This is a genomic window from Bacillus sp. BPN334, from assembly GCF_008368885.1.
GTDB classification, from domain to species: Bacteria; Bacillota; Bacilli; order Bacillales; family Bacillaceae_G; genus Bacillus_A; species Bacillus_A wiedmannii.
Genome location: NZ_QOZW01000020.1, coordinates 230686 through 317317 on the forward strand (window position 1 = coordinate 230686; position 86632 = coordinate 317317).

86 protein-coding genes, 10 pseudogenes and 1 riboswitch (1 of these 97 cut by a window edge) are annotated in these 86632 nt (G+C 35.1%); of the genes and pseudogenes, 26 read left to right on the plus strand and 70 right to left on the minus strand.

Features of this window, described 5'->3' with window-relative positions:
* Positions 1–968: the 5' portion of an ABC transporter ATP-binding protein gene (locus DN393_RS27735; protein ID WP_149174136.1), read on the minus strand. 25 nt of this gene lie to the left of the window's left edge; 968 of the gene's 993 nt are visible here — the first part of the coding sequence; its start codon is at positions 966–968; its stop codon lies beyond the left edge, outside the window.
* Between the two features lie 162 nt (positions 969–1130).
* Here DN393_RS27735 and DN393_RS27740 point away from each other — a divergent pair, with 162 nt between their 5' ends.
* On the plus strand, positions 1131–2024 hold the full coding sequence (locus DN393_RS27740; RefSeq protein ID WP_064476519.1) for a LysR family transcriptional regulator: 894 nt from the start codon (positions 1131–1133) through the stop codon (positions 2022–2024).
* 40 nt (positions 2025–2064) lie between these two features.
* On the opposite strand, the gene DN393_RS27745 is transcribed toward DN393_RS27740, so the two are convergent.
* Both DN393_RS27745 and DN393_RS27750 read right to left on the minus strand, forming a co-directional pair.
* Positions 2065–2589 (minus strand): COG3014 family protein, encoded by a 525-nt coding sequence (locus DN393_RS27745; RefSeq protein ID WP_000736432.1) that lies wholly within the window; start codon positions 2587–2589, stop codon positions 2065–2067.
* A 126-nt stretch (positions 2590–2715) separates the two neighbouring features.
* Entirely contained in the window at positions 2716–3984 is a 1269-nt protein-coding gene (locus DN393_RS27750) for an MFS transporter (RefSeq protein ID WP_149174137.1), read from the minus strand.
* Between the two features lie 118 nt (positions 3985–4102).
* Between DN393_RS27750 and DN393_RS27755 the strand changes: the two genes are divergently transcribed.
* From DN393_RS27755 to DN393_RS27775, 5 genes are all read left to right on the plus strand, one after another.
* Positions 4103–5317 carry a helix-turn-helix domain-containing protein gene (locus DN393_RS27755; protein WP_098103338.1) on the plus strand — a complete coding sequence of 405 codons (1215 nt, stop codon included), beginning with the start codon at positions 4103–4105 and terminating at the stop codon, positions 5315–5317.
* 66 nt (positions 5318–5383) lie between these two features.
* Complete coding sequence (locus DN393_RS27760; RefSeq protein WP_016088502.1) at positions 5384–5563, plus strand: H-type small acid-soluble spore protein; 180 nt, start codon at positions 5384–5386, stop codon at positions 5561–5563.
* Between the two features lie 184 nt (positions 5564–5747).
* A complete protein-coding gene (locus tag DN393_RS27765) occupies positions 5748–6083 on the plus strand; it encodes an antibiotic biosynthesis monooxygenase family protein (RefSeq protein WP_064476522.1) in 336 nt (111 codons plus the stop codon).
* A gap of 2 nt (positions 6084–6085) precedes the next feature.
* On the plus strand, positions 6086–6679 hold the full coding sequence (locus tag DN393_RS27770) for a dienelactone hydrolase family protein (protein ID WP_098103339.1): 594 nt from the start codon (positions 6086–6088) through the stop codon (positions 6677–6679).
* An 11-nt stretch (positions 6680–6690) separates the two neighbouring features.
* Entirely contained in the window at positions 6691–7050 is a 360-nt protein-coding gene (locus DN393_RS27775; RefSeq protein WP_098103340.1) for a hypothetical protein, read from the plus strand.
* Positions 7051–7075: 25 nt separating this feature from the next.
* Here DN393_RS27775 and DN393_RS27780 read toward each other — a convergent pair whose 3' ends face one another.
* From DN393_RS27780 to DN393_RS27860, 17 genes are all read right to left on the minus strand, one after another.
* Positions 7076–7246, minus strand: coding sequence for a DUF3951 domain-containing protein (locus DN393_RS27780; RefSeq protein WP_064476524.1), 171 nt, complete (start codon positions 7244–7246; stop codon positions 7076–7078).
* A gap of 62 nt (positions 7247–7308) precedes the next feature.
* On the minus strand, positions 7309–7620 hold the full coding sequence (locus tag DN393_RS27785; RefSeq protein WP_087986303.1) for an AzlD domain-containing protein: 312 nt from the start codon (positions 7618–7620) through the stop codon (positions 7309–7311).
* Positions 7611–8336, minus strand: a complete 726-nt coding sequence (locus DN393_RS27790; RefSeq protein WP_149174138.1) for an AzlC family ABC transporter permease — start codon at positions 8334–8336, stop codon at positions 7611–7613. The genes DN393_RS27785 and DN393_RS27790 overlap by 10 nt, the downstream gene beginning before the upstream one ends.
* On the minus strand, positions 8329–9165 hold the full coding sequence (locus tag DN393_RS27795) for a TrmB family transcriptional regulator (protein WP_098103342.1): 837 nt from the start codon (positions 9163–9165) through the stop codon (positions 8329–8331). Before DN393_RS27795 ends, DN393_RS27790 begins: the two co-directional genes overlap by 8 nt.
* Before the next feature lie 177 nt (positions 9166–9342).
* A complete protein-coding gene (locus DN393_RS27800; protein ID WP_098103343.1) occupies positions 9343–10641 on the minus strand; it encodes an NtaA/DmoA family FMN-dependent monooxygenase in 1299 nt (432 codons plus the stop codon).
* Positions 10642–10808: 167 nt separating this feature from the next.
* Positions 10809–11582 carry a flagellar basal-body rod protein FlgG gene (locus DN393_RS27805; protein WP_098103344.1) on the minus strand — a complete coding sequence of 258 codons (774 nt, stop codon included), beginning with the start codon at positions 11580–11582 and terminating at the stop codon, positions 10809–10811.
* A 42-nt stretch (positions 11583–11624) separates the two neighbouring features.
* Complete coding sequence (gene flhF, locus DN393_RS27810; RefSeq protein ID WP_098103345.1) at positions 11625–12944, minus strand: flagellar biosynthesis GTPase FlhF; 1320 nt, start codon at positions 12942–12944, stop codon at positions 11625–11627.
* A gap of 14 nt (positions 12945–12958) precedes the next feature.
* Complete coding sequence (gene flhA, locus DN393_RS27815; RefSeq protein WP_097817754.1) at positions 12959–15025, minus strand: flagellar biosynthesis protein FlhA; 2067 nt, start codon at positions 15023–15025, stop codon at positions 12959–12961.
* A 24-nt stretch (positions 15026–15049) separates the two neighbouring features.
* Positions 15050–16096, minus strand: coding sequence for a flagellar type III secretion system protein FlhB (gene flhB, locus DN393_RS27820; protein WP_098130836.1), 1047 nt, complete (start codon positions 16094–16096; stop codon positions 15050–15052).
* Positions 16097–16106: 10 nt separating this feature from the next.
* The gene (locus DN393_RS27825) at positions 16107–16868 is read right to left on the minus strand and encodes a flagellar biosynthetic protein FliR (protein ID WP_001055715.1); all 762 of its coding nucleotides are present in this window, start codon (positions 16866–16868) and stop codon (positions 16107–16109) included.
* Between the two features lie 15 nt (positions 16869–16883).
* Complete coding sequence (locus DN393_RS27830) at positions 16884–17159, minus strand: flagellar biosynthetic protein FliQ (protein ID WP_001098085.1); 276 nt, start codon at positions 17157–17159, stop codon at positions 16884–16886.
* 33 nt (positions 17160–17192) lie between these two features.
* Positions 17193–17951 carry a flagellar type III secretion system pore protein FliP gene (locus DN393_RS27835; RefSeq protein ID WP_001220582.1) on the minus strand — a complete coding sequence of 253 codons (759 nt, stop codon included), beginning with the start codon at positions 17949–17951 and terminating at the stop codon, positions 17193–17195.
* The gene (locus DN393_RS27840) at positions 17948–18262 is read right to left on the minus strand and encodes a flagellar motor switch protein FliN (RefSeq protein ID WP_098103347.1); all 315 of its coding nucleotides are present in this window, start codon (positions 18260–18262) and stop codon (positions 17948–17950) included. Before DN393_RS27840 ends, DN393_RS27835 begins: the two co-directional genes overlap by 4 nt.
* Positions 18263–18274: 12 nt before the next feature.
* Entirely contained in the window at positions 18275–18634 is a 360-nt protein-coding gene (fliN, locus tag DN393_RS27845) for a flagellar motor switch protein FliN (protein WP_000680010.1), read from the minus strand.
* Positions 18635–18644: 10 nt separating this feature from the next.
* Positions 18645–19631, minus strand: a complete 987-nt coding sequence (gene fliM / locus DN393_RS27850) for a flagellar motor switch protein FliM (RefSeq protein ID WP_064459929.1) — start codon at positions 19629–19631, stop codon at positions 18645–18647.
* Between the two features lie 14 nt (positions 19632–19645).
* Positions 19646–19870, minus strand: a complete 225-nt coding sequence (locus DN393_RS27855) for a flagellar motor switch protein FliN (RefSeq protein ID WP_000775712.1) — start codon at positions 19868–19870, stop codon at positions 19646–19648.
* A gap of 62 nt (positions 19871–19932) precedes the next feature.
* The gene (locus DN393_RS27860) at positions 19933–20718 is read right to left on the minus strand and encodes a lytic transglycosylase domain-containing protein (RefSeq protein ID WP_098093103.1); all 786 of its coding nucleotides are present in this window, start codon (positions 20716–20718) and stop codon (positions 19933–19935) included.
* A gap of 257 nt (positions 20719–20975) precedes the next feature.
* Here DN393_RS27860 and DN393_RS27865 point away from each other — a divergent pair, with 257 nt between their 5' ends.
* Both DN393_RS27865 and DN393_RS27870 read left to right on the plus strand, forming a co-directional pair.
* On the plus strand, positions 20976–22067 hold the full coding sequence (locus tag DN393_RS27865; protein ID WP_098102212.1) for a flagellin N-terminal helical domain-containing protein: 1092 nt from the start codon (positions 20976–20978) through the stop codon (positions 22065–22067).
* A gap of 264 nt (positions 22068–22331) precedes the next feature.
* Positions 22332–23132: a flagellin N-terminal helical domain-containing protein gene (locus DN393_RS27870; protein WP_098093099.1), complete on the plus strand. Its 801-nt coding sequence runs from the start codon at positions 22332–22334 to the stop codon at positions 23130–23132.
* A 94-nt stretch (positions 23133–23226) separates the two neighbouring features.
* Here the strand turns inward: DN393_RS27870 and DN393_RS27875 are convergent, their stop codons facing one another.
* The 22 genes from DN393_RS27875 to DN393_RS27980 form a co-directional block, all read right to left on the minus strand.
* The gene (locus DN393_RS27875) at positions 23227–24174 is read right to left on the minus strand and encodes a DNA-binding domain-containing protein (RefSeq protein WP_098093097.1); all 948 of its coding nucleotides are present in this window, start codon (positions 24172–24174) and stop codon (positions 23227–23229) included.
* 806 nt (positions 24175–24980) lie between these two features.
* Positions 24981–25889, minus strand: coding sequence for a chemotaxis protein (locus DN393_RS27880; RefSeq protein WP_064459934.1), 909 nt, complete (start codon positions 25887–25889; stop codon positions 24981–24983).
* Between the two features lie 120 nt (positions 25890–26009).
* Positions 26010–26495: a hypothetical protein gene (locus DN393_RS27885; protein ID WP_000068322.1), complete on the minus strand. Its 486-nt coding sequence runs from the start codon at positions 26493–26495 to the stop codon at positions 26010–26012.
* 318 nt (positions 26496–26813) lie between these two features.
* Positions 26814–27152 (minus strand): DUF3964 family protein, encoded by a 339-nt coding sequence (locus tag DN393_RS27890; protein ID WP_000213334.1) that lies wholly within the window; start codon positions 27150–27152, stop codon positions 26814–26816.
* Between the two features lie 49 nt (positions 27153–27201).
* Entirely contained in the window at positions 27202–28515 is a 1314-nt protein-coding gene (gene flgE / locus DN393_RS27895) for a flagellar hook protein FlgE (RefSeq protein ID WP_098093095.1), read from the minus strand.
* Between the two features lie 21 nt (positions 28516–28536).
* Positions 28537–29109: a flagellar hook assembly protein FlgD gene (locus DN393_RS27900; RefSeq protein ID WP_001143483.1), complete on the minus strand. Its 573-nt coding sequence runs from the start codon at positions 29107–29109 to the stop codon at positions 28537–28539.
* 3 nt (positions 29110–29112) lie between these two features.
* Complete coding sequence (locus tag DN393_RS27905; RefSeq protein WP_142315017.1) at positions 29113–30228, minus strand: flagellar hook-length control protein FliK; 1116 nt, start codon at positions 30226–30228, stop codon at positions 29113–29115.
* 10 nt (positions 30229–30238) lie between these two features.
* Positions 30239–30649, minus strand: a complete 411-nt coding sequence (locus DN393_RS27910; RefSeq protein WP_000360879.1) for a hypothetical protein — start codon at positions 30647–30649, stop codon at positions 30239–30241.
* Positions 30650–30765: 116 nt separating this feature from the next.
* Entirely contained in the window at positions 30766–32070 is a 1305-nt protein-coding gene (locus tag DN393_RS27915) for a flagellar protein export ATPase FliI (RefSeq protein WP_149174139.1), read from the minus strand.
* A complete protein-coding gene (locus DN393_RS27920; protein ID WP_098093089.1) occupies positions 32067–32753 on the minus strand; it encodes a FliH/SctL family protein in 687 nt (228 codons plus the stop codon). Before DN393_RS27920 ends, DN393_RS27915 begins: the two co-directional genes overlap by 4 nt.
* Complete coding sequence (locus DN393_RS27925) at positions 32740–33744, minus strand: flagellar motor switch protein FliG (RefSeq protein WP_000883360.1); 1005 nt, start codon at positions 33742–33744, stop codon at positions 32740–32742. Before DN393_RS27925 ends, DN393_RS27920 begins: the two co-directional genes overlap by 14 nt.
* Before the next feature lie 13 nt (positions 33745–33757).
* Entirely contained in the window at positions 33758–35332 is a 1575-nt protein-coding gene (locus tag DN393_RS27930) for a flagellar M-ring protein FliF C-terminal domain-containing protein (protein ID WP_060630283.1), read from the minus strand.
* Positions 35333–35354: 22 nt separating this feature from the next.
* Positions 35355–35654, minus strand: coding sequence for a flagellar hook-basal body complex protein FliE (fliE, locus tag DN393_RS27935; RefSeq protein ID WP_000701682.1), 300 nt, complete (start codon positions 35652–35654; stop codon positions 35355–35357).
* A gap of 16 nt (positions 35655–35670) precedes the next feature.
* The gene (flgC, locus tag DN393_RS27940; protein WP_098093087.1) at positions 35671–36084 is read right to left on the minus strand and encodes a flagellar basal body rod protein FlgC; all 414 of its coding nucleotides are present in this window, start codon (positions 36082–36084) and stop codon (positions 35671–35673) included.
* 20 nt (positions 36085–36104) lie between these two features.
* Entirely contained in the window at positions 36105–36512 is a 408-nt protein-coding gene (gene flgB, locus DN393_RS27945; protein ID WP_001113102.1) for a flagellar basal body rod protein FlgB, read from the minus strand.
* Between the two features lie 368 nt (positions 36513–36880).
* The gene (locus DN393_RS27950; protein WP_001058080.1) at positions 36881–37153 is read right to left on the minus strand and encodes a hypothetical protein; all 273 of its coding nucleotides are present in this window, start codon (positions 37151–37153) and stop codon (positions 36881–36883) included.
* Positions 37143–37511 carry a flagellar export chaperone FliS gene (locus DN393_RS27955; protein ID WP_001149518.1) on the minus strand — a complete coding sequence of 123 codons (369 nt, stop codon included), beginning with the start codon at positions 37509–37511 and terminating at the stop codon, positions 37143–37145. Before DN393_RS27955 ends, DN393_RS27950 begins: the two co-directional genes overlap by 11 nt.
* A gap of 22 nt (positions 37512–37533) precedes the next feature.
* Positions 37534–38937: a flagellar hook-associated protein 2 gene (locus DN393_RS27960; RefSeq protein ID WP_098093085.1), complete on the minus strand. Its 1404-nt coding sequence runs from the start codon at positions 38935–38937 to the stop codon at positions 37534–37536.
* 19 nt (positions 38938–38956) lie between these two features.
* Positions 38957–39820, minus strand: a complete 864-nt coding sequence (locus DN393_RS27965) for a flagellar hook-associated protein 3 (protein WP_098093083.1) — start codon at positions 39818–39820, stop codon at positions 38957–38959.
* 41 nt (positions 39821–39861) lie between these two features.
* A complete protein-coding gene (flgK, locus tag DN393_RS27970) occupies positions 39862–41160 on the minus strand; it encodes a flagellar hook-associated protein FlgK (RefSeq protein WP_149174140.1) in 1299 nt (432 codons plus the stop codon).
* Between the two features lie 17 nt (positions 41161–41177).
* Complete coding sequence (locus DN393_RS27975; protein ID WP_098130847.1) at positions 41178–41630, minus strand: hypothetical protein; 453 nt, start codon at positions 41628–41630, stop codon at positions 41178–41180.
* Between the two features lie 16 nt (positions 41631–41646).
* Entirely contained in the window at positions 41647–42111 is a 465-nt protein-coding gene (locus tag DN393_RS27980) for a YaaR family protein (protein WP_000946323.1), read from the minus strand.
* 143 nt (positions 42112–42254) lie between these two features.
* Here DN393_RS27980 and DN393_RS27985 point away from each other — a divergent pair, with 143 nt between their 5' ends.
* Positions 42255–42752: a flagellar motor switch protein FliG gene (locus tag DN393_RS27985; RefSeq protein WP_098102206.1), complete on the plus strand. Its 498-nt coding sequence runs from the start codon at positions 42255–42257 to the stop codon at positions 42750–42752.
* Between the two features lie 39 nt (positions 42753–42791).
* Positions 42792–43574, plus strand: coding sequence for a protein-glutamate O-methyltransferase CheR (cheR, locus tag DN393_RS27990; protein ID WP_060489719.1), 783 nt, complete (start codon positions 42792–42794; stop codon positions 43572–43574).
* 33 nt (positions 43575–43607) lie between these two features.
* Here cheR and DN393_RS27995 read toward each other — a convergent pair whose 3' ends face one another.
* From DN393_RS27995 to DN393_RS28025, 7 genes are all read right to left on the minus strand, one after another.
* Positions 43608–44324 carry a hypothetical protein gene (locus tag DN393_RS27995; RefSeq protein ID WP_149174141.1) on the minus strand — a complete coding sequence of 239 codons (717 nt, stop codon included), beginning with the start codon at positions 44322–44324 and terminating at the stop codon, positions 43608–43610.
* 27 nt (positions 44325–44351) lie between these two features.
* Positions 44352–45692: a transglycosylase gene (locus tag DN393_RS28000; RefSeq protein ID WP_149174142.1), complete on the minus strand. Its 1341-nt coding sequence runs from the start codon at positions 45690–45692 to the stop codon at positions 44352–44354.
* A 29-nt stretch (positions 45693–45721) separates the two neighbouring features.
* Complete coding sequence (locus tag DN393_RS28005) at positions 45722–47365, minus strand: flagellar motor switch protein (protein WP_048561278.1); 1644 nt, start codon at positions 47363–47365, stop codon at positions 45722–45724.
* A gap of 173 nt (positions 47366–47538) precedes the next feature.
* Positions 47539–49542 (minus strand): chemotaxis protein CheA, encoded by a 2004-nt coding sequence (locus DN393_RS28010; protein ID WP_098102201.1) that lies wholly within the window; start codon positions 49540–49542, stop codon positions 47539–47541.
* Between the two features lie 129 nt (positions 49543–49671).
* Positions 49672–50040: a response regulator gene (locus DN393_RS28015; protein WP_000940570.1), complete on the minus strand. Its 369-nt coding sequence runs from the start codon at positions 50038–50040 to the stop codon at positions 49672–49674.
* A 150-nt stretch (positions 50041–50190) separates the two neighbouring features.
* Positions 50191–50868 (minus strand): OmpA family protein, encoded by a 678-nt coding sequence (locus DN393_RS28020; RefSeq protein ID WP_098102200.1) that lies wholly within the window; start codon positions 50866–50868, stop codon positions 50191–50193.
* Positions 50869–50890: 22 nt separating this feature from the next.
* Positions 50891–51724 (minus strand): flagellar motor protein MotP, encoded by an 834-nt coding sequence (locus DN393_RS28025; protein ID WP_098111834.1) that lies wholly within the window; start codon positions 51722–51724, stop codon positions 50891–50893.
* A gap of 172 nt (positions 51725–51896) precedes the next feature.
* Here DN393_RS28025 and DN393_RS28030 point away from each other — a divergent pair, with 172 nt between their 5' ends.
* Positions 51897–52499, plus strand: a complete 603-nt coding sequence (locus tag DN393_RS28030) for an HD domain-containing protein (RefSeq protein WP_064476552.1) — start codon at positions 51897–51899, stop codon at positions 52497–52499.
* Between the two features lie 25 nt (positions 52500–52524).
* Here DN393_RS28030 and hfq read toward each other — a convergent pair whose 3' ends face one another.
* Complete coding sequence (hfq, locus tag DN393_RS28035; RefSeq protein WP_098093065.1) at positions 52525–52713, minus strand: RNA chaperone Hfq; 189 nt, start codon at positions 52711–52713, stop codon at positions 52525–52527.
* A gap of 54 nt (positions 52714–52767) precedes the next feature.
* Positions 52768–52986 carry an aspartyl-phosphate phosphatase Spo0E family protein gene (locus DN393_RS28040; RefSeq protein ID WP_002096752.1) on the minus strand — a complete coding sequence of 73 codons (219 nt, stop codon included), beginning with the start codon at positions 52984–52986 and terminating at the stop codon, positions 52768–52770.
* Positions 52987–53225: 239 nt separating this feature from the next.
* Here DN393_RS28040 and DN393_RS28045 point away from each other — a divergent pair, with 239 nt between their 5' ends.
* From DN393_RS28045 to DN393_RS28070, 6 genes are all read left to right on the plus strand, one after another.
* Positions 53226–53345: a YjcZ family sporulation protein gene (locus DN393_RS28045; RefSeq protein ID WP_000120179.1), complete on the plus strand. Its 120-nt coding sequence runs from the start codon at positions 53226–53228 to the stop codon at positions 53343–53345.
* 165 nt (positions 53346–53510) lie between these two features.
* Positions 53511–53978: a VOC family protein gene (locus DN393_RS28050; RefSeq protein ID WP_088048432.1), complete on the plus strand. Its 468-nt coding sequence runs from the start codon at positions 53511–53513 to the stop codon at positions 53976–53978.
* Positions 53979–53983: 5 nt separating this feature from the next.
* Complete coding sequence (locus DN393_RS28055; protein ID WP_088048431.1) at positions 53984–55198, plus strand: MFS transporter; 1215 nt, start codon at positions 53984–53986, stop codon at positions 55196–55198.
* A gap of 128 nt (positions 55199–55326) precedes the next feature.
* Positions 55327–55776 carry an ArsR/SmtB family transcription factor gene (locus DN393_RS28060; protein ID WP_064476555.1) on the plus strand — a complete coding sequence of 150 codons (450 nt, stop codon included), beginning with the start codon at positions 55327–55329 and terminating at the stop codon, positions 55774–55776.
* A 19-nt stretch (positions 55777–55795) separates the two neighbouring features.
* Complete coding sequence (locus DN393_RS28065) at positions 55796–57016, plus strand: MFS transporter (protein ID WP_064476556.1); 1221 nt, start codon at positions 55796–55798, stop codon at positions 57014–57016.
* A 126-nt stretch (positions 57017–57142) separates the two neighbouring features.
* Entirely contained in the window at positions 57143–57868 is a 726-nt protein-coding gene (locus tag DN393_RS28070; RefSeq protein ID WP_088048430.1) for a sulfite exporter TauE/SafE family protein, read from the plus strand.
* A 94-nt stretch (positions 57869–57962) separates the two neighbouring features.
* Here DN393_RS28070 and DN393_RS28075 read toward each other — a convergent pair.
* The 4 genes and pseudogenes from DN393_RS28075 to DN393_RS28090 all read right to left on the minus strand — a co-directional run.
* Positions 57963–58043, minus strand: a pseudogene (locus DN393_RS28075) (glutamine amidotransferase); the annotation flags it as partial.
* Positions 58044–58072: 29 nt separating this feature from the next.
* A complete protein-coding gene (gene nfsA / locus DN393_RS28080; protein WP_088048429.1) occupies positions 58073–58807 on the minus strand; it encodes an oxygen-insensitive NADPH nitroreductase in 735 nt (244 codons plus the stop codon).
* A gap of 231 nt (positions 58808–59038) precedes the next feature.
* Complete coding sequence (locus tag DN393_RS28085) at positions 59039–59356, minus strand: magnetosome magnetite crystal formation protein family (protein WP_000678044.1); 318 nt, start codon at positions 59354–59356, stop codon at positions 59039–59041.
* A 141-nt stretch (positions 59357–59497) separates the two neighbouring features.
* Entirely contained in the window at positions 59498–59917 is a 420-nt protein-coding gene (locus DN393_RS28090) for a YdcF family protein (protein WP_370458110.1), read from the minus strand.
* A gap of 85 nt (positions 59918–60002) precedes the next feature.
* On the opposite strand from DN393_RS28090, the gene DN393_RS28095 reads away from it, so the two are divergent.
* Positions 60003–60668 (plus strand): DUF421 domain-containing protein, encoded by a 666-nt coding sequence (locus DN393_RS28095; protein ID WP_088048427.1) that lies wholly within the window; start codon positions 60003–60005, stop codon positions 60666–60668.
* A gap of 36 nt (positions 60669–60704) precedes the next feature.
* Here DN393_RS28095 and DN393_RS28100 read toward each other — a convergent pair.
* Together DN393_RS28100 and DN393_RS28105 are read right to left on the minus strand one after the other, a co-directional pair.
* A pseudogene (locus DN393_RS28100) lies at positions 60705–61972 on the minus strand (MATE family efflux transporter).
* Between the two features lie 129 nt (positions 61973–62101).
* The gene (locus DN393_RS28105) at positions 62102–62947 is read right to left on the minus strand and encodes a MerR family transcriptional regulator (protein ID WP_088048426.1); all 846 of its coding nucleotides are present in this window, start codon (positions 62945–62947) and stop codon (positions 62102–62104) included.
* A 188-nt stretch (positions 62948–63135) separates the two neighbouring features.
* Here DN393_RS28105 and DN393_RS28110 point away from each other — a divergent pair.
* Positions 63136–64053: pseudogene (locus DN393_RS28110) on the plus strand (cation:proton antiporter).
* 28 nt (positions 64054–64081) lie between these two features.
* Here DN393_RS28110 and DN393_RS28115 read toward each other — a convergent pair.
* From DN393_RS28115 to DN393_RS28150, 8 genes and pseudogenes are all read right to left on the minus strand, one after another.
* Positions 64082–64361: pseudogene (locus DN393_RS28115) on the minus strand (DUF3986 family protein).
* An 80-nt stretch (positions 64362–64441) separates the two neighbouring features.
* A pseudogene (locus DN393_RS28120) lies at positions 64442–65663 on the minus strand (aminotransferase).
* 179 nt (positions 65664–65842) lie between these two features.
* Positions 65843–67296 (minus strand): annotated as a pseudogene (locus DN393_RS28125) (solute symporter family protein).
* Positions 67202–67519, minus strand: coding sequence for a DUF485 domain-containing protein (locus tag DN393_RS28130; protein ID WP_370458111.1), 318 nt, complete (start codon positions 67517–67519; stop codon positions 67202–67204). Before DN393_RS28130 ends, DN393_RS28125 begins: the two are co-directional and overlap by 95 nt.
* Before the next feature lie 246 nt (positions 67520–67765).
* A complete protein-coding gene (locus tag DN393_RS28135; protein ID WP_149174143.1) occupies positions 67766–68263 on the minus strand; it encodes a sterol desaturase family protein in 498 nt (165 codons plus the stop codon).
* Positions 68264–68334: 71 nt separating this feature from the next.
* A pseudogene (locus DN393_RS28140) lies at positions 68335–68517 on the minus strand (cytoplasmic protein); the annotation flags it as partial.
* Positions 68518–68536: 19 nt separating this feature from the next.
* Positions 68537–69169, minus strand: coding sequence for a LysE family transporter (locus tag DN393_RS28145; protein WP_000466561.1), 633 nt, complete (start codon positions 69167–69169; stop codon positions 68537–68539).
* Positions 69170–69307: 138 nt separating this feature from the next.
* Positions 69308–70036: a YqcI/YcgG family protein gene (locus tag DN393_RS28150; RefSeq protein WP_064476568.1), complete on the minus strand. Its 729-nt coding sequence runs from the start codon at positions 70034–70036 to the stop codon at positions 69308–69310.
* Between the two features lie 244 nt (positions 70037–70280).
* Between DN393_RS28150 and cspB the strand changes: the two are divergent.
* Positions 70281–70364 (plus strand): annotated as a pseudogene (gene cspB, locus DN393_RS28155) (cold shock-like protein CspB); the annotation flags it as partial.
* A 119-nt stretch (positions 70365–70483) separates the two neighbouring features.
* A complete protein-coding gene (locus DN393_RS28160) occupies positions 70484–70732 on the plus strand; it encodes a DUF2564 family protein (RefSeq protein ID WP_000534395.1) in 249 nt (82 codons plus the stop codon).
* 33 nt (positions 70733–70765) lie between these two features.
* Here DN393_RS28160 and DN393_RS28165 read toward each other — a convergent pair whose 3' ends face one another.
* The 3 genes from DN393_RS28165 to DN393_RS28175 all read right to left on the minus strand — a co-directional run bounded on the left by DN393_RS28165 (position 70766) and on the right by DN393_RS28175 (position 72251).
* Positions 70766–70942 carry a zinc-finger domain-containing protein gene (locus DN393_RS28165; protein WP_000358801.1) on the minus strand — a complete coding sequence of 59 codons (177 nt, stop codon included), beginning with the start codon at positions 70940–70942 and terminating at the stop codon, positions 70766–70768.
* 12 nt (positions 70943–70954) lie between these two features.
* A complete protein-coding gene (locus DN393_RS28170) occupies positions 70955–71614 on the minus strand; it encodes a ribonuclease H family protein (RefSeq protein ID WP_088048423.1) in 660 nt (219 codons plus the stop codon).
* A gap of 148 nt (positions 71615–71762) precedes the next feature.
* Entirely contained in the window at positions 71763–72251 is a 489-nt protein-coding gene (locus DN393_RS28175; protein ID WP_088048422.1) for a QueT transporter family protein, read from the minus strand.
* A gap of 6 nt (positions 72252–72257) precedes the next feature.
* Positions 72258–72302, minus strand: a riboswitch (PreQ1 riboswitch).
* Between the two features lie 132 nt (positions 72303–72434).
* On the opposite strand from DN393_RS28175, the gene DN393_RS28180 reads away from it, so the two are divergent.
* The 3 genes and pseudogenes from DN393_RS28180 (at position 72435) to DN393_RS28190 (ending at position 74592) form a co-directional block, all read left to right on the plus strand.
* On the plus strand, positions 72435–73307 hold the full coding sequence (locus tag DN393_RS28180) for an aldose 1-epimerase family protein (RefSeq protein ID WP_088048421.1): 873 nt from the start codon (positions 72435–72437) through the stop codon (positions 73305–73307).
* Between the two features lie 70 nt (positions 73308–73377).
* On the plus strand, positions 73378–73764 hold the full coding sequence (locus DN393_RS28185; protein WP_064476572.1) for a reverse transcriptase-like protein: 387 nt from the start codon (positions 73378–73380) through the stop codon (positions 73762–73764).
* Between the two features lie 13 nt (positions 73765–73777).
* Positions 73778–74592 (plus strand): annotated as a pseudogene (locus DN393_RS28190) (DMT family transporter).
* A 2-nt stretch (positions 74593–74594) separates the two neighbouring features.
* Here DN393_RS28190 and DN393_RS28195 read toward each other — a convergent pair.
* Entirely contained in the window at positions 74595–74855 is a 261-nt protein-coding gene (locus DN393_RS28195) for a DUF6123 family protein (RefSeq protein WP_001195212.1), read from the minus strand.
* Positions 74856–75037: 182 nt separating this feature from the next.
* Here DN393_RS28195 and DN393_RS28200 point away from each other — a divergent pair, with 182 nt between their 5' ends.
* Positions 75038–75628: a cysteine hydrolase family protein gene (locus tag DN393_RS28200; RefSeq protein WP_149174144.1), complete on the plus strand. Its 591-nt coding sequence runs from the start codon at positions 75038–75040 to the stop codon at positions 75626–75628.
* On the opposite strand, the gene DN393_RS28205 is transcribed toward DN393_RS28200, so the two are convergent.
* On the minus strand, positions 75543–76397 hold the full coding sequence (locus DN393_RS28205) for a GNAT family N-acetyltransferase (protein ID WP_370458112.1): 855 nt from the start codon (positions 76395–76397) through the stop codon (positions 75543–75545). The genes DN393_RS28200 and DN393_RS28205 overlap by 86 nt on opposite strands.
* Before the next feature lie 48 nt (positions 76398–76445).
* Between DN393_RS28205 and DN393_RS28210 the strand changes: the two are divergent.
* Positions 76446–86632: pseudogene (locus DN393_RS28210) on the plus strand (DUF7507 domain-containing protein); the annotation flags it as partial.

Below are 86632 nucleotides of genomic sequence, written 5' to 3' on the forward strand. Positions count from 1 at the left end.
GATTCTCCCCCTATATGATGAATACATTTTTTTGGCACATATAACGATACTGGTTTACCGATGCTTAATTTACTATTGTGATAAACTGTCCATATTCCAAGTGCACCCATGTTTACTTTCATTTCATATCGTTCTCCTACATATGTAACGTGCTGAATTTCACCTGTATACATTTCACACACTTCATTTTTCGTCCAGCTCACATGCTCTGGACAAATCATTTGTTTACCCTCTACAAGCCAATTTGCTTTACCAACAAATTTTGCAACAAATTCATGAGACGGCTTCACATAAATATCTTCTGGCGTTCCTTTTTGTAATACTTCTCCTTGTTTCATGACAATAATTTGATCTGACATTGACATAGCTTCCGTCTGATCGTGAGTGACATACAATGCCGTTAAACCAATAGAATGAACGATATCCATAAGCTCTAAGCGCATTTCTTCACGCAAAATTGCATCGAGTGCACTAAGCGGTTCATCAAACAAAATAAAATGAGGTTTTGTTACAATCGCTCTAGCAAATGCAACACGTTGCTGCTGTCCACCAGAAAGTTCGTGTGGATATCTTTTCTCCATACCTTGCAGACGAACTCGCTTTATCGCATCTTCTACCTTTTCTCGTAAATGATTCGTTTGCTTTGTAGCCCTTAAACCAAATGCAACATTTTCAAATACAGTCATATGCGGCCATAAAGCAAAATCTTGAAATACCATACCAATATTACGTTCATGAGGAGATGTTTTTATTTTTTTCGCACCAGAATACATGCACTTATCTCCAAAATATATTTCACCTTTATCTGGCTCTTCAAGTCCTGCAATCATTCTAAGTAAAGTCGTTTTCCCGCATCCCGAAGGTCCTAAAAGTGTGGTGAATTCACCTTGTTTCATGACAATTTGTAACGATTTTAACGCCTGCGTTTTTCCAAACTTCTTTTCTAATCCATGAATTTTAATATCCATCGTTTCACCTCTTTCCCCTCACTCTTAACCTGCTTTCATTCTATCTGGAAGATTTATACTGAATGTTAATGTACTGTAAAGATTAAATTAAAAAACTTCTAATAAACTATTTATTTCTATAGATTTTTTCTATAGTTAAAATAAAAAAGGCGGCAACTCATAATGAATCTCTTAAAATTAGAAATTGTAGTGCTTATTAAGAAATATAAAAAACTTACACTTGTTGCAGAAAAACTTGGTGTTAAACAACCTACTATTACATTCCATATAAAAAGCTTAGAAGAGGAACTGGGTGTACCTTTATTTGAATTACGATCCGGGAGATATTTCTTAACGGAGGCTGGTGAGGCATTGCATCATTATGCTTGTAAAATAGATGCACTTATGAAAGAAGCTAGGCGGGTCACGCAAGAGTTTAAAGATTTTCATAAAGGCGCTATAACAATTGGCGCTAGTTATGTACCAGCGACTTATCTTTTACCAGAAATTATTCACCAATTTCAATGCGAATTTCCAAATATAAAAATAACACTCATGGTAAAAACAGCTCCTGAAATTCGAACGATGCTACAAAATCATGAAATTGACCTCGGGGTAATTTCTGCAGCACCGTTTGATGAATCCCTTTTAAAACAGACAAATGTAATGCCTGATACACTTGTTCTTGCTTTCTCCAAAGAACATCATTTTTCAAAAAAAGAAAATGTATCACTACAAGATATCGAAAAGGAACGTATATTATTGCATCGTAATCCATCTACAACGAGAGATTTACTTACAAAATGGACGTTAGCTCATAACATTACGTTCCAATCTGAAATTGAATTAGATTCATTAGAAACGATGAAACAAATTTTAAAATATGGTAATGGCATTGCTTTTATTTCTAAACTCGCTATCGAACAAGAAATACAACGAAATGAACTACGCTACATACCCATCCCTGGATTTGAATTTCAACGTAACATTTATACGATTCATCATGAGGACAGATGGAATTCTAAAATTATTTCTTTTTTACTACATAGCATCACTTCTTATGCCGCAAAAAATTAAAAGGCTGTCGTTATACACGACAGCCTTTCAAACTATAACTCTATTTATTTTTCTTCGCTTCAATTTTTGCTTGCGCCTCTTCAGCCTTATCTAATGCTTCTGAAACTTTCTTCTCTTTTTCTTTCACGTCATCTATACTATCGACCGCTTTAATCAGTTTATCAATTCCCTCTTCTTCTACCTTTCTCCGCTTTGCCACTCTTTCATTTACTTTCTTTTCCACATCTTTTGCTTTTTGAAGCATATTCTCTGCATTTGATGTTACAGCTGTTTCAAGTGCATCGTCTTTTTTCATTTGCAACACTTCATTTGCAATGTCTTTTGCTTCTAAATACTTACCATCTTTTAATGCTGTTGCTCCGTGATCCATTTTCTCGGCCATTTCTTTATATGATTTTGCTTCATTTCCTGACTTTTCTTTTTCCGCTTTTTCAAACCACATCGTTGCATCACTATATTTTTCATCTTTCAACGATTGCATACCTGTTTCTATATATGTGTCATAATTACTACATCCAGCCATTACGACTAACAGAAAAAGCATAACAAAACTTAATTTTTTCATGATGTTTTCTCCTTTTCTTTGCCTGCTCACTATACTGTAACATACATGAAAAAGAGTTTCAAAAACTAAAATACTAATTTGGTCATTTTTATAATGTTAAGTCGAATTTTTATTATTTTCTTATTTTTAAGCCGACACACCTACTTGTTTTTTCCTTATATGTTGCTTTACTCCAACTAATACAACTAACAATAAACCTCCGCCTATCGTCATCATAACAATGCTAGTTGGCAACATATCTAATAATAATCCATATACAATCATACCGAGTGGTGCGATTGCAGTAGCAATTGTTTCAAGTAGGCCAAACACACGCCCTAAGTAGCTCGGATCTGTCGTTTTTTGCATATGTACTTGCATCGGAATATTTACAATCATAATTGCTATACCCGTTAACATCATAAAAGCAATATAGTAAATAAAACTTGCCCCTTTTGAAATGGTAACTACCAATGGGAAGACTGTACATAAACTTAAACCCGCAAACAAAAACAGCCCAGTATAAATAGAACGAAACGGATTATTCACTTCTTTACGCACCGATAAAGCAATCGCACCCATTAGCATCCCGACTGCTAACATTCCCTCTACGATACCGAGTTGCTTTGAAGATAAATGCAATGTATGGACGATAATGTATGGAAGTGCAACGGTTAGCCCACACGCAAAAAAGTTTACCCACAATGCTATTTTCATTAAACCATATATTTCATGCTGTCGTTTTACATATGAAAACCCTTCTTTTATACTCGTCAAGAAATCCTCTTTACTCTCAGCCACTTCTTTTTTATATAAATCAAATACAATAAATAATTGCAAAATAACTGCTAAAAAGAACGTAACACTATTTAACAAAAAAAACGACTTAATTGAAAAGAAACCAAATACAACTCCACCAATAATTGGCCCTAAAATATTTGATAAAGAAGCTGCCGTTTGATTTAAAGCACTCGCTTTTTGAATACGCCCCGCATCTACTAAATTAGGAATAGACGAAGTTAATGCAACAGAATAAAAACTTGCACAAATTGATAATAATGCTGCTGAAATATAGATAAAAAGAAGTGAAGGTCCAAATATAGTAGCAAAAATAAACATAATAAGCATCGTTACACTACTTAATAAATCCGTGCCAATGACAAGCCATTTTCGATTCACACGATCAGCTACAGCACCTGCAATCGGACCACAGATCATCCTTGGTAGTGATCCGCAAACGAGCGTAATAGCAAACCCCATCCCTGAACCAGTTGTCTTTAATACGTATAACCCCATTGCGAATGTATAAATACCTGCTCCTAATAAAGACGTCATCTTTCCAATCATCATCAAAATAATATTTCTCGTTGCAACTTTCATTCTTGTATCATGTTGTCCTATACTTATATCTCCCATAATGACTTTCTCCCCTTAAAAGTTAAATTGTGTTAAACTTATTATATAATCAACTTTCCAATTTTTACAACAAAAAGTTAAATACAATTTAACTTTTTAATGATAAAGGAGCAATAATATGGCAACTCTCGGCGAAAAAATTAAGGCATTACGAAAAGAAAAAAAACTTACACAAACAGAGCTGGCAGGTTCGGAACTGACAAAAAGTATGCTTAGTCAAATTGAAAACGGAAAAGCTACACCTTCCATGAAAACATTACAATATATTGCTGAAAAACTTGAATGTGAAACGAGCTTTTTATTAGAGGAAGACGATGATGAAATTGTAGAACTCATTACAAAAATGGAGCAACTCATAAAGGAAAATAAATGTGATGAAGTATATGAAACTCTACTACCGATTGTTCAAAAAGAGCTATCTTCTACTATAAATACGGCTCGTTTATATAAACAGTTCCTAACAGGAGCAGCTATTATGAACGATTATAATATTGAATCTTACGTTGAAACCGCTGTTTCTATATTTGAAAAATATACTTTATATCGAGAAAGCACTGAAACGAAACTACTGTTTTACTATATGCTCTACAAACGGAAAAAATATAAAGAATGTTTACAGTTGATTACCAAAATTCGCGATGAATATAAAACGAAGAATTTAGAAATGGATCTTATTACACATATACAATTATATTTAAAAGAAGCAATTATTTTACTCGCATATGGCAATTATGAAAAATGTGAAAAAGTCATTTTAGATGCACTTGCATTTTCAAAAAAACACCAAGTGTATTATAAAACAGATGAATTTTACCGTATTTTATCTTATCAAAAAATCATTACAACTGATAAAGAACGATATTTATATTACATAAAAAAATCTGAGCAATTTGCCATTTTTACAGAAGATACTTTATCCGCTGCAAATATACATATATTAAAAGCTTATTACTACAATACCGTTACGAATGAATATACAATTGCATTAGAACATTTAGAACAATTCCGAGAAAAACTAAAAGATGTACCAATTTTTCAAGACGATGGACTGTATTATATTGAAAAAGGAAAATCTTTGTATGGCTTAAAACGTTATAAGGACGCTTTGGAAACATTAAAACATGCTACTATACCAGATTATATGAGTCATCCACTTGATCAATCATGGTTATTAACGGCTGGATCTTATCGTGCTCTTTGCTATATAGAACTTCAAGATAAAACAGCTGCACTCAAAGAAGCAAAAGAAGCAGTTCAAGCGATAGATAGCTATCCTGATTCCATCTTCTCTTCATTTATTAAAGGAACATTACAAATAATACAAAAACTTTAAGAATGTCTCGAAATGGTATATTATTCCTCTTTTTTAGCAAAGATAATAATGATGGGAGGAATATAAATGAATATTCAACGTGCAAAAGAGCTTTCTGTGTCATCAGAACAAGCAAATGTCAGTTTTCAAGGCATGCCTGTTACAATTCAACACGTCGATGAAAACAACGAAACCGCCCGCATATATGAAGTAAAAAATCCAGGACGCGAATTAACTGTTCCAGTTAATAGCTTAGAGGAAATATAAAAAATGCCACTTCGATTTTGAAGTGGCATTTTTCTTCCTTTAGATTACTTATTATAAATTTCTTCTATCATCTATTTTACAGGAGCTGAAAAAATAAGAATTTTCTACTTCTTTTCTTTTTATGACCTGCTAGAATACAAACTATGGATTAATTATTTGTACTATACATTAAGGGGGAAAGACAATGAAATCTGATTTAGAAAAAAACAAACCTTATTATGCAGTTATATTCACTTCTAGTTTATCAAATGATACAACAGATTATAGTACCGTTGCCGAAACAATGGAGGAACTTGCGAAACAGCAACCTGGATTTTTAGGTGTAGAAAGTGCACGAGATAATTCGGGCCTCGGCATTACAATTTCTTATTGGGAATCACTTGAAGCAATTGAAAATTGGAAAAAGAACGCCTTACATAAAGAAGCGAAAAAAAGAGGCCGTGAGCAATGGTATGAAAACTTCCACCTGCGTATTTGCCTTGTTGAGAAAGAATTTAAGTTTCATAGAGGTACATTGTAACGATGGAGAAAAAATTAGCTCTCGTTGCTGTTCATGAAATTTATGGTGTGAACGACCATATGCATCACGTTACCCACCACTTCACTTCATCTCATATAGATGTATTCTGTCCTAATCTTCTACAATCGCAACATGCATTTCATTATAGTGATGAAGAAAAAGCATATCAACATTTTGTAAATAATATTGGATTTGATGATGGAAAAGAACAAATTAAAGAATTCATCAATACTCTTTCAAGTAATTATTCACATATTGGACTTATCGGCTTTAGTGTTGGCGCTACCATCTCATGGCTATGCAGTAACAATCCGAAAATAGATTTTATTATCGGATGTTACGGTTCCCGTATACGTGACTATATTCATATAAAACCTACATGCGCTACCTTACTTATTTTCCCTGAAAAAGAAGTTAGTTTTTCAGTATCCTCTTTCATTCAAACATTGCAGCAACAAAAAAATCCTTTATTAGAAATAAAACAACTACACGGTGAACATAGTTTTTTAAATCCGTACACTGAAAAATATAGAGCGAACTCTACAAAGCAGGCATACAATGTAATAGATGCATTTCTTGCAAAAACAATCTTATAAAGGAAATCCAAATAACGCTTACATTACTCTTACTTCCTTTCATATTCATTGCCTTTTTCGCAGCGCTAACTATCATTTTTATAACTGTAAAAAAAGGGGAGTTTTTCAAACGCCCCCACTTACAATCTATTATCGTTTGCATTTTATTTTTTACAAATTGGATCTTATATTCAACAACTTTTTATACGTTACCTCCCGAGAAAGTTAGCGAATTCATATTCTTGCCCATTTGGTTTCTCCTTTGTATTTTAGGATGTATCGTTTTCTGGCGCGAATGGAGAAATAATCGTGTGTTCTCCATATGTATCTGTTTTCTTTCCGTTATTAGTTTTCTATTTGGGTTATTGTTGTTAGTTCTTTCGGGGATGTAATAGAAAAAGGAAGAAAAGCCAACTTTCAACTTTTCTTCCTTCTATGTTTACCTTTAGCTTTCACTGTCACTGATTCACAAGGTGTATAATATATTTGAGGTGTCGCCTTATCAACAAACATCATAAACGTAATGAAGCCGATAATAAAGAAAATAAACAACGTTAACAAAATTGCTCCTATCGTTAAAAGTATCATAACACCACCCCTATATCTTTCATGTTATTACACCTTTCGCTATTATATGAGCGTAATCCTTTTTAGAAAAAGAAACGTAACAAAATAATCACAATCACTCCCGTTAATACTGTACCTAATAAACTACGAGTATATATTGCAACAAGAAATGTTGGGATTGCTGCGATAAGGTAATCCCACTGCATCGTCTCATGCATAAATAATACTTGTGCTAAAAGTGCTGCTAATATCGCAATGGGTATGTAATTTAACCATTTTAAACCCCATTCTGGAATTTGTAGTTTACTAAACACGAGTAGAGGTAAAATACGTGGCACGAGTGTGACAGCTCCTGCTGCTAGTAAAAGTAATAGTACGTCCAATCTCATTTCCATTTTTCAATCACAACTCCAATCGTCGCAGCTAATAATGTTGCGATAATAACCGCTATACTATCTGGCATAAATAAGTGTGAAACGTATGCGATCATAATCGCTACAATTGCAACAGTAAGATGAATTGCTAGTTTCGGTTTACTACTTATGAGCTGAAGAACAAATAATCCGATAAACATTGCTGGTAATGCATAATCCATGCCATATGTATGCGGATCTGGTATCCACTCACCAAACAGCCCGCCAATAATAGTAGCAAGAATCCAATTTAAATATGCTGTGACATTTAACCCCATCATCCACCTGTCACCTACATATCCTTTTTGCGCTGCGTGCTGCACTGCAACGCCGAACGTTTCATCTGTAATTTGAGAACCGATAATTACATTTTTTAATAGAGGAAGTTTCGTAAAGTATGGTGCAAGGGCAGCACTCATTAGAAGGTGGCGTAAATTAACAAAAAAGACGGTAAAAATAATTGCTGAAGCAGGAGCGCCAGCTGCATACATACCAGCTAATATAAATTGGGCAGAACCTGCATAAATTAAAGTGGACATAAACGCAATTTCAATGATTGAGAAACCTGCTGTTTTTGCAATTACACCAGCTGCTATACCGATACTTAAATAACCAAATACAGTTGGTAAACAATCTTTTACTCCTTGCTGAAATGTATCATCGCTCTGAAAAGCTACATGGGCCTGAGCTTTACTCATTCGTATCATCCTCCATTCCTTCCATCGTTCGTTTTCCTGTTACGACATGAACTAAATCTATATTTTCACGCCATAACGTATCTAACTTATCAGCCCCAAACTCCTTCGTAATTTCTTCAACCATAATATCGTGCCGCACATACTCTGTAGCAACGAGAACTAAAGCTGGGTCATACGTTGTAACGGCCCATGAAGTGCTATCATTTGAGAAGTTCGCAATTAATACTTCCTCTCCATCACGAGCAATAACGGTTAAATGACCACCCATTCTCTTTTCAACAACGTGGGGCGTCATATAATTATGGTGAAACGTCGCACCTATTTTTGTATTGGGAGCGCCAAATAAGATTGAAAATATATGTACACCTTCCTCTTCCTTTTGACGAATATATGGCTCAATTTCATGCACTTGATCTTCCCAAACAGAAATCCATAGCTCTTCCTTCGCCCTATTAATTATATTGCATATTTCTTTTACAACACGATCATTGGAGCGAATATGCGAAATTACATCTATTTGTCGCTCTTGTTCTAAACAATTTAATTTTCGGTCTAAAAATTCAAAGGAATTTTCAAAATCTTTTCGCATTCGATCCATTAACTCCGTAGCTGGTACTGGTACATATTTCACTGGTTCAGTAGGAACGATATGCACCGCTCCTTTATCCATCAATTTACCGAGTACTTCATAAATCATCGAACGCGGTACCCCTGTTTGCTTACTCACTTCATACCCGGTTACTGGGGAATGTTTTAATAGTCCAATATACGCTTTACATTCGTACTGGGAAAAACCTAACTTTTGTAATTCCTTTATAATTTCATCCATCAGCAATCCCTCACATTCTATATAACTCTCATCTCAAAACGATACATGTTTATTAGTAGTTATTAGTATACCTACTAATATAAAAAAACAGACCCACAAAGTCAATTGATAATTCTGAAATTTAACCCAAAAATAAAAAGCCTTCTTATGAAAGGCTTTTTGTACATAACACTCCTGTTATTTTAACTGCAAAGTTTTTGGCGACTTTCCCCTTAAATGCTCCCGTAAAGTAGAGCCTGTATACTCTTCCCTAAATACACCGGCCTTCACGAATAAAGGAATAACTTCACTAAAGAATAGATTTAGTGACTTTGGCGGTCCTCCTGGAATAGCAATAAATCCATCTAACGCCCCTGCTTCAAATCTATCTATAATTTGTTTCGCAACGTCTTGTGGTGTACCAACCGCGACCCAATGGGCGGAGCCAACAACTTCTGGTCGTTCTAGTATTTGTTCAACAGTTGGTTCATTTTTAATAATGTAGTTCCGTAATAATTCGGCATGAGTTTTACTGCGAACAGCTTGATCCCGACTTGGCAGCATCTCTTCCGTAATCTTACTTTCTAGCGGAATCCCTCTAACGTCTAATCCGAGAACCATTTCGAGTAACGAGAATCTCTTCTCTTTTGTGAGATGTTGATGTGCTTGCCTATGCATTTCTAACGCTTCTTCATATGTATCACCAATAAAGAAATATAATCCAGGTAATACGCGTATATCATCTTGCTTTCGGCCATGCTGTTCTGCTCTTCTTCTTAAATCTTGACGCAGTTCCATTCCTGACTCTACATCTGGCGTTGCAGCAAAAATTGCATCCGCAACAGAAGCAGCAAAATTCCGTCCTGACTCTGAAGCACCAGCTTGAAATAATGGCATTTCCCCTGAAATATGCTGCGGAATATTAAGTGGACCTTTCACCTTAAAGTATTCACCATTATGCTCAATAGGCTTTACCATTTCTCTAATAACATCAGGATTATCTACTTTCAATACTTCATTCGGGTGACTCCCCCAAAGTTTTCTTACTAACGCTGTACATTCTGCCGCTTTGGCGTATCGTTCCTCAGATGATGACATTCCTTCCTCACCAAAGTTTTCAGCGCCGTCAATGGATGTAACAATATTCCACCCTACTCGGCCTTTACTAATCCAGTTCAAAGATTGTAATTGCCTCGCTAATATATATGGTGGGTAAAACGAAGTTGACGCAGTCGTAACGACTCCAATTTTTTCTGTTGCATAAGCAATAGCAGTAAACAGTAATGTCGGATCTAAAATGACATTCCCTTTATTACGAGCAATTAAATCCGGGTGCGCCACTAAATAATCTGCTTTAAAAACAAAATCTAACTTAGCCTGTTCTGCCTGTTTCGCTAACTCTACTTGTTCATCAATTCCTGAATCAAATATACAGTCTTCTTCTTTCTTTCTCGAAATTAAACATAACCCAATGCAAAGTTGTTTTTTTGTAGACATATACACACCATCCCCTTATTTTTAATTCATCTAGTTAAATAAATGTTGCTATCATTATAAAATTCTATTCTTATACAAACAGATAAAGTGATAATGATTATCAATATCATTTTATGGGGTAACTGTAATAAAAGCAATAAAAAAAGACTCCCGCTAACGGAAGTCTCCTATCTCAATATTTCATTCGCTTCTTTTTCATAAATTTTATCAAATGAAGTCATAACGCGTTGTGACGCTGAAATCATTTTTTGATCCGTCATAAGATCAGCCATCTCTTTCGTCATATCTACATTTGAATTTTCTAGCATATGATTTTTTACTGTCCCTACCCCGTTCGGTAAATCAGCAATGTTTCCTTCTGCTAGAGTAAAGCTTTTGTTCTCTCTTTGTACGAGACGATTATTCGCTTCTGCACCTACTGTTTTTGTTTGCAGGCGAGCAATATTATTTTGCGTCACCGCATCATATAACGTACCGTCTGCTTGTACAGCTACCTTTGCTCCTTCTGGAATACGAATACGTTCATTATTCTCACCCATTACGAAAGCACCTGAAGTTGTTTGCAGATAACGATCACTATTTACTGTAAAACTACCGTCTCTTGTTAAAAACGTTTCATTATTTTTAGATGTAACGAAAAACGAAGCTGTGCCGGCCGTACCGTCATCTAAAAAGAAATCTGTAGCACTATTTGTCATTTGTATATTTCCTTGTACTAAGTTCACATGCGTTGCGGCTGGCACTACAGCGTAATCAGTCGAACCGATATTTGTCACAGCCCCATCTCCGCGGCGATATGTGTCTTGTACATCAAACACTTTAGAAGTCATATTTTCTGCTTTAAATCCTGTCGTTTGAGCATTTGCAACGTTATTCGAATGAACATTAATGCGCTGCATGTAATTCATCATACCCATAGAACCTATATAAAGACCGTTCATACTCGTTTGAATAAGGCAGTTGCCTTATCCTTCACCTCTTTTCTATGATGTTTGCAACATTTGTTTCGCTAAATGTTCAGCTGTAGCGATATGTATATGTTGCTTCACGTCTTGTCCGTCTGTCATTAATACAATTGGAGCCGATGATACGGCTGGAATTTTCAACAATTCACCACTACTTGCTGTTTCATCAAATTTCGTAAATACGATACCATCAATATGAATATCTTTAAAGTTCGTAATGATTTCAATCATATCTTTACTTTTCATCGAAGCTGATAACGTTAAACAAATATAATCTGGCTCTACTTGTCCCATCGTTTCAATCATTTCTTCTACTGTTTCTGACGCACGATAATTTTTCCCAGCTGTATCAATTAAAATATAATCGACGCGCGCTTCTTCTTTAAAATACGTAAGCGCTCTTGTCATTGCAGCTTCATCACGAACAGCGATTACTTCAAATCCCATTGTTTTCACATAATCTTGCAGCTGCTGAACTGTCCCAATACGTGAATGGTCTGTCGTAATAAAACCGACCGTTTTTTTCTTACCGTGAAATTGCCATGCCATTTTCGCAAGTGTCGTCGTTTTTCCAACTCCAGTTGGACCAATTAATGCTATTGTTTGTACTTCTTTTTCAAAAACGTTTTCCGTGTTGAAATGGGATCTCATATCTTCCAATATGTATCCGATCACTTCTTCTTCTGTAATCATCGTCGCATTCTCAAACTTCACTTTTAACTTTTCAGCATATGCATGAATGAAGTATTGTTCTACATCGTTTTGTTCTAGCATGCGAATTACTTTTTGAATAATAAACGGTACAGATTCTTGGTTTTCTTTTTTTACAACCACTTCTTCTTTCTTGACCGGAACAACTTTTTTCACAGTTTTTTGCTTTTTTGTTACTTTCGCTACTTTCGTTTCTTCCGTCTGCTTCACAACGACGATACCTTTTTCAAACAGCTTTAATAGTTTCTCTTTCTTTCTTGTCCATTCTTCACTATTTCCTGTTTGCATCGCCGCATATGACATAGAAGTCGTCACGTTTTCTAAATTGTGCAGTACCGATTGAATTCCGTTCGCCTTCACAATTTGTTCTGAAGGATCATTTACAACATCCATTAATTGTTCATGAAATTGAGCTGTGCCTTCATTCACTTCTTCCTGTTTATCCTCTGGAAAAGCAACTAACATTTCATAATTCTTTTTCCAAAAAAACGGGATATTTCGTTTTACACTTTCATCGACAACGTAATAATAATCTGTACCATATTGGTCAAATAACTTTCGATACAATTCATTTTTCGAAGCTGCTTTTATTCGCATTAACGCTTCTTTCTTTTCTGTACTTTCCATTACTTCACCCCCTACTATTCAATATAGGCAATTTGATCTACAACAATTTCCGGTGCTAATTCGCTAATACAAAGTACTTGCGCTTCTACTTGATAACGCTCAAGAAGTCTTACAATCGCAAATCTGAAATCTTTTCTACGCGTTAATAATACTGGTTCTCTTCCCATTAAACGAGCTTGTTTAAAGACACGCTGTACTTGTTCAACAACACGTGTTTCTAAATCTAAATCCCAGTTTAATAAGTAACCTTGGTATGAATTATTTACAACATCCGCATCTAACTCGATTGAATCCGAGAAGAGCGCCGCATAAATTTTACCGTCAGGATTTTTCGCATTTTCACAAATCACTTTTGAAATACATTCACGGACGAATGATGTTACACCGTCGACATGATTTTGATAAATTTCTTTTCCATCAATAATACCTTCAATAATAGTTGGTAAATCACGAATAGAAATTCCTTCTTTTAGAAGTTGTTTAATAACATTTTGAACGAGTGATAAGTCGATTTCTTTCTTCTTAATCTCTTCTAATAAAACGCCGTTATCATTTTCAAGCGAGTTAATTAAGTCTTTTACATGTTGACGCTGAATTAACTCATGAAGATTACGTCTAACGACAACATCTAAATGTGTAATTAATATGCTAAGTGGCTCTAATACTTGATAGCCTTTCATTTGTGCATCTTGTACCATATGCTCTAAAATCCAATATCCATCTTCTCCGAAAATTGGATCTTTCGCTGGTTCTGCATCTAAATCTGCCATTACATTCGGTGTTTTCAGTGCTAATAAATAACCTGATTTTAAAACACCTTCAGCTGCCTTCGCACCTTTAATACGAATAATGTAACGTCCTCGTGGTCTAAAACTCGTATTATCTTTAAAGTTAATGCCAGGAACGTTAATACCAAGGTCGGTAATAATCGACTTCCTCATGAGAACAACTTTATCACGAGCTGTTTCCCCGTTAATCTTCTGCTTTACAAGGGCTGCTAAATCTAAACCGAGTTCTACTATAATTGGATATTTATCTGTAAATACTCCGAATGAATCTTCCACTTGTTGCAGTTGCTCATCTTCGCCTTGAATCATTTCTAATTCTTTTTGAAGCTCGTCTTCTTTTTCTTTCTTTATTCGGTTTTTATTACGAATTCCTAAGAAAATAATTGTTCCACCAACGAGTGCGAATGGTAGAAATGGTAGCGGCGTGAAAATACCCATCGCAATAAATAAACCACCAAGCGCATATACAACGACTTCATGTGCTAATAACTCTTTAAAGATACCTTCTGTTACTGTATCCGCTGAGCCATCAAATACACGCGTTACGATAATACCTGTTGAAATCGCAAGCATTAACGAACCGATTTGGTTTACGATTCCGTCACCGACAGTTAGCTGTGTATAGTGAATCGCTGCTTCAGCAAAACTCATTCCTTGCTGCATTATGCCGACAATTAAACCGAAAATAATGTTTACGAATAAAATGACGATCCCGAAAATAACGTCCCCTTTAATGAACTTCCCGGCACCATCCATCGCCCCGTAAAACTCTGTTTCCATATTTAATTTTTTTCGTTTTGCCTGTGCATCTTTTTCAGTAATAATACGCTGGTTTAAATCCGCATCGATTGACATTTGTTTCCCGGGTAAAGAATCAAGTGTAAAACGAGCTGCAACTTCAGCAGTACGAGACGCACCGTTTGCAACGATAAACTGGAATATGATTAATACTATGAAAATAACGATACCAATTAATAAGTTCCCGCCAATTACAAACTGACCGAACTCTTCAATAACATGCCCCGCATTTCCGTCTGTCAAAATCGCTCGCGTCGTCGATACGTTAATCGATACGCGGAAAATCCCGATTAATAACAGCATCGTCGGAAATGACTTTAATTCATCCCACTCGTTAATACTTGTTGCTCGCATATAAATAAGCACTGACATACTTAGTAAAAAAACGATAACGATATCAAGTATAAATGGTGGAAGTGGAATTAAGAGCGCCACTACGAATGACGCTGCTAAAAAGATAGAAAAATAGGTTCTTGCAGAATCTATCTTAAACACAAGAGATCTCCTCCAACCGCGCTATTATACTTCAAGTTCATTCGTTTGAATTAAATAGCGCATAACTTCAATTACAGCTACGTATAAATCTTCTGGAATCGTCTCATCTTCCTCGACTTGATAATATAAAGAACGAGCAAGCGGACGGTTTTCCACCATTGGTATTTCTTGTTCTCGGGCAAGCGTTCGTATATATAATGCGAGCTCATCTTCCCCTTTTGCAACGACAATTGGCGCCGCATCGACCTGCTTATTGTACCGAAGTACGACCGAAATATGAGTCGGGTTGTTTACAATAAACGTTGCACCATCCATCTTCTTCGCAATTGTCCCTTGCAAGATCGCATGCATAAAGTTTTTTCGTTTCCCCTTTACTTGTGGGTCCCCTTCATTATCTTTATGCTCTCTTTTTACTTCTTCTTTTTTCATCTTAATATCTTGTTCGTACTCCCATTTTTGATAAATAAAATCAATAATAGAAAGAACGATTAATATAATTAAAATAGCTAAAAAGATAAATTTAATTTGCCTAATAATTTCAGTAAGTGACGCAGTCCAGTTAAATCCAATCATACTAACGATTTTCTCTAAATTCTTTTTAAAGAGAATGTAAGCGACGTAACCGATTAATCCCATATAAAACAGTGATTTCAAAATATCTACTAAACTTTTACGACTAAACAATCTCGTAAAATAGTTTTTTGGGTTAATACGCGACGCTTTCGGCTTAATGACTTTAGAAGAAAATAAGAAACCGACTTGAATCATATAATTGAATAAATGAAAAGCGTATACGAGTATTAATATCGGAGCTGATACTTTTAGTAATAAAATACCCATTAAATAAAAATACTCGGTCGAATCTGTATTTTTTCCAATTTGCTCAAACAGTACCGCGACAGAATTTGCAATCTCATAACCGAGCCAATCCCCGAAAAAGTAAACGACAACTGCTAATACAAGTATGGAAAATAAATTATTTAAATCTTTACTCCGGGCAATATTCCCTTCTTCACGCGATTTCTTACGCTTCTGCGGGGTGGCCTTTTCTGTTTTATTATCCTTTGCCATGCGCGTCCCCCTACTTCGTTAAGAAAAAGTTAAATAGTTTTGTATATTCTTCAAGCAATACATCCGTCATATTTTTAAACACATAACCGAGCATCGGTACACTCATCGCAATAAACAAAATACCACACGTAATTTTAATGACGAATGCATTCATAAAAATATTTAATTGTGGTGCATTTTTTGCGATTAAAATAAGAACAAAGTTAATGATGAATAAACTTCCCATAAGCGGAAGAGCAATTTCAACCGCTGATGTAATCGCAAATAATAACGTTGCGAGTAGACTATCTAAAAAACTAGTCGTCAGCAATTTTGAAATCGCCTCTGTATATTGAAACGACTTTAAAATCGTGGCAACGAAATAATTAATGCCGCCAAGTGAAATAAAAATAATGAGGAAAAATATATCAAAAATGGTTGATAGTAAAGTAGACTGTGAGCCTGCATTTACATCAAACAAACTTGCCTGTGATAAACCGATATCGAAGTCTAAAATATGCCCTGCCATTTTTGGAATGTTCCACAGCATTTCTACAATTTTTGAAAGCGATAATCCGATTACAATTTGCGTTCCTGCATAAGCTGCAACGTCCCAAGTTGTCTTTATGTGAGAGACATCAACTTGATCGGCCACTGTAATTGAAAGAGCAAGTCCTACTGTAACCTTTGCCATCGCTGGAATGGATCGACCTGAGAAAAACGGTAAAAAATATAAAAATGAAGTAATGCGGCAAAACGCAAAAAACGTCGCCGCCCATAATTCCATATTCATTTCAGTTCACCTATCTTAGTACGAACGCAATAGCGATGGGATTTTATCAAATAAATCTAAAATAAGCGTCGTTAACTCTTGAAACATCCACGGACCCAAAATGATAATAACGAGTACAATACTCGCCATTTTCGGTAAAAACGTCAGCGTTTGCTCTTGAATTTGCATCATCGCCATAATGACAGCGATGATAATAACGACAATCATACTTACGCCGGCAACCGGCATTAAAATCATAACCCCTTTATAAAAAAAGGTTTGAAAAATATCTATAATTGGTGACGTATTCATTTATATGACTCCTATCACATAGCATCAAACGCTTCAGGCGACCGTTTTAAACATAATGTCGACGATTTTTGTATATCCACCTAAATATACGAAAACAAGTATTTTAAACGGTAAACTTAAAATCATCGGCGGTACCATCATCATCCCGAGGTACATTAAAAGTGTACTAATAATCAAATCTATAAATACAAACGCTAAATAAATGAACATCCCCGTTAATAATCCCTTTTGAATTTGCGTTAACGTAAAGGATGGTACGAGCGTAAATAAGGAAAGATCTTTCAAATCTTTCGGCAACTCTTCTCCGCGCACTTTCAGCATCATTTTTAAATCATGCTTATACGTATGCTTTGACATATACTCTTTCATAATCGGAGCTGTCGTCTCCGCAGCTTGACTTACTGTTATTTTCTCTTTCGTCATCGGATCCCACACATCGCTCTTTAGCTGCCCAAGTACAGGCTGCATCGTAAAGAGTGATAAAAATAATGCAAGTCCAACAAGTACTTGGTTCGGTGGTAAATTCATTACCCCAAGTCCTTGACGTGTAATCCCAAGAACGATCATAAAATAAGTAAAATGTGTAAATAATAGAACGATAGAAGAAGATAATGATAAAAGGGTAACGAGCGCAAATAATTGTACACTTGAATTACTCGTAAACTCTTTTCCATTTTCGAAATTAATAAAACCGTTCGGGGCCGCATACGCTGGATTTACAAAAATAATTGAAAAAACGATAGAAAATACGAAAATAACGGCTAATAATGATAACTGTTTCTTTATTCTCATGATGGATCCTCTACTTTTTTCGTTTCACTCTTCACCGCGTCTTCTAGCGCTTGTTGAAACTGATTTCCTGTTAATTGCACAGATTGTACACCGTTATTACTAATAACAGTGAACACTTGCTTGCCATCCACTTCAAATAAAAAGGCACTCGTTTGATGATTTAAATACACGCCGTCTTTTACTTGAATATGGCCATTTTCACCTTGTTTAAAAAACTGCTGCTTGCGCGTCTTTTTCGTCATATAATATGCACCGTAGCCGAGCGCACCAAACAGTAAAACGACTTGAAATAAGGTCGTCATATACGACATATGACTCCTCCTCTACTCTTTATCTTGCATTTGACTTTGCGCTTTCATAAGCGCAGCTTGCTTCTTGTCAGCTTCAATTTCAGAAATGATAATACCGAACTTCTCGTCCATTACGATCGCTTCCCCAATGCCGACTTTCATATTACTTAAATACACATCTACTTTATGTCCTAAGTTTTTCTCTACTTCCAGAACATCGCCCACTTTTAACTGTTTCACATCACCAAGTGTAATAGATGACTTCCCAAGCTTTACACCAAGTTCAATCGAAATATCTGAAACAGTATCAATATGTGCTTTACCCGCTTCATTTCGCTTTCCTGCAAAATCTTCTAATCCCATTAATGATACAGGAGATACTTCATGCTTCATATAGATCCTCCTACTCTACAAAACTTTTAAATAAGAGCGCCTTACGCGTTCCATCTTTTCCAATAAAACAATTAAATTTATGCTTTCCATCTACATAACCAAGTAATTCATCCGAAACTTTCGTATGAAGCGGAATAATATCGCCTTCTTCAATTTGTTCAATCTCACCCATTGTCATCTTTTGCTCGCCAATTGCAACGTGAACAGGTTTATACACTTGATTTACTTTCACTTCCACTTCAGACGTATACTTTTTACGCTTATCCGAAGAATGTTCGACAATATTTTCAGACGTTAACTTATCCATAATTTCTTCAACAGATAAGAACGGAATACCGATACGCACCGTCGTATTCCAAAAATCTGTTTTCATATTTACGTTCAGTAATGAAATGATATCACTCGCTGTCGTAATCTTTAATGCATTCGGATCTGTCTCCGTCGTTACAAATTTTGGTTCAATCGCAACAACGCTTTCAAATGATTGCTCTAAATTTTTACAAAGGAGCATAAAAATATTATCCAGTGTTAAAAACTCAAATGCGGTAAGTGGTCTGCGCATCGTAAAGTTACGCTTACTATCCCCGCCAAGCCAACATTCATGAATATAAATAACGAACGCTAAATCAATCTCAATAACAATTTCTCCAAGCTCTGGAAGGCCAAGATCAATAACGCAATATAAATAGTAATCTTTCGGCATTTTCTCCACATACTCACTCGTAAATGGAACTTGCTCAACCGTTGAAGGCTCTAGCTCAATCGGAATACGCATACGCGCTGCCAACGTCTGTGACGTCTGTTTACCAAATGTAGAAGCAATCGCTTGCAAGCTACGTAAATGCTCAACACCGAACTTCTCCGGTCTATTAAAATCATACTCTTGAAATTTCTCTTGCTTCCCTGCTTCTTGTGCGAAAGCTGGCATTTCCTCGCCTTCATTTACCGCCTTCAGCAGGGCATCAATTTGCTCTTGGCTTAATTTTTCGCCACTCATGACAATCCCCTTCCCTACCTTTTCAATTCAACGATTTCAACGTACATCTTCCCGTTTTTCGTCAAAATCTTTCCGGTTCCAATCTCTTCATTCTCAAGCATAAGACGCACCGTATTTTTCGTTGAATTTTCAAGACGATACAATGTACCTTTCGTAATATGAAGCAAATCTTCAATTTTCTTTTTCGTATTTCCGATTTCAAAATAAATTGTTAACGGAATATCATCTTGTAATTTCAAATCTAGCCAACTCCCATATCATGTTCACGAAAATTTCATGTTCTCTCTATATATGAAACTTCTTATTTTGAAACGTCGATATTTAATATTTTTTTAATATATCCTTGCGTTTCTTTAAATGGTGGTACGCCTCCGTACTTTCTCACATTACCAGGGCCAGCATTATAAGAAGCAAGTGCCAATACTAAGTCGCCGTTATTTTTCTTTAAATAACCGCTTAACTCTTTTACACCGCCTTCAATACTTTCAGCTGGTGAAAATGGATTTTTTATACCCATCTCTTTCACATTCGCTGGCATAAGCTGCATAAGACCCATCGCACCTGCATGTGACACCGTTTTCGGATTAAAATTAGACTCTACTTCAATCATTTTTTGAATTAACGTTTTCGGAATTCCGTATGTACGGCTAGCGCGATCAATAATATCCTCATACTTCCCCTCATTGGAAGAACGTATTTTTTGAATATTATACTTCTTCGTTAATTCCCACGTATCAGCAGCCTCATTTTTCGTTTCTGGGAAACGTCGTTCAAACTCTTTTTGTGCGACTTGCACTTCATCTGCTTTCTTCGTTTCAGCCTTTTCTTCAGGCTTACTCGCTTCCTCTACTTTATTAATAGATTGTTCCGGTTTATTTACGACCGTTTCTATTTTTGTAGATTGTACCGGCTGACTCATATCCTCTACACTTGCCGGTTGCGCAGTCCCCTTCGTCTCCTTCGCAGGTTCACTCTGCAACTTCTCTTGAAAACGACTACTAACGAATGCTTGTGGACTACTTAGCTTTTGCTGAATTTGTCCTTTCTTATATGCAAGCACTTCTTTTACTATATTTCCAACTAACATAATATCACCTTTTCGGTAAACAAAGATAATCTAATATTAGAGTTTTTTTTTAAAGTTTGCAATAATCCTTTTAATAATATTGTAATAAAAAAATGAATATATTGTTAAACTGTTATTTTTTTATATTTATTAATTCGAATTTTTAGTTGACACCCGCTATGACAGGGATTACAATAAATCTCGAAATTGATTTTTTCGCATATTACCGTTTTTCAATTTGCAGAAAAGTCAATATAAAAAAATGGGGGTTCTTAATTATGAGAATTAATACAAACATTAACAGTTTACGCACGCAAGAATATATGCGTCAAAACCAATCAAAAATGAGCAATTCTATGGACCGTTTATCAAGCGGTAAACGTATTAACAACGCTTCTGACGATGCAGCAGGTCTTGCAATCGCAACTCGTATGCGTGCACGTGAAAGTGGTCTAAACGTAGCAGCTAACAACACACAAGACGGTATGTCATTAATCCGTACAGCTGACTCAGCAATGAACTCAGTATCTAACATCTTACTTCGTATGCGTGACATCGCTAACCAATCAGCCAACGGTACGAACACTGATTCAAACAAATCTGCACTACAAAAAGAATTTGTTGAATTACAAAAACAAATTACGTATATTGCAGACAATACTCAATTTAACGATAAGAACTTATTAAAAGAAGATAGCGCAGTTAAGATTCAAACACTTGATTCAAGTAGTGCTGCTCAACAAATTGGTATTGATTTAAAAGGTGTTACTCTAGACAAATTAGGAATTGATAAAATTTCTATTGGTGGTGCTGCTACTACTGCAATTGAACAAACAGACATTGACGCTGTTACTACAGGAATTGGTGCCTTAACAAAAGATTCTACAGTAGCTACTGATATTAAGGCTATTAAGGATAGTTTTGATAAAATTAAAGCGGGCATGGATGCTAAAGATGTTACAGCAATTGAAACTGCTCTTAATGGATTCAAAGAAGGTCAAACAACAGCAACAGCTGCAGGTGTTGACGCTATTACAGCTGCTTTAGCAGGTGCTACACTTCCTACAGCAACAGCTGCAGCTGACAAAGTAGATGCTTTAGCAGCTGTCGAAGCAATTGATAAAGCTCTAACAACAGTTGCTGACAACCGCGCAACTCTAGGTGCTACATTAAACCGCTTAGACTTTAACGTAAACAACCTTAAGAGCCAATCTTCTTCTATGGCTTCAGCTGCTTCTCAAATCGAAGACGCTGACATGGCGAAAGAAATGTCTGAAATGACTAAGTTCAAAATCTTGAACGAAGCTGGAATCAGCATGCTTTCTCAAGCAAACCAAACTCCTCAAATGGTTTCTAAATTATTACAATAAGCCATTTGAGTTAGTTTCCTGAATAAACCTCTCTGCTTGCGGAGAGGTTTATTTTTTCTATATAGATGAATTATTTGTAAGATCTTTCTTTTTTAGGTAGGAGAGAGCATCCGCGTTGCCTAGCAATGATTATTAACCTATCTCTATCCCCTCTCTCGTTAAAACACAACTAGAAGATAAGCATAAGTCCTTTTTTCTTTTCATAGCTGTTTATCGTCTTTAAAACTATATATATATGAATTTATAAAATAAGGAGTGTATATTATGCGTATTGGTACGAATGTCTTGAGTACGAATGCTAGGCAGTCGTTGTATGAGAATGAGAAGCGTATGAATGTTGCAATGGAGCATTTGGCGACTGGTAAGAAGTTAAACCATGCTTCTGATAATCCAGCTAATATTGCAATTGTGACTCGTATGCATGCACGAGCGAGTGGTATGCGCGTGGCAATTCGTAATAATGAAGATGCGATATCGATGCTTCGCACGGCAGAAGCTGTCCTTCAAACTGTGACGAATATTTTACAGCGTATGCGTGATTTAGCTGTTCAATCTGCGAACGGTACAAATTCCAATAAAAACCGTGATTCACTAAATAAAGAGTTTCAATCTTTAACAGAACAAATTGGCTATATTGACGAGACGACTGAGTTTAATGATTTATCCGCGTTCGACGGCCAAAGCCGTCCTGTTACGTTAGATGATATTGGTCATACAGTAAATATAACGAAACATATTCCTCCTTCTCCTACACAACATGACATCAAGATTTCAACAGAACAAGAAGCAAGAGCTTCGATTCGTAAAATTGAAGAGGCTTTACAAAATGTATCACTTCATCGTGCTGATCTTGGGGCTATGATGAATCGTCTACAGTTTAATATTGAAAATTTAAATAGCCAAAGTTTGGCCCTAACAGATGCTACATCTCGAATTGAAGATGCGGATATGGCGCAGGAAATGAGCGATTTTTTAAAGTTTAAATTGTTAACTGAAGTTGCCCTTAGTATGGTTTCACAAGCAAATCAAATACCGCAAATGGTTTCCAAGTTACTACAATCTTAAAAAATCATCTTCCTTCTATGAAACGATTCCATACAAACAAAAGGGAAATACATATAAACTATGTATCTCCCTTTTATTTTGTACCCAAATTTTATTACTGCGTTACAGTCATAACCTGTCCACTACGATCAACCATAATTTTCATTTTACCGTCTTGTGCGTTATATAACCCTAATTTATGCAAATCTTGTTTACATTCTTTTACGAAGAAAGGCAATGTGCGAATTTTATCAATATCAGAGCTCGTAATGAAATGAATTAAATGATGCGTCATTTCTTTTATATCATGAACAAGCTCTTCCTTTTCTCGCTTGAGCCTTTCATTTTCAGCTCGTAATACATGTAACTCGCCTTCAAGACCACGAGCATTCTTTTCACCTTTTGAACGCTCTGCAGCCATGCTAGAAAGCTTATAGATTCCTTCCATGAACTGATGTAGTTCATGCTCTTTTCTTTCACTACACTGGCTAATCGTTTCAAAATTATCAACAATACCAGATATAACTGTTACAAGGCTTTTTTCGTTCTCTGTATTTGGAACTTCATTTCTTAATTCTTGTTTGTTTTCTTTTTTCATTTCAACAATTGATTCTTTTACAGGCGTATATTTTCGCTTTCGTCCTGGTTTTTGTTTTTCAATATTTTCAAACGGTATTTCACATTTTTTTAATTTGTAATACGTATTCTGTAATTGACTTGCTGTTTTCGGAAAAAGATTTAGTTCTTTTTTACTAACGTATTTTGAAATATTAATAATGTTTAAACCGTGACGTTGGGAAAATTGATACACTTCATACAGTAACTCTAACTCAGACTTCAGCCATGTAATTGTAGATTTTTCATACGCTCGCATCCCGCCATTTTTTTCGATATCTATTTGAAATAATACCATTCTATTATATAAATCAACTAATTCTTCATACTCTACTCGGAATTGTTTCTCTATTTTTTTTAATTCCTCTTCTAGCTGCACATCGTTCATTTTATTATTTGACATGTTTTGTAAAAGATTTAATACATTGATTGCTGTGTGGTGATACATAATCTGTGCCACTCCCCCTCATCCTTTCACAATTCTCATCTGACTCCCATGTCTTTTTAGAAAATAGCAATTTTTTCATATCCATATTATAACATTTCGAAATTATCTGTCAAATATTAAACATACAAAAATGTATAGAAAGTATAGAAATAGAAAAATTATTTTTAACTAATATGTATAATTACATATTAATTATATTATATGGTATTTAGGATATTTTTTCACCGAAAAAGTTTGCGTTACTACGCAACCTTACTAGCATATTCCAAAAATACGCTCTCTTATATTTTCAAATAAATAAGCCAGCTATTTATTCATTAAACGAATTGAAAATCTCGAAGTAGAGACTATTCATACAGCCACAAACACTCCAGAAATGTTTAATCTTCCTACCTGTACAGCAGAGTATAGAATGCAAAAAAAGGAACTAGCCAGTACTACTTACACGTGGCTAGTTCCCTCCTCCCTACTAAAAAAATAGAGTTGTATATCAGTTCTTCAAACCCTCAATCAAAGGCTCTTTTCTTCTACTGACCTAAAACCACTCCATATATCTGGTCTCACATCGCACGGGGCTCTATTAGGCACTGACCGCCACCACGCATGGCTAGCTACTCTATTCTTGATAAATAGAATGCAACTGTACACCGGTTCTTCTCAAACTCTCTCGGTATACCACTTCCCACTTTTACCCAAAACAGCTTCATATATCTGGTCTCACATCGCATAGGGCTCTATTAGGCACTGACCGCTCTACGCATGGTTAGAGCTTCTATTCCAGCTAAAAAAAGCTTTTCAAACGTTTTTTACAGCACTAACTTATCAACTAAACCAATTAACTCTTGAATATCCGGCTTACTTACTTGAGCATTTGCTCCTACAGCTTCGCCTTTATGGAATAATTCATTTGTAATTAATGAAGAGAAAATAATGACTGGTAAACGATTCATTACTTCACTATCTTTAACTACTTTCGTTAAATGATGTCCGTCCATTTTCGGCATTTCAATATCCGTAATTAGCAGGTGAATATGTTCAAACATTTTTTCACCTTGCTCTTTCGCTAGTTTTTCAATTTGTGCTAATGCCTCTGCACCATTGCTGAAGAAGTTCATTTTCGTATATCCAGCTGATGATAATGTTTCTTCTAATATTTGGCGAAGCATCGCTGAATCTTCTGCAATATAAATCACTTTTTCAGCTCGATCCGTTTTTTGCTCTAAACCTGCAAGTGATTTATTGTCATAGCCAGTACCACTAATTTCACATACAATTTTCTCGTAATCTAATAGTAAGATGATTTTTCCATCTAGCTTTACAATACCAGATGTCGTTTCTTCTAGTCCCATAGATAATGAAGCTGGCTCATCAATTTGTTCCCACGAAATACGTTGAATACGATGCACTTCATCCACACGGAAAATAACTTTCATTTGATTTAATTCAGAGATAATAAATTTCGTTTGATCAAGTGGTTTTGTTGATTTTAAATTAAGAGCCGTCGCTAAGTTAATAACAGGTAAAATTTCACCACGTACTTGAACAACACCTTCAACTGCATGATGAGATTCTGGCACAGTTGTAACAGGGAATGGATTAATGATTTCACGTACTTTCATTACATTAATACTAAATAGGTTTTCACCAACAGTATATGTAACAATCTCTAATTCATTTGTTCCGCTTTCTAATAAAATACTTTGTGCTTGTGACATAAAGGTGTCGCTCCCCTTCCATTAATTCCGTATATCTAATTATTAAGCTTTATTAAACCGAAAAAGTCAACTACCTATATGAAAAATATAGATAGTCGAACGATTTATTTTAAAAGACGCTTAATCTTGTATAAACGAAGCAAGTGCCTCTAATAACACTTCTTGTGCTCCTACAATTTCTGTCGGCATTGCTTCCCACTTTTTCGAAAGCTCCGTTTCTACTCTTATTCTTAGCTCCGAATCCATTTCTTCTAACACATATTCTTTCGTCGCTATATCAACATCAAGTAGCGCAAGCGCATATAATTCTGGATCATTTATTTTTTTAAATAATTGTTTCAATATAGATGGTGCTATATGTTTTAATTTTTCAATATGAATTTCTTTATCAGAAAATAGTAACTCATATTGAATAAATGTAACATTTTCTTTAATCACTTTAAAATAGCAATTATTTTTTTTATCATTTACAAAATAACCGTTCGGATCTGCAATAATACTCTCTACTTTACGAATTAAATCTGGCAAACTACTCGCCGCCATAACAGTCCGCTGCTCAACCTCACTTGGCGAAATGAATGTAACGCGATACTTATTCTGCGCCATCCTCCTCACCTCTCCTTTTATAGAAATCTATCGTCACATACTATCCAGAAGGCACTAGCCTACTATGAAATGATTATCTCATCCCCAACCATCTCAGTACGCCTCCATAGCTCTATTCTTACAACTAGGAGCCCGTCTGGATCATAACTGTTTATCCACACTAAACTTCGCTTACCTCTTCTTATACTACCCTAGTAACTCTCCATACCTCTGTCCTTATACACCAGTCGAGGCCCTATTAGGCACTAACCGCTCCAAAACAACGCTGGGTCCTCTCTTCAACCCTGAAAAGAGCTTTTAAGGTCTTTTTAGATCTTTTTAAGAACTTTTCAATAACTCGATGTTATTGAACCAAAATGCAATCTGCTGATCCGTTATTCCTGATAGTGTAATAAAAAACTCACGGCACTTCATCTCGTCCTTAAACAGTTGATACTTCCATTCTCCTTCGCTACCAACACTTACGAAATAAAACTCATGAATACGGCCAATAATTGATTGCTTTTCACCAAATGAATATGCAGGTACTTGCTTAATTTCAAATTGATCAGGTAAATATATATGCTCTTCTCGTTCCATTTTTAACACTTGCTCTGCAAGTTCACGTTTATTTTCGAAAAAAGGCAATTGTAAAATTCGCTCTTGTCTTGTCGTCATACGAATAAAAAACCCTTTCTACTACATTACAATTTTACTTTATGATATATTATCGAATTAAGTTTACAACTTCATTTAATACTTCATCTGAAACTTTAATTACTTTCGCATTTCCTTGGAACCCACGTTGATAAAGCATTAAATCAACAAATTCTACAGATAAATCTACGTTTGAACTTTCTTTTGCTGACCCTCGTACATTCCCTGCACCATTCTCACCAGCAACACCTATTCCTGGAATACCCGCTGATGGTGTCGCAACGTAATTTCCATTCCCTGTTTTCATTAATCCACCTGAATTCGGGAATGTAGCTACAGCTAGTTGTCCTACAACTTTCATACTACCATCCGAATATTTCATCATAACGAAACCACCGTCAGAAATAGAATAGTCATTTGCAATTGCAGCTGGACGCCCCGTTACTTCTGTGGTAGAAATAGTTTTCCCTGTCGGATAATTTGTTAATCCGCTTAAATCAAGTGTTAGACCACCACCAAAAGGAATTTGAACAGATCCACCTTTAGTAATTTCACCAGTTACTGGATCTTTTTGTACAGCCTCATCTGTTTGCTTTAAATTTCCTAATGTATCAAATATAAGCGGTTTGTTGTCCGGCATACCTTCAATAGGCTTAAATTCTTTTTCGTTTTTAGAATCATTTCTTACAGAAACTGCATATGTATATTCACCTGGCACTGGCTTTTCAACTTCTTTACCATCTACAGTCTCTTTTGTAGTCTTTTGTTTAATATTTACACGTAACGTTAACGAGTTCCCTTCCGCATCAAAAACTGTGAATTCGTGAGATAATGCATTTTGGTTTCTAGGAAGGTTTCCGCCTATTGTCGCTTTATCTGTTTGAATCCCACCAACAGCTGATCCCATTGGAATATGAATTGGGCTTGGTCGTGAAGAAAAATCTACTTCTTGTGTTCCTGTTTTTACACCATAACCTAGTACATACTGTCCACCTGTATTTGTAACATAGCTATCTTTCGATACACTAAAAGACCCTTTTCTCGTATACTCTACATTTCCAGCATTACGATCACCAACTAAAAACAAACCGTTTCCTTCTATCGCTGTCTCCATCTTATCACTAGTTAAAGTAATAGAGCCATCACTAAAATCTGTAGATGTCCCACTGAACTTTACACCGTTACCAATACTCTTTGGATTCGTGCCAGCATAAGCACCATCACCACGTGAACCAACCGTATTATTATATAGCAAATCATCAAATATAGCCTTTTGCTTTTTATATCCAACTGTTTGTGCATTTGCAATATTATTTGAAGTAACACTTAATGCATTTTGTGCTGCATTCATCCCTGTAATACTTGTATATAACGCTTTAATCATAACCTTTGTACACTCCTTTTATTAATCTTGTTTAACCTCTTCATTTTTTTCTATATCATCTTTCTTCTCATCTTCCGGATTAGTTTCTGTTATCGGTTTATCAGAAACCCTTTCTATGAAACGAAGTGAGACAACTTGATTATCAACAATAAGTTGCACATCGTTATTTTCAGCAAGTCGAACTGTTTCCACTTGACCAGTCACTTGCTTTCCATTATTGCTTACACCTCTAACATACTTTCCTAAAAACTTCATCCCTCCATCAAGAGCCGTCGAATACATCGTTGATTGCAGTTTATCTACTGCTTTCGTCATATTCTGTACTTGCTCCATAAGCGATAGCTGTGCTGTTTGGTTCATCATTTGGTTCATATCCATCGCATTAAACGGGTCTTGATGTTGAAAGCTTGCTAAGAAAAGTTTCAGGAAATCATCTTTATCCATAATACCGGGTGTTTTTTGAGTACTTGCTGATACTCCGTTTGCTTGTTGAGCTGTCGACTGTGCACCAGTAACAGATGCGTTTTTTGTTTGTGCTCCTGCTTGTAACGGAATATGATTTGTACTCGTTGTATTTAATCCAACTGTTGGCACACTTTATTCCTCCAATAATCCCGCAAATTCTTTTGCATGTTGTTTTTCATGTTTTGTACTTGCTAATTTTTGTTTTTGTCTTTGCTCTTGTTCTCGCTGTTCTTTTCGATTTTCATCTTTATCTGAATAGCTAATTTGAATATTGATTTCTTTTTCTTTTAACTTCAATCTCAATTCATCAAAAATGATTTCAACACGTTTTTTCGCATCATGTTTTTCCATTTCTACGTGAACATCAATTTGATCTCCATGTTTTTTCATAAACACCGTTAATGTACCAAGTTTTTCTGGGTTTAACTGAAATAAAACACGCTCTTGTTTCACTACAAATTTTTGCAACGCTTCTACTTGTGCTTCCATTTTCTTTCCTAAGTCAGGTAACGTAACTTTCTCAGCGCCACTATTTGATTTTCCTATTTGATCCGTACCCGTTGCTTTATTTAATAACTCCGCACCCGTTGAACTCGAATCGTTTAACACATCACCTTCAGGCAACTCTATCTTTACATCATCGCCCTCAGCTTTTGGAAGATCTACATCTAAATCTTTGGAATCCTCTTGTTTCTTTGCAATATTACAAGTTTCTGTTTCTACAATTTTTAATGCTTGCATCGTTTGCTCCGGCATCTTCATTTTGTCTAATACCATTTGCATTGTATCTTCTAAACATATAGCATTTTTGATATTCATATTTGAAAGAAGCTCTTGCAACTGTTGTAATTCATTGGCGGGTAATTCGTTAAGTTTTATATTTCCATATTCTTTATATAGCTCTTGTATTTTTTGTATGTATTGATATAACAATTCCGGCTGCACACGTAATTGTTCAATTGCAACCATTTGCTCAGATACAGCTAATAGTAACTGTTCTGTCTCTTTTTTTTCTTCTTTCTTTACAATTGGCTCTTCTTTCGTTACTGATTGTTTAGAAAGAATATATTCTTTTTTTTCTTCTTTTGGTGCTTCTTCTCGTTTCATTTTCTCCGTTTTCGGCTGCTTTTTATTTTCCATTCTCATCGTACGATCGAATGAAGAATCTTCACTTTTTGATTGTACTTCTAGCCCTTTTTCTTTTTGCGGAGGTAAACTTTGTTGCACCGGTAATACAGACTGTATCACTATATTCACCTCACCCATTCATACACATTTTCAAATCAAGAAGCATTTTTTCTTCCTGCTTTTCTCGTACTTTTGCAAGCTTTCTACAATCTTCTTGATACATTTCATCAATGACACGTTCTTTTTCTTTTACCTGTTCTAAAAGGCTTTCATTTTTTTGAATAAAATCTTCCGTTTTTTTAATTTTCCGATTCCATTCTTCTATTCTTTCAGGTGAAAACGTATGTGACGAAAGCATGCCAGCCATTATACGCTGCCCAGTTTGTACGACTTTACTACGCGATTTTACTACATATAAATCATATTCTTTTTTTTGTTCTATTTTTCTTTTTTCACCTGTTAATTCATACACTTCTTTCAAAATCTGTTCTTTTTCTTGATTTATTTGCAATTTTATCGTGTCGTACTGCTGCTTATCCACCTGTTTTAATAGCCCCTTCCTATTATAACGTTCTCTTTTTCTATTATATAGTTTTTTTCCAAAAAAATCTGTGAAATATTAAAAAACAAAAAAATAAGACCTCTTGGGCAGAGGTCTTATACTATATGGTGCATCGCTTCAACAATATCATCAAATTGGAAACTATCAGATCGACCTTGTTTTAAAAACGTATTTATACCTTCTACTTTGTTTTTACATTCAAAAATATAAGCATTTTCTGTATTTTCTTGAATCGTTCCTAATTTAAAATACAATTCATTTTCTTTATAAACAGATAAGATTTTTCTCATTTCATTTGCAAGTTGCCAATGAGTTGGCGAAACGATTTCTTCCATAATCCTACTCACTGAGTCTAGCACTGAAATAGCAGGGTAATGACTCAGTGTTGCAAGCTCACGTTTTAATACAATATGTCCATCTAAAATACCACGCGCTAAATCTGGTACAGGGCCGTTTAAATCGTCTCCATCAACGAGTACGGTATAAATACCTGTTATAGATCCCTTTCGTGTTTTCCCAGAGCGCTCTAACAGCTTCTTCATATAACTTTCCATTAAGAGTGTTTTACCACCGATCGGCAACTCTTTAACGGCAATATCAACACTCCTACGCGCGTCAGCAAAACGAGTAACAGAGTCCATCATAAGTAGTACGTTATTACCTTGATCACGGAAATGTTCAGCAATAGACGTTGCAAGCTTCGCTGCACGAAGTTGCATTAGGTGACTTTCATCTGACGTCGCTACAACAACGACGCTTTTTCGCATTCCTTCTTCACCTAATTCTTTTCGAATAAAGTCTTTTACTTCCCGGCCACGTTCTCCTACTAAGCTAATAACATTAATGTCAGCTTTTGCATTTTTTGCAATCATTCCGAGTAAAGTAGATTTACCAACACCAGAACCTGCAAAAATACCAATCTTTTGACCGATGCCAATTGTTAGCATAGAATCAATCGATTTGATTCCAGTTTCAAATACATCGGTAATTTCTTCACGTTCAAATGCATGAATAGGCGGGGCATCTAGTTTTATTTTTTGTAATGGAATATTCTCTGCATCCTCATTTAGTACTTCGCCATTTGCGCTTAACACTTTTCCGAGTAAATGATTCCCACGAGGTATGACAACATCTTCTGCAACTAATGTAACTGAATCTCCATAACATACTTTTTCTGTTTGCTCAAATGGAAGTAACATATTGTTTTCTTTTTCAATCGCAATCACTTCACATAAAACATTATGTTCCCCAACGAAACAAACATCTCCAATTTTCGCCTTTGGCCCTTTCGCTACGAAAAACTGTTCTTGTACACTATGAACTTTACCGATTTTCGTATAAAACGGGGTTTCAATAAACGTATTCCATTTACTATGTTCGTTCATGAGCTTGTTATTCATACATTTTGCTCCTCAAATACCTTCTCTTCTTCCCATTTCTGGCGAAGTTTCGCAAATATAGGTGCAAATTTAAATTCAAAGAACTCTTTCTCTTCTTCTAGAACAAATTCACCGAACTGTAAGGAGAAATCATATTTCCATTCTACTAATTGTAGTAACCAATACTCTTTCGTATTTTCCTTCTCTTCTTGAATACGTTCAAATGTTTCTGGGTGTACGGTAATGATTAATTTTTCAAACGAAGTAGGCAACGTTTGAACGATACCAGTTAAAATGGGTAACACATCAAGCAATCGTGAATCTACCGCTTGATTCACGATTTTTTCTGCTAGTTGAAAAGATTGATTCCATAATAACTCTGTCCATTCATATGCTGTTTCTTGTTGTTCTTTTTGAAACTGCATACGTGCTGCTTCCATCTGTTCCATTTGGTCATGAATATGCATTTGAAATTCTTCTTTATCTTGCAATAGCTGTTGACGCTCTCGTTCTAGCATTTGCTGTTCTTGCCTTAGTTGATTCAGTTCAGTATGTAATGATTGTTGCTGTGCAAGAAGCTCTTCATGGTCCACCTGTATTTCTTCTTCGACTTGAACTGGTATTGGTTTTGGAAATTGTAATTCATACGTTTCTTCAGAAAAAGAAACAGAATTCTTCGGAATTCTGTTTTTAAATAAGGACATCATCTTCACCTCTTTGAACGATAATTCTTCCTTCCTTCTCTAGCTTTTTCACTGTGCCTGTAATCGTTTGCTGTGCTTTTTCAGCATCCGTCATCTTAAGCGGCCCTAAGCCATCTAATTCTTCTAGAATCATCTCTTTACGGTTTGAAGACATACATGTAAATAATTTCTCTTTAATTTCTTCTTTTGCAATTTTAAGTGCTTTCGCAATAACACCGTTATCTGTAATTTCTTCTAATACACGACGAAGTGCAAGATCTTCAAGTCCGAGTAAGTCTTCAAATACAAACATGTTTTCTTTAATTTTCTCAGATAACTCATAATCCATTTCATCCAGCTTTTGAAAGACTGTTTTTTCAACACCTCGTGAAACATTATTTAAAATGTTTACTATTGTTTTCAAGCCATCCGTTTTATTAATTGCATTAAATGCCATATTATTTAATTTTGATTTTAATAAATCACCAATTTGATTTATTAATTCACCATCAACTTGCTCTAGCTTCGCAATCCCCATTACCGTTTCTACTCGCTTATGATCTGGTAATCTCTCAATTAATTGAGAAGCAAGCTGCGGTTTAATATAAGAAGCGATAATCGCAATCGTTTGTGGCGATTCATCATTAAGTACAGTAAGAAGCGGTTCTAAATCCGCAAGTGAATTTAAGAATTCAAACGGATTATCTTTGTTATACCAAAGATCTTCCAATAATTTTTCTAGTTCGTCTTCTGGCATATTTTTAAATATGCGACGAATATATTCTTTATCCGGAGTCACTAGGTTTAATTCTTTTACATTTAATTCATACAAGAACTCCCCTAGTACATTTTCTAACGTTTCCGGTTTATATACACGAAACTTCGCGATTTCACGAAGTAATACTTCTTTTTCCTCAGCCGTCATATATTCAATGACTTTTGCTGCCACCCCTTCTTCTAATGTACGAATAAGGATGGCAGCTTTTTCTTTGGAGGAGATTTCATCTAACATCGTTGTTCCTCCCTTACTGTCCATTTAACCATTTTTTAATTACTTTTGCAGTTCCTTCTACATGTTCTTTCGTAGCATCATGCACTTGTTCATCTAACGTTGGTTCTTTCGGTTCTTCTGGTTCTGGTTTTGGCTCTGGTACTATTTTTTCTTCAGGAATTTCCATGATACTTTCATTACTTGCAGCAATTTCCTCTTCTGCTAAGTATTCTTCATATTCCTCTTCTTCTTTCTTTCTCTTACGTCTTGCTAATAAGAACCATACTAGACCACCAATTGCTAATAAACCAGCTGGAATTCCACCGAATAACCACCAGTTTATACCGCTTTCTTCTGGTTCTTTCTTCTTCTCTTCTTTCGGCTGATCAAACTGAACAGTTACAACGTTAACTTGACCGTTTGTAAAGTTTCCATTCGGATCAGCTTGAAGCCCAGCAGCTGTGCCGATTGCTTCTTTGAAAGTAGTCATATCCATTTTTCGTTTTACTAACGTATCATTGTCTACCCATACTACAACATTTGTTTTCGTTAATTCTGGATGTTTCTTAATCGTTTCAACCGTTTTATCTATTTCATAGTTTTCAATTTTGTTACCATTTTTATTATCATAGACGATTTTACCATTTTGATTATTGTTCGTACCGTAATTTGGCACTTCACCGTTCGCTGTAATACCAGCACCTTGTTTTGTCTCTGCTCCTTCTTGCGCAGTAGAGCTTTCTTCTTGCTCTTGTTTACTACGAAGTACACCTTTATCACCATATTTTTCTGACTGGCGTGTAACTTCATCATAGTTTACAGATACTTTCGTATTCACTTTATATTCATTCGGTTTAAACATCGTCATTAATGTTGCGTCAATATCTTGCTTTAATTTACCTTCAATTTGATGTTGCATCTCTACTTCTTTTTCATAAGAAGAGGAACTAGTAGAATGCGCTTCATCTGCTCCTTTTGAGATAATACCTTTTTTGCTATCAATCACACTTACTTCTTCTGCTTTCACGCCAGGAACTGCAGCACTAATCATTTGCTGTATACCTGCAACCTGATCTGCCGTTAATAATTGGCCACGTTTCACACCTACAGTAATCGCAGCTGTTCCTTTTGCTTTTTCTTCATCAAAAATTGTCTCTTTTTCAGGTAATGTAATTTGAACATTTGCCGTTTCAACTGTCGCAAAGTTTCTTACGATATCTTGCTCCAATTGCTTTTTCGTACCGACAATTTGCTTCATTTTTTTATCTTGCTCACTTGAACCGAGCGAGCTTTCTAATAAAATTTCCTCACCGCTTTTAGAATTAAACGGTAAGCCCATCCCATTCATTTCTTTTCGAACCCATGGAGCATCATTTTTTTGCACACGAATCGATCCATCGGCCGCTAACTGATAATCGACACCTAACTTTGATAATTCTGCTGTAATCTCTTGCTTATCTGCATCATTTAAATTTTGATATACAACAACATATTTATCTGGCAAGGTGAAGTATAAAAGTGCTCCTGTTACAATCGCTAAAAGCGCAGCACCGATTACTAACTTATGCCACGTTTTTAACGATTGGATAACATTTTTCATCTTTTCCATTTAAACACACCCGTCCACTTTCCTAAATTTGCATATTAATTAGTGACTTATAATTTTCAATAAGATTATCACGTACGAGAGCAGCCGTTTTCATTTGAGACTCAGCCTTCTTCTGCTGAATTAAAACGTCATGCGTTTCTCCTACTCCTTTAGTTAGTAAATCATATACTGCTGTTTGTGCATTGTTTTGCGTTTGATTCATATCTTCCAATAAATCAATAAACTTTTTCCCCTCAACTACAGATGTTTGAGACGTTTTCGGTGCACCAATTGACTGAATTGCTCCAAATGGTTGCGTATTTAACATTGGTTGGATTTTCATATTACTATATTCCCCCTTATCCTCTGCCAATTTCTAAATCTTTATCAAGCATTTTTTTATTCGCATTTAATACACTTGTATTCGCTTCGTACATTTTTTGGGCAACCATTACATTCGTCATTTCAGCAGTCACATCAATATTTGGATAGCGTACATATCCTTCTTCATTTGCATGCGGATGTGTTGGATCATACACTAAGTTTTCAGTTTTATCTGCTTCAATACTTTTTATTTTTACTCCATTTGTAGGAGACCCATCTAACATATTTGCAAAACTATTGTTTGATTCTAGCACTACACTACGACGCTCATATAAATTCGCCCCCGGAGCAGCCGTTGTATTTGTATTTACAATATTGTTAGAAGTAACTTCCATCCACTTTCTCGCTGTCGTTAGCCCTGAGCCACTTGCATTAATTGCCTGAAACATCGTTGTCTCTCCTTCTACTTTTAACGTCCGCGTGCCGCTTGGTTAATTGCATATTGTGTATTAATCGCGTTAATTGAAATACCGTATAACTGATTTGCTTTCATTAAATCTAGCATTTCTGTCGTTACATCCACACTATTTCCATCTTTATTCGTTTGCATTGATTTTGTTTGCATCTTTGCATATGTATTTTTCGTATTCACTGTCGGTAAGTGCATTTCATTCGTTTGATATAAATTTGGATTACTCTTTAAGTCCGCAGCATTGTTCTTATATAATGCACTACTTTTATTCATTTGCTCAGCAAATGTTACATCTTGCGCTTTATAGCCGGGTGTATTCGCATTTGCAATATTACTAGAAACAGTATTTCGTTTCGTCACTAAATAATTCATATAATGGCCTACATCACTCACTAAATCTGGCATATTCCACACCCTTTCTTTTTTAACTTCATGATCCACTGATGGAAGTTTCACTTCATTATTTATTTTCTTATATGCGTTTATTAAAATATTAACAATCATGTACCCTTACATATTTTATTCCATTTTTCCATTGTTGTCTTTAGAAAAATACAAAAATATAAAAAAGAATACAAAAAAACTGTATACACGCAATAATCTACGGAACATTTCAATATATGATCTACAAACTAAAGTTCATTTTTACATTATTTAGATTACTACTATTTTTCATTACAGTCATAAAATGAAACCTCAATCAGCGGAAGTCTTTATTAAAACAAAGGAATGGATCCCCTCTTAAAAGGGGACTCCGTTTCTAAACTCTATCACTAAAATTTACCGTAAAATGAATTAGCTTTCATGCGCCCATCATTTGTCATAATCATTTCTTCCAAAATCTTTTGCTTATCTCGGATATGCTGTGCCGCCTTAATAATGAATGGGCTTACTTCTGCTGCAACTTGTGCACGTGTTTCCTCATCCAATGTCATCATCCAGCGATTTAACATCTCACTCTTCTCAGCAAACTCCCCATCTGACACTTGCAATTCACCGATTTCATTAAAACAGCCAACAAACGTCCGATAAATATCATTGTTCATTTTCAAGTGCTCCGCGGTAACCATCTATTAAATCTTGTAACACTTTCACAATTGCATCCATGTCTTTTGCTTCACGTGTTACTTTCATCGTTTGAATTTGAATGCTAATCCAATCGTATAAACCGTACAGACTATCATATAAATCTTTCGTAATTTCAGGATTTAATTGAAGCTTTAATTCTTCAAAAATACGTTCTAACTTTTCAAGAAGTGCATCTCCTTCTTGTAGCTTAAAAGTATGTAACAGTTCTTCTAAATTACGAAACTCTACAATACATCTTTCATAAATAAAAATTGTATTTTTAATCGGATTACTCGTCATAATATCATTTTGCATATAACGTTGCCATGCTTGCATACAATCACTTCCTTACCTTTCATTAATCATCACTTTTTTGTTTTGTCATTGCTTTAATTGTTTTTAATTGGCTATCAAGCGCCGCTAACGTACTTTCTAGCTTTTGATACTTCTTCACAATTTCATCTTGCTTTTGCAAGTTTTGCGTTTCAATATCTTTAATCTTTTTATCTAAATCACTTACACGTGAATCAATGTTTTTTACTCGTTCTCCAACTACACCTTTATCACCAAATAACTTATCAAGTGGCTCTTCCATCATTTTTCCTAAACCGTTAGAACTAAAGAAAAATTGCTTCGCTGCATCCGGTTTTTCTTTTAACGCTTTCGTTAATGCTTCGTCATTAACTTCCATCGTTCCATCTTGCTTTAATTGAATACCAAATGAGAATAAGTAATTGCCCTCTTGTGAAAATGTTACAACATTGTTCATAGCTTGACGCACACTTTGCATAATAGCTTGTCCTTGGAAGGCCCCACCTTTACCAGCAAAGATATCTACTGTAGCAACAGCTTTATTATAATCTGCAACCATCTTTTTAATAATATTTGATGCGTCTGTTACGTTTGAGTCACTTACTGTGAATTTTAGATCTATGCCTTTTGCTTTTGGTTCTGTTGTTGTACCTGCATTTGATGTTCCTTCTACTGTCGGCTCAGTTACTTTTAACAATTCAATTTTCACGCCTGGAAGAGCTTCAATTGTATTGCTAGGACTTTTACCTTCAATACCATTAATAGTATATTTTGCATCTAATGCTTCGTTAATAGTATTTAATTTCATTTCCGTGGCAAGTGGGTCTTTTCCTTCCACTTTCGAATAAAACAAATCTGTAAGTACATTCGGTGGTGTCTTTTCTAATTTAATTTCATTCATTGCCCCTTCTTTTTTCGAGGTCATGAAAATTTTATCTCCAAGTGTATAAGCCGATACACCATAATCTCCGTCATTAATTTTATTAATTAAATCCTTATATGTCATATCAGTTGTTACTTTTAGTTCTTTATCACCTAGTTTTATTGTTTCATCTTTAGGAAGCTTCGCATTTATATCAGTAACCTTATTAGAGGCTATTTGATGACGCTGTGCAAGCTGAGTAATCGTCATATTAAAAGTACCAGCAATTGCACCACCATCAGCTTTTACATCTATATAGCCTTCTTGCGTTGTCGTTACTTTTTTTTCATTCCCTTTAAAAGCCGCTAAGTTTTTAAAAGTTTGTGTGAAAGAGCTAAATTCCGATTTCAAACTTGTATATAATAGTTTATCATTTGTAAGATCGTTCTTTTCTTTCGTATACGGTGTTTTCCTCATATCTAACGCTTGCAGCTCTAATTCTACTAGGTTAGAAGTATCGATCATATTATTTCCGAGGTTCCAAATTTGTTGTCTACCACCAATACCTGTCATCGTTGTTCCTGCCATTTTTCTCACTCCTTATAGATTACATATAGTCTAAAATACTCGTTTTACTCATCGTACTAACTGCTTTTAACGTAGCTTCATACGTTGCGTTTATATAAGCTAAATCAGAAATTGCTACCGCTAAGTCAACATCCTCAATTTCTTTACGGTTTTCTTGAAGTGCTAAATTTTGCTCGCTTAAAATTGTTTTAAACGTCTCCATTGTGTTCATTGTCGAACCAACTTCAGTTGTACGGTTAATGATGCCATCTAAATTTTTCTTATTTTCTCCTAATAACGGCTGTAATGCTTTTTGGTCACCTTTTTGCATCGCTTCACTCATCTGTTTTAACGTTTTTATAACAGGGGATAATAGCGCTTCACCGTTACGAAATGCTTTTAATTCATAACCGTCATTTAGTTGCCAGTTCACATCATTTTGTCCACCTTGATACGTACCATCTTCTGTAAATGGTGGTTTCTCTGTACTATCACCACCGAAAATATAACGACCTTGCTCTTTCGTATTTGCTAAATATACAACTTGTTTTAAAATTTGATCAATCTCTGCACCAATGGCTTTCAATTCTTTTTCACCATTTTGCTCACTTAATGCCTGCAACGTTAATTGATCTGCTCTCGTTAAAGATTTAAAAACACCTTGTAAAGTATTTTCGGTTTGTGTTAATACATTTTTCGAATCCGCTAAATCTTTTTGCATTTGCTCCATATTCGCCAATGAATGTTGAATCGCAAATGATTTACTTGCCGCAAGTGGATCTTCACTCATAAAAAGGTTTTTCTTCCCTGAAGTTACTTGATTTCGGTGGTATTGTTGTTGCACATTCAAATCCATTAACTGATTCTTTGCCCAGCTTGCATTTTGAAATGTAGATACTCTCATTTCTATCTCCTCCTTATATATTTCCAATCAATTACTATCACTTATCGAATAATCGAAAATAGACTATCAAACACTTCATTCATCGTAGTAATAGCTTTAGAGTTTGCAACGAAATATTTTTGGAAGGCCATTAAATTAACCATTTCCTCTTCCATATTAACGCCTTCAACACCCATTTTTTCTTGCTGAATCCCCTCTAATAAATCCCCATGAATTTTTTGATAAGCATTCACTGCACTTTTATCAGATGCAACACCAACTACGAACTGGTCTAATGCTTGTTTATAAGAAAGACCTTCTTTATAATTTCCATCTGTAATTGCTGCTAGTTTATTTGCTGTTTCAGCTGATATTTTCATTTTCGAAACATCTTTTGCAAATTCAGGGTTTAATTTCATATCTTTCGCTTGATCTCCAACGAAGAACTCTTTCCCCATTACTGTGTTCACTTCATTCTTTACAGAACTCATTAGTTCTTCAAGGTTTTTCTTATAACTAGCAATCTTCGCTTTCGTATCGATCGCTGATTGGATTGCTCCACTAGTTAAAGGAATTTCCGAACCGTAAATTTCAGCAATCATTGGTTCTTTTTCTTTATTTAATTGAAGTGGATATGTATCTTGTCCATTTACTGTTAAAACACCATTCATCCTAACACTCGCGATATTAGGATTCATAGATTCATAAGACACTTCTATATTTGCATACTTAGACATTACTGTAATGATACGATCACGTTCATCCAAAAGTTGATTTGGCACTTGTGTACCTGCTTGTCCAATTTTTTTATTCGCTTCCGCTAAACTGCCAGCAAGACGATTAAATTCATTGACATGCGCTTCAATATCTTCTGTCGTTTGTGCTTCTGCTGTATCTAAGCCTTTCGCTAGACGATTTACTTGACTTGTAAACTTCCCAGTTTCAGAAATTAATGTATCGTAGTAATTTGGTTGTTCTGGATTTTTTGCAACTTCACGAAAGGCATTGAAGAAGCCATCCATTAAACTAGATAATGAATTCTTCCCTGTCGTTCCAACCATAGATTCTACACGTGATAAAGTCGAATTCATGTAGTTATAGTAAGAGAGTTGAGATAATTGATCATTAAACTGTTTCGTCTTCACTTCATCTGTAATACGGTCAACGCCTAACGTTTGTACACCGTAACCTATTTTTTGTTCCGGTGAATAGCCCTGACTTGCCCCAGCCGATCCGTAATTCACCATTTGACGCACATAACCAGGCGTATGAATGTTAGATAAATTTTGTTTCGTCGTTTGTAATCCCATTTGTGCCGCTAATAAACCCGATAGCGGCGTATTATAATCAGATAATCTCATAATGTTTCACTTCCCCTTTACAATAGTTCGTTCATAAAGATTTGTGAATTATTGTTTCGCTCTAAATTATATTCAGAAACGGAATCCACAATACTTTCTGTAGTTTTTAATAGTACGTTTAAGTAATATTGATTTTTCAAAAGAATCATTTTTACATTCTCTTCTAATTCAGCTACATTTTTTTGTAATTCTTCCATTTTTTCAATTTCTTCGTTAGAAAAATGCGAAAATAATGCACTTACACGAAATGATTCCACGCCCTTTTCTTTACAAAACTGAACAACCATTTCTTCAAATGAACTTGATAACTTTTTTAAACCATCAATGTACTGCAATTGCTCTACTTGTAACTTTTGAACTGCATTTACATTTTTATGTTTTAAATTCTCATATATTTGTTCCCCAAGCGCTTGAATGTTTTCATATGCTTTTTGAATAATAACGAGCTTTTCATATAATTGTATGTACATATAGCTTCCTTCCCTTTTACAAGACTAAATTTACAATTAAACCGTGGATTTCTCCAATTTGATTTAACATTTCTAAATGTCCCGTTTTCGTATTAATTAAATTCATAACATCTTCTAACTCATTTAATCCCATTTCCGCCTGTTTCACAATCGTCATTTTCTGTGAATATCCGTAACGCGGATGGCGAGACATGACATCTTTATATTGCAATACATTATCTACGTAAAAATTCAAAAATGATTTTACTGTATTTTTGTATTCCATTACATTATCAAGCGTTAATTCCATTTCAATTTTCTCTTTAATTTCTCCAATGTTATCGACAAATGCTTCCATTTGTTCTAACAATTTATCTTTTTTCGGATCTGCATGCAAATTATCCGAAAATGCAAGTCCTGTCCTGACATTTGCTTCTTTCGGCATTTGAGTAGCAGGCGGTATATGCGATAAAATTGGATTATGCGAGATCGAACGCAGCATATATATCACCTATTTATTTTTTTATTTCTTCCTAAACTTAATCGTAAAATCCAATTATTTATAATTATACTCTGAACACTAATATTTTGCAGTTATTTTTTATAAAAGATATGTTACAATTTAGCATGAGGTGGCACAAATCTATGAATATTTTTCTTTGTGGTTCAAATCAATTAACAGCATTAGATCAAGAAGAAATAAAAAAATTTTTAACTGACTATGCTCACAAACATAAAATTTACATATTATGTTATAAATCTATCGAAAATGAGATTCTTCGTTTTTTCATCGAAAACGAAAGACTCGCTCAAAATTTATGCCTTTACACGCTACAGCCGTTACAAGCATTAACAGATGAATTTCAAGAGGTCCTTGATTACTTAAAAAGACACGGAGCCGAGTATGTTACTTTTGATCATCCTTCCGACTCCATTTACCGATCGGATTATATGTTTTTTGTAAAACAAATAATCGAAGATACCGATTTAGTTCTCTGTTTTTATAATGGGGACAAGCATACATCTGTCATTCCCGTTGACGTTGCAAAAGAAGCAGGAATTGATGCTGTTATTTATGATTTACCAGGTTTACATGAAAAACAGATGAAAAAAAACTTTGAACAAAAAATCCGTATGATGTAAAGGGGGAGGCACAATATCGTTATTGTGCCTATTATAAATATGATAATTGAACAAGATTATGATCATTTTATCGCGAGTTTTAAACAACAATTCAATATGGATATCGCTTCATATAAACAAGATAGAATGCGTCGTAGAATCGATGCTTTTATTTCGAGAAAGGGCTTTGAGAACTACACTAGTTTTTTAAGCAATTTACGTACCGATCAAAATTTATTTTTAAGTTTTATTGACTATATTACAATTAACGTTTCAGAGTTTTTTAGAAATAAAGAACGTTGGCAAACATTAGAGACGAAAGCACTACCAAAATTACTTGAACAAAATAACGGAAAATTAAAAGTATGGAGTGCCGCTTGCGCTGCAGGTGAAGAACCATATACACTCTCTTTAATTTTATCGAAACATTTAGCTCCATTTCGTTTTGAAATACAAGCAACAGACCTTGATTTTCACATTTTAGAAACTGCAAAACGCGGTCAATATACAGAACGTTCTTTAAAAGAATTACCTAGCGATTTGAAAGAACGTCATTTTACAAAAGAGAATGATATATATTCATTACATCAAAACATTAAGCAAAACGTCACGTTCAAACAACACGACCTGTTAATGCAGTCGTTCGATACAAATTACGATTTAATCATTTGTCGCAACGTAATGATATACTTTACTGAAGAAGCAAGGGTAAAACTTTATGAAAAGTTTAGTCGTTCTTTACGAAAAGGCGGCGTACTATTTGTTGGTAGTACCGAACAAATTTTAACACCTGAACGTTATAATCTTCAGAGATTTGATACATTCTTCTACGAAAAAATATAAAAGAGGTCGTCACAATGTAAAGTGACGACCTTTTTATATAACTCGAATTAAAATAATAGCAACAATCCATACAAAGAGAAAAAGAAATGTCATAGACCATTTATGTTCTTGCATCGTTTGTTTCAGGGCCTGTGCTAATTGTGTCATATTCATTTCTGCGAGTGCTCTCCATACACTTACATCCCGCTCTTTAGCAGTGCGATCTGTAACGCTAATTAAAATAGTTTCGTTAGACAATTTCGTTATGTAAGCAGTAATAACCGTTACCATTAAATTTATATTTCCTTCTGAAGAATCACTTTCCACTCTAGAAATGAGTGCACTTACATCTAATAATGGAATATGTACCTTTCTACCAAATGATAGTTGTACTTCTGCGAAATCATACGTTCCATCTAACAAAGGAAGTTCTTTTATATGCACCTGTTTAACAAGCCCTTGTAAACTTCTCATTACTTGTTCAAATACTTTTTCTGTTTGCTTTCCTTCACCAGATAACGTATGTAACTTTTTAAAGAGTTGTAATACTGTATCCATCTCTTTAGAAAGCATTTCCTTCATAACCTTTCCATCACCTAAACTCGCAAGTAAAATCCCTATTTCATTATTTCTCGAAATAATCTTAGACTGTCCAGTAAACACTAGATTACTATGCTTTCGTTCTTTCTGGATTTCATGTTCCGAAATAGCTGCAGGCTGTTTTAATGGTTGTAGCGTCTTATTTTCAATTGTCGTACGTTTAATCTCCATCTAAGCGCCTCCATTACGATGAAATAATTAGCCCCATTCTTTATTACTCTTTAAAACTAAAAACAGTACGAATAAACCTGACATGATAGCAAATACATTAGAAGCTTGTATTCCCTGTTCACTTTTTGCTTCTTTCTTATCTTTTGGCTCTTCTTTTTTCTCTTTCTTTTTCGAAATGACTTGATTGTTATTATCTTTATCTTTTTGAGCCTTCGCTTTATTTACTTCCTTGTTGTCTGTGAGAGGCTCTTTTATAACATAAGTAATTTTTTCTTTCTCTTTCAATGGTTCTTTTATAAGATCGTTTACTTTCTCTTCTTTTTTCGGAATTTGAACAACTGGCAGTTTTTCTTCTGGAAGCGGGATTTCTACTTTCGAGTCTTCCTGCTTCTCAGGTTCTTCCTTAACTTCTAATTTATCTTCATTCTCTCGTTCTTCTATCTTTTTATTCTCTTCTGGTTTTTGCTCCAAAATAGAAACGATATACTCACTTTCCTCAACCAGTTTATTGCCGGCCGCATCCACTATCTCTACAAGTATTTCGTATGTCCCGATTGGTAACGCATCCGTTATTTCAAATACTTTTTGCCAATCCATGTCGCGCTTATTGTAATCTAATAAAAATGTAATCTCTTTATTTTCTTTCCCTTTTAATGTAACACGAACCTCTTTCACAACTGATTCTACGTCTGTCGCCTTCACTCGCACACGTATAGAATCGCCTTGTTTCCGTTCAATTAGCTTCTCTTTCGCCTCGTCAACAGTAACTTTATGCAACTTCGGCAGTTCTTTATCTATTGTTGGCGTGTCATTATTTATACGAATAAATGGGACTTTCACTTCATTTTCTATAAGCTCTTCTTTCTCAGTTTCTTTAGAACTTTGAATGAGCTGAAGATTCCAATCACCTTGCAAATCAAAAGTTTCGACCTTGTAGTTAGCAATCCATCGCTTCGTTTCCTCTTCATACTTAAACGATAGCATTCTTTCTTGTTCATACTGATCGTCGTTTTTTGGCAAGCGCAAAATACCTTTTATACTTTGAACATTTTGCTCTTTCGGCTCTACAATAACCCGCACTTCTTCGCCAACTTTTAATTCCGACTTATTTACTGTAATAACCCCTTGATCCGTCTCTATCTTTTTTTCGACCTCTTGTTCATTTGCTACTTCTTGTTGTTCCTCTTTACCTTGATTCAATTCCACTTGCTCTGGCTGCTTTTGAACTTCTTTGTTTTCTTCTTGTACATTCATTTCATTTAGTTTTTGATCTGGCTCAATTTGTTCTTCCGCCTGACTTTGCAGAGGGAAGAACAAATACATATGTATGAATAACCAGCTCATTAGAAAAAACTTTACGTTTTTCATCTACTAGCTCAAACTCCTATTTCAACGACTTATAGCGATTTCGTCACTTTTACTCCAAAAAATCCATCTACATTTACAAGTTCACCATACGCCACCAATACATCATTTACATAAATACGAATTGGCTCGTCAATATCCTCATCCAGTACAACCGCTTCATTCTCTTGTAAACTTAAAATATCTTGAATTGTTTTCACTGTGCTTCCAAATACAAATTTCACATTCATTTCTACATTTTGTAAGATGGATGTATCCATGTATACTGGTTCCATTTGTTTTACTTCTTTAAATTCAATAGGTTGCACAACAGGTTCTACAATTTTTTCTTCTTCAATTTCTTCCGTAACAATCTCTTCTTCCTCTTCCATCATTGGATATAGAAGTCTTCTTACCATTTCTTTCGCTTCTGAAATCGGTAAAATTTGATACATTTTCGATTGAAGCAGGTCACCAATTTCAAGGTTGAACGTAATTTGGACGAGTTCGTCCACTTTCATTGACTCTCCCAAATATTCCATTTCTTCTTTTAACGTTACGAATTTAACATTTGGTGGTGTCATGTCCATTTTTTCTTGAAACATTTCTGACATCGCCGTCGCAGCATGCCCCATCATTTGGTTCATAATTTCTTTAATACCACTCAGTTCTAATTCACTAAGCTCCTTCTCTGGATCAACTTCCCCTGTTCCCATCATCATTAAATCTACCATTGTTAAAGCGACATCTTTCGTAAATACGAATACATTCTCATTCTTTAGCCCTTCAACAAAATCAACATTTAAAATAACAAACGGGACTGGTACTCCGTCATAATGACGAACATTGATTGATTCTACATTGGGCGTACTAATTGTAACTGGCTGATTTAATAGTGTTGACAATACTGTTGAAGCTGAACCAATTGAAATATTTGCAATTTCACCAAGGACATCTTTCTCTTCTTGTGTTAAATGCTCTTTTTCAACTTGTTCTTCTACAATCTCCGTTTCCACTACTTCTGCTGGCTCATCTTTTTCTTCTACTCCACCAGATAATTGCATTAATTTATTTACCATTCGTTTCGCATGTTCAACTGAAACAATTTGCACAAGTTTAGAGTTTACAAGATTATCTATCTTTAAATCAAACGATACTTTAACAATCGTTTGATTCCCATCAATCTCAGAAATTTTCTCCATTTCTTCTGATAACTTTACAACTTTAATTGTCGGCGGAGACATATCTACTGTATCTTGAAAGAATTCTGACATAGATGTAGCTGCGAACCCCATCATTTGATTCATCGCTTCTTGTACAGCACTTAGCTCTAATTCACCAAGTTCTTTTCCGTCTTCCACTTCACCTGTTCCCATCATCATTAAATCAGCAATGGATAATGCAACATCTTGCTTAAGGACAAGAAGGTTTTCCATATCTAATCCTTTTGTAAAATGAATGTTTAATACAACGTGTGGAACTTCGACGTCGCTTGAATCATATAAATCTACCAATTCTATGCGAGGAGCAGTAATACTTACTTGCCTATTTAAGATTGTTGATAATACAGTCGAAGCTGAACCAAATGATATATTTGCAATTTCGCCAAGAATATCACATTCTTGAGGCGTTAAATGCTCATTTTCTTTTTCTAGCACAATTGTGCTCTTATCCCCTTTTGTGTGTTGCTCAGGCATTTTCTCTGCCTCCTCATTTCTGTTTTTCTATCAAATGATATAAACTCTCATTTTATTTTAACAAACTTATTATATAAAACGTTAATATGTATTTATTCCCATTTTTAGATTAGTAACGATTAACCAAAAAGCTCCCCAATTGTATACAAGTGGGGAGCTTTCCTTCATTCCTATTATAAACCTTCTGGGTTTAAAATGAGGACCACTCGTCCATCACCGAGAATTGTCGCACCAGAGAAATAATTCGAACTCTCTGCAAAGAAGTCACCTAATGACTTTAAGACGATTTCTCTTTGACCGATAATTGTGTTTACAATAAGTCCATAGCTGCGATGTGTATTACGAACAATTAACACAGGAACCATTTGACCATCATATGACGCAAACGCCTCATCTACTGTTTTCTCACCAAATACAGTACTTAAATGCTTCACTTCAATAATTTGATTACGGTAATTTAACACATCTTTTCCTTGTAAGGATTGAATGTCTTCTTTTTTAATCCGAATTGCTTCAACAATATTGCCAAGAGGGAAAGCATAACGTTTATCATTCGTTTGAACAAGCATAGATTGAATAATGGACAACGTTAATGGCAGTTCAATTCTAAATGTACTACCTTTCCCTTCTTCAGAATCAATAATTAAGTGTCCACCTAAACTATGGATCGTATGTTTCACTACATCTAATCCAACGCCACGCCCAGAAAGGTCTGATACAACTTCAGCTGTACTAAATCCGGGTTGGAAAATCAAATCAAATACTTCACGGTCCGTTAATTTATTTGCCTCAGATTCTGTTACAACACCATTTTTAATCGCTTTTTCTAATACTTTCCCTTTATGAATTCCATTTCCATCATCCGTAATTTGAATAACGACATGATTTCCACTATGGAACGCTTCTAATTTAATCGTACCTGTCTCATTTTTTCCTGCATCACGACGTTGTTCAACAGTTTCAACCCCATGATCAATTGCATTACGAATTAAATGGACGAGTGGATCACCGATTTCATCAATAACAATTTTATCAACTTCGGTGTCTTCACCTGTAATTTGTAAATCGATTTTCTTCCCTAAATCTTTCGCTAACATACGTACCATACGCGGGAAACGATTGAAAACAGTTTCTATCGGTACCATACGCATGTTTAGTAGTACATTTTGAATATCTTTTGAAATATCGCCTAATCGATTTAAATGCTCAATTAATTCCTTGTTTTGAATTGCTTGTGCCAATTCATCTATACGACCACGCTCAATTACACTTTCTTCAAACATGTTCATTAATCTTTCAATTTTTTCTAATTGAACACGTATGGAACGATTTTCCACTTTACCATTTTTCGTTTTTGCAGCGCTTTTAGCAGGTGTAGCATTAGCAGCTTGCTTCGATACTTCTTTAGTTGATTCCACATGCGTAGCCGCTTGTAAATCTTCCTGCATAGCTTCTTGTGTACCCAATTCTTTCGAGACTACTTCTTTTAATGTATGTCCTTGCTTTACTTCTACTTTCTCAATTTCAGAAACATGAAGCACTACTTGTTTTAATTCTTCTTCACTTTGATCAGTATCCATAAATACTGTGAACTCAAACCCGAAAGCATCTGCTTCAATTTCTTCAATACTTGGAACTGTTTTTTGTACATTACCTACATTTTGCAGTGCTTCAATACACATAATTGCACGTACTGCTTTTAAAATAGCATGTTGCTCAACAGTTATATGCACTTCATGCGAAACTGCATCATCATTATTTATAGGTTCTTGCTCAATATATTCCGCAGGAGTTTCTACATTGCCATTCAATAATGCTTCTAATTTCTGCTTAGTTGTAATTACATCAATATTGCCCATTCCGCCTTGTTGCACATCTGCAACCATCTTCTCTAAATTATCAATGCACTCAAAAATCACATCAATAATCTCTGCATTTACAACTATATTCCCATGACGAATTTCATCTAAAACGTTTTCCATTTTATGCGTTAAATCCGCCATTTCCGTAAATTCCATACTCGCTGACATACCTTTAAATGTATGGGCTGAGCGGAATATTTCTCCCACAACATCCATATCAGTGGGATTTTGTTCTAAAGTTAGCACATTTTCATTTAGCGATTGTAAATGTTCTTCTGATTCCTCAAAAAATATATTTAATAGATCTGTTTGCATTTTCATCCCCTACCTGTCTAACAAACATTTCATTTATGTATAACAATTTAGTGTTTTAAAGCAAGAAAAAAGGGGGCCACACGCATATCCGCTATCAATGTTTAGATTCCTTGTGGCACCCCTTCTATATTAGCTGTTTGCTACTTTTGTTAAAGCTTCAATTACGCGATCTGCTTGGAACGGCTTTACAATAAAGTCTTTTGCTCCACCCTTAATTGCATCTAATACCATACCTTGTTGTCCCATTGCAGAACAAATAACAACTTTTGCACTTGAATCAATTTTAATAATTTCTTTTAACGCTTCAAGTCCGTCCATTTCTGGCATAGTAATATCTAATGTTACAATATCCGGTTGAAGTTCTTTAAACTTCTGAATTGCTTCTACTCCATTCTCTGCTTCACCAATAATTTCAAATTCAGAATTACTTTTTAATAAGTTTTTAATCATCGTTCGCATGAACATCGCATCGTCTACAACTAAAATTTTATGTGCCATTCTTTTTAATTCTCTCCTTCTATGTATAAATATATCTTAATATTTCACCTTATCATTCTCACTCATTATACAAAATAAAATGATAAAATTTAATATTTTTTTAAAAGAATTTTCGTATTTTCATTATTTTATTATTAAAATGATAATATACTATTCTTTTATGTAAATGACAACGCGACGGTTTTTCTCCCAATTTTGCGGTGAATCATTTGGTACAACTGGCTTTGTGTCTGCATATCCTACCGCAGCTAGCCTTTTATCATCCACATTATACACTTCGATTAAGTGGTGAATCATATTTGCTGCTCTTGCTGAAGACAGCTCCCAGTTAGAAGGGAATTTGTCGTTATGAATCGGTCTACTATCTGTATGCCCTTCAACAACAATCGGATTTGGTACTGATTGGAAAAACCCAACTAATTGACTTATTATCTCTTTCGCTTCCGGTTTAACGTTCGCGTCACCCGTATCAAATATTAAATTATCTACTATAACGACGCTTACTCCCGTATCCTCTCGATATACATTCACTTGACTAATACCGTTATTATCTACATATGCTTTTAACTTTTTATATAATTCGTCCATTCTCTTTTTCGAGAACATTTTTTCATCATTTTTTTCATGCGAAATATCTGGTATTGTATTTTCCATTACTTTCGCATCTACTTGCTCCACGTCACTAAACTTTTCAAGCATCTTTGACAATTTTACTGCATCCTGCTTTGATGTAGCAACTAGTAATACAAAGAAAGTTAATAATAACATCGTTAAATCTGTAAAAGTCGTCATCCAACGAGGCGATCCCTTTTGCGGTCGTTTCATCATAACCATACCACTCCTTGAAATATTAGGCTGCTCGTTTTACTTTTTTTATCTTTGTTTCGTATACATATGTATCGAGTTTCAACTTTAATTTAGAAGGAATTTGACCGCGATATAATTCTGAAATCGCTTCAATAACAAACTTCTTCTCTGTATATAAATCTTCAATACCACGATACACTTTTTCAGCAAGAGGGATTGCAATCATATTTGCAAGTACTGACCCATACAATGTCGTTAACATCGCAACTGCCATCCCTGTACCAATTTGCGATGTGTCTTGCAAGTTTTGAAGCATAATGATAAGACCGATTAAAGTCCCTATCATGCCCCAAGCTGGAGCGAAATCGCCAATTTTATCTAATAATGCTGCCCCTTTTCTTAACTCATACACTTCCGTTTCAACATCTCTCATTAACACTTCTTTTAATTCATCTTCATCGTAACCACTTAACATTAATCGAATTCCTTTTTGAATAAAAGGATTGTCTACTTGCTCTCCATCAACTTCTAAAGAAAGCAGGCCATGTTTTTTAGACTTTTTCGAAAAATCAACAAATAAATCCGTTAACTGTTCTAAATTTTCTTCTTTTCTATGTAAAACAGTAAAAATGCTTTTCGTATATTTTTTTATTTCTCCAAATCGATATGCCACAACAATTGTCGCTGTAGTTCCCCCTATGACAATTAAAATAGATGAAACATCTAAAAAGTTTTTAAAAGCTTTTATTCCGCCGCCGCCAATCATAATTGCCGCTATCACTATAGCAAAACCTACTATAATGCCGACTGGGCTAGAAATGTCAAACTTCCTTTTTCTTCTTTGTGGTCTAGCAAATCCTTGATTTTCGTCTCCCATATTCCTGCCCTTTCCTTTTCATTTTTATAAAACATTTTTTTATTTTAATAATGCGTTTTCACATATAATAAGTATTATACGCTTATCATCTGTTTATCGCAATATACTCATAGAATTGACACATTTCATTTCCATATTAGAATTATAGTATGGAAATATGAGGAGGATTACAATGGAACATAACATTTTACAAGTCATTGCACTAGCAGAAAAACTAAAATATGAAATGCGACATAGCTGGCTTTCTAACGGACGTCAAGAAAGCGTTGCTGAACATACGTGGCGCATGTCTCTAATGGCCATTTTAGTTGAGCCTTATTTAGATCAAAAAGTAAATATTGAAAAATTACTTAAAATGGTTATTATTCACGACCTAGTCGAAGCTGAAGCTGGTGATATTCCTGCTTTTGATACAATGAATAGTCATGAATTACAATTACAAAAACAAATAAATGAGCAAGAAGCCATTTTAAATATTAAACGAACATTAAAAGGTTCTCTCGGTGAGGAATTATATGATTTATGGATGGAGTTTGAAGCGAAAGAAACGTACGAAGCAAAAGTAGCTAACGCACTTGATAAGCTTGAGGTGAAAATTCAGCATAACGAAGCTGATATTGATACGTGGCTACCAATTGAGCATAAAATGACATTCCAAGTAGCAAAGCATACAAACTTTGATTCTTTCCTATCTAAATTACAAAAAATGATTGAACAAGATGGCGAAAAGAAATTACTAGCTGCTGGCATTGACGTGGAAGCTTGCAAACGATAATGAAAAGACACTCAATATGAGTGTCTTATTTCATTATTGTTGATATAGCCTGCTTGTATATAAGCTGTTGTTTTCCATCAACTAACATTAAAACGGTAAATTTGTCTATCGCAACAATTTCTCCTACTATTCTAACGCCACTCTTTAAAAAAATTGTAACAATACCTTTTTCTTCTTTTATTTGTTTATATAGCTCTTCTTGTAAATGTTCCAAATACTTTTCTCTCCTTTTTTACAAAATATCTTAATATAAAAAACTATAAATTATTTATTTGTGTACTTTATCTTTTACATTCATAAACTTATTAATAAGTATATCTAAATCTCGGCTAAATAACAAAACTTTATCATGATCCAATCCGTGTCTAGCAACAAGTTGGATTAGCTCTTTCTTTTTGTTTTCTATTTTATTGTGTAATTTTCCCATCTCCATCTCTTTACTAAAACTCCCTTTTCCCATAATATTACTTGTAAAATTATAGTACAAATCCTCTCATAAAAAAATATAAAAATGGTTTTTTTTACAATTTTTATATTTTTTTATGAACAAATCGCAAAATATATAACGATTTCTTCACATATCCCTAGCACAATATACAATCAAAATAACCATACAGGCGTTTGTCTAATTACAAAAGAGACTGGCTCCTTTTCCATACAAAAAACATACTGTATATAGTAGTCCATGAATTATATAGATTAACTTACTCAAAAGGAGGAAAACATATGAGCTATGGTGGAAGTTGCGCTGGTTTCGGCGGTGGATTTGCTTTGCTTATCGTACTATTCATCCTTCTAATCATCATCGGATGTAGCTGCTGGGGTGGCGGCGGATACGGATACTAATATATCCTATCCTTAACAAATGAACGAAAAACTATACGAAAACAGCTCATATTTGAGCTGTTTTTTCATACTTTCGTATGAAGTGATATCCCTCCTTTTTGTGATTTCAACTAATAAAAAAACGTTTACTATGAAATAAGAAATATTTTACTAAGGAGGATTACAATGATTAAAGGTCTTTACGAAGCACATTTACCTGTCAGTAACTTAGAGATATCAATATCTTTTTATGAATCACTTGGACTGAAATTATATAAAAGAGGAGATGATATTGCTTTCTTTTGGATTAAAGAAAACGAAAGTTGGCTCGGTCTTTGGGAAGGCACAGCATACAAAGTTAATTATCATCCCTCTTTACGACACATCGCCTTTCAAGTAAGCTTACATGATTTAGAAGATGCGATTTATTGGCTAAATCAAAAAGGCATTTCAGCACGAAAAGATTTTGGAATGGAACCAATTGAACCGATTGTTTTTCCAGAATTAGCGCATGCCACCGTATACTTTAACGATCCTGACGGAAATAGTTTAGAATTGATTGCACAATTACCTATTGGACTTCCTACAGCAGAGAAAGTGTACTTAAGCGAGTGGAAAAAACAAGTTCAAGCATCATCATTACATAAAGATTAAATTTTATGTCAGTTTCTTATTCCACACTTCTAAAAACAAATAAAAACTTCAATAAACTATTTTACGGGCAAACGTTAAGTGTACTTGGAGATTGGTTTCATACTGTAGCTTTATTAACATTCGTCTATAGCCTAACGGAATCTCCGTTTATGATTGCACTAACTTTTATAAGTAAAGGTTTACCCCAACTTCTTCTTAGTCCTTTCATAGGCGGAGTTGTAGATCGTTTTTCTAAAAAGAAGATTCTGATTTTTACCGATATTTTACGAGGCATAATCGTCCTCACTTATTTATTTGCACTATATAAAATCGAGATTATTTTCATTTCTAATATATGTTTATCCGTACTTTCTTGTTTATTTGAACCAGCTAAACAAGCAACCTTAAAAAATGTCGTACACCAAAATCATTTCGTAACTGCTAACTCTCTTTCTAGTACAATTAATGGTTTTATGTCTATTATGGGGGCTTCTTTGGGCGGGATAATTGCACAATCTTTACATATTGAATTCGCTTTTTTAGTAAATAGCCTGTCATACTTTATTTCAGCCTATTTTATTTATAATATGAGTGTCCCTTCTCATGATACTTGTAACAAGAAAAAAGCATTTTTTACTGATATAAAAGATGGTTACACATACATATTACAAACAAAAATCATTTTAACGTTAATTCTTGTCGGCATTTCATGGGGCATGATTGGAGGCGCTTATCAGCTACTTCTAACGATCTATGCCGAAAAAATTTTCCACACCAACATTGGAATTTTATATACGGTTCAAGGGGCTGGGCTTATGATTGGAAGCCTCCTCGTTAACTTTTATATATCTAAAAATGAAGAAAAAATGAAAAAAGTATTCGGTTGGGCCTATTTCCTACAAGGAATTTTCTTTCTCGGATTCATTTTGTCCAATCAACTTATTATCGGTATCATTACATTGCTCTGTATGCGCATAGCAGGAGGAATCATCGTTCCACTTGATACGACATTACTTCAAACTTATACGAAGGAAAATATGATTGGTAAAGTTTTTTCATTCCATTATTCCATTTACGGATCTCTTATTCAGTTATCTATGTTTTTTACGGGATGGCTTTTAGAAGTTCTTTCTCCTCAAGTTATTGGTACCTTGTTAGCTATATGCTGTATTTTTGTGAGTTTTATATGGCTGTTCTTGTTTTATCGAGGGAAACTTAATGAAGAATCTACTATCACTTAATAGCATGTTTATGTACATGCTATTTTTATTTATGTCGAAATATAAAGGAAAAAGGCGATTTATTTCCCTTACGTTCTAATTTTTTAGAATGTACAATAAATTTAGATCATAAGAAAGGAGATATCATAATGTTTGACGATAGACTTACTATTTCAGCTGAGCAGCAGAAGCTCATTTCTAATGCAACTCGCATTCAAATTCTTCACCTTTTAAAAGACGAGGCACTCACTGCAAAACAAGTAGCTACTAAACTAAATAAATCTGCTGGTAGCGTTCATTATCACGTTCAAATTTTATATGATGGAGGGTTACTTGAATTAGTAGACACGAAAGAAAAACGAGGAATTATTGAAAAATATTACAAGGCAAAATCTGCTCATTTCTATATTGAAGAAAGCGGCACAGAAGGAACGAATACAGGCAGTCATATTGTATCTCATTTATTTTTAACTCCAGAGGAATTACAACAGCTTACTTGGGAAGTTACACAAGTGTTATTACGCTGGGAAAACAAAACCGCTCGTCAATCAAGCTCCGAAGAGGAATACGCTATTTCCTGCAGGATTAAAAAACAATGAAAGAAAGGTCCAACTGCTTATGAAAAATAAATTATTATTATTGTCGGGAACAGGAATTTCTCGTTTAGGTGATTTTATGTATCTCATCGCCCTAAACGTAATGGTGTTAAATAGCACAAACTCCCCTGCTGCTGTAGCAGGATTATGGATTGTTGGTCCAATTGCGACCGTTGTTACAAAAATATGGTCTGGTAGCATAGTAGATCGATTAAACAAACGGTCCATTATGCTCATCACAGATATAATTCGGGCAGCTCTTATTGGCTGTATTCCACTATTTGATTCTATTTGGGCCATTTATATTTTTATCTTTTTGACTCGTATTGCCACATCATTTTTCGATCCAGCTTCATTTTCTTATAAAACAATGCTCATACGAGCTGAAGAACGCGCTCAATTCAACGCTTGGAATAACTTTTGTACAAGCGGGGCTTTTATTATCGGTCCAGCCCTTGCTGGAATACTTCTCACCACGTACTCAGCATCCTTTGTTATTTACTGCAACTCACTTTCCTTTCTACTTTCTACTATTCTCATTTATTTCTTACCAAACATTACGTTACAAACAAAGCAAAACGAAGAAGTTGCAAATACTTTCGTACAAACATTACGAAGTGATTGGAAACAAGTTTTTTCATTCGCTCGAACTGAAAGTTACATTATTCTCATATTCGTTTTATTTCAAGCTACTACGCTTGTCTCTATGGCACTCGATTCACAAGAGGTTGTTTTCACAAAACAAGTACTGTTTTTATCCAACATGGAATATAGCATGCTTGTTAGTATAACTGGTGCTGCTTACGTTTTCGGTTCATTACTTGTTTCTCTCTTTGCTAAACGATTACCAATTCAACATTGTATCGGATTAGGTATGATTTTCACAGCAATAGGCTATGTAATTTTCGCCTTTTCAAATTCATTTATAGTCGCAGCGAGTGGTTTCATTTTACTTGGCATTTCTTCATCATTTGCTGGTACTGGCTTTATAACATTTTATCAAAATAACATCCCTGTACATATGATAGGACGTATCGATAGCGTGTTTGATTCAATAAAAAATTTCATCCAAATCTTTTTCATTTTAGCAATTGGGGCATCCGCACAATTCCTTTCCGTTCAAATCACTGTAATAAGCAGCTCATTACTCATTCTTTTCCTTTCCTGTTTATTAGCAATCCGTGTAATGACGCCTTCACGAGAAAAATATTTTAAAGCTACAGGGTCATCATTGGAATATTAAGTGCAATATAAAAAGCGGCTATTATGCCGCTTTTTTCCCATATTAAAGGACAGTAAGACCCCCACTGATTAAAGTTTCACTTTATGTTAAAATATGTATTGGATCTGATTATGTAGGAGGGCTATTTTGGAGATTATATTCATTTTCATATGTATTATATTAGTAGCTTCTATTTTACAAACAAGTACAGGTTTTGGCTTTTCTATTATGGCAACACCTTTCTTACTCATGTTATTTCTACCACAAGAAGCTATACAAATAAATATCATTTTATCATTAATTATTTCCATATCACTCATTTGGAAAATAAGAATGGACATTGATTTTATTCTACTGAAAAGATTAATTTTCGGAAGTATAGTTGGTGTTCCTTTTGGTATTTTAATTTTCACTTCCATTAACATCAACACATTTAAATTAGCAATTAGCATCCTTCTCTTACTATTAACGTTGATGCTAATATGCAACTTTAAGATTCAATCAACAAAATCTAGAGATTTCATAGTTGGCGGATTATCTGGTCTTTTAACGACAAGTATCGGTATGCCAGGACCTCCACTGTTACTTTATTTTACAGGAACTGATACGAAAAAGGAGAAGTTACGAGCAACTACATTGGCTTTTTATCTATTTATATATTTCATTAGTCTACTAACTCAAATACTCTTCACTGGGACAAACAAAACAATTTTGGAATCCAGTTTATATGCTATTCCAATCGTATTTCTAGGTTTGTATATAGGTCAAATTATTTTCAAATGGCTTAATCAACGGATTTTTAAAATATTTACGTACATCCTTTTGAGTTGTACAGGTATGTATCTTCTTATTGAAAGTTTGCATTTATTATAAGTAAGTTTTTCAAGATAATAGATGCTTTAGATTGTACAAAAACATATAGACTTAAACGATAAAAAGCGGCTATTATGCCGCTTTTTATCTTCACTTAAACTAACGTTTCATCACAAAGCTCTGTTACATTTTTAAAGTATTGCAAGTTCTCCTTCACTTCAGCTTCATTAAAAAGCAAACCTGCATGCAGGTCTGCCTTTTTACTCATTTCTTATTAAATCCTTTTTCACTTAAAAACTCTTTCATATGCATTCTTTTTTCTTTAGCCATAAACGAACTCATTGATTCCGTCCATGTTACGTTTTTCTTGTTTGCTAATCTTTCTTTATAGTACGAGCTCATCGTTTCATCGTATTCGTTTAATAATTCATCATATTTCTTTTCATCATATCCATTTTCATGAAGGATTGCCGCTACTGGTAAACGTGGTTTCACTCCATGATCTTCATCTGGTACACCAACTGTCATTCCGAATACAGGATATACTTTATCCGGTAAATGAAGCAATTCACTCACTTCTCTCGGGTTATTACGAATACCACCAATATAACAAATACCGTATCCTAACGATTCTGCTGCTAACGCTAAGTTTTGTGCGAACAGTGAAGCATCTACCGTCGCAACGATAAAGTCTTCTACTCCTTCATACTTTATCTCTGTACTATGTTTTTCACATGCCATTTCAAGTCGTTTTAAATCTGCACAACAAACAAAGAATGCTGCACAGTCTTTCACGTGAAGATTTCCAGATAACTCTGCTAGTTTAACCTTTAAGTCTTGATCTGTTACATATATAACAGAATACGCCTGTACAAAATGTGAGGAAGCGGCATGTTGCGCAGCTTGCACCATTCTTTCTACTGCATCTTTCGGAATTGATTCTTCTTTATATTTACGAACTGAAACGTGTTGCTCCATTTTATGTATGATCTCATTCATGAAAATCACTCCTTTTTTCTCTTCATAATGAAAAATTAACATATCTTTTTCAATATTCACAACTTATAAGCACAAAAAGAGCAATTCTTTTTGAATTGCTCTTTTTAAAACGTTTATTAGTACGGTAAATGAAATTTTATTGACGATAATTTAAATATATCAGCGATTTTTCGAATATATCGACTTACCGACGAATAACGACAGATTTACATCAAATTATTTCTTGTCTTATTACGCTGTTTTCAAAACTTTAATACCTTTTACGATATTCCAAATGAAGTAATAAATCCCTACAAGAATGAACACCGCATATGTGATCATCATTCCAATTCCAGCACCATCGGATTGATTGAAGCTTAAACCATATATGCCGGATACTGCTAATCCACCAAATAAAATCGCATACGGGAAAATATGTGACCAAAATGCTTTTTTCGCGTGGTATTTCACTTCATCCTCCGCAACGAAGTACACGATAATTGGCAGTAAAAATGGTGCAAAAAAGATACTAAAGTAACATAGTGAAGATAATATATTATTTCCTTTCATCCGACTCACCTCTAAATAGTTTTTGTTATCTTCATTATGTCAGGAATCCATTCTAGAAACTATCGCTTTACCTTTCATGAACATGACATATTTGTAAGATTTCCCTCTAAAATAATCCCGCCTGAAATTGGATTATTTTCTCTATATTCGATTCATAAACCAATATTGAGTAATGGCTAAATACTCTCGTAATTTCGATAATTTAATATTCTCATCTGTACTCGTTGACTTATCTTCCATAATGATGCGGTCTTCTGCAATTTTCAGTTTCATTAATCCATTTTTCATTGCTAATGCTTCTGAAATATCTTCTCCTTTTCCTTTCCCTCCAGATACTATAGCAATTGTTTTCTCATGTGATTGTAAATACTCAGCTGCTTTATCAATACGATATTGCAATGAGTACGACGGTTTCGTTCCGTTTACTTTCGAGCCTAATACAATTATATAATCCGCATCGTAGGTAGCATTCATTTGCCCATGCTTATAAATGTTATATTGTAAAGTTCTTGCTTTTACGGATAATATCCATTTATTTGTTTGTATACAGACAAATTCCAATTTAGCCTAATTTATCCTCTAGAAAGTAATATTTATATTTCTTTCGGGAACAGTAAGTACAACTTTGCACGAAGGAGTGTCTCTATTGCTTCTCTTTTTATGTAACGTATCGTTCTTTTTCATCTTATTTTTACTATCACTTAAATTGCTCGGTAAATCTGCTTTAGCACAACTAACGCCTCATGATTTTGGGGCTATTATCTTTTTATCTTATTTAGCTTTTCAGGCCATACCAGTCTCTGGTGCTTTGCAAGCTTTTCTCGGTATGGTCGTTATTACATGTTTACATTTGCTTCTTACAAAATTAAGCTTACTAAACAAACTAAATCGTTTTATTCTTGGACACCCCATTATTTTAATTAAACATGGTGACATTATTTTTGAGAACTTACAAAAAAGTAGATATCCAATTGCTGAACTACTGTCTAACCTTCGCGTTGCAGGATACCCAAGTGTTCACGAAATTGAATATGCTATTTTAGAAGCGAACGGAGCCATTAGCATTTTACCAAAGCGTGAACTTGTACCATTAACTCCAAAAGATTTGAACATAGATGTTACGTATGCTGGATTACCAATTGCTCTTATTGTTGATTCGCAAATTCAATACGATAACTTAAAGTTAATTCATAAGGACAAAAAATGGTTATATAAAGAATTAAAAGAAAAAGGCATCACTAATATTAAAAGCGTTGCTTTCGCGTCTGTTCAAGAAATAGATGGATCTTTTGCAATTAGTTTAAAAGAGTAAAAAAATCCCCTTACTTGCTCAAGGGGATTTTCTTCATTATATCGCTTCTTTCTTTCCTGTCATATTTAACGGAACAGGATGTTTCATACGATTCATCGTAAATACGATAATCGCTGTCAATACTTCAGCTACTGGCATAACGAGCCAAATTCCATTTATCCCAAATAATTTTGGCATAATCCATAATAATGGAATAATAAATAGTAACCCTCGGCTCATTATAATAAGCACTGATTTTGTCGTTTGTCGCACTGATTGGAAGTACTCTCCATACACAATGTTATAGCCTAAAAATACATATTGGATAAAGAACAAGCTAATACCCGTTAATGTTAACTCCAATAACTCTGGAGATTGGACATCAAATAGACCAATAATATATTTCCCGAAGAATAATCCGATAACTATTGCAATACCACCGAGTACTACCGCAATTTTTACAGCGAACTTTAATCCTTCACGCAATCTTTCTGATAAATTTGCCCCGTAATGGAAACTAGCGATCGGTTGTAACGCTGCTCCAACACCGAAGAATAGTAGTAATGTCATCGCATGAATACTGTTCACCATCGCATAAGAAGCGACTCCTACTTCTCCTGCATATTGAACGAATGCAATGTTAAAACCGATTGTTACAATTGCAACTGTGCTTTCTGCTGTAAAGCTCGGGAAACCAATTACCATAATTTGTTTAACTGTATCCCATTCAAAATGGAATTCGCACCTGTTACGCCCCATCCAAAGATGAAAATAAAGATATAGTCAAACACTATATTTAATACAGCCGTTACAACTAGACCTGCCATTGCTAAATTAGGATTTCCGTCATTTCGTATAAATGTACTTAAAATATTTTCTAAAACGTATATCATTCCAAATGTTAATAATACGTGTAAATAGTCTAAAGCATACGGTAAAATCACTTCGTTTGCACCAAATAAGTATGCTAAATCTTCTATTCTCCATAAGCAAATCGCTGCTAAAACACCTACGATAATTACTGCTACCGTCATGGATTGAGTAAAAATAGACCTTGCTCTTTCTAATTTATTTTCACCTAGTGCAATGGAATATAACGTTGCTCCGCCCATTCCAATCCATAATGAAATAGAGAAGAAAATTGAAAACGCTGGAATAGCCACGTTTACTCCTGCTAATCCGTTCGCTCCAACTCCCCGACTAATCATAACCGCATCAATCACAATATTAACTGACATTAATACCATTCCAAGAACAGCTGGTATTAAATAAGAAATAAATAAACTTTTTATTGGTTTTTCTCTTAATTTTTCTGTTGTTTCCATCATATAAATGCTCCTTTTTCAATGCTCTGTTCATAGTTTAAACCTTCAAGTTACTTGAAGGTCAATAGAGAATTAAAAAATAGGTAACTGAATTATCGTGTTTGATGCCAGTTTGTAATGATACGAGTCCTACATCTTATTGCTTTGTTTTTTCATTATAGGAATTTGAATTTCTGTTACTTGCTCCTCTGGATTTTCTGTTACAGACCAATCAATCAACCCAATCTCAATCGAATCTCCATTCACTTCGTAACCTTCTTTATCAATGTATGAAAGTAACTCCCTATACGTTGCATCTGTTTCTTCATATGGTCCATGGTGATAAGAACAAGCAAATAAACTTTCTTTAATTTCATCTGAAGTATGCACTTCATACGGCATATAATCCAAAAGAATAAACACACTGCTATATGCTTGAAATTCATTTTGCATGAATGCTTTTTTGGAAATTGTCACACCTATATCTCCTGAAAATAGACTATCATCCATTTGCTTCATATTTTTTTGAAGCGAATGAATATAGTAATCAAACATATCATCTGTCGTATTCGGCGCCACTGCAATCGCTGTTATTTTTCTTTTCGGTATCTTTTTAATAACAATTCGATCGGTTTCTGCTTTTGTCGCCTTCTTTATTAAATGAATTCTATGTTCCATTTTCGCCAAAGCATACTCAATGTCTCTTTGTTTTTTCAACATCATTTCTTGTTGTTTTTCCAGTAAATTGAGTGCGTATGCTGGATTTCTTTCATCAATATATTTCTTAATTTCCTTTAATGGAATATTTAATTGGCGTAAAAATTTAATCGTATCTAATAGTGAAAATTGATCGATTGTATAATAGCGATAATTTGTTTGCGGGTCCACAATAGACGGATGAAAAATCCCCTTTTCATCATAATAGCGTAAAGTAGATTCCGCTATATTATGCATTTTTGCCATTTCTCCAATTGTAAAACGTTTATTTAATAACATATATCCTTCTCCAATTCATAAAAAATGTAGCCTTATTTCTACTTTTATTATATATTAATTACAGGTTCAAATTACGAGTTCAAAAGAACTTGTAATCAGACCCTTTGTTTAATGTGTTTTACATATTTTCATTAGGCAAATTCCGAGAAATCGTATGATAAAAATAAAAATGATGAGGAGAGGATCCGATGGATTTCGAATTTTTCTTTCAAATTGCACTTATTTTATTAAGTACAAAGCTTGCTGGTGATCTTAGTGTTAGACTAGGTCAACCTTCTGTACTAGGTAAATTAATTGTCGGTATCGTTATCGGTCCAGCTATATTAGGTTGGATTGAAAATTCAGAGCTTCTAACACAATTAAGTAATCCTTCTTCCATTCGTAGGTGGTTACGTTTCTGGTCTTGTTATGGGAATGGAACAAGGAAATGCTGTATTTTTAGGATTACTTCTATGTGCGACAAGTGTTAGTATTTCCGTACAAACACTTCGTGATTTAGGAAAGATGAAAACACGTGAAAGTACAACTATGCTTGGCGCAGCTGTATTTGATGACATTCTTGTTGTTATTTTATTAGCATTTGCAATGAGCTTCTTAGGTACAGACGATGTTAACTTAACAATGGTTATCTTGAAGAAAGTTGTATTCTTCGCTTCTATTATTTTAATCGGATGGAAAGGTGTTCCTGCAATCATGCGCTGGTTATCACCACTGCGCGTATTATCGAGTCTATCGCAGCTGGTATCGCTATTTCTCAAACGAACTACAAACATGAAGTAGAAAAGAAAGTAGAACCAATCGCTTACGCTATGTTCGTTCCAGTGTTCTTCGTTAGTATCGGTATGAATATTACATTTGACGGTATTGGCAATCAAATTTGGTTCATCCTAGCATTAACAGTAATCGCTGTATTAACGAAACTAATTGGTTGTGGATTCGGTGCACGAATGACTGGATTTGACGCTAAGTCTTCTGCCATTATCGGGGCTGGAATGGTTTCTCGTGGTGAAGTTGCACTTATCATCGCAGGAACAGGACTGTCTTCAGGTCTTTTAGCACAAGATTACTTTACAGCTATCGTTATCGTCGTTATTTTAACTATATAAGATAGTAATCTCTTTTTTCATTTTATCTTTAAACAATCTCGTTCTTTTTTAACCCTTTTTCAAAAATAATTCGTGCTTCTTCATCATCCATATCATTACTAAATGAATACACCATAATGCCGTAATCATCTATATATTCACCTAGTTTCATTTCCTCCACTTTTTTTATAAAAATCGTCTGCCTCGAAGTGCAGAATATAAGCATCCCAAACTGGTTCATTTATTCTTTTGTACGCCGTCACTTCTAAATCATATCCATCTTCATAATATCCGATGTGATAATGTTGACTAGGATCATATTTCTTCATAAAAATTCCCCTCCCTTTGAAAATGTATCATATTTCACATAATAAACAAAAGCGAGTCGTATTACGACTCGCTTCGTTCATTAAATGCGTTCCATCGCTGTCTTCAACGTTCCAACAACAAAGGCGATTTCTTCACTTGAAATAACAAGTGGTGGTGCTAACGTTAAGACGTTATTATATCCTGCTGTTGTCATGCCGTTTCGTCCTATAATTAACCCTTTTTCTTTACAAGCATTTACAACACTTGCAATTTTGTCGTTATCAATTGGCTCTTTCGTCTCTTTATCATTTACTAGTTCAATTCCAACTAGTAGACCTTTCCCTCTAATATTCCCAACAAGTGGATGCTCTCCAATTTCTTCTTTTAATTGCTCTAATAAAAGCGAGCCCATTTGTGCAGACCGCTCAATTAAATTTTCATTTTCCATAATCTCCAAGTTTTTAAGCGCTAATGCACAAGCCGCAGGATTTCCACCAAATGTATTAATATGACGGAAGAATTCATATTCTCCCTTCCCTTTAAATGCTTCATATATTTCTCTTTTCACAGCTGTCGCTGATAACGGTAAATATGCACTCGTAATCCCTTTTGCCATCGTAATAATATCCGGCTGAACGTCATAATTCATAAATCCAAATGCTTTTCCTGTACGTCCGAAACCGCAAATTACTTCATCGCTAATGAGAAGTGCACCGTGTTTTTGACACGTTTCATGAATAGCTTTCATATAGTCTTGTGGCGGCATTAAAATGCCTCCGCCCGTAATAATTGGTTCCATAATAAAAGCTGCAATCGTTTCACTTAATTCCCATGTCATAACGCGATCTACTTCTTTTACACATTCTACATCATAAATGTTCTCTCTTTCTATTTCAGGCATACGATAACAATCTGGCGGTGTTACATGTAAAAATCCTGAAGCAAATGGCTCATATTGATATCTACGCTGTGCTTGTCCCGTCGCTGCCATCGTTGCCATTGTATTTCCATGATACCCACGGTAACGTGACATAAATTTATAACGATGCGGTTCACCTTTTTGAGCATAGTATTGCCTTGCTATTTTAAAAGCCGTTTCGTTCGCTTCCGAGCCACTATTAGAGAAGAAAATAACATACTCCACTATTCACACACCAAAGACCACTCATACCATCTAAATATCTTTTCCCTTCTATATCTTCAACCCAGCACCCTTCTGCTTTTGCCCCTACCATTGTACTATTTGGACTAAAGGGACGCATTCCGTGCCAAACATATTGCTCATCTTTTGCTAATAATTCATCAGTCTGTTTCGTTTTCATCATTTCTTCCACCTTCCATAACAACTTATTTTTCACAAAAGCTGCGCTGGTGCCATGATGATTTAAATTTCTCCCTGCTTATTTTCATTCCACAAAATTAAGACAAAATCCTACTTACAATACAGTAATATTTACAAGAAAAAGGAGCTTTTCTTATATATCGAAAAGCCCCTCTTTTTTTAATGCGACGATGCATCACTAACACCATGACCTGTATTAGATTTTACAAGAATCTCATCAAATTTCGCAGCATCTTCTTTCTTACTAGATAAAACTGTTCCTAAATATGCTGCAAGGAATCCAAGCGGAATTGAAATAATTCCAGGTGTCGTATATGGGAAAATCGCTTCCCCCACAAATATAGCTTTTCCAGCTACAGGGTTCCAAACATTTGGACTTAATGCTACGAGAACAATTGCTGATACAAGACCAACGACCATACCCGAAATAGCACCTGTTGTATTGAAGCGCTTCCAATATATTGTGAATAATATAACTGGTAGATTTGCACTCGCTGCAACTGCGAATGCTAATGAAACTAAAAATGCTACGTTCAATGTTTGAGCAAATAACGCTAGTATAATGGATAATACCGCTACCCCAATAGACGCATAGCGAGCCATTGAAACTTGCTCTTTTTCCGTTGATTTCCCCTTGCGAATAATTTCATTATAAAAATCATGTGCAAATGCTGATGCTGCTGTTAATACAAGGCCTGCCACTACAGCTAAAATAGTTGCAAAGGCAATTGCTGAAACGAAAGCAAATAAGAAATCTCCACCTAACGCTTTAGCTAATAAAGGTGCTGCCATATTACCAGCAGGGTTTGCTTTCATAATTGCCTCATTCCCTACAAATGCTGCTGCCCCAAATCCTAAGAAGATTGTCATAATATAAAATGCGCCAATTAACCACGTAGCGTACACAACAGATTGCCGTGCCGTTTTTGCATCACGTACTGTAAAAAAGCGAACAAGAATATGGGGTAATCCGGCAGTACCAAGAACTAGTCCTAAATTTAAAGACAGTGTATCAAGACCATCCTTATACTTTACTCCTGGATTTAAAAACGAATCTTTTAACGGAGTAGCAGTTTTCATTTGCGCGAACATTTCAGTCACACTAAAATTAAATTTTGAGAAAACAATAACAGAAATAATAAATGTACCAGCCATAAGTAGTACAGCCTTAACGATTTGTACCCAACTCGTCGCAGTCATTCCGCCAAAAATAACGTACACTGTCATTAATGTACCAACGATTTATTAAGCGCTGCAACGCCGCGAACTTTTTTCGCATCAAAACGTGCCGCAATCATATCCGCTAACGTGTACTTCCCTAAATTTCTAAGCGGTTCTGCAACAAGGTATAGAACAACTAAATAAGCAACTAAAAAGCCGATACTATAAAAGAACCCATCAAACCCAGTTAATGCGATCGCTCCGGCTATACCAAGAAATGACGCAGCAGACATGTAATCTCCCGCAATGGCCAGACCATTTTGCCAACCAGTTAATCCTCCTCCAGCTGTATAAAACTCACTTGCATTTTTTGTTTTCTTTGATGCAAAATAAGTTATGACGAGTGTACCAAGAACGATGATTAAAAATAGTGCAAAAGCGGTTATATGCAAACACCCATGCCCACGTAACATCCCCAAATGCTGGTGTATTGAGTACCTTTGAATACGATGTTAAAATAGGTAATGCAATAAAAAAGCTTAAAAAGAAAATACTCATCGGAACGATAAACTTCTTTTTCGTATTTAATAGCAATTGAAATTCTTCTGACTGAACAACCTCTGTATAATTCACTTCATTTTGTAACTTACGTGCTGACGTATCATCTCTTTTCATTCCCATTCCCCTCTCTTACTGAAAATACAATTCCCCCTTGTATACCTAAAGACTAAATTTTATAAATATTCAGAAACTTATTTCCATTTTAGACAATCCATACATTCCTGCAAAGATTTTTCGATAGACATTTTTCGGCAATTTCCCCTAAATTTTTAATATACTTTTTCAACATAAAAATTACGTACTTCAATCTCATACCAGTCAAGATTTGATGCCCATTAAAACAGAATAAAAAAGTAGTGCTTATCGCACTACTTCTGTCTTTTTCTCTTTTTCTAAATTACGAGCTGTTTCGCTTAATTCAACGTCCTTTCCATCTTTAAGCGTTCCAAATATGAAATCGAATACGGGATTTGAAACACCAAACCAAAACTTTTCATTTTTATAATGGTGTAATATGTGCTGTTTAGCGTATGACATAAGTAAATATATAGTAAAACTAGGTATACTAAACCATACAGGCAAAAATAATAGTTTTAAATCATCTGGATATACGTGATGATCATAATGTAATCTTCTTAACATTTTTAATAAAAATACGTTTTTAGGTGGCTTTAAGTGAAATAAAAATCGATGTGTCATATATTCGTTAAGCGTATAAAAAACAATCCCAAACAAACACGCGAACATACCGATCCATGTGAAAAATTGCATTTTTAAAATAATGATAAAAACAAATAAAATACTATACATAATAACGATATCATGTTGTAAAAAGAACTCTTTCCCCACTCTCTTCATCTTCCTTCCCCCTTTTCCAAAAAAACAGCCGCAACATATCGTTACGACTATTTCTTTTATTTTTTATTTTATTCTCCAATAATGAGCCCAAATATTTCATGATTTACCGCAAACGTCGGTTGCTTTGTTTGTAGTAATCTTGCTGCAGTATGAAATACCGCTTCATATAGTGGATTCCTATCAGTAATTTCTTTTCGGATTTTTGGTGCTAACGTAATAATAATTTCTTTTCCGTCAATAGTGGTTCGATACATAAAAATCTCCCCTTCAATCTTATGTGAACAACTGTAAAGCTTTGTATGCAAAATGGATAGAATATCCTACTAAAATAATACCTGCTCCGGCTGTTATATAGCCAAGTGCTTTTTGCTTTAATAAAGTTCTGCCAAAATGGACAGAAAAAGCAATATTTAAATTCCATAAAATAATGCCAACGATAATACAAAGACTGTACAAAAATGCTTCTTGTTTCGTTACCTTCGTAAGCAATGAGCTAAGTGTACTTCCGTATATACCAAACCAAAAAACAAGATTTAATGGATTGGATATCGCAATTAAAAAACCTGCCATAAACGATTGTTTCAGGCCACCTACCTCTTCCTTTTTATATTCCATATTCGTGTGGGAAATTCCTTGTTTTACACTTTGAAATCCTAAATAAAATAATAAGAAAAACCCTGTGCAATACATAAAAGCTTGTACATATGTATACATAAACACAGAAGATAAACCGAAGTAGATGAGAAGCATAAACAAAATATCTGCAGTCATCCCACCAATTCCAACAACCCACGCATGCCAAAAACCTCGTTCAATTCCTCGTTTTAACATTTCAATATTAATCGGACCTACTGGCGCAGCTAATGAAATACCTAATACAATTTGTTGTATAATCGCTCCAAACATCGCTCTATCCTTTCTACTTCCTTTACTATTAAGTAATGTTGTAATGATTAAAAATAGACTAGCTTTCATCAAAATATTTACTACTAAAATACCCTTTTTTATCCAAAATATACAAAAGAGCCATCTGGATGATGGCTCTTACTTTTCTAACTTATGAAGAAAAGGACATTTTCCTTTTACCACCTCTACATCGTCTCCTATGAAGTATTGTTTCCATTCGCGATGATCTGGATCACCATAATGACTAATATTAGGATGTTTCGGCAGCTGATCCCACTTTTCAACTCGATCTCGGACCGTTTGTCTTGAATATGCTCCTTTAGGGCGATCCCCTTCTAATCCATCAAAGATGGTGCGTGGTTGAAACCCAATAACGAGAGAATTTCCTAAATGCCTAGTTTTTCTTTGTTTATAAGCTGGCGCATTTCCAAATGCGAATATCGGTTCACCACCAAATGAAAATTCCCATAAGTAATGGTCTGGGTCTTCCGGAATTTGCTTCGGCCATGTTTGATCATCGTTTTCATGTAAATATTGTAGTACTTTCCAAAAATAATCACGATAATATTCCAGTGATTGTTCCTCACATTCCGGTTCCACAAAAAGAAAGAACCCTCTTCTTACAATTGGGCGCTCTTTCATTAACTCTAAAAAAGATAACATTGTATGTGGCAAATGACTCCAATCATTATGAGAGAGAAATGAATAACGAAGTTCATTCTTTTTTAAAGCTGTTAAGCCGAAATAACACGGGAAAGTTGGTTCTAGCACGACACTCGAAAAATTTTGAAATTCTTTTGTAACCCAATTTGGTATGTCAGTTCTCGTTCTCATTCCTTCATTATCTAATAAATAAGACTCATTCATTCTTTCTTTCACCTCATTATGTATAGCATTCAATTAAGAATATTACATACTCGGCCTGTCCTATACCTATTTAAAAATTCGGCTGGAAAATTATTTAAAAATACAAAAAATAAAATCGCTTACTTGACTAATTTCTACCAATTCGTGTATATTTAAATTAATCATTTAGCAGAATATTCAAGATTATAGCATTTTTAGTTTATATTATCTTTCAAATGAATTTCACTAAATGAAGATAGCAAATGCTTTAGAAGAAGGTCAAGAAGTATCTTTCGATATCACTGAAGGAAACCGCGGACCTCAAGCTGCTAACGTAGTAAAACTTTAATCCAACATATAACAGGAGGTTACCTTACTTGGTAACCTCCTTTGTTATTCCTTTGTATATTTCCGTTTTACAGAGCAAAAACTATGTGAAATGCGCAATATACAAAGGAGGAATTAATAATGGGATCAGAAGTAAATGATTTTGAAGAAGTGAAATTCCGTGTAGAAACAGCACAAAAAATGGTAGGATCAGCGACAATTTCAATGGATCCAGATACATTAGAGCATGCGACTACTGCTGTAGAAGCCGCTCGCTCTCAGCTTGAAATTATGAAATCTGTTGCGACAGATTTAGATGAGCCATTTTTAATGAATGAGGAAAAGAAATTAAGTAAATGCGAGCATCAATTAAATGAAGCAAGACACTAAAAAACATCCAGAGAATTTTCTCTGGATGTTTTTTCATGATAACTGTTCTCCATACTTTTTCAATGTTTCTCCAACTGTACATTGTCGTATACAAAATGAATGAGCATAATACTTACTATTTGTCTTTCTATTATGTTCTCGCAAAAAACATCCTTCACAATACGTTTCTAATAAGTCATTTACCTCTGTAATGAGTTGCTTTTTATCCACCTTTGCACCTCTCTATTCGGTTATTTCTTTATGACTATCAATGACTGTTCCTTCTAATGCTTGCGTAGCTAATTGATGCGCTTCTTTATTTTGTTTTCTAGATATCGGCTCACATACAAGTTTTAATTTCATTTGCTTCGCTTTTTGTTCAATTTGATCTAAGTAATGATTTAAATGCTCATCATAACACGGCCATTCTCCAGCCAATTGCTGCAGTACAACTTGAGAATCGCCGCGAAGTGTAACTGCTTCATACTTAATTCCTAATTCCTCGAGTATATTCATGCCATATAGTAATGATGCATATTCCGCTTCATTATTATCATATATACCTTCTATATATGCATTACGGCGAATTCGGTATTTTGTATTTCCTTTTTTATAGTATACACATATACCTACTCCAGCTTCTTTCTTCTGTACATCATAACCGCCATCAAAATAAACGAGTATTTCTTGGGGCTCTTCCTCCACTTGTTTACTCAGCTTTTTCATTTCCTTTAATGACCATTCTGCATCCATTTCATCATAAAATGATAGTTCTTTCACTCTTCCTGTTTTCTCGAAATCCTCTGCAAATTGCAATGCATCTTCTATGTTCATATAATCTGTCGTTAATTCCGTCTGTAATCCGCTCTTTGTTTTATACAACCAATGGATTTTATATTTCATACTAGATTCCCCTTATATAAGATTTCTTATATGTAGTCAGCTAATGAAAGCCTCACTTTATTTTATTATATTGTATCAAGAGTCACAGCATTATATTCAATTTGCTTACATACAAAAAGAGCTATCCCTATAGGAATAGCTCTTTCATCTATTGCATAAATCTTTCAAATTGTACTCGTTTATTAATCCAGTACATTACAGGCATACCAATCGCCATGACAACAAATTCACCGATTGCACATGTTAACCAAGTCAACATAAATGGTAAATCAAATGCAAGATGAAGTTCAGTTGCAATCATAAACATTGTAATTGTAAAAATAACTGTATTAAAAATCATACGAGCCCAAACACCTTTAATAAATCGCATAGAAATAATCGTTGCAACTAATGCAAGAATAGATTGCCCTACTCCAAATACTAAATCGTAAGCGATCATAGGTGAGAAAAAGAGATTTGTTAAAAATACACCTAATACAATTCCGTAAATTGCTTTCTTATTAAATACAACAAGATGATTAAACATCTCTGAAATACGAAACTGTACATTCGTAAAGCCAAATGGCTGAATCAGCATAGAAACAGCAATATATAATGCCGCTAAAATACCATTACCGACTAATGTTCTAATATTCATGACAAAATCTCCTTAGTTTTTTTACGTGGGATGGTTTCGAACCACGTTATTCGTTTTTTAAGCAACAAGATTATATTCTACGCAATACACACTCTTTCGTCAATAGATCCCTATCATTAACTACCTTTTTTCTTTTGGACAACGTATAATAAAACATATGAAAGTTTTAGGAGGTTTCACTTCATGACAGCAACAATTCAAAATGAAAAAGTGATCGTTTCCATTTCTGACAATGGTGCAGAATTACAAAGCGTTCGCTTAAAAGAAGATAACACTGAATACTTATGGCAAGGCGATTCTACTTATTGGGGGCGCCGCGCACCAATTTTATTCCCAATTGTCGGCCGATTAGTAGATAATACATACTACGTAGATGGTAAACCATATTCTTTAACACAGCACGGCTTTGCTCGTGATCTTACATTCTCTGTAAAAGAACAAAGTGAAACAAAAATCACTTACATTGTTACTAGTAATGAAGAGACATTAAAAAAATACCCATACGAATTCGAATTACTCGTTTCTTATGAACTAGATGAACAAATCGTTCATGTAACATATGAAGTAAATAATCCTGCTTCAAAAGAGATGTTCTTCTCAATCGGAGCACACCCTGGTTTCAACTTCCCCTTATTAGAGGGCGAATCATTTACAGATTATCATTTATCATTTAATGATTCTGAACGCTTAGAAACAAGCGTATTAGAAGGACCTTACCTTTCAAGTAAAAAACAATTAATTGCTGAAAATACGAATGAATTACCACTTACATACGATTTATTTAAAAATGATGCGCTTATTTTTGAAAATATGAATACGGATGAAATCTCTATTCGTTCTCATAAACATAATAAATTTGTAAAAGTAGAATTTGATGGATTCCCATTTGTTGGCGTGTGGACACCAGGCGAGAACGCACCTTTCTTATGTATTGAACCTTGGTACGGTATTGCTGATGAAGTAAATCCAGCAAAAGATTTCAAGGAAAAAAAAGGAATTCAATCTTTACAAGCGAATGAAACATTTACATGTCGTTATAGTATTACAATCGGCTAAGTTACTCTATCCCCTACTTCAAGGAAACATATAAGTAGGGGATCATCTTATAATATGGAGGTTTCTCATTTTGATTGAAGTATATATTGATGGTGCATCAAAAGGAAATCCTGGTCCTTCTGGTGCAGGCGTGTTTATTAAAGGGGTGCAACCAGCTGTACAATTATCACTGCCCCTTGGGAGAATGTCCAATCATGAAGCAGAATACCACGCTTTACTTGCGGCATTAAAATATTGCACGGAGCATAATTATAACATTGTCTCTTTTCGTACAGATTCGCAACTTGTCGAGCGAGCTGTTGAAAAAGAATACGCAAAAAATAAAATGTTTGCACCACTATTAGAGGAAGCATTACAGTACATAAAAAGTTTTGATCTCTTTTTTATTAAGTGGATTCCAAGTAGTCAAAATAAAGTTGCTGATGAATTAGCTAGAAAAGCTATCTTACAAAATTAACGGGGGGATGAGTGTGAAAAAAGATTGGATTGCTCCTCTTGCGTTATTATTCGTCTCTTTTATTTGGGGAGCTACATTTGTTGTCGTTCAAAATGCTATGTCTTTCGTTGGTCCATTTACTTTTAATGGTATTCGCTTTTTATTCGCTGGAATTATTTTATTATTCGTTCAAATGATTTTCTCAAAAAAATCTTCAAAACAAGATATAAAACAGAGTAGCCTCGCTGGATTAATCGTTGGATTCTTTTTATGTATTGGCTATGTATTACAAACATTCGGCTTACTTTATACAACTTCTTCAAAAGCAGGCTTCTTAACAGGGCTTAGTATCGTTATGGTACCAATTCTATCTTTTATCTTTTTAAAACAAAAAGCTACTATTTTTATCGTATTTGGTATTGCTGTAGCAACAGCAGGTTTATACTTATTAACAGCTGGTGATTCTTTTCAATTAAACATCGGCGATATACTCGTTCTCGGTTGTGCAGTTGCTTTCGCTGCTCATATTCTCGTTAACGGCTTCTTCTCTAAGAAAATATCACCTTTATTATTAAGCACGTCGCAAGTATTAGCTGTCGGTATGTTTTCTTCTATTTGCGCCTTTTTGTTTGAAGATTGGGAAAAATTATTTTCAGTAGCACTATGGACGAATTCTTCTTTTTTATTCGCTCTATTTCTAATGAGCCCGTTTTTGCTGCATTAACAGGCGTTCTCGTTGCAAACGAACAACTTTCTATTTCTGCTATTATCGGATGTCTATGTATTTTCCTAGGCATGGTTTTTGTTGAATTACCTTCCAAAACAAAAAAAGAAGCGCAGGCTGCGTGAAGTTACGCTTGTAACTTTCGCATAAAAGCCTTAGCGCTTTTTTTATCTGTAATTTCTTCTTCTTTCAATCGTTCTAATAACGCAACAAAATAACTTCCATCAAACTGTAATTGATGTTTAATTGTCGCTTCTATTGCCGCGTTCACAATACCATCAGATGCACCAGTATATCCTTGTCCGAACATAATAAATCCTTGTGCTTCCTCTGATAATTTAAATCCTTTCGTATGTAAGAATGAAAGATAATCTTCTACTGTTTGCATGTTATTCCCACCTACTCAAAAATTCTCCATCTCCTATCATACATGTTTTTACACGCTATGAGAATGAAATTTCTTTGACAACTTTGTAAATCTATCGTCTACTGCATAGACAATAGAGGATTTCCTTGTAATATGAATGAATATGTATAGTGGAACTTATTTCATATTAAAGGGGAGACACGATGAAACAAGCACTATTAATTATCGATGCGCAGCAAGAATTAATGGATGGAAATGAACAAGAAAAAGAAGTTTTTCGTAAAACCGAGTTATTATCTACACTAAATACAGCCGTACAGAAAGCGATAGATGCAAATGCCCTTATTGTTTTCGTAAGAGATATCGATGTTGCTTCTGGTAGTGGAGAAGGATTTGAAGTACATAATGAAATTAAAGTACCTCAGTCTGCAATCCTTATTAATAAAGCAGCAACAAACTCATTCTATGGCACTTCTCTACTTGAACTTTTAAAAGAAGAAAAAATTAATCATATCGTTATCGGTGGATGTAAAACAGAACATTGCATCGACACCGCAGTTAGAACAGCTACTGTACAAGGATTTGATGTTACATTAATTAAAAACGGTCATTCCACAACTGATTCTAACGTATTATCTGCAGAGCAAATTATTGGTCATCATAATAAAACTCTACATGGACATTATAACGTTGATCATTTTTCAATGGTTAGAGATGTCGAGGAAGACCTTTTTCAACCAACTCACGACCAATATTATTCCGTTTTAATAATTGTTCACTATTTCTCATCATAATTGGTGGTGTATTAACCTTTTGAAAGCCAACAGCCTCTAATTGATTTATAAAATCTTTTTTACCCTCTGGTACATCAATTCTTACTTTACCATGATGTTCTCTTGCTAAATAATGTACAATTCTCATTGCCATCGCATCATTTTCAGCAACGACCGGACCTATTATTTTATTTTCTAGTGTTTGTATACTTAAACCGTAACCTAATACATTTTGTTTGTTGTCCTTTACAACGATGCATTGTTCACTTTGTATAATTCTTTTCTTTAAAAATACTTTTCTATTTGTTCCAAACGCATATTCATCTATTTTTATTATTTCTTCTAAATCAACCTCTTCATAATCCATCATACATTCTTCATTTTCTACACATTTATGATTCACATTGTATGAGTTGCATATGTATTTAGAAACATAGCTCACTGACTTGAACCCTAACTTTTCGTATAAAGGCTTTCCCTCATCCGTAGCAATAAGCATTATTGGAGTTTGAGCTGATACAGTCATAATGCATGAATTCGTTATCGCCTTTCCGATCCCACCTCCCTTATAAATCGGATGTACAATCACCATTCCGATAGACGCTAATTTCTCCCCATATAATATAATTGCCGCGCTAGCAATAAGTTCCTTCCTCCCATTCCACACACCGTATACAATACCTGAGTCAAAAATAGTCTCAATTTCTTCTCTGTTATAATCCCAGCCAATATAAGAAGATAATGCAACAATTATCAAATCAACTTGTACATGTTTCACTTTATCTGTCACACACATATCCTATTTTGACCAAGACTATATTGTAAATGAGGTGACAACATGCCCATTACGAATCGATTTTCTACCACCACTAACGGCGCACTCGCAATTACAGGTAATACACTCGGGTTAAGTAAAATTAGTAATCAAAACCGTGCTGGTACAATCGGGGCAATTGGTGCATTCGTAACTACGAATACTGCTTTACAAGTAACGACTTTTCCTGCTGGTACAACATTAAACTATACACAAAATAGTTCTACCGCTATTTTGAATATCCCTGCTGGTAGTACTATTCTTTACGCAGAACTCGTTTGGGGTGGAAACTATTTATCTCGTGATCAAAACATTACGAGTGTATTAGGAAACCCCGTTTCTTTTACAACACCTGTGTCAACATACTCAATTACCCCTTCGGCTGTTACAGCTTCAAATCAAACATTCGTTTCTGGATCTGTCACATTTGGATTTTACACACGATCAGCGGATGTAATGGAGCCGTTAATTCTGCAGGATGGACGCTTATTGTCGCTTATCAAAACGGTTCCTTACCCGCAAGAAATTTAACAATTTACGTAGCTGGTAACCGCGTTTCTGTAGAAACCGGTAGTGCAGATGTATCTGTCTCAGGGTTTTTAACACCTGCCGGGGGACCTGTAAGCGGGAGATTATTTTTAAGTTCTACTGAAGGGGATGCTGATTTAACTGGGGATCAAGCTTTATTTGGACCAAATTTCAGTTCATTAAATGCATTATCTGGGCCAAATAATGCTGTTAATAATTTCTTCGGTTCTCAAATTAATAATGCTGCAGGGAACTTAGATACAACTGGTACATTTGGAACGCGAAACCAGAGTGCCTCTACAAGTACAAATATCTCCGCTGGAAGACAAGGATGGGACATTACTTCCATTGATATTTCTCCTTATTTAACAAATTCCCAAGTGTCTGCCTCAATTCGTTTAACTACTAACGGGGATGCATATATGTTAAATACAGTCGGTTTACAAATCAATATAAACTCACCTAATATACAAGCAACTAAAAGCGTGAATAAAAGTGTCGCTACAATTGGAGATATTCTAACCTATACAGTTACTGTTCCTAACACCGGGCTTCTTCCTGCAAATAACGTTACTTTTACAGATGTTCTCCCTAACGGTACTTCCTTTATACCTGGAAGCGTAACGATAGATAACGTACCACAAACAAACGCAAATCCGGTCGCCGGTATATCTCTGGGGACAATTAATAATGGCTCTTCTCGTACAGTAGCTTTCCAAGCGACTGTCGTTTCTCTTCCAAGTCAAAATCCTATCTCTAACACTGCGAATATTACATTTCAATATACACCGATTGCCGGAGGAACGACTTTTAACGGTCTTGCAACAAGCAACTCTGCAGGAACACAAATTAATCTCGCAGATATTAATGGAACAAAATCAGTTAACAAAATCTTTACTGACATTGGTGAAACGTTAACTTACAGTATTGCCTTAGCTAATATAGGAAATATCGCTGCAACGAACGTTATATATACGGATCCAATCCCTAGTGGGACTACTTTCATTCCAGGAAGTGTAACTGTTAACGGAGTTATTCAAGCTGGAGCGAATCCCGCTAATGGTATATCCATTGGAACCATTGCTGCAAATTCTACTACTATTTCATTTCAAGTATTCGTTCCTTCTATCCCCCAAACAAATCCAATATTAAATAGTGGTACAACAACATATCAATACATTCCTGTGCCAAATCAGCCTGCAGTAAGCGGGACTGATACGACGAATATCGTATCTACTCAAGTGAATAACGCTACTGTAACTATGGCAAAAGCAGTAGATAAAAATTTTGCAGATATTGGTGATACGCTAACGTACACTGTTTCCTTTACAGGTACAGGTAATACGAATGCGAACAATGTTATTTTTACAGATGTCATTCCTACTGGAACAACTTTTGTTCTAAACAGTTTAACAATAGATGGAACGACACAAGTTGGAGCAAATCCTGCTAACGGTGTGAACATTGGATCTATCCCAACTGGCTCAACAAAAAATGTTTCCTTTCAAGTAGTAGTAAACACAATACCCGCGTCAAATGTCGTATCTAATGGATCAAGCGCTTTTTATCAATATACCGTCAATCCTAGCCAATCACCAATTACAAAAAATATCTCTTCTAATCTTGTTTCCACTCAAATTAACAACGCGAATTTAACATTAACAAAATCAACAAACAAACAATTTGCCACAATTGGCGAAACGATAAGTTATACAATCCTCATTACAAACAGTGGAAATACAGCTGCAACTAACGTGCAACTAACAGATCCACTTCCAAATGGAACGATATTGACTCCTGGTACTGTAACATTAAACGGAGTTTTGCAAAATGTAGATTCTCTCGTTGCTTTACCTATCGGCACAATTCCTGGCGGAGCTACTTTTACACTTTCTTTCCAAGTAACAGTCATCAATATTACCGCCCAAAATCCTATCATTAATAATGCTTTCGTTTCTTATTTATATAGTGTAAATCCAAGTCTGCCACCAACTTCAAAAACAGCAAATTCTAATTCTGTTACATCAACAATTAGACTAGCAAATCTTCAAGCTACTAAATCTGTAGATAAAACATTTGCGGAAGTTGGAGATGTATTAACTTATACCTTTGCTCTTACAAACGATGGAAATGTTGCGGCGAACAATGTATTACTATCCGATTCAATTGCGAATGGTACTGCCTTTGTACCAAACAGTGTTACGATTAACAATGTTGCTCAGCCAGGTGCTACACCAGCTAGCATCAATATTGGTAGCATCAATGCAAATACTACAATTACAGCTTCATTCCAAGTATTAATAACTAGCATTCCAAATCCTAATCCTATTTCAAATAGCGCTTCTATTTCCTATAACTTTATCGTGGATCCAAACGCTTCACCTGTAAGTAAGAACACTACTTCAACCACTACATTTACTCAAGTAAACGATGCAAATGTCATTTCAGCAAAAACAGTGGATCGAGCGTTTGCTACTGTTGGGGATGTATTAACTTATACTATTCTTTTAACGAATGCAGGAAGTGTTACTGCTGATAGCCCTACTTTCGTAGATACAAATCCAGATGGTACTACCTTTATTCCAAACACTTTCCTTATTAATGGTGTACTCCAAAATAACGCTGATCCAAACGTCGGTGTTCCGTTACCTTCCATTCCTGCTAACGGTGAAATTACTGTTTCTTATGAAGTAACCGTCACTGCTTTACCTACACAAAATCCAACAACAAATTCATCTAGTACACAGTATAGCTTTATTCTAAATCCAGGCGATCCACCAACTATAGAAACCTCTTTAAGTAACACTGTAAGCACACAAATTAATTTAGCGAATGTAGTTATTGTCAAACAGGTAGATTTAACTATTGCTGATGTTGGGCAACCAATCACATATACAATTGCTTTAGCTAACCCTGGGAATACTCCAGCGAATAATGTAGTCGTTACCGACATACTCCCTCCTGGTACGACTCTTGTACCAAATAGTATTTTTATAGGCGGCGCTTTACAGCTAGGTGCTGATCCAAGTGTTGGTCTTCAAGTTGGGACAATTCCCGCAGGTGGAATTACAACCATTGTTTTTCAAATTAGTGCAAATAGTTTACCTTCACCAAATCCAGTTCAAAATAGTGCTGCACTACAATATAGCTTTATCACAGATCCAAATTTACCTGCTGTTGTTAGAAATGCCACTAGCAATATCGTAACGACACAAATTAACACCGCAAATCTTGTTGCTAGATGGTACCATCTTCCTTCCTAATACTGTAACGATTAACGGTGTCCCTATAGCAAATGCAAATCCTGCTAACGGCATTTTGATCGGTACGATTGGGGCAAATTCATCACGTACCGTTTCATTCCAAGTTTTTGTACCAACTATTCCTGCTGTAAATCCAATTACGAATCAATCAGGCACTACATTCCAATACACGTACGATCCATCCAAACCAACTGTCATGCAGATGGTGGTATCTAACACTGTACAGACAACTATTAATAACGCCTCGATTACCGCCACAAAATCTGCTGATAAACAGTTTGCGAACGTAAATGATATTATTACGTATACGACTACTTTAACGAATAATGGGAACACTCTTGCATCAAACGTGATTTTTACAGATGTAATTCCAAACGGGACATCGTTTATTCCTAATAGTGTAACAGTAAATGGGAATCTACTTCCTAATGTAAATCCAGCGAATGGAATAGCAATTGATCCAATAAATCCGAATGCAAATACGATAATTTCGTTCCAAGTGCAAGTAAATTCCATCCCGAATCCGAACCCAATCCCTAATCAAAGTAATACAGCATACCAATATGTCATAAATCCTAACTTACCTCCAACATCCGCCAATGCGTTAAGTAACGTAATAACAACTCAAATTAATAACGCTACAATCATCGCTACGAAATCAGTGAACACACCGACTGCTGCAATTGGAGATATCGTTACCTATACGATTGCAGTTACGAACACAGGAAATATCCCTGCTAGTGCTACAGTTTTAACAGATGGACTTGGACCAGGCGCATCCTTCATCCCAAATTCCGTTACAATAAATAACGTTTCCCAACCTGGATTAGACCCGTCATTAGGTATTCATTTAGACGATATTTCACCAGGAGGCACTACTTTCATTACATTCCAAGTGAAAATCCTCGCTATTCCACCTAGTGGAACTTTAACGAATAATGCTCTTGTAAACTACGAATATGCAGTGAATCCAACTGAAACACCAGCTGTTGGTAGTACCGTAACAAACACGACAGTTACACCGATTGTTGATGCTACTTTAGTAATAAATAAAAATGCTAGTACAACTTTTGCTACAATTGGAGATACAATTACATTCACTTCAGTTGTTACAAATACCGGAAATACTACTGCTAATAACGTTGTATTTACAGATACAATTCCAAACGGTACCGCTTTTGTCCCAAATAGCTTTAAAATAAATGGTGTAACCATCCCAAATGCAAATCCACAAAACGGTATTACTATTGGTAACTTGAATTCAAATGCATCGGTTACACTTAGTTTTCAAGTAAATATTACAACTCTTCCAAACCCTAATCCAATTCCTAACAAATCATCGCTTCAATATAGCTTTATTGTTGATATTAATGAGCCGCCTGTTTCACGAACAGTTCAATCCAATAAAACTTTTACACAAGTAAATACCGCTTCCGTTATCGCAACAAAAACTGCAAGCAGTGCATTTGCTGCTGTTGGAGATACAATTACGTATACAACTACCCTCACTAATAGCGGAAATACTACCGCAAACACACCTGTTTTTATCGATATATTACCACCTGAACTTTCATTCGTTCCTGATAGCGTACAAATTAATACGATCCCACAACTTGGATTTAGACCAGAGAGCGGGATTTCTTTAGACCCCATTCCAGTTGGAGGAACGACAACAATTAGTTTTCAAGTTATCGTTGGCTCAATACCAGCTACAAATCCTACGTTGAATCAATCCAGTACGACATATTCTATCATTGTGGATCCTACCCAGCCACCGGTGACAGAAACAGCTACAAGTAATCCAACTTTAGTGCAAATTAACGAAGCATTTATTCAAGCAACGAAAAATGTGGACCGTATCTTTTCTGACGTTGCACCAGGAAATTCATTTTTAACGTATACTGTTTTATTAGATAATATAGGGAACACGACTGCTACGAATATCATTTTTACAGATCCAATTCCAAATAATACAGTATTTATAGAAGATAGCGTTCGAGTAGGTGGGGTTTTATTACCTGGAGTAAATCCGGCGAATGGGATACCAATTGGGGATATTATTGCAGGAGATTTTATAAACGTCACCTTCAGTGTGCAAGTAGTTAGTATTCCAAATCCTATTTTTACAATCGGACCTGGAGGGCCAAATTCACCGGTTGTAAACGGTGCTTCTATTAATTATCAATTTATGACAGGACCTAATTTACCACTCGTTTCAAGAAGTACGACATCCAATCCTGTTTCGACACAAATAAATTCTGGGGAAATTGTGGCAATTAAATCTGTAGATAAAACTTTTGCAACAATTGGAGATACAATTTCTTATACAATTTCATTAAGCAATCCTGGAAATGTAACATCACAAAATGTGATATTTACTGATATGTTACCTGACGGAACAACATTTATTTCTGGAACTCTTATAAACGAATTAGGCACTCAACAAATTGGGAATCCAGCTAGTGGGATTCAGATTGGAAATATAAACCCTGGTAGTATGGTTGCTATTACGATAAGCGTACTTGTTACAAACATTCCGAGTATAAATCCAATTTCGAATTTTAGTTCTGTACAATTTGCACATGTGGTCGATCCTAGCCAACCATCCGTATCACAAACGAATGTATCTAATGCAGTTTCAACAACAATTAATAGTGCAATATTAAATACAACAAAAACTGTTGATAAATCTATTATTTCCGTCGGTGATACACTTACGTATACAACTACAATTACGAATACAGGAAATACACCTGCTACAAATATAACTTTTACAAGTACCATTCCTCCTAGCACTACTTTCGTACCAGATTCGGTCACAATAAATGGCATCCAACAGCTTGGTGCACAGCCAGCACTTGGAGTAACTATACCAAATATCGCTCCAGGTGAAACAGTAACTGTTACTTTCCAAGTAAATGTTATTTCTGTTCCCCCTTCAAGCTCGATTATGGGTAACGATACGATTTTATACTCTTATACTGTTGATCCAAACGGAACTCCTGCTACTACTTCTACTTCAACGAATATTGTTACAACCCCTGTATTAGATGCTATGATTACGATGATTAAATCAGTCGATCAAACACTTGTAACGCTAGGTGATACCATTACCTATACGACAACCTTAACGAATAGTGGTAATACAAACGCAACTAATATTACTTTCACTGACCTTATACCAGATGGTACAACGTTTATTACTGATAGCATTACAATAGATGGCATCACGCAAATTGGTCTTAATCCTAATACAGGCATAACAATTGGAGCAATTGCTCCTAACAGCTCAATAGCAATAGCATTTCAAGTTACCGCTACTTCTACTCCTGTTCAAAATCCTATTGCCAATTCCGCTAGTTCTTCTTACACATTTATCACTGACCCTAATGCCCCTATTGTTTCAAGAAATGTTACTTCAAACACAGTGTTCACTACAATTAACACAGCTACCATTCTTTCATTAAAACAAGTCGATAAATCCTTTAGTCGTATTGGAGACACACTCACCTATACTGTTACTTTAACAAACAATGGAAACTCATCCGCACAAAATGTTATTTTCTCAGATACAATACCGAGCGGAACTACATTTATTACAAACTCATTTTCTATTAACGGGGTTCCTCAAAGTGGTGCGGACCCATCGAACGGTGTAAATATTGGGCCTATAACAGCTGGGTCTACAGTAAATGCTTCATTCCAAGTAAACGTGGCGTCATTACCAACCGAAAACCCAATTGTAAATTTCTCATCAACATCGTATCAATTAGTCTCACCGCCTGATGCAGAAACTTCAATTAGCAATCCTGTTTCAACTCAAATTAAAGAAGCTATATTATCCATGACGAAAAACGAGAGTGTATCCTTTATAGACGTCGGGCAAACTGCTTTTTACACTACTTCTATTTCGAATATAGGAAATACAGATGCAGCCAACATTGTATTCACAGATGTATTACCGAGCGGACTCACATTTGTTCCTAACACATTAACTGTTGATGGTGTTTTACAACCTGGCGCGAATCCAAATACAGGTGTATTACTTGCAGCACTTCCGCCTAATGAAATATATAGTATCGTATTTCAAGTTACGGTTAACAGCATCCCACCTATTAATCCTGTACCAAATACAGCATCAACGACGTATGAGTTTACTGTTGATCCTGTTAATCCTCCCGTTTCAAGTACAGCTAATTCTAACACGACGCTTCTTCAAATAAACAATGCAACTATTATTAGTACAAAAACAGCAAATCTTACTTTTGCGGATGTTGGTAATACAATAACATTTACACTTAACCTTCCTAATACCGGGAATGTGGCTGCAACTGATGTTACCGTTATGTGTAAATATCGGTTCAATTAATGGTGGAAACACATCAATCGTCATATTCCAAGCCATCGTTTCAACCCTCCCAATCAACAATCCTATTTCTAATTCGGCTCTTACCACTTACCGTTATATTGTTGATTCAGATCAGCCGCTCATTTCAACTTCTAATCCATCTAATACAACGACGACACAAGTTAATAGCGCTATCCTTACTGCACAAAAAAATTCAAATGTGGAAACAGTAGATATTGGGCAAGATATTGTCTACTCCGTTACGATTACAAATAGCGGAAATGTTAGTGCGACGAATGTTATTTTTACCGACCTAATTCCAGACGGAACTTCCTTTGAACCGAATAGTTTTACACTTAACTGTTTCAAAAAACATTACTTCAAATAGTGTTACAACAACAATTGAAAGTGCTATTTTAACTACTACTAAAATCGGAGATAAAGCTTTTGCAACGATTGGTGATACGATTACGTATACAACTACGATTACGAATACAGGAAATATTCCTGCTAATAACGTTATTTTCTCAGACCCGATTCCATCGTGGACACAATTTGTTGCAGGATCAGTTATTGTTGATGGCACACCATTAGCATCTACTTCTATCATTGACGGTATTGGCATAAATACAATCATTCCAAATCAAACTGTAACAATCATGTTCCAAGTTCAAATCACAAGCAACCCAACAACGTTCACACCTGAACTCCAAAACTTAGGATTTGTGAACTTCCAATATAACGTAGGAAATGCATTACAGGCTCAGCCTGGCAATGTGGAAACGAACGTCTTCGTTACTTCTATTAATTCAGCAATACTTTCAGCTGTAAAAACTGCTAATACTGCCTTTGCAAACATCGGCGACACGATCACTTATACAGTTTTAATTCAAAATAGCGGCAATACAAACGCTACGAATGTAAATTTCTCAGATCCGATTCCAACAGGAACAACTTTTGTTGAAAATAGTTTTACTGTAAATGGAAGTACCATTCCAGGTGCAAATCCAAATAACGGAGTGAATATCGGAACCGTGAACACCGATAGTTCCTTAACAGTTACTTTCCAAGTCATAGTTACATCCACTCCACCTTCGAACCCAATTACAAACGTTGCATCTATTCAATACAAATTTATAGTTAATCCAGCCTCTCCTCCTGTTACAGGTACAATAACTTCTAATAGTGCTTCCACACAAATTAATAACGCGACTGTTACAACTGTTTTAGAAGCAAATCGATCAATCGTATCTATCGGAGATATCATTACGTATACAGCAACATTAACGAATACTGGAAACTTCCCTGCAAATTCTGTATTACTCATTAACGGAGTTCCTGAAGGGGCATTATTTGTTCCAAATAGTGTTACGCTTAACGGGATTCCACTTCCAGATGCAAGTCCAACTCTCGGTATTCCAGTTGGTATTATCGCACCAGGTGATTCTGCTACGATTACGTTCCAATTTCTTGCAAATTCTATTCCACCGCAAGGAGCAATTATAAATCAAGCACTTACAAGTTACACTTATATTGTCGATCCAAGTCAACCTCCAGTTACAGCAACATCTTCATCTAATACGGTGAATACAGCTGTCGTTGATGCATCGCTATCTGTAATTAAAAATACAGATTCCCTCGTACAGTCTACTGACGGTACAATCACTTACACTGTAGTCGTTCAAAATAACGGGAATACAACTACAAATACAGTTACTTTAACAGATTTGGTCCCAGAGGGAACTGCATTTATTCCAGATAGTGTGACCATTAATGGCGTTTCAGCTCCAGGTACTGATCCAAACGTAGGGATCTCATTAAACTCCATAATTTTATCGCCGATCCAACTGCTCCTATCATCTCTCGAACCATTACGTCTAATCCAGCTTTCACACAAATTTCGGATGCGAATGTTCTTTCTTTAAAAGCAGTCAATGCACAACAAGCAACAACAGGTGATATTTTGACCTATACGATAACGCTAGAAAATACCGGAAATATTCCAGCTACTAATCTCATATTTTCAGATACGCTTCCAGAAGGGACTACATTCGTAGAAAATAGTTTTACAC

What these genes read in the sequence shown, in the direction of transcription:
- DN393_RS27765 (WP_064476522.1), top strand. Translation starts at nt 5,748, where the DNA reads ATGAAATCTGATTTAGAAAAAAACAAACCTTATTATGCAGTTATATTC.
- flgC (WP_098093087.1), bottom strand. Translation starts at nt 36,084, where the DNA reads ATGTTTCAGGCAATTAATGCAAGTGGCTCAGGGCTAACGACAGCGAGA.
- DN393_RS28005 (WP_048561278.1), bottom strand. Translation starts at nt 47,365, where the DNA reads ATGCCTGAGCAACACACAAAAGGGGATAAGAGCACAATTGTGCTAGAA.
- DN393_RS27790 (WP_149174138.1), bottom strand. Translation starts at nt 8,336, where the DNA reads ATGAGTAAAGCTCAGGCCCATGTAGCTTTTCAGAGCGATGATACATTT.
- DN393_RS28200 (WP_149174144.1), top strand. Translation starts at nt 75,038, where the DNA reads ATGAAACAAGCACTATTAATTATCGATGCGCAGCAAGAATTAATGGAT.
- fliE (WP_000701682.1), bottom strand. Translation starts at nt 35,654, where the DNA reads ATGAAAATCCAACCAATGTTAAATACGCAACCATTTGGAGCAATTCAG.
- fliM (WP_064459929.1), bottom strand. Translation starts at nt 19,631, where the DNA reads ATGAGTGGCGAAAAATTAAGCCAAGAGCAAATTGATGCCCTGCTGAAG.
- flgE (WP_098093095.1), bottom strand. Translation starts at nt 28,515, where the DNA reads ATGATTAAAGCGTTATATACAAGTATTACAGGGATGAATGCAGCACAA.
- DN393_RS28130 (WP_370458111.1), bottom strand. Translation starts at nt 67,519, where the DNA reads ATGAAAAGAGATGATACGTCAGCACGTAAGTTACAAAATGAAGTGAAT.
- DN393_RS28065 (WP_064476556.1), top strand. Translation starts at nt 55,796, where the DNA reads ATGAAAAATAAATTATTATTATTGTCGGGAACAGGAATTTCTCGTTTA.
- DN393_RS27825 (WP_001055715.1), bottom strand. Translation starts at nt 16,868, where the DNA reads ATGAATATGGAATTATGGGCGGCGACGTTTTTTGCGTTTTGCCGCATT.
- DN393_RS27915 (WP_149174139.1), bottom strand. Translation starts at nt 32,070, where the DNA reads ATGAATAACAAGCTCATGAACGAACATAGTAAATGGAATACGTTTATT.
- DN393_RS27770 (WP_098103339.1), top strand. Translation starts at nt 6,086, where the DNA reads ATGGAGAAAAAATTAGCTCTCGTTGCTGTTCATGAAATTTATGGTGTG.
- DN393_RS27780 (WP_064476524.1), bottom strand. Translation starts at nt 7,246, where the DNA reads ATGATACTTTTAACGATAGGAGCAATTTTGTTAACGTTGTTTATTTTC.
- DN393_RS27925 (WP_000883360.1), bottom strand. Translation starts at nt 33,744, where the DNA reads ATGTTAGATGAAATCTCCTCCAAAGAAAAAGCTGCCATCCTTATTCGT.
- DN393_RS27805 (WP_098103344.1), bottom strand. Translation starts at nt 11,582, where the DNA reads ATGAACGGTCTTTATATAGGTTCTATGGGTATGATGAATTACATGCAG.
- DN393_RS27835 (WP_001220582.1), bottom strand. Translation starts at nt 17,951, where the DNA reads ATGAGAATAAAGAAACAGTTATCATTATTAGCCGTTATTTTCGTATTT.
- DN393_RS27960 (WP_098093085.1), bottom strand. Translation starts at nt 38,937, where the DNA reads ATGGCAGGAACAACGATGACAGGTATTGGTGGTAGACAACAAATTTGG.
- DN393_RS28135 (WP_149174143.1), bottom strand. Translation starts at nt 68,263, where the DNA reads ATGAAGAGAGTGGGGAAAGAGTTCTTTTTACAACATGATATCGTTATT.
- fliN (WP_000680010.1), bottom strand. Translation starts at nt 18,634, where the DNA reads ATGAAGCATGAAGTATCTCCTGTATCATTAATGGGATTAGAAGATTTT.
- DN393_RS28025 (WP_098111834.1), bottom strand. Translation starts at nt 51,724, where the DNA reads ATGGGAGACGAAAATCAAGGATTTGCTAGACCACAAAGAAGAAAAAGG.
- DN393_RS27755 (WP_098103338.1), top strand. Translation starts at nt 4,103, where the DNA reads ATGGCAACTCTCGGCGAAAAAATTAAGGCATTACGAAAAGAAAAAAAA.
- DN393_RS28180 (WP_088048421.1), top strand. Translation starts at nt 72,435, where the DNA reads ATGACAGCAACAATTCAAAATGAAAAAGTGATCGTTTCCATTTCTGAC.
- DN393_RS27955 (WP_001149518.1), bottom strand. Translation starts at nt 37,511, where the DNA reads ATGCAAGCATGGCAACGTTATATGCAAAATGATATTATGACGAGTAAT.
- DN393_RS28055 (WP_088048431.1), top strand. Translation starts at nt 53,984, where the DNA reads ATGTCAGTTTCTTATTCCACACTTCTAAAAACAAATAAAAACTTCAAT.
- DN393_RS28170 (WP_088048423.1), bottom strand. Translation starts at nt 71,614, where the DNA reads ATGAAATATAAAATCCATTGGTTGTATAAAACAAAGAGCGGATTACAG.
- DN393_RS28085 (WP_000678044.1), bottom strand. Translation starts at nt 59,356, where the DNA reads ATGAAAGGAAATAATATATTATCTTCACTATGTTACTTTAGTATCTTT.
- DN393_RS27865 (WP_098102212.1), top strand. Translation starts at nt 20,976, where the DNA reads ATGAGAATTAATACAAACATTAACAGTTTACGCACGCAAGAATATATG.
- DN393_RS27745 (WP_000736432.1), bottom strand. Translation starts at nt 2,589, where the DNA reads ATGAAAAAATTAAGTTTTGTTATGCTTTTTCTGTTAGTCGTAATGGCT.
- DN393_RS27980 (WP_000946323.1), bottom strand. Translation starts at nt 42,111, where the DNA reads ATGCTGCGTTCGATCTCGCATAATCCAATTTTATCGCATATACCGCCT.
- DN393_RS28020 (WP_098102200.1), bottom strand. Translation starts at nt 50,868, where the DNA reads ATGATGAAACGACCGCAAAAGGGATCGCCTCGTTGGATGACGACTTTT.
- DN393_RS27975 (WP_098130847.1), bottom strand. Translation starts at nt 41,630, where the DNA reads ATGTACATACAATTATATGAAAAGCTCGTTATTATTCAAAAAGCATAT.
- DN393_RS28015 (WP_000940570.1), bottom strand. Translation starts at nt 50,040, where the DNA reads ATGGCACATAAAATTTTAGTTGTAGACGATGCGATGTTCATGCGAACG.
- DN393_RS27930 (WP_060630283.1), bottom strand. Translation starts at nt 35,332, where the DNA reads ATGGAAAAGATGAAAAATGTTATCCAATCGTTAAAAACGTGGCATAAG.
- DN393_RS28145 (WP_000466561.1), bottom strand. Translation starts at nt 69,169, where the DNA reads ATGTTTGGAGCGATTATACAACAAATTGTATTAGGTATTTCATTAGCT.
- DN393_RS27870 (WP_098093099.1), top strand. Translation starts at nt 22,332, where the DNA reads ATGCGTATTGGTACGAATGTCTTGAGTACGAATGCTAGGCAGTCGTTG.
- DN393_RS28000 (WP_149174142.1), bottom strand. Translation starts at nt 45,692, where the DNA reads ATGAAAAACGTAAAGTTTTTTCTAATGAGCTGGTTATTCATACATATG.
- DN393_RS27840 (WP_098103347.1), bottom strand. Translation starts at nt 18,262, where the DNA reads ATGTCGTATATGACGACCTTATTTCAAGTCGTTTTACTGTTTGGTGCG.
- flgB (WP_001113102.1), bottom strand. Translation starts at nt 36,512, where the DNA reads ATGCCAGATTTAGTGAGTGATGTAGGCCATTATATGAATTATTTAGTG.
- DN393_RS27965 (WP_098093083.1), bottom strand. Translation starts at nt 39,820, where the DNA reads ATGAGAGTATCTACATTTCAAAATGCAAGCTGGGCAAAGAATCAGTTA.
- DN393_RS27880 (WP_064459934.1), bottom strand. Translation starts at nt 25,889, where the DNA reads ATGTCACAAGCACAAAGTATTTTATTAGAAAGCGGAACAAATGAATTA.
- DN393_RS27795 (WP_098103342.1), bottom strand. Translation starts at nt 9,165, where the DNA reads ATGGATGAAATTATAAAGGAATTACAAAAGTTAGGTTTTTCCCAGTAC.
- DN393_RS27860 (WP_098093103.1), bottom strand. Translation starts at nt 20,718, where the DNA reads ATGTTAGTTGGAAATATAGTAAAAGAAGTGCTTGCATATAAGAAAGGA.
- flgK (WP_149174140.1), bottom strand. Translation starts at nt 41,160, where the DNA reads ATGAGATTATCTGATTATAATACGCCGCTATCGGGTTTATTAGCGGCA.
- DN393_RS28030 (WP_064476552.1), top strand. Translation starts at nt 51,897, where the DNA reads ATGGAACATAACATTTTACAAGTCATTGCACTAGCAGAAAAACTAAAA.
- DN393_RS28050 (WP_088048432.1), top strand. Translation starts at nt 53,511, where the DNA reads ATGATTAAAGGTCTTTACGAAGCACATTTACCTGTCAGTAACTTAGAG.
- DN393_RS27985 (WP_098102206.1), top strand. Translation starts at nt 42,255, where the DNA reads ATGAATATTTTTCTTTGTGGTTCAAATCAATTAACAGCATTAGATCAA.
- DN393_RS28045 (WP_000120179.1), top strand. Translation starts at nt 53,226, where the DNA reads ATGAGCTATGGTGGAAGTTGCGCTGGTTTCGGCGGTGGATTTGCTTTG.
- DN393_RS27785 (WP_087986303.1), bottom strand. Translation starts at nt 7,620, where the DNA reads ATGGAAATGAGATTGGACGTACTATTACTTTTACTAGCAGCAGGAGCT.
- DN393_RS28150 (WP_064476568.1), bottom strand. Translation starts at nt 70,036, where the DNA reads ATGAATGAGTCTTATTTATTAGATAATGAAGGAATGAGAACGAGAACT.
- DN393_RS27950 (WP_001058080.1), bottom strand. Translation starts at nt 37,153, where the DNA reads ATGAACAATGATATTTATCGGACGTTTGTTGGCTGTTTTAATGAAATC.
- DN393_RS28175 (WP_088048422.1), bottom strand. Translation starts at nt 72,251, where the DNA reads ATGAATATTAGAACATTAGTCGGTAATGGTATTTTAGCGGCATTATAT.
- flhB (WP_098130836.1), bottom strand. Translation starts at nt 16,096, where the DNA reads ATGGCAAAGGATAATAAAACAGAAAAGGCCACCCCGCAGAAGCGTAAG.
- DN393_RS27750 (WP_149174137.1), bottom strand. Translation starts at nt 3,984, where the DNA reads ATGGGAGATATAAGTATAGGACAACATGATACAAGAATGAAAGTTGCA.
- DN393_RS28060 (WP_064476555.1), top strand. Translation starts at nt 55,327, where the DNA reads ATGTTTGACGATAGACTTACTATTTCAGCTGAGCAGCAGAAGCTCATT.
- DN393_RS27740 (WP_064476519.1), top strand. Translation starts at nt 1,131, where the DNA reads ATGAATCTCTTAAAATTAGAAATTGTAGTGCTTATTAAGAAATATAAA.
- DN393_RS28105 (WP_088048426.1), bottom strand. Translation starts at nt 62,947, where the DNA reads ATGTTATTAAATAAACGTTTTACAATTGGAGAAATGGCAAAAATGCAT.
- DN393_RS27875 (WP_098093097.1), bottom strand. Translation starts at nt 24,174, where the DNA reads ATGTATCACCACACAGCAATCAATGTATTAAATCTTTTACAAAACATG.
- nfsA (WP_088048429.1), bottom strand. Translation starts at nt 58,807, where the DNA reads ATGAATGAGATCATACATAAAATGGAGCAACACGTTTCAGTTCGTAAA.
- DN393_RS27830 (WP_001098085.1), bottom strand. Translation starts at nt 17,159, where the DNA reads ATGAATACGTCACCAATTATAGATATTTTTCAAACCTTTTTTTATAAA.
- DN393_RS28195 (WP_001195212.1), bottom strand. Translation starts at nt 74,855, where the DNA reads ATGCAAACAGTAGAAGATTATCTTTCATTCTTACATACGAAAGGATTT.
- DN393_RS27800 (WP_098103343.1), bottom strand. Translation starts at nt 10,641, where the DNA reads ATGTCTACAAAAAAACAACTTTGCATTGGGTTATGTTTAATTTCGAGA.
- cheR (WP_060489719.1), top strand. Translation starts at nt 42,792, where the DNA reads ATGATAATTGAACAAGATTATGATCATTTTATCGCGAGTTTTAAACAA.
- DN393_RS27920 (WP_098093089.1), bottom strand. Translation starts at nt 32,753, where the DNA reads ATGTCCTTATTTAAAAACAGAATTCCGAAGAATTCTGTTTCTTTTTCT.
- DN393_RS27885 (WP_000068322.1), bottom strand. Translation starts at nt 26,495, where the DNA reads ATGGCGCAGAATAAGTATCGCGTTACATTCATTTCGCCAAGTGAGGTT.
- DN393_RS27760 (WP_016088502.1), top strand. Translation starts at nt 5,384, where the DNA reads ATGAATATTCAACGTGCAAAAGAGCTTTCTGTGTCATCAGAACAAGCA.
- DN393_RS27890 (WP_000213334.1), bottom strand. Translation starts at nt 27,152, where the DNA reads ATGACGACAAGACAAGAGCGAATTTTACAATTGCCTTTTTTCGAAAAT.
- DN393_RS28160 (WP_000534395.1), top strand. Translation starts at nt 70,484, where the DNA reads ATGGGATCAGAAGTAAATGATTTTGAAGAAGTGAAATTCCGTGTAGAA.
- DN393_RS28010 (WP_098102201.1), bottom strand. Translation starts at nt 49,542, where the DNA reads ATGCAAACAGATCTATTAAATATATTTTTTGAGGAATCAGAAGAACAT.
- flhF (WP_098103345.1), bottom strand. Translation starts at nt 12,944, where the DNA reads ATGGAAAGTACAGAAAAGAAAGAAGCGTTAATGCGAATAAAAGCAGCT.
- DN393_RS27995 (WP_149174141.1), bottom strand. Translation starts at nt 44,324, where the DNA reads ATGGAGATTAAACGTACGACAATTGAAAATAAGACGCTACAACCATTA.